The organism is Leucothrix arctica, from assembly GCF_003172895.1.
Taxonomy (GTDB): Bacteria; Pseudomonadota; Gammaproteobacteria; order Thiotrichales; family Thiotrichaceae; genus Leucothrix; species Leucothrix arctica.
In genome coordinates this window covers 1-115,343 of record NZ_QGKL01000012.1, presented here as the reverse complement: position 1 = coordinate 115,343, position 115,343 = coordinate 1, and the positions used below count along the sequence as shown (strand labels likewise).

At 43.1% G+C, this 115,343-nt stretch carries 117 protein-coding genes and 4 tRNA genes (1 of these 121 running past the window's edge); 44 read left to right on the top strand and 77 right to left on the bottom strand.

The window, feature by feature from the left end; translation table 11 throughout:
* From DKT75_RS04340 to crcB, 4 genes are all read right to left on the bottom strand, one after another.
* Positions 1–193, bottom strand: partial view of a PilW family protein gene (locus DKT75_RS04340; RefSeq protein ID WP_109822283.1) — the start only. 707 nt of this gene lie to the left of the window's left edge; only the first 193 of its 900 coding nucleotides appear in the window; it begins with the start codon at positions 191–193; its stop codon lies off the left edge, out of view.
* A 33-nt stretch (positions 194–226) separates the two neighbouring features.
* Complete coding sequence (gene pilV, locus DKT75_RS04335; RefSeq protein WP_158278793.1) at positions 227–766, bottom strand: type IV pilus modification protein PilV; 540 nt, start codon at positions 764–766, stop codon at positions 227–229.
* A 233-nt stretch (positions 767–999) separates the two neighbouring features.
* Entirely contained in the window at positions 1,000–2,274 is a 1,275-nt protein-coding gene (serS, locus tag DKT75_RS04330) for a serine--tRNA ligase (RefSeq protein WP_109822203.1), read from the bottom strand.
* Between the two features lie 35 nt (positions 2,275–2,309).
* The gene (gene crcB, locus DKT75_RS04325; protein ID WP_109822202.1) at positions 2,310–2,678 is read right to left on the bottom strand and encodes a fluoride efflux transporter CrcB; all 369 of its coding nucleotides are present in this window, start codon (positions 2,676–2,678) and stop codon (positions 2,310–2,312) included.
* A gap of 176 nt (positions 2,679–2,854) precedes the next feature.
* Here crcB and DKT75_RS04320 point away from each other — a divergent pair, with 176 nt between their 5' ends.
* Positions 2,855–3,331, top strand: a complete 477-nt coding sequence (locus DKT75_RS04320) for a YehS family protein (protein ID WP_109822201.1) — start codon at positions 2,855–2,857, stop codon at positions 3,329–3,331.
* A gap of 25 nt (positions 3,332–3,356) precedes the next feature.
* Positions 3,357–3,986: an SOUL family heme-binding protein gene (locus tag DKT75_RS04315; RefSeq protein ID WP_109822200.1), complete on the top strand. Its 630-nt coding sequence runs from the start codon at positions 3,357–3,359 to the stop codon at positions 3,984–3,986.
* 48 nt (positions 3,987–4,034) lie between these two features.
* On the opposite strand, the gene DKT75_RS04310 is transcribed toward DKT75_RS04315, so the two are convergent.
* From DKT75_RS04310 to DKT75_RS04275, 8 genes are all read right to left on the bottom strand, one after another.
* Positions 4,035–4,829 carry a polysaccharide biosynthesis/export family protein gene (locus DKT75_RS04310; RefSeq protein WP_109822199.1) on the bottom strand — a complete coding sequence of 265 codons (795 nt, stop codon included), beginning with the start codon at positions 4,827–4,829 and terminating at the stop codon, positions 4,035–4,037.
* A 103-nt stretch (positions 4,830–4,932) separates the two neighbouring features.
* Positions 4,933–5,958: a UDP-glucose 4-epimerase GalE gene (gene galE / locus DKT75_RS04305; RefSeq protein WP_211665166.1), complete on the bottom strand. Its 1,026-nt coding sequence runs from the start codon at positions 5,956–5,958 to the stop codon at positions 4,933–4,935.
* A gap of 131 nt (positions 5,959–6,089) precedes the next feature.
* A complete protein-coding gene (locus DKT75_RS04300; protein ID WP_109822197.1) occupies positions 6,090–6,824 on the bottom strand; it encodes a ComEA family DNA-binding protein in 735 nt (244 codons plus the stop codon).
* A gap of 43 nt (positions 6,825–6,867) precedes the next feature.
* A complete protein-coding gene (gene gspF, locus DKT75_RS04295; RefSeq protein WP_109822196.1) occupies positions 6,868–8,091 on the bottom strand; it encodes a type II secretion system inner membrane protein GspF in 1,224 nt (407 codons plus the stop codon).
* A complete protein-coding gene (gspE, locus tag DKT75_RS04290) occupies positions 8,092–9,621 on the bottom strand; it encodes a type II secretion system ATPase GspE (protein ID WP_109822195.1) in 1,530 nt (509 codons plus the stop codon).
* A gap of 12 nt (positions 9,622–9,633) precedes the next feature.
* Positions 9,634–11,895, bottom strand: a complete 2,262-nt coding sequence (gene gspD, locus DKT75_RS04285) for a type II secretion system secretin GspD (protein ID WP_109822194.1) — start codon at positions 11,893–11,895, stop codon at positions 9,634–9,636.
* A gap of 147 nt (positions 11,896–12,042) precedes the next feature.
* Entirely contained in the window at positions 12,043–12,795 is a 753-nt protein-coding gene (locus DKT75_RS04280) for a pteridine reductase (RefSeq protein ID WP_211665156.1), read from the bottom strand.
* A gap of 83 nt (positions 12,796–12,878) precedes the next feature.
* Positions 12,879–13,481 carry a hypothetical protein gene (locus DKT75_RS04275; protein ID WP_109822193.1) on the bottom strand — a complete coding sequence of 201 codons (603 nt, stop codon included), beginning with the start codon at positions 13,479–13,481 and terminating at the stop codon, positions 12,879–12,881.
* A gap of 207 nt (positions 13,482–13,688) precedes the next feature.
* Between DKT75_RS04275 and DKT75_RS04270 the strand changes: the two genes are divergently transcribed.
* Both DKT75_RS04270 and DKT75_RS04265 read left to right on the top strand, forming a co-directional pair.
* Entirely contained in the window at positions 13,689–14,060 is a 372-nt protein-coding gene (locus DKT75_RS04270) for a hypothetical protein (protein ID WP_146201316.1), read from the top strand.
* Between the two features lie 64 nt (positions 14,061–14,124).
* Entirely contained in the window at positions 14,125–14,694 is a 570-nt protein-coding gene (locus DKT75_RS04265) for a copper chaperone PCu(A)C (protein WP_109822191.1), read from the top strand.
* 92 nt (positions 14,695–14,786) lie between these two features.
* Here the strand turns inward: DKT75_RS04265 and DKT75_RS04260 are convergent, their stop codons facing one another.
* The 11 genes from DKT75_RS04260 to DKT75_RS04210 form a co-directional block, all read right to left on the bottom strand.
* Positions 14,787–15,968 carry an amino acid aminotransferase gene (locus tag DKT75_RS04260; RefSeq protein WP_109822190.1) on the bottom strand — a complete coding sequence of 394 codons (1,182 nt, stop codon included), beginning with the start codon at positions 15,966–15,968 and terminating at the stop codon, positions 14,787–14,789.
* A gap of 92 nt (positions 15,969–16,060) precedes the next feature.
* A complete protein-coding gene (gene nrfD, locus DKT75_RS04255) occupies positions 16,061–17,230 on the bottom strand; it encodes an NrfD/PsrC family molybdoenzyme membrane anchor subunit (protein WP_109822189.1) in 1,170 nt (389 codons plus the stop codon).
* Between the two features lie 5 nt (positions 17,231–17,235).
* Positions 17,236–17,970, bottom strand: coding sequence for a sulfate reduction electron transfer complex DsrMKJOP subunit DsrO (gene dsrO, locus DKT75_RS04250; RefSeq protein ID WP_109822188.1), 735 nt, complete (start codon positions 17,968–17,970; stop codon positions 17,236–17,238).
* Positions 17,967–18,374 (bottom strand): sulfur reduction protein DsrJ, encoded by a 408-nt coding sequence (locus DKT75_RS04245; protein WP_109822187.1) that lies wholly within the window; start codon positions 18,372–18,374, stop codon positions 17,967–17,969. The genes dsrO and DKT75_RS04245 overlap by 4 nt, the downstream gene beginning before the upstream one ends.
* Positions 18,364–19,902 (bottom strand): sulfate reduction electron transfer complex DsrMKJOP subunit DsrK, encoded by a 1,539-nt coding sequence (dsrK, locus tag DKT75_RS04240; RefSeq protein ID WP_109822186.1) that lies wholly within the window; start codon positions 19,900–19,902, stop codon positions 18,364–18,366. The genes DKT75_RS04245 and dsrK overlap by 11 nt, the downstream gene beginning before the upstream one ends.
* 47 nt (positions 19,903–19,949) lie before the next feature.
* Complete coding sequence (locus DKT75_RS04235; protein ID WP_211665155.1) at positions 19,950–20,690, bottom strand: respiratory nitrate reductase subunit gamma; 741 nt, start codon at positions 20,688–20,690, stop codon at positions 19,950–19,952.
* A gap of 27 nt (positions 20,691–20,717) precedes the next feature.
* Positions 20,718–21,050 carry a TusE/DsrC/DsvC family sulfur relay protein gene (locus tag DKT75_RS04230; protein ID WP_109822185.1) on the bottom strand — a complete coding sequence of 111 codons (333 nt, stop codon included), beginning with the start codon at positions 21,048–21,050 and terminating at the stop codon, positions 20,718–20,720.
* Between the two features lie 51 nt (positions 21,051–21,101).
* Positions 21,102–21,410 (bottom strand): sulfurtransferase complex subunit TusB, encoded by a 309-nt coding sequence (tusB, locus tag DKT75_RS04225; protein ID WP_109822184.1) that lies wholly within the window; start codon positions 21,408–21,410, stop codon positions 21,102–21,104.
* 11 nt (positions 21,411–21,421) lie between these two features.
* Entirely contained in the window at positions 21,422–21,826 is a 405-nt protein-coding gene (tusC, locus tag DKT75_RS04220) for a sulfurtransferase complex subunit TusC (protein WP_109822183.1), read from the bottom strand.
* 5 nt (positions 21,827–21,831) lie between these two features.
* A complete protein-coding gene (gene tusD / locus DKT75_RS04215; RefSeq protein WP_109822182.1) occupies positions 21,832–22,224 on the bottom strand; it encodes a sulfurtransferase complex subunit TusD in 393 nt (130 codons plus the stop codon).
* A gap of 124 nt (positions 22,225–22,348) precedes the next feature.
* Positions 22,349–22,870, bottom strand: a complete 522-nt coding sequence (locus tag DKT75_RS04210) for an META domain-containing protein (protein ID WP_109822181.1) — start codon at positions 22,868–22,870, stop codon at positions 22,349–22,351.
* A gap of 342 nt (positions 22,871–23,212) precedes the next feature.
* Here DKT75_RS04210 and DKT75_RS04205 point away from each other — a divergent pair, with 342 nt between their 5' ends.
* Positions 23,213–23,710, top strand: a complete 498-nt coding sequence (locus DKT75_RS04205; RefSeq protein WP_109822180.1) for a TlpA family protein disulfide reductase — start codon at positions 23,213–23,215, stop codon at positions 23,708–23,710.
* A gap of 70 nt (positions 23,711–23,780) precedes the next feature.
* Here the strand turns inward: DKT75_RS04205 and DKT75_RS04200 are convergent, their stop codons facing one another.
* Positions 23,781–24,893: an anthranilate phosphoribosyltransferase gene (locus DKT75_RS04200; RefSeq protein WP_109822179.1), complete on the bottom strand. Its 1,113-nt coding sequence runs from the start codon at positions 24,891–24,893 to the stop codon at positions 23,781–23,783.
* A gap of 339 nt (positions 24,894–25,232) precedes the next feature.
* Between DKT75_RS04200 and DKT75_RS04195 the strand changes: the two genes are divergently transcribed.
* The 3 genes from DKT75_RS04195 (at position 25,233) to DKT75_RS04185 (ending at position 27,147) form a co-directional block, all read left to right on the top strand.
* Positions 25,233–25,308: transfer RNA gene (locus DKT75_RS04195), tRNA-Thr, on the top strand.
* Positions 25,309–25,510: 202 nt separating this feature from the next.
* A tRNA-Thr gene (locus tag DKT75_RS04190) sits at positions 25,511–25,586 on the top strand.
* A 178-nt stretch (positions 25,587–25,764) separates the two neighbouring features.
* Positions 25,765–27,147 carry an L-serine ammonia-lyase gene (locus DKT75_RS04185; protein ID WP_109822178.1) on the top strand — a complete coding sequence of 461 codons (1,383 nt, stop codon included), beginning with the start codon at positions 25,765–25,767 and terminating at the stop codon, positions 27,145–27,147.
* Between the two features lie 57 nt (positions 27,148–27,204).
* Here the strand turns inward: DKT75_RS04185 and DKT75_RS04180 are convergent, their stop codons facing one another.
* Positions 27,205–28,788 (bottom strand): S1C family serine protease, encoded by a 1,584-nt coding sequence (locus DKT75_RS04180; RefSeq protein ID WP_109822177.1) that lies wholly within the window; start codon positions 28,786–28,788, stop codon positions 27,205–27,207.
* 320 nt (positions 28,789–29,108) lie between these two features.
* Here DKT75_RS04180 and DKT75_RS04175 point away from each other — a divergent pair, with 320 nt between their 5' ends.
* Together DKT75_RS04175 and DKT75_RS04170 are read left to right on the top strand one after the other, a co-directional pair.
* The gene (locus tag DKT75_RS04175) at positions 29,109–29,504 is read left to right on the top strand and encodes a hypothetical protein (protein ID WP_109822176.1); all 396 of its coding nucleotides are present in this window, start codon (positions 29,109–29,111) and stop codon (positions 29,502–29,504) included.
* 124 nt (positions 29,505–29,628) lie between these two features.
* On the top strand, positions 29,629–31,473 hold the full coding sequence (locus tag DKT75_RS04170; RefSeq protein ID WP_109822175.1) for a SulP family inorganic anion transporter: 1,845 nt from the start codon (positions 29,629–29,631) through the stop codon (positions 31,471–31,473).
* 98 nt (positions 31,474–31,571) lie between these two features.
* Here the strand turns inward: DKT75_RS04170 and DKT75_RS04165 are convergent, their stop codons facing one another.
* From DKT75_RS04165 to DKT75_RS04150, 4 genes are all read right to left on the bottom strand, one after another.
* Positions 31,572–32,006 (bottom strand): type II toxin-antitoxin system death-on-curing family toxin, encoded by a 435-nt coding sequence (locus DKT75_RS04165; RefSeq protein WP_109822174.1) that lies wholly within the window; start codon positions 32,004–32,006, stop codon positions 31,572–31,574.
* Positions 32,007–33,017 (bottom strand): DNA-binding protein, encoded by a 1,011-nt coding sequence (locus DKT75_RS04160; protein ID WP_109822173.1) that lies wholly within the window; start codon positions 33,015–33,017, stop codon positions 32,007–32,009.
* A gap of 155 nt (positions 33,018–33,172) precedes the next feature.
* Positions 33,173–33,919, bottom strand: coding sequence for a transmembrane anchor protein (locus DKT75_RS04155; protein ID WP_245923071.1), 747 nt, complete (start codon positions 33,917–33,919; stop codon positions 33,173–33,175).
* A 12-nt stretch (positions 33,920–33,931) separates the two neighbouring features.
* On the bottom strand, positions 33,932–34,663 hold the full coding sequence (locus tag DKT75_RS04150; RefSeq protein ID WP_109822172.1) for a HupE/UreJ family protein: 732 nt from the start codon (positions 34,661–34,663) through the stop codon (positions 33,932–33,934).
* Between the two features lie 666 nt (positions 34,664–35,329).
* On the opposite strand from DKT75_RS04150, the gene DKT75_RS04140 reads away from it, so the two are divergent.
* From DKT75_RS04140 to DKT75_RS04115, 6 genes are read left to right on the top strand one after another with little or no spacing between them, the layout of a single operon-like run.
* On the top strand, positions 35,330–37,063 hold the full coding sequence (locus DKT75_RS04140; RefSeq protein WP_109822170.1) for a copper resistance system multicopper oxidase: 1,734 nt from the start codon (positions 35,330–35,332) through the stop codon (positions 37,061–37,063).
* 15 nt (positions 37,064–37,078) lie between these two features.
* Entirely contained in the window at positions 37,079–38,071 is a 993-nt protein-coding gene (locus tag DKT75_RS04135; protein WP_211665152.1) for a copper resistance protein B, read from the top strand.
* A 34-nt stretch (positions 38,072–38,105) separates the two neighbouring features.
* On the top strand, positions 38,106–38,561 hold the full coding sequence (locus DKT75_RS04130) for a copper resistance CopC family protein (RefSeq protein ID WP_109822169.1): 456 nt from the start codon (positions 38,106–38,108) through the stop codon (positions 38,559–38,561).
* Positions 38,562–38,619: 58 nt separating this feature from the next.
* Entirely contained in the window at positions 38,620–39,504 is an 885-nt protein-coding gene (locus tag DKT75_RS04125) for a copper resistance D family protein (protein ID WP_109822168.1), read from the top strand.
* Between the two features lie 21 nt (positions 39,505–39,525).
* Positions 39,526–40,077, top strand: coding sequence for a DUF411 domain-containing protein (locus DKT75_RS04120; protein WP_211665150.1), 552 nt, complete (start codon positions 39,526–39,528; stop codon positions 40,075–40,077).
* 52 nt (positions 40,078–40,129) lie between these two features.
* Entirely contained in the window at positions 40,130–42,679 is a 2,550-nt protein-coding gene (locus DKT75_RS04115) for a heavy metal translocating P-type ATPase (RefSeq protein ID WP_109822167.1), read from the top strand.
* Positions 42,680–42,795: 116 nt separating this feature from the next.
* Here the strand turns inward: DKT75_RS04115 and DKT75_RS04110 are convergent, their stop codons facing one another.
* Both DKT75_RS04110 and DKT75_RS04105 read right to left on the bottom strand, forming a co-directional pair.
* Positions 42,796–44,286, bottom strand: coding sequence for a DUF945 family protein (locus DKT75_RS04110; protein WP_109822166.1), 1,491 nt, complete (start codon positions 44,284–44,286; stop codon positions 42,796–42,798).
* Between the two features lie 174 nt (positions 44,287–44,460).
* The gene (locus DKT75_RS04105) at positions 44,461–45,711 is read right to left on the bottom strand and encodes an Hsp70 family protein (protein ID WP_109822165.1); all 1,251 of its coding nucleotides are present in this window, start codon (positions 45,709–45,711) and stop codon (positions 44,461–44,463) included.
* A gap of 181 nt (positions 45,712–45,892) precedes the next feature.
* Here DKT75_RS04105 and bluB point away from each other — a divergent pair, with 181 nt between their 5' ends.
* Positions 45,893–46,534: a 5,6-dimethylbenzimidazole synthase gene (gene bluB, locus DKT75_RS04100; RefSeq protein WP_109822164.1), complete on the top strand. Its 642-nt coding sequence runs from the start codon at positions 45,893–45,895 to the stop codon at positions 46,532–46,534.
* 60 nt (positions 46,535–46,594) lie between these two features.
* Here the strand turns inward: bluB and DKT75_RS04095 are convergent, their stop codons facing one another.
* Positions 46,595–47,194 carry an ATP-binding cassette domain-containing protein gene (locus DKT75_RS04095; protein WP_109822163.1) on the bottom strand — a complete coding sequence of 200 codons (600 nt, stop codon included), beginning with the start codon at positions 47,192–47,194 and terminating at the stop codon, positions 46,595–46,597.
* Complete coding sequence (locus DKT75_RS04090) at positions 47,181–48,749, bottom strand: ABC transporter permease family protein (protein ID WP_109822162.1); 1,569 nt, start codon at positions 48,747–48,749, stop codon at positions 47,181–47,183. The genes DKT75_RS04095 and DKT75_RS04090 overlap by 14 nt, the downstream gene beginning before the upstream one ends.
* 55 nt (positions 48,750–48,804) lie before the next feature.
* Between DKT75_RS04090 and DKT75_RS04085 the strand changes: the two genes are divergently transcribed.
* Positions 48,805–49,602, top strand: coding sequence for a phosphotransferase family protein (locus DKT75_RS04085; RefSeq protein WP_109822161.1), 798 nt, complete (start codon positions 48,805–48,807; stop codon positions 49,600–49,602).
* A gap of 23 nt (positions 49,603–49,625) precedes the next feature.
* Here the strand turns inward: DKT75_RS04085 and DKT75_RS04080 are convergent, their stop codons facing one another.
* The 5 genes from DKT75_RS04080 to DKT75_RS04060 all read right to left on the bottom strand — a co-directional run bounded on the left by DKT75_RS04080 (position 49,626) and on the right by DKT75_RS04060 (position 53,451).
* Complete coding sequence (locus tag DKT75_RS04080; RefSeq protein ID WP_109822160.1) at positions 49,626–50,132, bottom strand: GDYXXLXY domain-containing protein; 507 nt, start codon at positions 50,130–50,132, stop codon at positions 49,626–49,628.
* Complete coding sequence (locus DKT75_RS04075) at positions 50,125–51,243, bottom strand: DUF4401 domain-containing protein (protein ID WP_109822159.1); 1,119 nt, start codon at positions 51,241–51,243, stop codon at positions 50,125–50,127. Before DKT75_RS04075 ends, DKT75_RS04080 begins: the two co-directional genes overlap by 8 nt.
* Positions 51,240–52,223 (bottom strand): DUF2157 domain-containing protein, encoded by a 984-nt coding sequence (locus tag DKT75_RS04070; RefSeq protein WP_109822158.1) that lies wholly within the window; start codon positions 52,221–52,223, stop codon positions 51,240–51,242. Before DKT75_RS04070 ends, DKT75_RS04075 begins: the two co-directional genes overlap by 4 nt.
* A complete protein-coding gene (gene panB / locus DKT75_RS04065; protein WP_109822157.1) occupies positions 52,223–53,038 on the bottom strand; it encodes a 3-methyl-2-oxobutanoate hydroxymethyltransferase in 816 nt (271 codons plus the stop codon). The genes DKT75_RS04070 and panB overlap by 1 nt, the downstream gene beginning before the upstream one ends.
* A gap of 80 nt (positions 53,039–53,118) precedes the next feature.
* Complete coding sequence (locus DKT75_RS04060; RefSeq protein ID WP_109822156.1) at positions 53,119–53,451, bottom strand: FUN14 domain-containing protein; 333 nt, start codon at positions 53,449–53,451, stop codon at positions 53,119–53,121.
* Between the two features lie 119 nt (positions 53,452–53,570).
* Here DKT75_RS04060 and dusA point away from each other — a divergent pair, with 119 nt between their 5' ends.
* The 3 genes from dusA (at position 53,571) to DKT75_RS04045 (ending at position 55,654) form a co-directional block, all read left to right on the top strand.
* Positions 53,571–54,512 carry a tRNA dihydrouridine(20/20a) synthase DusA gene (gene dusA / locus DKT75_RS04055; RefSeq protein ID WP_109822155.1) on the top strand — a complete coding sequence of 314 codons (942 nt, stop codon included), beginning with the start codon at positions 53,571–53,573 and terminating at the stop codon, positions 54,510–54,512.
* Positions 54,513–54,517: 5 nt separating this feature from the next.
* Entirely contained in the window at positions 54,518–55,525 is a 1,008-nt protein-coding gene (locus DKT75_RS04050; RefSeq protein WP_109822154.1) for a hypothetical protein, read from the top strand.
* A 53-nt stretch (positions 55,526–55,578) separates the two neighbouring features.
* Positions 55,579–55,654 (top strand) — tRNA-Asn (locus DKT75_RS04045).
* 63 nt (positions 55,655–55,717) lie between these two features.
* On the opposite strand, the gene DKT75_RS04040 is transcribed toward DKT75_RS04045, so the two are convergent.
* Positions 55,718–56,365, bottom strand: coding sequence for a hypothetical protein (locus tag DKT75_RS04040; RefSeq protein ID WP_109822153.1), 648 nt, complete (start codon positions 56,363–56,365; stop codon positions 55,718–55,720).
* A gap of 201 nt (positions 56,366–56,566) precedes the next feature.
* On the opposite strand from DKT75_RS04040, the gene DKT75_RS04035 reads away from it, so the two are divergent.
* Both DKT75_RS04035 and DKT75_RS04030 read left to right on the top strand, forming a co-directional pair.
* On the top strand, positions 56,567–57,385 hold the full coding sequence (locus DKT75_RS04035; protein WP_211665149.1) for a LytTR family DNA-binding domain-containing protein: 819 nt from the start codon (positions 56,567–56,569) through the stop codon (positions 57,383–57,385).
* A gap of 116 nt (positions 57,386–57,501) precedes the next feature.
* Positions 57,502–57,577: transfer RNA gene (locus DKT75_RS04030), tRNA-Asn, on the top strand.
* 132 nt (positions 57,578–57,709) lie between these two features.
* Here DKT75_RS04030 and DKT75_RS04025 read toward each other — a convergent pair.
* Complete coding sequence (locus DKT75_RS04025; RefSeq protein WP_109822151.1) at positions 57,710–58,183, bottom strand: methyltransferase family protein; 474 nt, start codon at positions 58,181–58,183, stop codon at positions 57,710–57,712.
* A 220-nt stretch (positions 58,184–58,403) separates the two neighbouring features.
* Between DKT75_RS04025 and DKT75_RS04020 the strand changes: the two genes are divergently transcribed.
* Both DKT75_RS04020 and DKT75_RS04015 read left to right on the top strand, forming a co-directional pair.
* Positions 58,404–59,039 carry a histidine phosphatase family protein gene (locus DKT75_RS04020; protein WP_109822150.1) on the top strand — a complete coding sequence of 212 codons (636 nt, stop codon included), beginning with the start codon at positions 58,404–58,406 and terminating at the stop codon, positions 59,037–59,039.
* 87 nt (positions 59,040–59,126) lie between these two features.
* Positions 59,127–59,366 (top strand): RNA recognition motif domain-containing protein, encoded by a 240-nt coding sequence (locus DKT75_RS04015; RefSeq protein ID WP_109822149.1) that lies wholly within the window; start codon positions 59,127–59,129, stop codon positions 59,364–59,366.
* Between the two features lie 166 nt (positions 59,367–59,532).
* On the opposite strand, the gene mutM is transcribed toward DKT75_RS04015, so the two are convergent.
* Positions 59,533–60,345 (bottom strand): bifunctional DNA-formamidopyrimidine glycosylase/DNA-(apurinic or apyrimidinic site) lyase, encoded by an 813-nt coding sequence (gene mutM, locus DKT75_RS04010; RefSeq protein WP_109822148.1) that lies wholly within the window; start codon positions 60,343–60,345, stop codon positions 59,533–59,535.
* Positions 60,345–60,851 (bottom strand): hypothetical protein, encoded by a 507-nt coding sequence (locus tag DKT75_RS04005; RefSeq protein ID WP_109822147.1) that lies wholly within the window; start codon positions 60,849–60,851, stop codon positions 60,345–60,347. Before DKT75_RS04005 ends, mutM begins: the two co-directional genes overlap by 1 nt.
* Before the next feature lie 161 nt (positions 60,852–61,012).
* Between DKT75_RS04005 and DKT75_RS04000 the strand changes: the two genes are divergently transcribed.
* The 3 genes from DKT75_RS04000 to DKT75_RS03990 all read left to right on the top strand — a co-directional run bounded on the left by DKT75_RS04000 (position 61,013) and on the right by DKT75_RS03990 (position 63,769).
* Complete coding sequence (locus DKT75_RS04000; protein ID WP_109822146.1) at positions 61,013–61,717, top strand: response regulator transcription factor; 705 nt, start codon at positions 61,013–61,015, stop codon at positions 61,715–61,717.
* On the top strand, positions 61,714–63,096 hold the full coding sequence (locus tag DKT75_RS03995; RefSeq protein WP_109822145.1) for a HAMP domain-containing sensor histidine kinase: 1,383 nt from the start codon (positions 61,714–61,716) through the stop codon (positions 63,094–63,096). Before DKT75_RS04000 ends, DKT75_RS03995 begins: the two co-directional genes overlap by 4 nt.
* Positions 63,097–63,172: 76 nt before the next feature.
* Positions 63,173–63,769 (top strand): SCO family protein, encoded by a 597-nt coding sequence (locus DKT75_RS03990; RefSeq protein ID WP_109822144.1) that lies wholly within the window; start codon positions 63,173–63,175, stop codon positions 63,767–63,769.
* A gap of 31 nt (positions 63,770–63,800) precedes the next feature.
* Here DKT75_RS03990 and DKT75_RS03985 read toward each other — a convergent pair whose 3' ends face one another.
* Both DKT75_RS03985 and msrB read right to left on the bottom strand, forming a co-directional pair.
* Complete coding sequence (locus DKT75_RS03985) at positions 63,801–64,355, bottom strand: phosphoribosyltransferase (RefSeq protein ID WP_109822143.1); 555 nt, start codon at positions 64,353–64,355, stop codon at positions 63,801–63,803.
* Positions 64,356–64,430: 75 nt separating this feature from the next.
* The gene (gene msrB / locus DKT75_RS03980) at positions 64,431–64,949 is read right to left on the bottom strand and encodes a peptide-methionine (R)-S-oxide reductase MsrB (protein WP_109822142.1); all 519 of its coding nucleotides are present in this window, start codon (positions 64,947–64,949) and stop codon (positions 64,431–64,433) included.
* Between the two features lie 251 nt (positions 64,950–65,200).
* Here msrB and DKT75_RS03975 point away from each other — a divergent pair, with 251 nt between their 5' ends.
* Positions 65,201–65,992 carry an SDR family oxidoreductase gene (locus tag DKT75_RS03975; RefSeq protein WP_109822141.1) on the top strand — a complete coding sequence of 264 codons (792 nt, stop codon included), beginning with the start codon at positions 65,201–65,203 and terminating at the stop codon, positions 65,990–65,992.
* On the opposite strand, the gene DKT75_RS03970 is transcribed toward DKT75_RS03975, so the two are convergent.
* Both DKT75_RS03970 and DKT75_RS03965 read right to left on the bottom strand, forming a co-directional pair.
* Positions 65,984–66,895 carry an ABC transporter ATP-binding protein gene (locus DKT75_RS03970; protein ID WP_109822140.1) on the bottom strand — a complete coding sequence of 304 codons (912 nt, stop codon included), beginning with the start codon at positions 66,893–66,895 and terminating at the stop codon, positions 65,984–65,986. The genes DKT75_RS03975 and DKT75_RS03970 overlap by 9 nt on opposite strands.
* Positions 66,892–67,698, bottom strand: a complete 807-nt coding sequence (locus DKT75_RS03965; protein ID WP_109822139.1) for an ABC transporter permease subunit — start codon at positions 67,696–67,698, stop codon at positions 66,892–66,894. The genes DKT75_RS03970 and DKT75_RS03965 overlap by 4 nt, the downstream gene beginning before the upstream one ends.
* 381 nt (positions 67,699–68,079) lie before the next feature.
* On the opposite strand from DKT75_RS03965, the gene DKT75_RS03960 reads away from it, so the two are divergent.
* Positions 68,080–69,804 (top strand): M23 family metallopeptidase, encoded by a 1,725-nt coding sequence (locus DKT75_RS03960; protein WP_109822138.1) that lies wholly within the window; start codon positions 68,080–68,082, stop codon positions 69,802–69,804.
* Positions 69,797–70,909 (top strand): anhydro-N-acetylmuramic acid kinase, encoded by a 1,113-nt coding sequence (locus DKT75_RS03955; protein ID WP_245923069.1) that lies wholly within the window; start codon positions 69,797–69,799, stop codon positions 70,907–70,909. The genes DKT75_RS03960 and DKT75_RS03955 overlap by 8 nt, the downstream gene beginning before the upstream one ends.
* Here the strand turns inward: DKT75_RS03955 and panC are convergent.
* From panC to pssA, 6 genes are all read right to left on the bottom strand, one after another.
* Positions 70,906–71,757, bottom strand: a complete 852-nt coding sequence (panC, locus tag DKT75_RS03950) for a pantoate--beta-alanine ligase (protein WP_109822136.1) — start codon at positions 71,755–71,757, stop codon at positions 70,906–70,908. The two genes, DKT75_RS03955 and panC, sit on opposite strands and share 4 nt — an antisense overlap.
* 41 nt (positions 71,758–71,798) lie before the next feature.
* Entirely contained in the window at positions 71,799–72,296 is a 498-nt protein-coding gene (folK, locus tag DKT75_RS03945; RefSeq protein ID WP_109822135.1) for a 2-amino-4-hydroxy-6-hydroxymethyldihydropteridine diphosphokinase, read from the bottom strand.
* Positions 72,293–73,600 carry a polynucleotide adenylyltransferase PcnB gene (pcnB, locus tag DKT75_RS03940; protein WP_245923067.1) on the bottom strand — a complete coding sequence of 436 codons (1,308 nt, stop codon included), beginning with the start codon at positions 73,598–73,600 and terminating at the stop codon, positions 72,293–72,295. Before pcnB ends, folK begins: the two co-directional genes overlap by 4 nt.
* Before the next feature lie 65 nt (positions 73,601–73,665).
* A complete protein-coding gene (rimI, locus tag DKT75_RS03935) occupies positions 73,666–74,148 on the bottom strand; it encodes a ribosomal protein S18-alanine N-acetyltransferase (RefSeq protein WP_109822134.1) in 483 nt (160 codons plus the stop codon).
* Complete coding sequence (locus DKT75_RS03930; protein ID WP_109822133.1) at positions 74,145–75,098, bottom strand: uracil-DNA glycosylase; 954 nt, start codon at positions 75,096–75,098, stop codon at positions 74,145–74,147. Before DKT75_RS03930 ends, rimI begins: the two co-directional genes overlap by 4 nt.
* Before the next feature lie 12 nt (positions 75,099–75,110).
* Positions 75,111–75,896: a CDP-diacylglycerol--serine O-phosphatidyltransferase gene (gene pssA, locus DKT75_RS03925; protein WP_109822132.1), complete on the bottom strand. Its 786-nt coding sequence runs from the start codon at positions 75,894–75,896 to the stop codon at positions 75,111–75,113.
* A gap of 171 nt (positions 75,897–76,067) precedes the next feature.
* Here pssA and DKT75_RS03920 point away from each other — a divergent pair, with 171 nt between their 5' ends.
* Together DKT75_RS03920 and DKT75_RS03915 are read left to right on the top strand one after the other, a co-directional pair.
* Positions 76,068–78,137, top strand: coding sequence for a S9 family peptidase (locus DKT75_RS03920; protein ID WP_109822131.1), 2,070 nt, complete (start codon positions 76,068–76,070; stop codon positions 78,135–78,137).
* 54 nt (positions 78,138–78,191) lie between these two features.
* Positions 78,192–78,956, top strand: a complete 765-nt coding sequence (locus DKT75_RS03915; protein ID WP_109822130.1) for an MFS transporter — start codon at positions 78,192–78,194, stop codon at positions 78,954–78,956.
* A gap of 93 nt (positions 78,957–79,049) precedes the next feature.
* Here the strand turns inward: DKT75_RS03915 and DKT75_RS03910 are convergent, their stop codons facing one another.
* From DKT75_RS03910 to DKT75_RS03865, 10 genes are all read right to left on the bottom strand, one after another.
* Positions 79,050–79,934, bottom strand: a complete 885-nt coding sequence (locus DKT75_RS03910; RefSeq protein ID WP_109822129.1) for a dienelactone hydrolase family protein — start codon at positions 79,932–79,934, stop codon at positions 79,050–79,052.
* A gap of 217 nt (positions 79,935–80,151) precedes the next feature.
* Positions 80,152–80,694, bottom strand: coding sequence for a DUF937 domain-containing protein (locus tag DKT75_RS03905; RefSeq protein WP_146201315.1), 543 nt, complete (start codon positions 80,692–80,694; stop codon positions 80,152–80,154).
* Between the two features lie 94 nt (positions 80,695–80,788).
* Positions 80,789–81,253, bottom strand: coding sequence for a hypothetical protein (locus DKT75_RS03900; protein WP_109822127.1), 465 nt, complete (start codon positions 81,251–81,253; stop codon positions 80,789–80,791).
* A 75-nt stretch (positions 81,254–81,328) separates the two neighbouring features.
* Entirely contained in the window at positions 81,329–81,976 is a 648-nt protein-coding gene (locus DKT75_RS03895; protein WP_109822126.1) for a class I SAM-dependent methyltransferase, read from the bottom strand.
* Positions 81,976–82,503 (bottom strand): GNAT family N-acetyltransferase, encoded by a 528-nt coding sequence (locus DKT75_RS03890; RefSeq protein WP_109822125.1) that lies wholly within the window; start codon positions 82,501–82,503, stop codon positions 81,976–81,978. The genes DKT75_RS03895 and DKT75_RS03890 overlap by 1 nt, the downstream gene beginning before the upstream one ends.
* Positions 82,504–82,610: 107 nt before the next feature.
* Positions 82,611–83,333 (bottom strand): TerC family protein, encoded by a 723-nt coding sequence (locus tag DKT75_RS03885; protein WP_109822124.1) that lies wholly within the window; start codon positions 83,331–83,333, stop codon positions 82,611–82,613.
* A 40-nt stretch (positions 83,334–83,373) separates the two neighbouring features.
* Positions 83,374–84,372 carry an oxygen-dependent tRNA uridine(34) hydroxylase TrhO gene (gene trhO, locus DKT75_RS03880; protein ID WP_109822123.1) on the bottom strand — a complete coding sequence of 333 codons (999 nt, stop codon included), beginning with the start codon at positions 84,370–84,372 and terminating at the stop codon, positions 83,374–83,376.
* 105 nt (positions 84,373–84,477) lie between these two features.
* Positions 84,478–85,485, bottom strand: coding sequence for a 2-hydroxyacid dehydrogenase (locus DKT75_RS03875; protein ID WP_109822122.1), 1,008 nt, complete (start codon positions 85,483–85,485; stop codon positions 84,478–84,480).
* Positions 85,486–85,611: 126 nt separating this feature from the next.
* Positions 85,612–86,199, bottom strand: a complete 588-nt coding sequence (locus DKT75_RS03870) for an SCO family protein (RefSeq protein ID WP_109822121.1) — start codon at positions 86,197–86,199, stop codon at positions 85,612–85,614.
* A gap of 121 nt (positions 86,200–86,320) precedes the next feature.
* On the bottom strand, positions 86,321–88,795 hold the full coding sequence (locus DKT75_RS03865; protein WP_109822120.1) for a bifunctional acetate--CoA ligase family protein/GNAT family N-acetyltransferase: 2,475 nt from the start codon (positions 88,793–88,795) through the stop codon (positions 86,321–86,323).
* A gap of 94 nt (positions 88,796–88,889) precedes the next feature.
* Between DKT75_RS03865 and DKT75_RS03860 the strand changes: the two genes are divergently transcribed.
* From DKT75_RS03860 to DKT75_RS03825, 8 genes are all read left to right on the top strand, one after another.
* The gene (locus DKT75_RS03860) at positions 88,890–89,816 is read left to right on the top strand and encodes a histone deacetylase family protein (protein ID WP_109822119.1); all 927 of its coding nucleotides are present in this window, start codon (positions 88,890–88,892) and stop codon (positions 89,814–89,816) included.
* Positions 89,817–90,240: 424 nt separating this feature from the next.
* Positions 90,241–91,785: a putative bifunctional diguanylate cyclase/phosphodiesterase gene (locus DKT75_RS03855; RefSeq protein ID WP_158278792.1), complete on the top strand. Its 1,545-nt coding sequence runs from the start codon at positions 90,241–90,243 to the stop codon at positions 91,783–91,785.
* A gap of 157 nt (positions 91,786–91,942) precedes the next feature.
* The gene (locus DKT75_RS03850; protein ID WP_109822117.1) at positions 91,943–92,785 is read left to right on the top strand and encodes a CvfB family protein; all 843 of its coding nucleotides are present in this window, start codon (positions 91,943–91,945) and stop codon (positions 92,783–92,785) included.
* 1 nt (position 92,786) lies between these two features.
* Positions 92,787–93,716: a ribosome biogenesis GTPase YlqF gene (ylqF, locus tag DKT75_RS03845; protein WP_109822116.1), complete on the top strand. Its 930-nt coding sequence runs from the start codon at positions 92,787–92,789 to the stop codon at positions 93,714–93,716.
* A gap of 205 nt (positions 93,717–93,921) precedes the next feature.
* Positions 93,922–94,491: a hypothetical protein gene (locus tag DKT75_RS03840; protein ID WP_109822115.1), complete on the top strand. Its 570-nt coding sequence runs from the start codon at positions 93,922–93,924 to the stop codon at positions 94,489–94,491.
* Between the two features lie 4 nt (positions 94,492–94,495).
* Positions 94,496–95,890: a hypothetical protein gene (locus tag DKT75_RS03835; RefSeq protein ID WP_109822114.1), complete on the top strand. Its 1,395-nt coding sequence runs from the start codon at positions 94,496–94,498 to the stop codon at positions 95,888–95,890.
* Positions 95,891–95,928: 38 nt separating this feature from the next.
* A complete protein-coding gene (locus DKT75_RS03830) occupies positions 95,929–96,453 on the top strand; it encodes a Rab family GTPase (protein WP_109822276.1) in 525 nt (174 codons plus the stop codon).
* A complete protein-coding gene (locus DKT75_RS03825; protein WP_109822113.1) occupies positions 96,450–97,511 on the top strand; it encodes an HD-GYP domain-containing protein in 1,062 nt (353 codons plus the stop codon). Before DKT75_RS03830 ends, DKT75_RS03825 begins: the two co-directional genes overlap by 4 nt.
* Here DKT75_RS03825 and asd read toward each other — a convergent pair.
* The gene (gene asd / locus DKT75_RS03820) at positions 97,508–98,356 is read right to left on the bottom strand and encodes an archaetidylserine decarboxylase (protein ID WP_109822112.1); all 849 of its coding nucleotides are present in this window, start codon (positions 98,354–98,356) and stop codon (positions 97,508–97,510) included. The two genes, DKT75_RS03825 and asd, sit on opposite strands and share 4 nt — an antisense overlap.
* Before the next feature lie 82 nt (positions 98,357–98,438).
* Between asd and prmB the strand changes: the two genes are divergently transcribed.
* The gene (gene prmB / locus DKT75_RS03815) at positions 98,439–99,341 is read left to right on the top strand and encodes a 50S ribosomal protein L3 N(5)-glutamine methyltransferase (protein ID WP_109822275.1); all 903 of its coding nucleotides are present in this window, start codon (positions 98,439–98,441) and stop codon (positions 99,339–99,341) included.
* A gap of 56 nt (positions 99,342–99,397) precedes the next feature.
* Here prmB and lnt read toward each other — a convergent pair whose 3' ends face one another.
* The 11 genes from lnt to miaB form a co-directional block, all read right to left on the bottom strand.
* Positions 99,398–100,969 (bottom strand): apolipoprotein N-acyltransferase, encoded by a 1,572-nt coding sequence (gene lnt / locus DKT75_RS03810; RefSeq protein ID WP_109822111.1) that lies wholly within the window; start codon positions 100,967–100,969, stop codon positions 99,398–99,400.
* Between the two features lie 11 nt (positions 100,970–100,980).
* Entirely contained in the window at positions 100,981–101,823 is an 843-nt protein-coding gene (locus DKT75_RS03805; RefSeq protein ID WP_109822110.1) for a CorC family transporter, read from the bottom strand.
* Positions 101,804–102,280, bottom strand: a complete 477-nt coding sequence (gene ybeY, locus DKT75_RS03800; protein WP_109822109.1) for an rRNA maturation RNase YbeY — start codon at positions 102,278–102,280, stop codon at positions 101,804–101,806. The genes DKT75_RS03805 and ybeY overlap by 20 nt, the downstream gene beginning before the upstream one ends.
* A complete protein-coding gene (locus DKT75_RS03795; RefSeq protein WP_425451389.1) occupies positions 102,280–103,257 on the bottom strand; it encodes a PhoH family protein in 978 nt (325 codons plus the stop codon). Before DKT75_RS03795 ends, ybeY begins: the two co-directional genes overlap by 1 nt.
* A 194-nt stretch (positions 103,258–103,451) precedes the next feature.
* Positions 103,452–104,675: an NADH:ubiquinone reductase (Na(+)-transporting) subunit F gene (gene nqrF, locus DKT75_RS03790; protein WP_109822108.1), complete on the bottom strand. Its 1,224-nt coding sequence runs from the start codon at positions 104,673–104,675 to the stop codon at positions 103,452–103,454.
* 12 nt (positions 104,676–104,687) lie between these two features.
* Positions 104,688–105,284 (bottom strand): NADH:ubiquinone reductase (Na(+)-transporting) subunit E, encoded by a 597-nt coding sequence (gene nqrE / locus DKT75_RS03785; RefSeq protein ID WP_109822107.1) that lies wholly within the window; start codon positions 105,282–105,284, stop codon positions 104,688–104,690.
* Positions 105,284–105,955 carry an NADH:ubiquinone reductase (Na(+)-transporting) subunit D gene (locus DKT75_RS03780; protein ID WP_109822273.1) on the bottom strand — a complete coding sequence of 224 codons (672 nt, stop codon included), beginning with the start codon at positions 105,953–105,955 and terminating at the stop codon, positions 105,284–105,286. The genes nqrE and DKT75_RS03780 overlap by 1 nt, the downstream gene beginning before the upstream one ends.
* Positions 105,956–105,957: 2 nt before the next feature.
* Positions 105,958–106,767 carry a Na(+)-translocating NADH-quinone reductase subunit C gene (locus DKT75_RS03775; protein ID WP_109822106.1) on the bottom strand — a complete coding sequence of 270 codons (810 nt, stop codon included), beginning with the start codon at positions 106,765–106,767 and terminating at the stop codon, positions 105,958–105,960.
* A complete protein-coding gene (locus DKT75_RS03770; protein ID WP_109822105.1) occupies positions 106,764–107,993 on the bottom strand; it encodes an NADH:ubiquinone reductase (Na(+)-transporting) subunit B in 1,230 nt (409 codons plus the stop codon). Before DKT75_RS03770 ends, DKT75_RS03775 begins: the two co-directional genes overlap by 4 nt.
* On the bottom strand, positions 107,993–109,345 hold the full coding sequence (locus DKT75_RS03765; RefSeq protein ID WP_109822104.1) for a Na(+)-translocating NADH-quinone reductase subunit A: 1,353 nt from the start codon (positions 109,343–109,345) through the stop codon (positions 107,993–107,995). The genes DKT75_RS03770 and DKT75_RS03765 overlap by 1 nt, the downstream gene beginning before the upstream one ends.
* A 64-nt stretch (positions 109,346–109,409) precedes the next feature.
* A complete protein-coding gene (miaB, locus tag DKT75_RS03760) occupies positions 109,410–110,771 on the bottom strand; it encodes a tRNA (N6-isopentenyl adenosine(37)-C2)-methylthiotransferase MiaB (RefSeq protein ID WP_109822103.1) in 1,362 nt (453 codons plus the stop codon).
* 159 nt (positions 110,772–110,930) lie between these two features.
* Here miaB and DKT75_RS03755 point away from each other — a divergent pair, with 159 nt between their 5' ends.
* Both DKT75_RS03755 and DKT75_RS03750 read left to right on the top strand, forming a co-directional pair.
* Positions 110,931–111,551, top strand: a complete 621-nt coding sequence (locus tag DKT75_RS03755) for an SH3 domain-containing protein (protein ID WP_109822102.1) — start codon at positions 110,931–110,933, stop codon at positions 111,549–111,551.
* 239 nt (positions 111,552–111,790) lie between these two features.
* Positions 111,791–112,957, top strand: a complete 1,167-nt coding sequence (locus DKT75_RS03750; RefSeq protein ID WP_109822101.1) for an alpha-hydroxy acid oxidase — start codon at positions 111,791–111,793, stop codon at positions 112,955–112,957.
* Positions 112,958–113,020: 63 nt separating this feature from the next.
* Here the strand turns inward: DKT75_RS03750 and DKT75_RS03745 are convergent, their stop codons facing one another.
* From DKT75_RS03745 to DKT75_RS03735, 3 genes are all read right to left on the bottom strand, one after another.
* A complete protein-coding gene (locus DKT75_RS03745) occupies positions 113,021–113,833 on the bottom strand; it encodes an alpha/beta fold hydrolase (protein WP_109822100.1) in 813 nt (270 codons plus the stop codon).
* A gap of 26 nt (positions 113,834–113,859) precedes the next feature.
* Positions 113,860–114,354 (bottom strand): GNAT family N-acetyltransferase, encoded by a 495-nt coding sequence (locus DKT75_RS03740; protein ID WP_109822099.1) that lies wholly within the window; start codon positions 114,352–114,354, stop codon positions 113,860–113,862.
* 70 nt (positions 114,355–114,424) lie between these two features.
* Positions 114,425–115,063 carry a DUF4304 domain-containing protein gene (locus tag DKT75_RS03735; protein ID WP_158278791.1) on the bottom strand — a complete coding sequence of 213 codons (639 nt, stop codon included), beginning with the start codon at positions 115,061–115,063 and terminating at the stop codon, positions 114,425–114,427.
* Positions 115,064–115,343: the final 280 nt, after the last annotated feature.

Below are 115,343 nucleotides of genomic sequence, written 5' to 3'. Positions count from 1 at the left end.
GTCGGATTGAAGCAAGCGCTATTCGTGCACTTTCTTCCATTGCTGTAACCTCAGTACGAATACTGTCTGTACCTTTGGTGCTTATGTAAACATTGACTAGGCCGCCAATTAAGAACAAACCTATAACCATTGAAACCATTAATTCGATTAATGATAAACCGGCATTCCTGCGAAGACTTGCTTGCTGACGCATAGCACTCTACTCCACTCTATTTTATTGTTATTTTTAAGGGATAAAGTTTAGTTCGTAGCTTCTAGCTTGAACTTCAGTTCCTTCGTCGTCATCGTCGACTTCATTCCACCCAATATTTATTGTGTGTTCAACGCCGGCTTCGCATGCGACTGTTCCACAGTTTATTGCTAGCGTTGAGTTTGGAAGCTGATAAAAAACACCACCGCTACGCTCACTACCTTGAGTGCGACCACAACCAGACATCTTCAAGTCATAAGCAGCTGCTTCTGTTGTTGAGCATACGTTATCGCCATCACACGACTTAGTCGTATCTGTTGTGCTACAAACCGCCCTGTCCACTTCTTGTTCATACAGTGCATTTGCTACTGCTGAAGGATTGAGGCGCATACGGTCCGCAAGCTCTGTCGCAGCAATGCTCGCAGCTGTTCTAAAATGTGCATTATTGGCACTTTTAAGTGAGGTCAGTTGTAATCCACCAAGCCCTAGTAGACCTATAGATAAAACAACGAGCGAAATCAAAATTTCTATTAGCGAGAAACCTGACTGCACTTTGAGTATGTGCTTTGATAACATCATATTTTCCTAATGTTAAGAGAAATATTCTCCCTTAGTATTATTTTTATAGTTGCTATCAATATAAACGTTGGAACGCTATTACACAAGTTAGCGCAAACTTTATCCGACCGAAGGATAAAACGCAGGGCGATTTAAGATATTGTTTTTAAAGTGTTTTTATATTTTTTCATTTATCGCCAGAACCACATATACTAGTTTTGAGCCAGTATATGTAGTCTTAATACAAAGCCTTAATCTAGAAGCTCAACGCCCCCCATATAGGGCTTCAAAACATCAGGAACACGAATGCTGCCATCAGCTTGTTGATAGTTCTCAACAACAGCAACCAGTGTACGTCCAACTGCCAAACCAGAACCATTCAACGTATGTAACAACTCTGGCTTACCTGTTTCACTATTACGGAAACGGGCCTGCATACGACGTGATTGAAAATCAACTGCGTTTGAGCAAGATGAAATTTCACGGAACGCTTGCTGACCAGGAAGCCAAACCTCTAAGTCATAGGTCTTAGCCGCTGAGAAACCAGTATCGCCACTACACAATGACACAACGCGATAAGGTAACTCTAATTTTTGCAAAATAGCTTCTGCATGACCTCTCAGACGCTCTAACGCAGCCCAAGAGTCATCAGGTTTAACAAAGTGCAGCATTTCAACTTTTTCAAACTGGTGCTGACGAATTAATCCGCGAGTATCACGGCCGTAAGAACCTGCCTCTGATCTAAAGCACGGTGTGTGAGCTGTAAACTGTAATGGCAATACCGACTCATCTACAATCTCATCTCGTAGCAAGTTAGTAACAGGTACTTCTGCTGTTGGAATCAAATAGTAATTTTGTTCGCCTTCAAGCTTGAACAAATCTTCTGAGAATTTCGGTAACTGCCCTGTTCCAAACAAGCTATCTTCATTCACAAGGTAAGGCACGTAAACTTCTTGGTAGCCATGCTCCGCAGTATGCGTATCTAACATAAACTGAATAAGTGCACGGTGCAGTCGAGCCATTTTTTGATGTAGCACGACAAAACGAGAACCTGTCAGCTTACTTGCCGCTGCAAAGTCCATCCAGTTGTGACGCTCACCAAGTGCAACATGGTCTAACGCTTCAAAGTCAAAGCTAGTAGGTTCGCCCCATGTTGAAACTTCAACGTTATCATCTTCGCTCTTTCCCACTGGAACAGACTCATCTAACAGATTTGGCATCGCATTAACCAATGAATCTATTTGAGCTTGGATCTCACCTAACTCCTGTTCGCCTGCTTTAAGCTTGTCGCCCATATCAGCAACTTCATCGAGCAGAGGCTGAATATCTTCACCACTTGCACGAGCCTTACCGATCGCTTTGGAGCGAGTATTTCTTTCACCTTGAAGTGCTTGTGTCAATTTCTGAACTGACTTTCGTTGAGACTCTAGTGCATTAAAAGCCTCTACATCTAAAGTGTAACCACGTCGCAAAAGCTGCGCCGCAACATCGTCAATATTATTTCTTAGTAGTTTGATATCAAGCATGATTATTTTAAAACCGTCATTTCAAAGAGAGTGATTTAGCGGGCTAGTATAACCCCGACCCAAACAGCTGTCAGGCTGCATGTGACGTTTAATAAGATATTTAAAAAAGCCTTAGTAACAAAACCAGACTGAATCAAATTTAAGGTATCCATAGAAAAGGTTGAAAAGGTGGTAAATGCGCCAAGAAACCCAACCAATACGGTGAGTCGAATCATGGGGTCAAGATTTACTTTATTCATGAAGTAAATACTAAGATACCCCATCAAAAAAGAACCAAGCACATTAACCGTGAGCGTCCCATAAGGAAAAGAACGACCAAAAGAAGCAGCCATCAATTGTGAAACACCATAACGAGATACGGCACCTATTGCGCCGCCCAGCATAATTGCAATGATCTGTCCCAACAGTCATATCCTCATCTATGTACAAGTAACACACAGTTTATAACAACAAAATTTGATGTGATATTAGTAATCCACAATCACTAGTGTAAATAACTATAAATCTCACGGTTAAGCAGGTAAAGCTCAAACTATTTTATGCTAATATCCGATTCTGAACTAACACACTGGTAGACCCTATGCTAAATAACGAAGCTTTTCGCAGAATTCGTTACGCACTTGAATTAGACGATGCAACCACCGTAAAAATATTCGCCGATGGCTTATACACATGCGATGAAGAAGCAGTAAAGAAATTCTCTCGAAAAGACTCTGATGAGACACGAGTAATCTTTCCTGATAAAGAGTTTGCTCATTTCTTGAATGGACTCATTGTTCACCGTCGTGGTGGTAAGCCTGCGGAAGTGGCTCCAAATGAAGCTATCAACAATAATAAAACCATCAAGAAACTGCGTATTGCGATGGAAATGTACGAAGACGAAATGCTGGTTGTTTTTGACTATGGCGATATTCGTTTATCCCGTCATAAGCTAAGCGCTCTATTTCGTACAGAGGGTCACAAACATTTTAGAGAGTGTAATGACCATACACTCAGACAATTTTTGAAAGGCTTAGCGATTTACTGCGATCGTCAAAGACAATCTCAGAGTAGCTAATTTATTTTTTAATTCGGAAATAATCATGAAATACGCGTTAATTGCATTAATTACAACAAGTAGTCTACTCATCGGTTGTGGTGTCATTAGCCAACGTACCGGCGAAGAAGCTCTATTTTCGACCTTAAGTATTGAGGGAAATTATGAGGTGCGCCTTTACGAGCCAGTGATTATTGCCCAAACAGCTGTGAGTGGTAACTACGGTAAAGCTACACGCACTGGCTATGACCGCCTAACAAGTTACGTTTCCGGTAATAACCTCGCTAAACAAACAATCTCTCTTAATGCACCGGTCTTGGTGACTGATGAAAAGAAGAAGCCTAAAGTCGAGTTAACACTGCCCTATTTTGAAGAATATATCGATGACACATGGGTGATTTCAGTTGCGATGCCTGAGTCATACAACTTAGGAACGCTACCAAAACCATCAGATGCGTCGATTACTTTCAAAGTATTGCCACGCTTGAGAACAGCTGTTGTTAAGTTTAGTGGCTACAAAAGTGAAAGCTTAATTAGTCGCCAGACTACTGCACTCAACCAGTGGATAGCCCGTAACGAGCTACAAGCAACCTCAGCACCTAGATCTGTCATTTATGACTCTCCTTATGCTGTGCCTGCGCTAAGACGTCATGAGATACACATCAGTATCCAGTAACTAAAAAGTGTCAACTCGTGATTTTTAAGTCACGAGCTGACTTTAGTCTTACTGAAGCAGTGAGAAAGGTGATAACAATGCAGGTAAGTAATTAATTACTTTTTGCTCAAGTACTTTGTTGTCAGATTTCAATACCACGATACGATCATCATTCTGAAGAATCGGGTCAGGTGCTTTACCGCGTCGGATTAGATCCAAGTTCACACCATACTGACGACCATTTCTAAAGACGATAACAGCCTTATCATTAGCCAAATCTGTTAAGCCCTGTGACAATGCAATTGCCTGCAAGAATGTCATTCGGCCAGTGATTGGGTACACGCCTGGTGTACGTACTGCGCCTTCAACCGTTACACGTTTAAACGCTTGTTCTTTACGAGTAATGGTGACTTTAGGGTCTTGCATGTAGTTCTTACTTAACAAGCTCGCTATCTTTTGCTCGGCCTGAATAATACTCAAACCTCTTACTACAACACTGCCTAGTAGCGGCAAAGAGATAGCACCATTTGTCTCAATCGTTAGATCTGTAGCAGACAACTCAGGCACTTTAAACACAGTCACATCAAGTCTATCTTGCTCACTCAACATAGTTGCTTGTGACTTTGATAGCGAAGCAAAATCAGCTGTTGGATTATTGCCTGTAGGACGCCCCGAAACACTAGGTACTCCAAAACCAAAGTCTGTAGCACTTGATCGACCTCCTGTTACAAGGTCCTGATTTAATGCTTGGATTGTTTGAACATCTTGAGCATTGGTCGTGTCTTTGTCGGCTTTTTTATCAAACAAGCTACATCCCGACAGTGCAAGCACCAACGGCAACACTAATAGGTATTTAATTTTCATTACAGATTTTCCTGTTTGTACTTTTATTTTTATGATTTTTTTCAGATCAATCTTGGTGGTAGCGACTAACTGAACTCAGTCGCTACCACTCTTTTAAAGCTTCTTAACTTCTATAACCATTTGGGTTATTACTTTGCCAGCGCCATGTATCTTCACACATCGCCTTTATGTCTTTCTCAGCAGTCCAACCCAATAGCTTTTTAGCAAGTGCAGTATCAGCGTAACAACAAGCAATATCGCCAGGTCTGCGGTCAACAATTTGGTAAGCCACTTCTTTTGATGAAGCTGCAGCAAAAGCATTTACCATTTCAAGCACAGAGAAACCTTTACCTGTACCCAAATTAACCGTAAATAAGTTATCTACTTCTGGGTTATCGAAAGCCTGTAGTGCTTTAACATGACCTTTAGCCAAATCTACAACATGGATATAGTCACGTACGCCCGTACCGTCTTCTGTTGGATAATCATCACCAAATACAGATAATTTTTCATAACGACCTACCGCAACACCTGACACAAAAGGCATCAGGTTATTAGGGATATCACTTGGATCTTCACCAATCAGACCACTTTCGTGAGCGCCTACTGGATTGAAATAGCGCAATAAAGAAATATTCCAGTCGTTATCCGATGTATACACATCACGCATGATTTCCTCAACCATCAGCTTTGACTGACCGTAAGGGTTGGTTGTGCTAACAGGAAAATCTTCTAATATCGGCACGGATGCAGGGTCACCGTAAACTGTCGCAGATGAACTGAAAATGATTTTTTTAACATTACACTCAGCCATTGCTTCTAGTAACGTCACACTGCCTGAAACATTGTTATCGTAATACATGATTGGCTTAGCGACCGACTCACCTACGGCTTTTAAACCAGCAAAATGAATGACTGCGTCAATACTGTGCTCTTTGATTGTCTGCTTAAGCTTTGCAGCGTCACGAATATCGCCGTCAACAAAAGTAACAGATTGCCCTGTGATCTGCTCTACGCGATCAAGTGCAACAGTGGAGCTGTTCGATAAGTTATCGTATACCACAGGTGTGTAACCCGATCCGAGTAACTCAATACAAGTGTGTGAGCCAATGTAGCCAGCACCGCCTGTTACTAATATTTTCATAGTGATCCGCTTATTTTAATAAATGATTATGCTAATCATACCTTAATCAAGCATGCAAAAAAAAGCCAGACAACCTAATGGCTATCTGGCTAATACGTTGCATTTTTCCGATTAACACACGGATCTAGCAAACAGTCTTACTTTTTATCAGACTTACTTGTGCTCTTAGACTTGCTTGATGTCTCTTTTTCTTTCTTAGTCGTTTTGCTTTTTGACTTAGTTGTCTTGCATGCTTTTGAAGCTTTTTCTTTAGCAGTAGTACATTTGGCTACCGACTTCTTTGACTCTTTTTTTGGCTTGCTAGATGATTTAGTAGTACTAGATTTACTGCTCTTCGACTCGCTATCTGACTTCATAGAGCTAGACTTACTTTTTGAAGCTTTATCATCTTTAGCAGTGTCTTTTGAAGACTTATCATCTAACTTACTAGCGCTAGACTTTGTAGAGTCAGACTTAGAGTCACTTGCAGAAGACTTAGCAGCAGTGCTGTTCTTCGTACTCGAAGAAGTCGTGCTACGCTTAGATGCCGCAGTCTTAGGCGCTGATGACTCACCACGTGAGAGTGAAACGTTAGACTTTAGGCCCTTAAATGTCGCCGCACCGATGCCCGTAACTTTCATAAGATCATCAAGGCTCGAGAAATTACCATTAGCTTTACGATAATCAACAATTGCTTTAGCTTTAGCTGGGCCAACACCTTTCAAGTAATAACTTAAAGTATTCGCATCAGCTTTGTTTAAATTCACAACCGTATTTTTAAAATCGGCTTTAGTCACAGTCCCCGCTTTAGTTGTACTATCTTTAGCTAACACAGCGCCTGATCCGCCCATTAAAGCCAGTAGTAAACATAAACCTGTCAAAAAAGATTTCATTACATTCTCCGTAAATTATTATTAATAGATGACTCTTAGTAGCCTACACACCGAGATCGTTCAAATTTAAAATCGGCAACATAATAGACATTACGATTAATAATACAACGATACCCATGACCAGGATTAAAATAGGTTCAAATAAGCTCAGCATTGAAGTCACCAAACCATCTGTTTCACGCTCTTGTTGAACTGCTGATCGCTCCAGCATTTCGTCTAGCTTGCCACTTTTCTCACCACTAGCAATCAAATAAACCGTCATTGGTGGAAAGTAACCTGACTGCTCAAGTGCTTTGTGAATAGGTGTTCCTTCACGTACTTTTAATGCAGCCTCATCAACAGCCTGACGCATAGGCATGTTTTCAACAACTTTTGATGAAATCGCCATAGCATCTAAAATCGGCACACCACTTGAAGCGAGAATACTAAGCGTACGCGCAAACCGGCCGGTATTAGCACTTCGTACTATTTTCTTGATGATCGGAAGTTTTAACATCAGCTTATGCCAACGGAACTTCCACTTTGGTATTTTTATTAATTGCTTTAAAAGTAAGTAACTGCCAAAAATTCCAATAATTAGATGCAATCCATAAGCACTTAAAAAGTCACTCGCATTAATCATAAATTGAGTTAAGGGCGGCACTTCCTTATTCATACTTTCAAAAACACGTACAATTTTAGGTACGATAAATACAAGCAGTCCCGCAACAATAGCCACTGAAACAATCACAAGGATGACTGGATAAACCAGTGCTGAATTCATTTTTTGTTGAATTTCTTGGCGTGACTCCGTGTAATCAGCTAAGCGATCTAACACGGCATCCAAATGACCAGACTGCTCTCCAGCTGCCACCGTCGAGGTGAACATACTTGAGAAAACAGATGGGAATGTTGTAAGACTGGAGGCAAAACTATGGCCTTCCATGACTCGTGAGCGCACTGCAGACATTACATGCCTCAAACTACGACGTTCACTTTGCTTTGCTGTCATTCCTAACGCTTCTTCTAGCGGTGAGCCAGAAGAAATCAAAGTAGCTAATTGACGCGTAATAAGCGCAAGCTCAGCAGGCTTAATTGTGCCAGCACGTCGCGCTTTAACCTTACCGTCACCACCCGCTGATTCACGTTTCTCAACGCGCTCTACACTTAGTGGCGTCAGATTACCTTCGCGTAAGACCTGTCGAACCTGCTTAGAAGTATCAGCTTCTAAAATGCCAGTCTCTTCTTGGCCCTTGGCAGTTAATGCCTTATATTCAAATGCTGGCATTTAGTCTTGTAACTCTTCACGAGTGACACGAAGCACTTCTTCTAAAGAGGTTCTCCCTTCCAGAATAAGCCTAGCGCCATCATGACGAATACTCGGTGATGTTTGGCGAGCAACACGCTCTAGCTCAATTTCACTAGCACCCTGATGGATAAGGTTTCTTACAGCGTCATTAACTTCCACTAATTCGTAAATACCATTACGTCCGATATAACCAGATTGGTTACACACCGCACAGCCACCACCATGGTAAATTGTATGGTTATGAACATCAGGCAAACCAAGAATCGCTTCTTCTTCTTTGGTTGGCTGATAAGGAACTTTACACGCGTCACATAATAAACGAACAAGACGCTGAGCGATCACTGCAATCAAACTAGACGACAACAAGTATGGCTCAACACCCATATCTCGTAAACGTGTTACCGCGCCAACTGCAGTATTAGTATGTAATGTTGAAAATACCAAGTGACCCGTTAGTGATGCTTGTACCGCAATCTCAGCCGTCTCAACATCACGTATTTCACCGATCATCACAACATCAGGATCTTGACGAAGAATCGCACGTAACCCTCGCGCAAAACTCATATCAACTTTCGAGTTCACTTGAGTTTGCCCAATCCCATCAAGATAGTACTCGATAGGATCTTCAACAGTCATGATGTTACGGCTGGTTTCGTTTAAGTCAGTTAGAGAAGCGTAGAGCGTTGTTGTTTTACCCGAACCAGTTGGACCTGTGACCAAAATGATGCCATGTGGCTTTTGGATCATGGTTTTGAGACGCTTCTCAGTTGCCTCTTCCATCCCTAAATGCTTTAGGTTTAAACGCCCTGCTTTTTTATCCAGCAAACGCAACACGATACGTTCGTTATAGCTTGATGGCAGCGTAGAAACACGAACGTCAACAGGTCGACCAGCAAGTCTAAGAGAGATGCGACCATCCTGAGGAACACGCTTTTCAGCAATGTCTAATTTAGCCATTACTTTGAGGCGCGAAATAATCAAAGGCGCCATGGCTCTTGGTGGCTCAAGTACTTCACGTAATGTACCGTCAACGCGCATTCGAACCAACATACGGTTTTCATAGGTTTCGATATGAATATCCGAAGCACCTTCTTTAATCGCCTGACTCAATAACGCATTAATCAATCGTATAATTGGCGCATCATCTTCCGACTCAAGCAAATCTTCCGCTTCAGGCATTGAGTCCGCGACATCATTGAGATCAAAATCATCACCCATGTCATCCATCATTGCACGTGCGCCGCTACCACTATTATCATAGTGACGACCTAACAATGAATCAAACGCTTCTTTTTCTAGTGGCTTAAAGGCAATTTTTTTACCTAGGAAACGACATACTTCGTTTGCTACAGACGGTGTCAGCTTATCGCGGAAGTACACGACTGGCTCACCCTCATCCGTTTCATCCAATACAACCCCATTGCGTTTAGCAAATATATAGGGGAAGTCGACTACGTCAACAACAAGGTCAACATCTGAAGCTTCAACTGGGTCAATAATCTCACTCATTTTTATTAACCCTTAGTTATTCGCTTGAGCTGCTCTTTGTCTAGCCTGCTGTTCACGCAACTGATTCTGACGCGTAACAGCATCACGACGACGCTGATTAGCAGCGACTCTTTCTTGATTTATTTGCACAGCACGTCGGCGCTTAGCTTCAACCGCAAGGCGCTGTTCACGCTCACGTTGCTTAGCAATTTGCTGTCGTTGCTGAGTCGTTAATGGCTTAGTTGCACGTCGAACTTGCGGTGCGGCATTACCATTATAACTATGCGTTTGCGTATTTGACTGTCGCTGAGTTTCTTCAGCGTAACTCTGCAACTGCTGTTGGCGTTCTGTCACTGCACCCTGTGCTAATAATGAGTTAGGATTATCAGGGAACTGTTTCGCTCTAATATCCCCTGTGCCACGACTAGTCAGGTCACTATTTCGTTGAATACCGCGAATATCATTGTATTTTTCTAACGTGTAACTATCCGCACTTAATACATCACGCATAATCACAGGATGGATAAACACCATCAAGTTTTGTTGAGTTTTAGTTCTTGTAGTACTTCTAAAGGCTTTACCAATAAAAGGTAAATCACCCAAGATTGGTACTTTTTGCATATTGTCATCGTACTTGTCTTCGATAAGACCACCAATAACAAGCATCTGCCCGTCTTCGACCATGACCTGCGTCGTAAACGAACGCGTATTAGTTATAACATCTGTCGCAACCGAGCTTTCTGAGATCGAAGATACTTCCTGCTCCAGGTTCATCATGATGCTACTGCCAGCATTAATCTGCGGCGTTACCTTAAGCGTTATACCGACATCCTTTCTTTCAATCGTCTGAAAAGGATTATCTGTGCTGTCACTCGTGGTTGTTCCTGTCACAAACGGAACATTCTGACCCACCACCATACTCGCTTCAACATTATCCATCGTTACAATTGTTGGAGTAGATAGGATATTTGAAGAAACATCTCCTTGAAGCGCATTTAATACAGCTCCCCACTGAGAATTACCAATAGTTCCACCACCTATGCCAAGCAATAAACCTGACGTAGTTGGGAATGTTCCACTCAAAGCATTAGCGACAGAGAAACTACTATTATCAAAACCAGATGATAATAAACCTGAACCACCGTCAGGATCATAAGAACCTAACTGCAAGCCTAGTTCATGAGACAGACCTAAGGATACTTCTGCAATAACGGCTTCAACCATAACTTGAGCACGGCGAATATCTAGTCGCTTGATCACTTCCGCCAAATTTCTATGCACATCTGGCTCAGCAGTAATAATCAATGCGTTCGTTGAGTCGTCTGCAGTAATGGTTACTTTTGCTTTTTGCGTACCCGCACCGCCTTTAGCAGTCGCTTCAGCGCTCACGGTATTAGCAGTTGTTGTGGTCAACACCTTTGCTAAATCTTCCGCTTTTGCATAACGCAGATAAACAACTTGCGTTGACTCCTCTGCCGTTTTAATTTTTGGTCGGTCTAAGCGACGAACGATATCTTTAACTTGCTTGCGGCCAGACGAACTACCACTGACTAGTAAACTATTAGTTCTGGTGTCCGCAGACACTTTATATTTAGCAACAACACCTTTCTGTTGAGTCGTACCTTGTAAGGCTTGTATGGTTTTCACAAGCTCAGCCGCTGATGCAAATCGAAGGATAACAACTTCCATTTCATCTTGATCAGGCGTATCCATACGACGCACAAGTTTGGTCACTTTATCAATGTTAGCAATTGTGTCTGTAACAACAATACTATTACTAGGCGTGTAACCTTGAAGGTGCCCTGTCGGAGAAATCATTGGGCGTAAGATAGGTACCATATTAGCAACAGGTACATGTTCTGCTTTAATTACCTTTGTAACTAAAGCATCAGGCTCTCTTTTTATGATTTTTTTATCTATTTCAGGAATACCCGTTCGCTCTTCTACTACGGGTACTGCTTGATATTTTGATTTGTTCGCTGGAATGATTTTGGTGATTCCACCTGCTTCTACAGCCGCTAAACCATGTACCTGAAGCACTGATAAAAACAACTTATAGAGTTCGTCTTCATCAATTTCACGGCCAGTAACAATCGTTATTTTTTGGCCACGAACTTGTTTATCAAGAACGAAGTTTTTGCCCGTTGCTGTTGATATCAAGCTAACAAAAGCCTGAAGGTCACCATCTCGAAGATTCAAATTATAACTTTCGGCCTGAACTGAACTGCTCGCTCCAAGCAATAAACCGATACTTAGCGTAAGACTTTTTAGACACGTTTTTAATTCAGACTTCATTAGATTCAACTATAGTTATTTTGTTCATACTCTCCCCAAGCCTGCTATCGACCATTTTTGCTTGTGCAGTATAGCACCATTAAAAACATCAATACCAAGACATCACCGATGGAATGTATGACCATATTTTAATTTTTGATGGGAATTTTATTGTTGTACTGTTCTTCCACCATCAACTGTAATAATTTGCCCCGTAATATAGCTGGCTCGATTAACCAAAAATAGTACGGTGTCTGCTATATCTCCCAACTCCCCTCGACGCTTTAACGCTATACGTGAGACGATCTCATCAGACTGATTACTTCCCATTGCTTCTGGCCAAATAATTGCACCTGCAGCAACGGCATTGACTCTAACATCTGGGCCAAGATCAGTCGCTAGCGACTTCGTTAACATCACTAACCCTGCTTTAGCCGCACAATAGACACTATGATTAGCAATAGGCCTATCTGCATGAATATCAACCATATTAACAATACAACCCTTAGACTTTTTTAAGTAAGGAGCTGCCGCTTGAGAAAGAAACAACGGCCCCTTAAGGTTACTGTCTAATAACTGCTGCCAATCTTGCTCCTGGATTTCACCGATAGGTGTTGGGTAGAATCCAGATGCATTATTAACCAACACATCCAAACGTCCGGTTAATGTAATCACATCTGCAACCATACACTGAAGTGCGGCTACATTACCTAGTTCGGCCTGATAACTGGTGGCAGAATGCGCCCTTTGGTTGTTAAGCTGAGACACCAATGCTTCCGCCTCGTCAGCAGAGTCACGGTAGTGAATCACAACAAAAGCACCTTCAGCATGTAGGGTTTTGGCGATTTGTGCACCAATGCGTTTTGCTGCGCCAGTCACTAAGACAACCTTTTCGACCAGCGTACCTTCGACTGAACTCACTCATCACCACCTAATTACTAAAACAATACACACCATAATATAAGATTGGCGCAAGCTATTGAAGCAATTAAGAAAGTCAGTTACTAGACCTTAAATGCATGACCGCATTGGTCGCATGAAGCCCAAGGTGCAACCGAGGCTTCTGACTCGTCAGATGGCGTATGATTGCTCAGCTTGGCACTCTGGCAAGCGGGGCACGTTACCCAATGTGCTGCTAGGTCGTCGCTGTCACTATTGACAGAAATATCATCAACTTTGAAAGACCAACTAGGGCTTTGAAACGAGCTAGTGTCAGAGTGCTTCACAATTAGCGCTTGGCAGCGCTGCCTGAATGGCTCTAATATATTGGCGTTACTCAATGCTTCTCGAAAGCTAAGCAGCAACTCTGGAGATGGGATTTTTGGCTTATGACCCGGAGACAGAAAAGCAAACAAGTACATTTGGTTTCTTATCCATTTTATCGTTCCCTTATCGTCAAGACATAGCATTTCTTGTAGAACTAAAATACGCATTAAAAAAATCTGATCATTCACACTCGCATTTATAAGCGGGCGAGCTTCAAAGAAACGCTCAAAGCGCTCCCAAGGAAACCCCTTAGCCATAGCCGAAACTGCTGATATGAACATAGGATCTGGCGCAGAGTATGAAGCGCTGTCACTACTTTGATGTCCCAAAGAAAAGCCCAAAACAAACTCCTTCTGCCGGCTAATAATTATTATTTCATCTTTAATGAAGCCAGTGTCTTTCTCTACAGATAAGTAAGCAAGTAGAGGCAAGGACTGCGGTAGAGAATAACTGACAACTGGAAATCACGGGAAAACCACTAACCTTGACAAAGGAGCACTGAACACTTTAAAAAGGGTTACCCAATCACGGTAGTTTTGATCTTTATTTTGACCAAGAAAAAACAACAACGAGTAGTAGCGCTGTTGATGCTCAGCCTCATGATGTTAATGACACCTTGGCTCAGCTTCTGGACAAGCCCACATTTGATTAGCAATAACGCTAATCAATACTTACTCGTTTGCACTATTAATGGCATTGAAAAACGTTCTATTTCAACGCTAAGTGACCAAGTTGTAAATTGGCAAACGCACTGCAGTGCTTTACAACTCGCTGATATATTAAGCCATTCGGCACTGCCAACAGTTGAAACAATTATACTTTCAAAGCTCCCCAGTGAAGATCAGAATCGATTGTCTTTCTATCAACACACTGTGCCACATATTTCTGCTTACACTAGTCGCGCCCCACCCTACTTATAATCCGAATCAAATAACAACACCTGTGAAAACCTTCACACCTTTGGATTATTACGACTGGAAAACCATGAAAACACTCATTATTGGAACACTATTGACACTTGGCCTAATTAACAGTGCATCTGCGCAAACATTTGAAGTGGGTAAACTAACGATCGAGACTCCATACACTCGCAGCACACCCCCAATGACGCCCGTCGCTGGTGGGTTTATGACGATCACAAATAATGGCGAAGAGGATGATAGACTTTTTGCTGGCACTGCACCGTTCAGTGAGGCCGTTGAGATCCATGAAATGATCATGGGAGAAAACGGCGTGATGCGTATGCAGCAGACTAAAGGCGGTCTCGTTATTCCTGCTGGAAAAACGGTTGAGCTGAAGCCTGGTGGGTTGCACATCATGTTTATTGGTTTAAGCGAGCAAATGATTCCTGACGAGACTCATAAAAGCTTACTTAAGTTTGAACATGCAGGTGATGTTGAGATTGAGTTTATCGTCAAAGACATAACCAAGATGCCAGCGGCGAAAATGGATCACAGCAAAATGAATCATGGAGCGATGGATCAGAAAGCCATGCCTATGATGAACGACGCAAAAACTGATGATGCCGCTGATAAAACTCATGCACATCACTAATAACGTTTCATGTTGTAATTGAGCTAATAAAAAAGCCGCTAATCACTACGATTTAGCGGCTTTTTTTATGCGATTTAAAAGAAAAGATCTAGTTATGACACGGCCAGAATAGACTTAACCACTCGAGGAATATTCTCTTCCTGCAAACCAGCTATATTCACACGACTGTCTTCGATCATATAGATACCATGAGCATCACGCAGCTCGATCACCTGTTCAACACTCAAGCCCATCAGAGAGAACATGCCTCGGTGAATACGAATAAATTCAAACTTATCGCCACCACTTTGGCGCTTAAACTCGTCTGCTAATTTATTACGTAACGACGTCATGCGTGTACACATCGCAACCAACTCATCCTGCCATAACTGTCGCAACTCTGGGTTATCCCAAATGATACGAACCACTGACGCGCCATGATCAGGTGGCATAGAGTAAATCCCACGTGAGATATTTTGCATATTAGCATTCGCTAATTCAGCCGATGCTTGGTCTTTACCGATAGCAAACGCACAACCCACACGATCACGATAAATACCAAAATTCTTTGAACAAGATACTGCCACGAGCATCTCATCAACACTACTCGCTAGTTTACGAACACCGTAAGCATCCGCTTCTAAGCCATCACCAAAACCTTGATATGCGATATCTATAAATGGTAAAAAGCCTACTTCAACAGCGATCTCAGCAACTTCATCCCACTGCTCATTACTTAGGTTAGCACCTGTTGGGTTATGGCAGCAGCCGTGCAAAACCACGACATCATTTGCGGTGAGTGTACGTAGCTTCGCAGCCATTGCCGCAAAGTCTACTGAACATGTAGCCGCATCAAAATAAGGGTAATGTTCAATTTCTGTATGCTCTGTTTGTAACAAAGCGTAGTGGTTTGGCCATGTTGGGTCGCTCACATACACTTTTGCATCAGGCCGCATACGCGCCGTCAGTTTTGACAAGACACGTAACGCGCCACTACCACCGGTAGCCTGCACGCCGTTAACTCGTTCATTTGCAACGGAGTCACCAAACACAATTTCTTGCATCGCTTGGTTGTAACCTTTATCACCAGATAAGCCAACATAGGTCTTAGTTGTCTCTGCTTCCAGCAAGCGTGCTTCTGCTTTTTTGACTGAGTCGAGAATAATCGTCTCACCCTTCTCATTCATATAAACACCCACACCTAGATTCATTTTATCTGGTCGGGTATCCGCATTATAAGTCGCTAGCAATGCAAGGATAGCGTCGGGCTTTGGTGAACTTAGCTTTTCAAACATGAATGATTAACTCTTGAATGGGTCGTTGGTCGAGTATACGAAAAATCTACTGGCTGACATAGTGTTTGTGAGTGGTTTTATTCACCGCAGTTTTAAGAATTAGCAGGCGTAAGCCGTAACACTTTTACAGCAATAGTGAATACAAATAGCGTGATAGCCACTCCTCCCAACGATAACATAAGCTCTGGAAGGGACGCTGAATAAGCTATATCTAGATTTCCGCTAGTCTCCGTCACTGCATTGGGAAATAGCCTTAAGGGCTGTAACTGACCACCAATAATAATGACGTAGAGCTGACATAATCCGCCCAGCATAATCAAGGTAGAGGCAATCGCTAAACGACTTCTTTTAACGCTAGGCAAGTACAATAAAATAATTGGCAATACCAAGCCTATCACTACCTGCCCCAACCAAAACATAAGGGTCACCGCGCCCGCATCACGCAAGACAAATACCTCAACCGCCGTGTAACCCATTATGAAGTAATTAAGTAGATGTCGAGCGAGTTCAATCAATGTTACTACAACAATACATAGGCATAGGCTAATCGCTAAGCGACTCTTTATTACCTCACTTAATTGCCGCCCTTCCAGCTTATAAAGAAGTAATAATACCAAGCTAAAACATGCTGTTCCTATCAGATAAGAAGAAGCAATAAACAACGGTGCCATCATCAAAATATCGTAGTACTCGCGTGCAACCAACACTCCAAAAATAGAACCTGTCCCAGCCGTTAAAATGAAGCGCCAAACAAAACCTAAGTAAGCCAAAGGTTGATAACAACGCTTAGCCGTAGCGGTACGATCCATGATCGACCACAGATATAACCCCATAATCACAAAGAACCCGCTATACAACAGGATATTCCACGCAAAAACAGAGTCAAAATTAAAGTGTGTCATGGCGATAATGAGTCGGTCTGCATGACCCAGGTCTAACAAAATAACGAGCAGCCCACCCAGTAATAAAGACATCGCTAACACTAACGATATTCGCCCATAAGGCTGATAAGCAGGCTTATTAAACACCGAACCTAAGCTGGCAACATTTGCTGCGCCAGATGCCGTCACGATAAGGAATATAGCCACAACATGCGGCAAACCCCACACCACTTGGTTATTCATCCCCGTGACGAAATGGCCCTGACTTTCCATATAAAAAAAGGCATAAGCCGCTGCGACTAGAACGCCAGCCAAGGTAACTAGGATGGAGTAAAAGCGGCGACTACTTATCTCAATTTCATGAAAGTCAGTTCGTTGCATTTAACTTAAATCCCCCAGTACCGAACACCCGTATTCAAACCTAGGTCTGCTCGGATTTGCTGGGCTTCATACTTTTTCAGGGACTTACTGATCGTACTGCTAGGATCATTCAAATCACCAAAGATAACCGCATCAGCAGCTGCTTCGACGCAGGCTGGTTGCTTACCCGCATCCACTCTATGCACGCACAGATTACAGGACTCAACCGTCCCTATTCCTCGTGGTGAGTGTGGCTTTTGGTTTTCCAAGTTTTCGTGAACAAAACTACGTGCATTATAAGGACATGCTGTCATGCAATACCGACAGCCAATGCAAATATGCTTGTCGACTAAGACAATGCCATCATCACGTTTAAATGACGCGCCTGTTGGACAAACATCTACACAAGGCGGCTCTTCACAGTGCTGACACATCACTGGCAACGACACCTTATGATCACTGGCTTTATCTTGGAAGGTAACTTTACGCGCCCATTGACCTTGTTGTTCAGGCTTTGAGTTTGGCTCATCGCCCCAACCATGTTCTTTCTTACACGCGGCAACCATTGCATCACCACCATCTTTGAGCTTATTGGTGTCGATCAACATTCCCCAACGCACTTTATTACTGACTGCTTGATCATGTGGATTTGCGCCGGCTTCTCTCAGCAATATACCCGGCGCCAAAGCCGCACCAGTTGCAGCTGCTATACCACCTAAAAACTTACGTCGGTAGCGATCAATTAAATTCACGTTAGTCATGGCTTTACCGCTTTTTCTGACACAGGTGGTCGGTCGGCATGGCACTGAAAACAGTCTATTTTAACCGCTAACTCAACGTGACAAGTCATACAAAAGTGCTCGCTATCAGTATGTTTCACTGTCTTATTAACCGTAGGCACTGGCACGTGGCAATCGATGCAGCCATTCAAACTATGCTTAGGCGTGCGAATTCCTTGGTATACCGTACGGTCACGCTTGTGCTTCAATAAATTCATGTGATTAGTACGCATTTCCGCAATGTGTAAATCACGCTGCTCCACCGTTTCAAACTGTTTCTGAGCCGCCATTAACGTCGGTGTCAAAGTACTCTCTTGCTCATGACTACAAGCAAGCAAAAGCAAAGAAAGCATTAACGCCAGAAGATAACGCCACTTAGTCATCATCAACCTGTCCAGTTAGAACGATTGCATTACTCACTAGCTGATGAACACTCACAATTTGATCCATCTCAAAGCCGAAGTACGGTAACGTTTTGCTAAATTGAGACTTACAAATCGCGCAGATGGCCGCCATGTGCGTCACGCCGTGATTATCTGCAACATGCTTTAACGCCTGCATTCTAGGCTGCGCGCCTTTAATACGAATATCCATCAAGTCATCCGTCAAAATACCACCACCGGCACCACAGCAGAAAGTCTCATCTTTCGTTGTACCCTTAGGCATTTCAACGAAATTATTACACACTGCTTTAATAACACCGCGAGGAAAGTCAAACTGACCGCCCTCTTTGTCACCCATGTTAGAGCCACGAGCGACATTGCAGGAGTCATGAAAAGTCAGTGTCATATCGTCATTTCGCGACTTATCAATATTCAACTTTCCATCACGTAAAGCGGGCCAAGTGAGCTCTAGCATGTGTTGTGGTATTGGGTATTTTTGATCAAGAAACTCAAATGGACCCGCCAATGTATTTAAGAAACTGTATGCCACACGCCAAGCATGACCACATTCACCAAAGACAATTCGCTTAACCCCTAAGTCTATTGCTGCCTGACGTATACGCAGCGCAATATCGCGCATACTGTCGTAACTACCAATGAACAGGCCAAAGTTAGCACCTTCAGACGCATAAGAGCTCAAAGTCCAGCTTTCACCTAACTCATGAAGCACTTTAGCGTAACCAATCAAGCCATCAACATGAGGCTCTGCGAAGAAATCAGCAGAAGGCGTGACTAATAAAATATCCGCGCCCTTTACATCCAAAGGCAGCTTAACGGCAACCCCTGTTTCCTCTTCAATATCTTCTTCTAAGCCTTCCAGCGTATCCGCCAAAGCGGCTTGCGGTAAGCCTAAGTTATTACCCACTTTATGTACTTTTCCAATGATCTCAGTAGAGTACTTTTGCCCACGCCCAATGTGATTCAAAATCTCACGCGCAGCCATCGACACTTCCGCAGTATCAATACCGTATGGGCAATACACAGAGCAACGACGACACTGAGAACATTGGTGATAGTAGTTATACCAATCATCAACGACTTCTTCGGTCAGTTCAGTTGCGCCAACTAATTTCGGAAAGTACTTACCTGAAAAGGTGAAGTAACGGCGGTAAACATTACGCAGCAAATCTTGTCGCGCAACAGGCATGTTTTTAGGGTCACCACTGCCAAGGTAATAATGGCACTTATCAGCACAGGCACCACACTTCACGCAAATATCTAAATACAGCTGCAACGAACGGTACTTACCTCGTAACTCATTCAGCTTTTCTAGTGCGGCCTCTTTCCAATTTGGAATAAGTGACCATTTACCCTCTTCATCTTTCTCAATATCGGAAGGAAAACCGAGCGCCTTTTGAAACTCAGGACGTGCAATAAACGGTCCTGGTCCTTTCGTAGCATCGGGTTTTAATTTGGGTACATCAACCAAACCATCGTCAGAGCTTAGTTTTGGCGCTTCGTACTTAGCCATCTATTTGCTCTCTTTGCTGGTTAAGTCAGGTAGTGGGATATTGAGCATCACTTTTTTCGATCATCTTTTTCAAGTTCAGCAGCCCATGAAGCAATGTGTCGTCGCTCTCGTGAGTTGTCCACTTGATTACGCGTTGGGCTAAAGAACACACCCGGTGCATGCATCAGTTTACTAATAGGGAATATCAACATCAAAAACGCCACCGCAAACAAGTGCAGTAACAACGTAATATCTGATGGAAGTGGCTGCCAGTTAAACGTCTTCAGACCCACAAAAAACGCCTTCACCATGACAATATCAGTCGGGTTTACATAGCGCATCATCAAGCCACTACAGGCAATAAAAATCAGCAACACCAACATCAAAAAATCAGATGGTGCCGAGATATAGCGCACACGGTCAATCAAAAAACGTCTTGCCAACAATCCAGACAATGACAACACCAAAGCAAAACCTGCGTACTTCCCAAATGGCTGCAAGAAAATCACCAGCGACCAAATAGGCTCCTGCACATAACGTAAGTGCCGAATGACAACCAGCAACAACGCATAGTGAAACACCATGCTAATTGCCCATAACAACTTATCTGCACGAAACAAACTTTGAAACAGCAGCAACTCGCGAGCCATTCGCCAAAGCACACCTGTAAGCGTGCGCGGTGCAGGCATGGTTGGTATTTTTAGCGGCGCAGGAATTCGTGAATACAGCCATACTTTATTTGCAACACCCAGTACTAAAACCAAGGTCGCAATCCAAAATAAAATACCGTAAACAATCCCCAAAAACACCTTAGCGCCCTCTGCTAAAAACGACGATCACACACAGCCTGTTGGCTTTGGTAACCCCGCGTACTTACACGCTTGCTTACCAGGACCAAATGGGAATAAAGAATAAAGGTACTTTGAATTCCCTTTCTCTTTCCCCAAACGCTTACCAACGGCCTTTGTTAAAACACGTACTGCTGGTGCGATTTGGTACTCTTCATAGTACTCACGCAAAAAGTTGATAATGTCCCAGTGCTCTTCGCTCAATTCAATATCATCTTCCGCCGCGAAAGTTTTAGCCACTTCCGGCGTCCAATCTTCCAGCTCCATTAGATAACCTTCTTCGTCCAACTCAACCGCCACACCATTTACTTCGAGTGCCATTTGCGCTCTCCTTATTACTTAATTTTTAAACCTAGCCCGCTAATCAATAACTCATAGCCAGCTTTGCGTGGTATCGCACTCGACTGTTAGGTCAACAAACCCTTCATAATCAACCGCTGTCACACCACTAATTATTCGCTCTTGGCTCAAGCCTCGTGCAGCCAAATCTCCTGACAACACATAAACTGAACTCTCTTGTAATGCTTGCTCAATATGTGCAGAAAAACGCGTATTTTGCATAGCACCAACGACCGCATCTTCGATCATCAACACCGAGTCACCTACCGAAATATGCTTCAAGCAAGACTCAAACGCCGTTCTTTCAAAAGGCGACTTATTCACAATGTGTAACATAGCCATATAAGTACCTCCTAAAAACTAATCACGACTTCTTGAGTCGCCATAATATCCGCCATTTCAGCCCTATTCACCAAGTAAATAGAAGACTTTTCCTGATAATCATCATCTTCATCTTCCCACATTAGCGGCATCAAGTCGGCTATTGTAAGCCCTCGCTCTTCTAAAGACTCTTTTTCCACATAGAGCTTATTGATTTCATAATCGCCTAACGCTTTATAAGCAGCGGAAAAGTTCTTTTGTCCTATCCCAGTGGTGTCTTGGTTTTTAGTGATTTGATAAACACCATCATCTAAAAAAGCCAACGAGACATCTTGATCAAAGGCCGCAGAAATCAGCACTACCTCTAAAGACTCCAAGGCATAAACACTGCCATAAGGCGCTTTACGATTTACAAACATAAATTTCTTAATCGCCATAACCGTTAACCTCCAAACACCAAAGTACGATCAGCTTCGACAGAGCCTTCAATAAGTTGCCCCAGACCTGAGATACGAAAGCCTTCCAAAAGATTATCCGTATCTAAACCTTGGCGCTTTGCTTCTTTAGCATCGGTAATACCACGACGCTGAGCTGCAGCAATACAAATCACTAAATCCAGAGAATGCGCTTTAGCCAAATCAGACCACGCCTGTTGGATTTGACGGTCATCCCTAGGTGGCACACTCAAACGCGTTCCATTGTTTACACCGTCATGATAGAAAAACACCCGAATAACCTCATGTCCTTTAGCTAATACGGCACGTGCAAAATGCAACGCTGTATCAGAAGATTGACGCTGATACGGCCCTTCATTAATCATTAACGTGTATTTCATCCAAAACGCCCCTAGAGGTAAGCTCATTTAACCAGCCAGTGTAAATTATTTTTCACTAAATTGGAGACAAAATAATACCCGAACAAGTCGGGCATTATTTCAAATGAGGTTATAACAAGCTAGATTATAGCTTTGTCATTTCCAATCCTTTTTTACCATTGCGGTCGTAAAACACCAATACGCCATCATCTAATTGCTGAACACTACCCATACGACGCATAATACGAAGGTAAGCACCTTCCTGATTACCAACGTGTATTGTTTTTCCGCCAGCTTCTGGACGAAGTAGCTTACAAGGGTGACGTGTACGACTCATATGTACAATCGAAAAGCCAGTGTATCCAACTTGCTTGAACTTAGCCGCATACTTATTACAGCCAGTATCGCCTGCCATAGTATTTAAACTTACATTCATCGTCATATCCAAACCTTCTGGAACGACGTTATTATAAGTCTTACTCACACGCCACTTAGTACCCAAAAGTGTTGGACCACCACTATTTAGAGGACAAGACGCTGCTGCACGATCAGTAATGCTATCTAAATCATCTAAATCTGCTGCCACAGCAAGTGATGACAAAAACAGCGCTGAAACAGCACTGGTTACAAAAAAACTCGATCTAAAACTCTTCTCTTTGGTTTTCACAAAGACCTCCCTGAAATAATATCCCTATTGGCGAAAATAAAACATCATTGTATTTTCCGCACCACATCTGCAAGTTAATAATATAGGAAAAAACATTGATGTTTTGGCAATAATTACCCTTTCTTTTAACGATGAAAGGAATAAGTTAATTTTATGTTATAAAATTAAGCACTAACTATAAAAAACTGTAATCTGATAAAGCAGTAACGAGTATTGCATGACCCTATTACCTGTGTTAAAAATTCACATCGTTCTACTAATAGCTCAACATCAAGCCTAATAGAATTAACTAATAATTAGAATAATTTAAGGCACCCTCAACATCCCCTCGGAGTAACATGTATGACACTGAAGCATGTAGCGATTTTTGCTAAGGTAGTGACGCTGACACTTTTATTACACACCACCTCATTTGCTAGAATGTCAGACATAAATGGCAAACCAAATGAACTTAACAATTACATAGGTAAAGGTAAGTGGTTGGTCGTTAAAGTTTGGAAATCAGATTGCCGAGTTTGCATGAACACAATGCGAGAAACTAACTCAGCTCAAAGAGTACTGCCTAACACTTGGGTAATTGGCGTTTCACTTGATGGAAATTATAAAGTCGCCAATCAGACGTTACGTCGACTTAGAGTCAACTTTAAGAATTTAGTTTCAAATGTACCCGAATTTAATCGATATATTAAACGAAGTACTAAACGCAACATTTCTGGCTTCCCGACTTATATGATTTACAACCCACAAGGCAAGCTAAAAGCGATGCAAACAGGAAGTATTAAACCCGCTGAATTACGACGTTACATACTAAAACAACAAGCAAGAGCTCGACACAAATAATGAAAACGCCAAAGTGCCTCAGTTAAAACGGGCACTTTGGCAATTAACTCACTCAATTAATTTCTCAAGCTCAAGCCTTCCTTGCAGCATTAAAGACCTCTAACGCCTTGCCACTCGCCAACACCACTCTAACCGCATTTGCAGCCTCAGGCATTGTCTCGTATTTTTTAAGATGCGTTAAAGCAATACTCGCTGCATACATCAATGCGTCATGCATAGGCCCCTGCTCACCTGCTAATGCTTTTAAACCTAGCTCAGCTGATACTTCCGCCAGTGCAGTACCGTCAACTGGCACCGTCACACCCGCTGAAACAATACCTTCAGGCAATCCATCGGGAACAGGCACAGCACGTGAACTCGCCTCGATATCAATTTCTTGTGGTGACACATCTAATTGCTCTAGCTCACCCTTATCCTGGTAGTAAAATAGTCGCCCTTGCTGCTGTAACGAAGGAATCGTTCCACCTTCAACACCGCGCACAAACATCGCTGAGTCAAAACCCGACTGCCTTGCGAGTGACGCATAAATAGGTGGATATGCTTTATGCACATAACCCGACATAAAGTGTGTCTTGCTACGACCACGTATAGGGCCAATTAATGACTCAACCGTATTTAAGATCTGGCGCTTAACCATACGCTCACGAAGACTCATTAGATCACTTAAATTTGGCGCAAAACTTTCTTGGTCGATATACGCCCAACCAATAGACTCGATTTGCTTTGCAGCCTGTTGCGATGTCATCTCTACATTAAGTCCAGCAGCCTTTAAGACACGATGATGTGTCGCACCAAACTTAGGTCCAACAACTTCTAAACCGTGAGATACCGCATTTACACCTAAAGCAGCCAACACCGCTGGCAAAAAAGGCGACGCAGGCACACCACGGGCATAACCATCATAAGGGTCTGAGATATCTACGATCTCATCAACCTCTGCCGTCACTTGAATAGAGTTATCTATCAATGCCTGTAACACGCCACGGTTTTCATCATCGGTTTCACGCTTCATTCTTAATGCGATGAAGAAAATAGCGCTCTGAACAGGATCTGTATTCTTATCAAGTACAGCTAGCATCCCATCTCGTGCATCTTCAAATGAGAGATCTTTACTGTAGTCAGGACCTGTAGCAACTTTTTGCACGCACTGACGAAGGTGCAGCTGAGGCGTTATTTCATTCATGGGGTTACCAAGGTAGGTCAAAAAATGAGTGTAATAACATTATGGCCAACTCTAAGCCTATCAATCAATCATTACTGCTTCTGTTTAAAACATATTCTCAAATGCACGCCTTAATAAATATATTTTATAAACAAAATACAGTTAAGTAACCGTTCATCGCTCATCCGTAGAATGATCAACAGCTTCTAGGGGCTACAACACGACGGCACCAATAACAATAATAAAGAATTAAAACAATAAGATACGTCGATGTTGGATTTTAAAATGAAAAAAGTACATTTTTTTTACTTAAAAGTGTTGCGCGTTTAAATAGTCATCTATAAAATGCGCAGCTTGTTAGCCGCAATAGCTCAGTTGGTAGAGCAACTGACTTGTAATCAGTAGGTCCCGCGTTCGATTCGTGGTTGCGGCACCAAGAATATCTAAAGACTATAAAGTTGACTTTATGGTCTTTTTTTATGCCTGTAATAAATGCATTTTACAAACATCCACCCTATTCTATTTGGCTGATAAGCCTACATTAATTGCTTAAATTATTAGCAGAATGCGACAAAGGAAAATAATTGTAATTAGTACTTGCACGATAGGATAGTCTGTATATAATGCCCAGCTTCTTAGCCGCAATAGCTCAGTTGGTAGAGCAACTGACTTGTAATCAGTAGGTCCCGCGTTCGATTCGTGGTTGCGGCACCAAGAATATTTAAAGGCCATAGCGTTTACGCTATGGCCTTTTTTATTGCCTACGATTTACCTCCTACAACGATTATTTCCAACCGAACCCACACCGCCACTTAGTCTGCAATATTAAACTAAGCGCGCTAACTGCCCTTGCGCACGTTATTATAAAGTTATCTATCCAGAGGGTTTTATTATGGCGATTAGTCTATTCGATATGCTTAAGGTGGGTATTGGTCCATCCAGCTCACATACTGTTGGCCCAATGAAAGCTTCATATCTATTTGCGACATCACTAGCTGAGCGTAACTTATTGGCGCAAGTGTCTCGTGTGGACATACAACTGTATGGCTCTCTTGGCGCAACAGGCAAAGGCCATGGTACTGGGCCCGCTGTTATGCTCGGATTAGAAGGTCATCAACCTCAACTAGTGAACCCAAGTGTCGTTGCACCACGATTTTCAGAAATCGTCACTAACAAAGAACTGCTTTTGATGGGTACTCATAAAGTAGCGTTTAACGAGTCGGACGATTTAACCTACCATTGTATTGAGTCCTTGCCGTATCACGCTAACGGCATGACGATCGAAGCCTTTGACGCATCTAGGCAGTCAGTATTTGCTAAGACCTATTATTCAGTCGGTGGTGGATTCGTTGTCGATGAAACAGCCGTTGGTGCTGACCGTATTATTGAAGATACCACGCCACTCCCTTACGACTTTTCTAGCGGTAAAGAACTATTGGCACTCTGTGAAAAACATGACGCCTCTGTGTCCGACCTAATGCTTGCCAATGAGCAAGCTTGGCGCTCAGAAACAGAAATCCGCGAAGGCATTCTACTATTATGGGATGTGATGCGTGAATGCGTCCACACAGGTATGCATACCGAAGGAATACTACCCGGCGGCTTAAAGGTAAAACGTCGTGCCGCAGCATTATACGAAGAACTCAATAACCAAAAGCGCATGGACCGAATCACACCCAGCTTGGGCGCGATGGATTGGGTCAACTTATATGCCTTAGCGGTCAATGAAGAAAATGCAGCAGGTGGAAGAATAGTCACCGCTCCCACCAATGGCGCAGCTGGAATCATTCCTGCCGTCTTACATTATTACGTTAATTTTTGCCCTAACTCCAATAAAGAAGGCGTGATTCGCTTTCTCCTCACCGCAACTGCTATCGGCATCCTATTCAAAAAGAACGCCTCCATCTCAGGGGCAGAAGTCGGCTGCCAAGGTGAAGTAGGGTCAGCGTGTGCTATGGCCGCAGCGGGCTTAGCTGAAGTCACTGGAGGTACACCTATGCAAGTTGAAAATGCCGCTGAAATTGCGATGGAACATAACTTAGGCCTGACCTGTGACCCAATTGGCGGCTTGGTGCAAGTGCCTTGTATCGAGCGAAATGCGATGGGGTCTATCAAAGCCATTAATGCTGCCAGCATGGCATTACGTGGGGATGGTGTGCACTTTGTGTCACTAGATAAAGTGATACACACCATGCGAGAAACAGGTAAAGACATGATGGACAAATACAAAGAAACATCTCGTGGTGGCTTAGCCGTCAATATCGTCGAGTGTTAAACATAAAAAAGGCCGCTCGATTATAAAACCGAGTGGCCTATATCAGACTAAACGTTTTTAAACCGCAGAACCCGGCTTAGCTTTTTGCGCTTCATCTTCTTTTTCTTCTTTCTCTAGCAACTTCTCTAAATCATTAGACTGCCCTTGAGGAACGTTGTACAACTCAAGAATCTTATCCTGACTGCTTAACGCCTTCTTTCGGTCAATCACGACTTGATAACCAAACTCATCTTCAAGCTTGATGAAGTCAGACTTGCTTGTTTTCACTAGCTTATAAAAAGACTCAAAATCTTGGAAAGTCTTACCATCCAGCTTTTCAACGAGAACAAAAGAGACATCGTGGAAACCCTTGTTACTGTTCGCAGGTAGAACGCGGGTCAAGATAACGGCTTCCTTACGCTCATCTGTTGGCCAGAAGTTTTTAAGGTTAAGTACCTTGTCATCAAAGCCCATGCGACGGCGACTTGCTGTAATCAAATCATCCGTTAGCGGCATGAAGACAAAACCACCGAAGATAAAGTAGCTAGGCTTTTTTTCAAAGCTTGGTGCAGCAACTAGTTCAAACGTATCTTGCGTCTTTGTCAGCTCAACGATTAAGTCTTTTGGCTTAGCATCACGAATCACTTTCAGCTTGATAGACTCACCTACCTGATGCATATCCACGAAGTGCTCATAAGCAATCGTTTCACGATGACGTAACTCAACCATGCCATTGTTGGCAATTTTACGACCATCAATATGAGTGATGATATCATTCTTCATCAGCACGCCTTCGGCAGGTGCACCAGGATAAACCATCGACACCAACACACCACTTTCATCACCCGTCACGCCATACTTATCACGCAATGCTGGGCTTTCAATTTCTTGGTGTAAAATACCTAGTGTAGGGAAACCGTCATATTGGTTATCCCTAAGGTCTTCTAGGAAATGCTTCACTACATTAGTAGGAATGATGTACCCAACATTTTCAGAAGAGTTCATTGACTGCATAACGACACCAACAACCACGCCACTTGATAGCACTGGGCCACCACTGTTGCCCGGATTGATCGCCGCATCTACTTGGACCGAAATAAGGCTTCTGTTCTTATGAACATATACCGAACGTTCGATTCGAGAGACAACACCACGTGTCACACTCAAGCTATCACCACCCACAGGATAACCGTAAGCAGTCACTTCTTGTTGTGCATCTGGAAGGTCACCCAATGATAGAAATTCTGTTTTATAGAAGTCCGGAACATCATTCTTAAGCGTCACAATCGCCAAGTCTGAATCATGTGAAATATGCGAAACCTTCGCTTCGTATCGCTTTGTTTCACCGTGCTTACGCACTTCGATAAATGTCGCGTTTGACACAACATGCGCATTAGTAAGAATACGATTACCGTTAATAATAAAACCTGAGCCTGTCGAACGGCTGATGTAGGAATTCCAAGGTTTTAAAGTGTCTACAATGTGAGAAACAACGAAGAGCTTAATCACCGCTTCTTTCGTGTCACCTAACGCTGCTCGCTTCTCTTGTTTCGTCACAAGCCTAATTTCTTCAGCTTGAACGATCGTGGTTGTTGCAAAAAACATAGCGTTGACAATCAGAGCCATAAACAAGATTAGTTTATATGCGTTTGGTTTGAACATAAGATCCCCGATGTTATTAAAATATTTATCTGCTCTATATATCAACAAGTAACCGTGCTCTACAAGATGTTTGTTCACTTAAAGTTGTTGTGTTTACAACTTCGCTGAGCGCAGCGTATTTAGAATAAAAACAAAAAACCTTTAAATTCATTAATTTAGATGACTTTCGTAGACCAGTTATCTGTAACTATTATTGACAAAATGTAATTAAGCTAACAACAAGGTTATCAGCTCTAAACTAATTTCAAGCTAATCAATCGACCCCCCTTGAGCGATTAGCAATTCATAACACCCCGAATAATAACAATGAAAAAAGAACTATGAATGAGATTACCCCACTTCTCGAACAATATAATGGCTTAGTAAATGTCATTATGAATACGGACTACAGCCCTCAAGAATATATTGCGACGGAGCAGCAATTAATCAATACCTTAAAGCTATTAAATGGCAAACTAAGCTATGAACATTTAGCAAGTATCACTCGTATTACTCAAGTGGTTACAACTGAAACAGTCATGGTGCCTATGGTTGATACGATCAGTAGCATTGACGGCGATGAGTCATTTAATTACTTATTTAACCAGTTTCTAGATGCACTTGACGATGACCGAAATGAAGTTGCAACAGCAGAAGCCTGCTACCAAGCAATGCTAAAATTAGATGCCGATAGAGTAGAGCGTGAAGGGATTAATTTGCACCCTTACTTTTTATAAATCAGCCAGATTTATTTAATAATTGAGCCACACAATTGAAGACTGATTAGATGTCGAATTAAATTCTATTTGACGTGCTACACTAATATTCAACCTTCATATAATAAGATGGTAATTTCACACGATGTTCAATGCCTATCTAGCGTCACTACTGCACGATGCCGTACTTCGCCTTACACCTTTTAAACAATGGATTGGCGAATTAAAGAATCCTGACATTTTGAAGGCGGATATCATCGCTGGTGCGACCGTCGCACTTGTTTTGATACCGCAATCAATGGCTTATGCCCAATTAGCAGGCTTACCGCCGCACATTGGTTTATACGCCTCATTTTTAGTACCTATCGTTGCGGCACTATTCGGCTCGTCACGACAGTTACAAAACGGTCCAGTTGCCATCATTTCATTAATGACTGCTGCCGCATTAGCAACGCTCAACTTGAGTGTTGAAGAGTACATTATTCATGCTGCAATACTTGCCCTTATGGTGGGAGTGTTCCAGCTTGTCCTAGGCTTTTTGCGGCTAGGGATATTGGTAGACTTCCTGTCGCACCCTGTCATCATCGGTTTCACCAATGCCGCTGCAATTGTTATTGGTAGTTTGCAAATAGGAAAGCTGTTTGGTATTCCAATGGATAGCAGTCAAAACCTGTTTGATACCTTTGCAGATTTTCTCAGGCAAGTGCCGACGGATACTAACTTCGTCACATTGATAATGGGTGTGCTCTCGCTGTTTCTATTGATCTTGTTCCGCACTCAGTTTCCTAGGTTACCGGGCATATTGATTACGGTATTAATTACTATCGTCACCTCTTGGTTGCTTGGATACGAGGATAGAGGTGGTGCTGTCGTTGGTATGGTTGAGCCAGGCCTTCCTGCCATTGTTATACCTGTTGCTAATGACCTCCGATTCTCTGCGCTAGTCATGCCAGCCATGATTATTGCACTACTTAGCTTCGTTGAAGCCTTCTCAATCGCCAAAGCAGTGGCTTCAAAAACACGCCAACGTATCTCAGCCGACCAAGAAATGGTGGGTAAAGGACTGGCTAATATCGTTGCTGGCTTTACTCAGGGTTATGCTGTTTCAGGCTCTTTCTCTCGAACTGCGGTCGCATTTGACGCGGGTGCAAAAACAGGTTTTGCAGCGATAGTAACGGGTATCATTGTTGGTATTACACTACTGTTTTTAACGCCTTTGCTTTATCACCTACCATTGGCGACATTGGCTGCCATTATCATTATTGCTGTTTACGGCATGATTAAGTTTGAACCGTTTAAGCATGCGTGGCGAGTTAATCCACATGATGGATTTATTGCATTAGTTGTATTCCTATCAACGCTAGCATTTGCACCTCACCTTGAGAACGGTATCTTTATTGGTGTCGCATTATCTGTTGGTTTCTATCTATACCGCACCATGAAACCTCACTTCGCCGAGTTATCAAAAGATAAAGAAGGTGAGTTTCGAGACGCTAAAATGTTCGGCATGGAAACCAGTGAAACGTTTGCCATATTCCGCTTTGATGGTGACTTATACTTTGCCAATGCAGGTTACTTAGAGAAGCGTTTATTAAATGCTATTGCTGACAAGCCTAAGCTAAAAGCCCTTGTCTTGGACCTTGAAGCCGTCGATCAGATTGACTCTACAGGTGAAGAGATGCTTGCTCACATGGTTGAGGGTATGCATGAAATAGGTGTTACTTTCTGTATTAGCCGCGCTAAGTTTAAGCTTCTGGATGCACTAAAACGCTCCGGCTTATATGAGACCATTGGCGAGAAGAACTTTTATGGTAAGCGTATTCGTGCGATTTGGGACCTTAAGGAACGTCTTGGTGATGAGATCGACATTAGTCACTTAGAGTATTACAGACCTTCGGATCTTGCTGAAAGACCTAACACTGACCCTACGACAATTACATCGAATGAAACGATCAATGTTAGTCCAGTGAAACCAGAGCCAAAAGAGTAAGGTGACACGTAATTAATTAAGTAGTTATAGTCTATGCCAATAAAAAAGCCCCTCAGTTTGATGAACAACTGAAGGGCTTTTTTGATGGTGTTATGCGCTTAGATTAATACCTCAATTAGACGTAGTTTTAGTGACTCACTAAACTCTTCGTCATTGATGCAAGCACCAAGCATTTCCTGAAGCAATTCTTTACTAATACGACCTTCTGCCAAACTCACCGCATAGTTTTCAAACTCAAACCAAAAACGCTCGATACAGTAGTCATAACCGTTTAACTCCATGAAATACGCACCAAGGTACAAGCTCGCTCGCTTGTTTCCGTCATTAAACGCATGGAGCTTGTTAACCGAGAAAATAAGGTGGGCTAGCTTGTCTTCAAAGTTGGGGTAATAAAGGTCGTTTTGAATATGCTCTAACACACTGGCTAACAATCCTATTTCACGCAACCCTTCTAAGCCACCACTTTTATCAATAATGAGGTCGTGCGCCTCAATTGCCTGACGAATGCCAAAATAATAAATCGGCCATTCCATCTATCGATCCTTCAAGCGCTTAAAAACAGATAACACCTCTTCTTGCTCTAAACGCTCAGATAAGTTTTTGCTGGTTTCACCTAAAAACTTTTCAAAGTCTACTGCGGGGACTGACTGAATGTACCCTTCAAGTTTGTCGTGTAACGCATCTCTAAAACAAAGGTCACGACTGGCCATTCGTGTACGTGCACCTTCTATATAAGGCTTAATAAATGGGTTTGACTCTGAAGCCTTGAACAATTCTTCAGTCTCAGCCTGTGTAAGCTTTCGCTCAAGTGCTGCTGAGCGCTCTTTAAGTTGATCCGCAATACCACTTTCAAAGCTAGCAATAAGCTCCAATACTTCACTGTACATGGTGTCACGCGTACGACTTTTATCCGTAATATTTAGGATACGTCGGTACTCAGCGGCGTCTTCTTTAAAGATGGCTTGATAGATTAGATTGGTGAAGTGGCGGTACTTAGTGCCACCCATGTCCACATAGTCGCGTAAAGCGTCGGTGAAGAGCTTACGGTAACTGAACTCTTGGTAGGAAGCAGGTAGATAATCTTGAGCACGTTGATTGATAAAACGTGTGTGGCCGCCTGTTTTCTTAGCAATGACGTCGAGCACAATATCTAACACGCGAGAACGTATTTCTCTAGCGCGTTCGCTTTCAGTCAAGACCATCGCGAGGTTTAAAATAGCACGGAAATTAAAAACACCCAGAGTCGCAGCTTTCTCACCGACACCTGTGTCGGAGACATACTGTAACTTAAAGATTTTTAAGGACTTTCCTTTTAAAACACGATAGCCATTTGAACCGAATTCATCGGTGTGATTTTTGACATATCGCTCTATTGTGCGAGTATCAACACCTAATAATTCGGCTACTTTAGCTTTGGTATACACCTGCTCATTTTCAAATAACGTCCCTTTAAAATCAAAATGCTCTTGGATTTTCTCAAGCGCGAATGGGTTATTTAAAATATTTTGCCGATGAATACTTGAGGTGGTTAAATCTTTACTCACATAATCCCCCGTTGCGTCTTAGCTTTATCTGCCGACGAACGGTCCATCGTTCGACCCGAACAAGATACCTCGTTTTGTTTCATAAATAAAGACAAAATAAAACAAAAAGCGAACAACAAGTTATTCGTAGTATTTCTATATCTATCGTTAGAAGATTAAGGCTGCAGTACTTTCGAGTAAGCACCACGAGTGCGCAATGTAATAACGACCGGGTCAGCCGTGCGGTTTTGCCAATACCAGCCATGGTTTCCAGTGAACGCGGCTTTTAACTCACCTGCGTTCTCGGGCACTGCTCGGCCCTTTTCATAACTGATACTCTGACCACTTCCATCACCATGCGTATCGTGATTAACAACCTTACCGTTTGCGTTCCACTCAAACTCGGCAAGTTCGCCTTTGTTCATCACAAGCTTCACTTCAATTCCTTCGCCCGGCAACAGAATGTAATCCCCCTCATCTCGCCATAGAGAAGGCGTTACGTCACTGACAGGGGCGACTACTGAATTCTCACTTAGCATGGGTACAACTTGCTCGTCACCTGATTCTTTAATGGCAATGGTTGCAGCAATAGCCGTAAGTTGAGTTTGTATCGCGGCAAGCTTTTGGTTTATCTCCAACATACTTAAATCTACATCAGTATTGACCACTTTGGCAGCCGCCAAATCAGCCTCTGACTCTGTAACAAGTTGCTTTTTAATTTCCCCCATATCTGTCAAGCCAAGTGCACGACCAACACCCGTAGGGTCAATACCGTACTCAGCGGGCAACCAAACACAAGTCAAAATCGCACCTGCAACAACTGCTGCACCGAGCGTTGCTTTAAGTAGCCCACCTGAACTAGCACTCACACCTTGAACATATGATGCTTCAGTTGAAACAGATTCACTAACATTGGATTTCATCTAAAAATACTCTTAATTAAGGTGCGTTAGTTCTGTTACAACAAAACCTGCAATCTGTAAGCCCATAAGTGTAAAGCCTGCTACCATCATAACGATATTAGCAGCATAAGCTTGACGGGCGAATGAAGCACTCGCGCGCCAATATTTCATGACCAATAAAATGCTCGCTAACGCCAGTAATTGCCCTACTTCCACACCAACATTAAACGCCAACAAATTTGGAACTAAGCCATCAACGGAAATATCGTATTCGATAAGCTTCGACGCTAGCCCAAAACCATGCAACAAACCAAACACTAAAGTTGCGACTCTAGTATCGGGTTGATAGCCAAACCAATGTTTAAACGCGCCCAGATTATCTAACGCCTTATAAACGACAGAAAAACCAATGATGGCATCAATAATGTAACTGTTAATGCCAAAGTTGAAATAGACCCCAGCGAGCATTGTAAGAGAGTGCCCGATCGCAAACAGACTGACATAAAGCGCAATCTGTTTCATACCATGCAAAAAGAATATGACACCTAAAAGGAATAAAATGTGATCGTATCCAGTGACCATATGCTTGGCCCCAAGGTAGATAAAAGGAATAATATGAACGCCAGTAATTGCCTGAATGTAACCCTTATCACCTTGAGTGACCGCATGCGCCCATGCCGAGTCAGCCCAAAAAAGCATGGAAAGCACTATTAAAGTAAACGCCAAAGCCATGCGGCTAAAGGATAGTTGATGTGAGTTGGGCATTAGTTATGACTAAAATGTGGACTGAATACATAATCGTACCTCCCGACATGGGAGGGATACAACGTTAATATTTTAGTCGGAAGTTTATTGACAGCCTGATTATTATTCAACACTATACAAACCATGATACGGCACTTACTCATTTTTCTATTACTCATATCCTTCAATGCAAACGCCATTGCTGGGTCTGTGATGATGGTAAAAATGTCGACGACTTCGTCAGACATAATGGCTAGTCATCAAATGACGAGTAACAACTCTAGTGCCAAAATAATGAGCGTATCAGAACATTGCTCATCGCAATCATCAGCAATTGATGATGCCTGTGATGAAACACAAAGTTGTGGCATTTGCCTCTTCCATTGTGGTTCGGCTTTAATGCCGACAATCATTAGTTTTAATGTAACCCCTCACTATAGCCATGAATCGGTTTATCATTTTAGTGATGTCGCCAGCAGTCTTTCTCGTTTTCTTAGACCACCTAAACTCGCCTGAATCCTTTCAGCGCGGCATGATTTTAATTAATCCTATGTCGTTGCAGTACCTGATTACCTCTGAATAAATTCTGTATATAGCAGAACTAATGCTTAGCATAAATCCATCTTGTGGGTAGCTAATTCGTTCGAACGGTAATCTAAATAAAATTAAAATTTATTTGGATTCAGTATGAAAATCAAATCTACAAATAAGCGTATACCAGACCCAGCACGTCGACAGTTTGTTAAAGGTCTAACCGCGTCAGCTTTTCTCGCAGGACTTGCGCCTTCTAGTGTTTTTTCAGCACCTAAAACAACGAACAACCCAGTATTAACGGGCAATACGTTCGACCTGACGCTTGGTGAAATGCTCGTCAACTTCACGGGTAAGCGCCGCATGGCAACGACCATTAATGGTTCTTTACCCGGCCCAACATTACGCATGAAAGAAGGTGAGGAAATCACCATTCGTGTCACCAATAAAATGGCTGTCACCTCTTCCATACATTGGCACGGTCTGATTTTGCCTAGCAATATGGACGGTGTACCTGGGCTCAGTTTTGCTGGCATCAAGCCCGGTGAAACATATACCTATAAATTTACCGCTGTTCAAAGTGGTACTTATTGGTACCACAGTCACTCAGGTTATCAAGAGCAAACAGGCCTCTACGGGTCGATTGTTATAGAGCCGCGTGAATCAGATGTTGTTACTTACGACCGTGACTATGTGGTGCTATTGTCAGACTGGTCTGATGAAAAACCAGAGCATATTTATGCCAACCTCAAGAAACTAAGTCATTACTACAACATTAAAGAACGCACTCTAAAAGACCTTGCCAACGATGCCGCGGAAAAGGGCTTTAGTAAAGCACTTGATGATCGCAAAATGTGGAATCAAATGCGGATGAGTGATCGTGACATTTCTGATGTTACTGGTATGACGTACACCTTTTTAACGAACGGTAAAACACCTAGAGATGGATGGACTGGGGAATTTAAACCGGGTGAGAAAGTGCGCTTACGTTTCATTAATGCATCGGCGATGACATTTTTTGATATCCGAATTCCGGGCTTAAAAATGCAAGTTGTTGCAACTGACGGACAAAACATTCAACCCGTTGATGGGATCGATGAGTTCCGTATTGGTATCGCAGAAACTTACGATGTCGTGGTTGAGCCTGAAGCAGGTGCTTACACCATATTCTCTCAAGCAATTGACCGCTCGGGCTATGCTAGAGGTACTTTGACGAGTAACCCGGCACAACAAGCAGCCATTCCAGAAATGGATGCTGTTCCGACCTTAACTCATACCGATATGGGCATGGGCGGTATGGCAGGAATGGACCATTCTTCGATGGGCGGAGAAATGAAACACGACATGACAGGTATGGATCACGGTGCCATGGAAAGCTCAGGTGGTGTACCCGTAGTACGTGGGGCTCACGTCGATATGGTCGCTATGGACCCTCAAGTACGACTTGATGATCCTGGAGTTGGTTTAAGAAATAACGGACGTCGTGTCCTTACTTATTCGGACATTAAAAACCGTTATATGACTAAAGATACTCGTCCACCTAGCCGAGAAATAGAGCTACACCTAACGGGTAATATGAGTCGTTATATGTGGTCGTTTAACGGTGTAAAGGCTAATGATGCCAAACCTATTGGCTTACGTTTCGGAGAGCGTGTTCGCTTTACACTCATCAACGATACGATGATGAATCACCCTATTCACTTACATGGTATGTGGAGTGAGCTAGAGACCGGAGATAATAACTACCTTCCTAGAAAGCACACGATTGTGGTTCAACCTGGTGCAAAGATCAGCTATCTCGTGACTGCTGACGCCAAGGGACAATGGGCTTACCACTGTCACCTTATCTATCACATGGAAGGAATGTTCCGCCGCGTCATTGTGGCTTAAAGGGAGAACTTAGTTATGAAAAACACATTATCAGTTGTACTACTGGGCTTATGCATTTCGCCAGCGGCTTTTGCCAAACATAAACCAATGACAATGGACTGCTCACAGCCAATGCACGCAAAAATGTCATTTTGTAAGAAACAACTAGCAGAAAAGGAAGCTAAGGCTAAAGCATCCGCGGCAGTTGATCATTCCAAAATGAACCATGCTGCAATGCCTGCTAAAACAGAGCCTGCTGCGAAGATAGATCATTCAAAAATGGACCACTCTAAAATGAACCATGCTGCAATGCCTGCAGTCAAAATCCCTGTGAGTGACGGTGCGCTAGCGACGAATGTGCCTATGCCTTTTCCGGGCGCAATGCATATGAACGATGACCCAACACTCAGCAAAGTGATGATCGACTCTTTTGAGTATCAATATTCTGACAGTAACAACAAATCGTTTGCGCTGGATGCTGAAGCTTGGTTAGGTAAAGACCTTCACAAACTATGGCTTAAGACAGATATAGAGGCTGACGATGATGGGGAATTGGAAGAGGCCGAGCTGCAAGCGCTATACAGCAGAGCAATAGATCCAAACTGGGATATACAAGTCGGAGTGCGAAAAGACTTTGAACCCGTCGGTCGTGAATGGGCTGTGGCAGGTTTCAAAGGAACTGCTCCTTATATGATTGATGTGGACGCTGCTTTATTTTTTGGAAAAAGTGGTCAAGTAGGTGCTCGCTTAAAAACAGAGTATGAACTAATGCTAACTCAAAAAACTGCTTTAGCACCCTCATTTGATGTGAATTTTTACACCAAAGACGACCCTGAAATTTCTATTGGTTCAGGCTTATCTGATGCAAATATCTCATTACGTTTGAAGCATGAGTTCAAACGCAATTTTGCCCCTTATATTGGCATAAACTGGTCTAAATCCTTTGGTGACACCGCTGATTTTCTAAAGGATGAAGGCGAAGAGACATCTGATACACAACTATTGCTAGGCGTTGAAGCTTGGTTTTAACTACACACTTAAATTAATAAAAAGGAACAACATAATGAACATGTTAAAAACAGTAATGATCGCTGGCCTACTGACAGTTAGCGCATCAGTTATGGCACATACAGGCATCAAGTCAACATTCCCTGCAAACGAACAAATGCTAGAAGCAGCACCTGAGCAGTTAACACTTAGTTTTGGCGCGCCTGTTCGTTTAATGAAAGTAGTGTTAATGGATGGTGAACATAAAGACTTAGAGATCGGTTTTAAACCTACAGCTAAAGCTGACAAGTCTTTCAAAATTGCCGTACCTAAAATTGAAATGGGCGAGTACATGGTCAGCTGGGTATCTATGGGTAAAGATGGACACAAGATGTCTGGCGACTTTAGCTTTATGGTGCATGGTGAAGGTATGACTCATGACGGCGAGCATAGTGACGCTCACGAAGCACACGGTGAAAGTCATGATGAAGCACCTAAAGAAGAGCATAAAAATGACGGTCATGCTCACTAAACATTAAGCATTAGCGTGGAGTAGCAGTTGCTACTCCACGTTTAAGAGGTATTAAATAATGAGCGATATTTCGCCTTGGTTGGCCTCAATATTTATCAGTAAATTGCTACTCTATATTACTTTCGCAATGTCAGTGGGTGGTGTATCCGCCGCACTGATGATTCAACAATATCAGTTCAAAAAAACACCCTTTTTAAGTTATGCACTTACGGGAGTTGTTCTAGGCTTAGTATTTTCTAGTATCGACTTCTTGCTTCAAGTCGGCTCGTTTGCTGAGTCTGGTTTCTCCGGCATGTGGGATAAAATGTACATGGAGATCCTTTGGCAGTCAGGTGTAGGTATAACGTATAAGCTGCGTTTAGCGGGTGGTTTTGGCTTGCTCGTTTTATTAATTGCTATACGCTTTAAGTCGGTATTAACTAAGCCTGTTGCCTATACTTATCTTGCAGTTTCACTACTCATCGCAGCATCATTTACATGGATTGGTCACACTGCAGAACAAGCGACCTGGGTAAGATCAGCTTTAGTGCTGCATATTTTCATCGCTATGTGGTGGGTCGGATTCCTTTACCCGTTAAGAGTCTGCTGCCAAGCACTGACTGGTGATGAGCTAAAAAAACTAATGCACGAATTCGGTAAGCAAGCATCTTACTTAGTGGCGCTATTATTAGTTGCAGGTGTAGCTATTTCTTATGTGCTTGAAGGTAGCTTTACCACCCTTTTCACATCGACACACGGCAATATTTTATTAGTTAAACTGGGTGCTGTAGCCGCTATTTTAGCAATCGCAGCCTACCATAAACTTCGTTTAGTGCCCTCGTTGACAAACCATCAGTCAGCCTTAGCACTGCAACGCTCCATAAGCATTGAGATGGGTATCGCGCTACTCATTTTAATAATTACCGCCGCACTTAGTACGCTGGCTGGACCATCACATATTTAATCAATAAAAAAGGATGAAGTTATGAATACAATCATTAAAACAAACACACCAGCACTCCTAATGAGCATTATGATTAGCGTAATCTCATTCAGTCAGGCTGCCGTTGCGGCTGATGAAGCAGCGGCTAAAGCAACACCTGAAGCTCCTGCACTTGTCAAAACTGAAACAGTGAACAGCTCAAAACACAAAACAATGCCACTACCACTAGTGACTGTTTACAAAAGTGCGACCTGTGGTTGCTGCAACGCATGGATTGAACACATGAAAGACAGTGGTTTCCCTGTTGAGGCACATAACTCAAACAACTTAAATGAGTACAAAATTAAAGCCAAGTTAGGCGCAGGCTTAGGCTCATGTCATACCGCGTTTGTTGATGGTTATGCCATTGAAGGCCATGTACCAGCAAGTGATGTGAAACGACTGTTAGCAGAAAAACCAGACATCTCAGGCCTAACGGCTCCAGGAATGCCAATGCAGTCACCGGGAATGGCCCCTAAAGGCAGTAAGCCAGCAGGTTATGATGTGATCAGCTTTAAAGATGGCAAAGCTGTTGGTGTGTTTACCAAGTACTAATCCTGTAAGAGTCTCAACTCAACGTGCTAGCGTAATAAACTAAGGAATTGTGATGAAACATAGTTATCGAGTATCTGGAATGACTTGCGGTGGTTGCCGCTCAACAGTTGAAAGTACTCTTAATGCAATTGAAGGGGTAACACTTGCGACCGTTACCCTACCCGATCAAGCTGAAATCGAAATGGAGACGCATGTCGCTATTGAGGTCATGCAAAGTGCTTTATCCAGCGCGGGAAATTACTCAATAGAGATGTTAAATCATAGTCATGAAAAGGTCGATACAGCAGCAGATAAACCCGCCTGCTGTGGTAGCACCTCAAGTCATGACCATAGTCAGCCTGCACCTGAGTTGGGAAAAGATGCGGCGGGTAAATATCATTGCCCAATGCATTGTGAAGGCGACAAAGTTTATGACAAGGCAGGCGGCTGCCCTGTCTGCGGTATGGACTTGCTCAAAGTTCCAGACTTAACGCCTAAGACCGTGCAATACACTTGCCCTATGCATGCTGAGGTTATCCAATCTAAGCCCGGTTCTTGCCCTATTTGTGGTATGGATTTGGTGGCAATGCAGCCCACTGATGACGAGGAAGACCAAGCTTATAACAGCCTAATGCATAAGATGAAAATTGCTATTATTTTCACCTTACCCATCTTTATCATCTCCATGTCTGAAATGATTTCAAACGATCCATTGAACGCTCTCCTGTCTAAAAAAAGCTGGGACTGGGTGCAACTGATTCTCTCATTGCCCGTTGTCTTTTATGCAGGCTGGATGTTCTTTGAGCGTGCTTGGAAGTCAATCACGACACTCAACTTAAACATGTTTACGCTCGTTGGAATCGGTACGGGAGTGGCATGGACGTTTAGTGTGGTGGCGCTACTCTTCCCTGATATTTTCCCTGACCAATTTAAAACCGAATCCGGCACTGTCTTTGTCTATTTTGAAGCGGCGGCCGTTATTCTAACGCTCGTGTTATTAGGTCAGCTACTCGAAGCAAGAGCGCACAGCCAAACAAGTGGTGCGATAAAAGAGCTTTTACAGCTTAGCCCTACCGAAGCAACATTGATTACACCAGAAGGCGACAAGGTCATCTCCATTGACCTAATTAAAGTGGGCGATCTGTTACGCGTAAAACCGGGTGATAGAGTGCCTGTTGATGGCCAAATCACGAAAGGACAGAGTCACATCGATGAGTCGATGATTAGTGGTGAGCCAATCCCTGTTGATAAGTCGGTGGGTGATGAAGCCCACTCTGGCACGATCAATGGTAATAAGTCTTTTGTGATGAAGGCTGACAAAATTGGGGCTGAGACCCTACTCTCACAGATCATTCAAATGGTTAACAGTGCCAGCCGGTCTCGTGCCCCCATACAAAAACTGGCCGATAAGGTCGCAAAATACTTCGTACCTGCAGTGTTGCTAGCCTCGGTGATTACATTCATTGTCTGGGCTATTTTTGGGCCTGAGCCTGCCATGTCATTTGCTTTTGTAAATGCGATTGCAGTGCTGATTATTGCATGCCCTTGCGCCTTAGGTTTGGCTACTCCGATGTCAGTGATGGTGGGTATCGGTAAAGGTGCAAAAAATGGCGTGCTCATCAAAAATGCCGAAGCATTAGAGAACCTAAACAAGGTCGATGTATTGATTACTGACAAGACAGGCACGATTACAGAAGGTAAGCCTTCCGTTGAAAAGGTAGTCGATGCTAAAGGTCAGTTTGACGCTACCCTCCTCGGCTACATTGCGACATTGAATCAATACAGTGAGCATCCTTTAGCTGAAGCTGTTATAAAGTTTGCCGCTGAGAAATCAATCTCGTTACTGTCATCGACGGATTTTGAGTCAGTGATAGGTAAAGGTGTCATGGGAACAGTTGATGGCAAAGAAGTTGCCTTAGGTAATAAGCACCTTATGGACCAAGTCGGTGCAACAATCCCATCAGAAATAGATCAGCAAGTCATCGCTGAACAAGCGTTAGGGAAAACCGTTTCCTATATTTCAGTTGGGAAAGCAGTGCTTGGTTTTGTCACCATTACCGACGCTATCAAAGAAACCAGTAAACAAGCAATTCAAAGTTTACAAGCTCACGATGTTGAGGTGATTATGCTGACAGGCGACAACCAACGCACAGCAAAAAGCGTTGCTGATAGCTTAGGCTTAACGAGCTTTCAGGCAGAATGTCTTCCAGAAGATAAGCTCAAGTTTATTAAAGACCTACAAAGCAAAGGCAAGATTGTAGCAATGGCGGGGGACGGTATTAACGACGCTCCAGCACTAGCCCAAGCGGATGTGGGTATCGCAATGGGGACTGGGTCTGACGTTGCTATCGAGAGCAGTGAAGTCACGTTAGTCAAAGGTGATCTACTGGGAATTGTGAAGGCTAAGAACCTAGGTACGGGAGTGATGCAAAACATTAAACAGAACCTGTTTTTTGCCTTTATCTATAACGCACTTGGTGTGCCTATCGCAGCAGGCGTGCTTTACCCTTTCTTTGGGTTATTGCTGTCGCCAATGATTGCAGCATTCGCTATGAGTTTAAGCTCGGTGTCGGTTATTACTAACGCGCTGCGTTTAAATAGAATCAAGTTGGACGATGACTAAGAGGGAAAAGTTTGAAGTGGTTGGGTCGCTGATCAGCTTTACCACTTAAAAACCAGCCGCTGCTCGAGAGTGAGTAGCGACTGGTTCAATGAACTAACTATTTATAAACGCTAGTATTACATACCGCCCATCATAGGTAACGGATTACCATTGATAAGTAGCTTGCCGTCAGTGATTTTCACATCAGACTTAAACGTCTCACCGTCTAAAGTAACAAAGTCAGCAGCCATCATTTGAATCATTGGCGTTACGCCTGCTTTGTCAGTAATACCTTTAGCCAAAGACACATCACCACGACCCACTAAGATAGCCAATAAACGACTAGGATCTGGCGCACCCATTAGGCCCATTAGCTCAGTTTCGCTTAGCTCTAGACCTGGCTTAAAGCCAACATCTACGTCAGCATCCAAGTCACCTTCAGTCGACTTAGCGTGGATTTCTAGGTTAGCTGAACTTGCGTTCTTTACTAGCAACTGAGCAATACCCAGTGCTTTACCTTGAATCGCTTCTGCAGCTGCTTGACCTTGGTCACCTGCTTCAACTAACTGCTCAATTAATGCTTGATACTGCTCCATAACTTCTATAGAAAAGCCTTTAAGCTTGATGCCAATCTCAGCGGTTTGTACATCTACAGGAGAGCGCATCATTTGCATGAGGCTTGGGTCTAAAGTCGCTGAATATTTCGCATGGATATCGAAATCAGTACCACTGTTTTGCTCAACTGCCGAACTAAACGATAGCTTAGGCAGCTTAATAGCTTCTGGTAAGTTTTCACTCTTAATCTCTATGTCAGAGAAAGATACCTCAGCACTTCCCACTGAAAAGACATCTGTTCCTTCTGCATCTTTATAGGTGCCTTTTGCGTCCATTTTCTGCAACGAAAAAGAGCCTTCATCATCTCCGATTACACCTTCGATAGCACTAGAGCTAACAGAGTAAGTACCGCTACTTAAATCAGCTTCACCCTTGCCTTCCATATCAATAGTAAACGGCTTTAATACAAAAGCTTCGCCATTAGAAGGAGTAATTTTTAGCTGTTGAATTGCCGCATCACCTGTAAAGGTAGATCTGTTCTTTGCATCTGGCGAAACACTGTTAATAACAGCACCCGCAAAATCTAGGTTTGCGCCATCATTTTCAAATGAGATTGGAGCAATCACCGCATTATTTTTCATATCGCCCGCAAAGCCGATAATCGTACTCATGATAATCGTGTCTTCGTTGATTGATTCAGGCAAGTCAAAACCAGATAAGTCAGGACGAGTCACAATGCTTGAAGCACCAAAGCCTGCGTCACCTAAATAAGGGCCATGCTTCACATCACTTGTAAAAGGAATCGTGTAAGTCTTAGCGCCGTTAAGATTTAAGTTAGCCGTAAACGTTACTTTTCCTGTCGCTTTAGCATTTAGGTAACCTTTCTCGTAAGAGTCTAATTCAAATTTAGCTTCTGACAACTGAGGATTCGCCGCTAAAGCTTTTTCCATCTGCTGGTTTCCCAACTCGATGTACTGCTTTGCTGCACTTTCAACTTTTGATCCAATAACAAACGGAGCAGCAGCACCGCCAACGATTGCAATTAGAGGAACCGCAATTAATAGCTTTTTCATGATTATATTTTATATTTAAGTGAAGTGATTACAGACTATAGCTTGCTCGTTTAGATCGAGCAAGCAGCCACTTGGTAACATTTTTCGTGGAAATAAGACTGAAAGTCATCACGTCAACTCACAGTTAGATCAGCGGTTAAGCAACTTGGATTAAATTAACAAACTGATTATTTATTAGGCGAAACGGTTTTGAGCATCAATACTCAATCCCATTGCAACACTATTAAACACATCACCGTTGACTATCCGTGCGTCTGAAAATTCACTCATGACCGTTTCTTGTAACTTCTTAATGCGCGTTGTTCCACCCGTGAAGAAAACCGCATCAACCTGTAAGGCAACAATACCAGTATCTTTTAGCAGCTGATTAATGACCGTATTGATCTTATTCAGGTCATGATTGATCACGTTTTCAAAGTCACCCTTAGCTAAATCTATACTCAAGCCCTGCTCGATAAAGCCCAACTCTAATGTCGTTTTAACCTCGTCTGAGAGATACTTTTTGCCATTCTCAACCATCTGCAATAAGTGATGACCTTCACGCTTTTCCAGTAAGGTTCTCAGTCGCTTTGTTTTGGCTTGATCATTCGAGGTGGACAGAAAACGACTCATATCAATCATCGCTTCTCTGCCATACATATCATTTATTTTGTGCCACGTTGATAAGTTACGGAAGTATGACGTTGGTATCTCAATGTCACTCCCATTCATCGTTCGCACTGTCGTGTGCAAGCCAAAACTAGGCATGACATGGTTGTAGTTAAGTAAGCGATCAAAGTCAGTTCCACCAATATGCACACCAGAAGAGGCCAATATATCGGTTTTAGTGCCGCTTGCTTCAGGAGAAATTTTGATGAGTGTGAAATCAGACGTACCACCACCAATATCCACAATCAGCGCCAACTCTTCTGTTTTAACCGTTTGCGCGTAAGACAAGGCTGCGGCGATAGGTTCGAACTGAAACTCTATGTTCTTAAAGCCTTCTTTTTCCGCAATATTGCGGAGTGTATCTTCTGCTAGCTTATCAACGGTATCGTCATCGTCGTTGAATCGCACAGGACGGCCCAATACAACGCTATCAATCTCGTGACCCTGCACGCTTTCCGCTTGGCGCTTCATATTCTTAATAAAGAAACCAAGAATATCTGAAAATGGCTTCATTTCATTAAAAATATTAGTTTTTTCTTCCATCAACGACGAGCCCAACACTGACTTGAGCGAGGTCATCAAACGACCATCAATGCCTTCGATGTAGTCTGCTATTGCCTGTGTTCCAAATACAATCTCATGCTCTTCCGCATTAAGGAATATCGCTGAACGAAGGTACGTTTTGTCATCATCCAACATCACCATTTGTAACTCGTTATTTTTATAAATACCGATTGTCGAGTTACTCGTACCAAAGTCTAAACCACAAAATGACATAGAAAGTCCTAAAGGTTTTTTTAAATTGACCGAATAGTTTACCTGATATTGAGCATCTTTTTACAATCAAAAACGCTAATTACGAATGAATCACATAATTCATTCAACCTTCATGCCAATAGTTTGGTTAATACTCAATAACCACCTATGATGTGGGCCACTTGAGGTAGGTACTTACCAGATGAAAAACAAACAATTTACAGTGGATGACCAAGCGATTCTTGAAGAAATCATGCTGTACCGTCGAGACGTACGCGGTAATAAGTTCCTATCAACCCCTGTCCCACAAGAAGCCATACAGAAAATCCTCATGGCTGCATCGCTCGCGCCTTCTGTAGGATTCTCTCAGCCTTGGGAGTTTTTAGTGATTCGCAATGAGGAGACTAAAAACAAGGTGGTGGAAAGTTTCGAGACAGAAAACCAAAAAGCTAACGTACTCTTTGAGGGTAAGAAAAAGTCACTCTACTCTCAGTTAAAGCTCGAAGGCATTCGTGAAGCGCCTGTCAATATTGCAGTTTACTACACCTCATCGAAGAAGCCCGTGTTAGGTCAAACCTCGATGAAAGAAGCGGGCGAATACAGTGTTGTGTGTGCTATTCAAAACATGTGGTTGATGGCTAGAGCCATGAATATTGGTCTCGGCTGGGTAAGTATTATTGACCCAGAAGTGGTGAAAGGAATTTTGAAGTCATCGCCAGATAGCAAACTCATCGCATACCTGTGTATTGGTTATGTCGATGAGTTTTTGGAAAGCCCTGAACTTGAGATGCTGGAATGGGAAAAGCGGAAAGAGCTGCAATCCGTTGTGCATTATGATGACTAAACCACTTTAAGGTCTAACCCAACCGTGACTTACCTCGTCATCTGCCAGCCTTAGTGCTGGTTAGCCAAGTACTAAGTTCCAATCCCCTACTCGCTCCACATCTTCATCTTGATGTGTCACCAGCAGTACTGTTTTGTTTGTCGCCTTTGCTGTCTCACGTACCCAGTCATTAGCAATCAGTCGTGTGGTTGAGTCTAGCTCTGCAAATGGCTCATCAAGTAACACAATCGGCTCTGGCCTAAGCAACGTACGCAAAATAGCGATACGCTGACGTTGACCGCCTGACAGTTGCATCGGTGGCTTGTCTAATTGCTCAGCAATTTCTAATACTGCCGCTGCTTGCTTTATCCGTTCGCTTATATCTTCGCCCTGCAAGCCAAACTGTAAGTTTTGCCACACGCTTAAGTGTTCAAATAAATTATGCTCTTGGAACAACATACTGACAGGACGCTGTGTCACTTTTTTATGGAGTAGCGACTCACCTTGCCACGTAACATCACCGCTGTACGCTTTTTCAAACCCTGCAATAACATTGAGTAACGTGGTTTTACCCACACCACTGCGTCCTTGTATCGTAACGATCTCGCCTGTTTTGACGCTAAAATCGTAATCTAATACCACCTTTTTTAAGCGAACTTGTAACTGGCTAACCTTCAACATGGTGGCGACTCCGTTCAAAATACAACACAATAAAAGCACACATCAGTAGCAAAACACCTGACGCTAAAGCAGCCTCTGCCAAACGGTAACTCCCCGCATAACTGTAGATCAACCAAGGTAACGTCAACCATTTATCATTCCCAAAAATTGCGAATATAGCGACATCACCCATAGCAAATAAAAGCACCAGAGAAAAGCTAAACATCACGGTACTTTTCATCCACGGCCATTCAACTTTAAAGCGCGACCAGCCTGTTAGTTTTAACGAGTCAGCCAAGCGACTGTACTGCTGATCAAACTGCAATAAGCGTGGTCGTAAATGTTGTGACGAAAAAGGTACGATAACCGCCGCATTAAGTAGAACCACAAAAATGATGCCCCAGTTATCCAAGTCGACTCTCGTTAATAGATACACATATAAACCGACTGATAACACCATCGCTGGAGCGAGCAAGGTGTGCATGGCTAACCACTCATAAACCAACTGTAAATAACGTTTCTTTTCAATAGCAGCCTGCCTGAGCGGCAATAGCGTCGCGTAAGAAATCACCAAGGCTAAGCTTGCGCTCACAGCCCCTATCAGCAAAGTCATTAGCGTTGGCTTTAGAATGGAAAGCCATTCAAACTTTTGCCAGTTCACTTCTAAAATACTTGGGATGAGTGATAATAGTGGTAGTAATAACACTATCCAGACAACAGCATATAACAGTGCATGGCAAACGTTGGTCAACGCACTGACTTGAGGGGTAAAACGTCGAGCAGATGTATCCGCTGATAACCAGTTTACAGAGCCCCAGCGAGAGACCATGATGTATAAAATGCCCGTAATTGAGAATTGTACCCACGCCAAAGCGAGTGCTTCAGGAATATTAAAATCATACTTTAACGCTTGGTAGACAGCGACTTCTAACGTCGTTGCTTGTGGCCCACCACCCAAGGCGAGTACCACCGCAAAACTATTAAAACACAGTACCGCTATGAAGCTAAACAAGCGTAAAAAACTACCTTTAAGCGCTGGCCATTCAACCCACCGCAACCGCTGCCAGCCTGACAATTTAAGCTGTGTTGCAAGCTTCAAACTCGTGCCAGGTATGTTAGTCATTTGCTGAAAAAGCACCCGTATAGCAAACGGCATATTTAAATAAATATGGGCGATCAAAATGCCATGTAGGCCGTATAAGTTCCAGTCATCACTCAGCAAATAAGTAACAAAACCTGAACGCCCTAGCAACACCACGAGACCTGTAATCAATACCAAGGTTGGTAACACAAAACACAGTAAACAGAGGCTTAAAAAACTAGAGCGAAACGGCAACCAATTAGAATAATAAAGTGCGCGCGCAATCGGCCATGCTAAGACAACCGACAGTAAGGCACTAAGTCCAGCCTGCTTTAAAGAGAAGCTCAGAATTGACCAAAAGTAGGAATCGTGTAATAACGACCAATCTGCGCCGCTGCCACTGTGGGACGCGCCGTAACCCATCAGCCCGTAAAATGCGAATACGGTCAGGGAGGTCAGAAATAGAAGACTAAATTTGCCAAAAAACTCGGTCATTTAGGCGCTCAATAAGGCGAAAACGCGATTATAAAGCAAGCGATGAGAACATACTATGCAACCCGATTGGCAACAGTACTTAAACCTTAAACACGGCAAAGACTATCAATGGAAAAACTTTGCTAAAGGCAGTAGCAATACCCTATACCGTGGCGTGTGTGGACACGATAATTTAGTGGTGCGAGTCAATGCGTCAGCTGAGCTAACACCGGGTGTTGACCGTGCTCGAGAAGCGTCATTATTAGAAATAATTACTGGCAATACTTGGTCACCTAACATCATTGAAAATCAACCTGAGTGCGGCTGGTGCGCCATGCAGTGTTATGTGCCATTTACTGAAGAGGTATTATCCAAGCAGCAAAAGTTACAGCTCATCAAGGCAATGACTGATTTGCAATTAATAGATATTGAAAACCTTGAGTCACCACAGGCGCTCGCTATTCAATACGAAACGCTGTGGGATACACTCTATTTGCCCGAAGCAAAGCGTCAAAATAATTTTCAGGCGTTAGTCTGGATAGCGAAAATCAAACGACTGCTGAAAACACTTCCCGATGTCCCTTTTTGCTTTGTTCACCACGACCTGCACATCGGTAATCTAGCCGTGAATATAACCACCTCACCTGAAACACTGGTTTTATTAGACTGGGAGTATGGTGCTATTGGTAATCCGTGGATTGATGCAGCAGCATTGAAGTCGTTATTAGGCATTTTAGATGAAGATATTGCGACACTTCCCGCCTTTAATAAACTCTCAAAAGCGTCATTCGAGAAGGGGTTGGCTCAAGCGATTGAACTATACAATACCATCGGTAATATTTGGCACTGGCTAAGAGCTCAGAATAATACCTGAGCACTTTCAAGCCTTAGCCCATCTTAGTCCAGTAGCGGCTTAGTAATTTCACCTAACTGTTGAAAGTCCTTATCTCGCATTGCCACAAGGATAGAGTCACCATTCTCGGCAACTTTAAACTCACCGAACTTAGCATCTTCATATAGCAACGCTTTACCTTCTTGAAAGAAGAAAGCATTAGTTGCAAAGTTGATGCTGTTATTACGCTGACGATACAACATACGTAGCTCATCACTTGCCAGCGCTTCGCCATTATCTAGACGAATAAATTGACCGACACCACGCTCGTCTCTTTTCAGTACGACAAAACCATCTTTCTCAGTCGCTGCTTTTATCGTTTGTCTTGCTTGGCCAGTCACTGCAAATCGCAATGCCATATAGTCACCCTGCATTAAAGAACGCGGGTCAACAGGTGCGAGCTCAAGATAAATACTCTGGCCGCTACTCACCAACGCTTCTCTAGAGTAAATGGTGTAATTTAACAGGCCCAAAATCAGCAAGCCGCAGACTAACACTAAGACTTTACGCATGCTTATTTACTCCTATTGGCCATACATAATTCATCACATAACGCACAACCAATAACCCCAAACCACTCGCGACTAACAAGCCTGATTTTTGTAATAAATTTAACTCAAGGTGATAATAGAATTGGAAAAAAAACACAACGAGAATGACTAGTCCCAGACCCGACAACACTCTATTTGAATGAGCAAAGCCTATCAACACAAGTATGATTCCGACGGTAAAGCCCGGTACAAACAATCCTATGTAAACCGCTAAGATCGACAATAATATAGCGGCAATACCGATGCCTGAAGCCCAGTTACCCGCACGTTTTAATAGCACTAACACTAAGCCCAATAGCACCGCACCTGTTGATAATGAAAATAAGCGCACCGGTAAAACATCGACTGAGCTTGATAAACCAAATGCACGGCGCCAGAAACCTGAGTCAAACCAGAGATAACTCTGATGATCAGACCAAAGAAATGTTTGCACAAATAACAGAAGAACGCTGATAAACACCAGCGCATAAGCGGGTGTTGTGAGCTTATTACCTAAGGTTGCCCAATTAAACTCTTGTAGCCATAAACCCACGCCTCCAGCGAGTAAGATACTCAGTGTAAACGCATGCAACCCATACATATTCATGAGAAACATGACTGACAAGGTTATTAATAATGCTGACCACATACGATGCAGATAATTAGGAATCACAAAAAACAGCAGTAACTGCAAGCAAATGGTCACCATCGATAACATACGCAAGCGATCAGAAAAATTATCGCCACTACCGAATATATTCAGTTCGCTCAGGATACTAAACACCAGTAACGACTGCCCAGCCAAACTAATTGCAAATGCAAACTGCGCTAGAAAGTCATTTTTCTTTCCTGCGCGATAAATTAGTACCGCCACCAAACAAGCGCCTAGACCTAAGATACCGGCTGTAGATGTAAAACCAATCAATAAGCCGAAGACACTAAAAACTGCACCCAGTAGGAACAAAGCGCCAAACCAACCTGCGATACCCAGCATGGTTCGTACGTACCAAGGCGAATTATCATTAGCGACAACCGGCTCCTCACCACTAACAAGACCTTTATGCGTTAGCTCCTGCCATAACGTCTGACTCATGACTGCTCTCCTAACACAACGCTGCGTAACCAATAGGCTCCGGCAGCTGACAAACCAATAATCACTGCGCTCATTATTAACAATGAAGCAAACGCATCGGCACCAGAAAATAAGAAGCGCCCTAAGAACACACTGACGATGGCAATCACAGACAACACACCAATCGATAACACGTAAACATCTACCTCAACGTGTCGATACCAATAGTAAGCCAGCGCCATCCAACCGAGCCAAGCTAATACACCATACTGTGAAAACGATGACTCATCAGAGCCTAACAAGTTTAAAATCGCTAGCGTCGACGCCAAACCACCACTCACTGTCGCAAGCAAACGCGTCATCCAGCGGACTTTACGACGGTCAGCGCCTTTCGTAACCACCCACTCCCAAATCAGCAGAGCAACGGTATTCACAACGAACAGTATCCAAAGCATTTGTTCGCCACCTAACAAAACATGAAATAAACCGCCAAACACTTGATAATAGAGAGAGATGCTTAAATTGAGCAGGAGTAACCAAAAGACCCACAGCACATCGAAGCGAGCTAATAATGCCCAAGGTAAAATCAGTACACACCAGACAGTAAATAGCTCATAGGGGTCGGCACCTGTTTGATAGGTCTGCCCAATCAACGCGAGTAACACACCGACAAAAATGGCGGCCATCATTAACGATATTTTCCCTGACAGCTTTTCTAAACCTAACATCCAAAATGCTACCAAGGCAGCAACGATAGCGCCCTGAACTAATGCAAACTGGGCGAACCGACCAAGGTCATCCCAGTTGTAGGCAAAGAAAAACACAACCCCGCTAGCTACAAACAAAGCGCCTACATAGAGTAGTAATTTGTCTAGAAACCCGCGCCAGTCACTGACTGTCGGTAAAACGCCACCCACATTTAGCGCATCTTTTAGCTGTCGGCCATCAATCGACGACTGTTCAGCCCACTCCAGCAATAACTGGCGATTCGTTTTTCTCATTATTCGTAACTATGCTCAGGGCCAGGGAATGTTCCGGCTTTAACTTGTGAGTGATACAGGGCAATCGCAGCTTGAATATCACCGTCGGTGTCTGCCAAGAAGTTCTTAACAAACTTCGCAGGACGACCTGGCCACATGCCAATAAAGTCATGCCATACCATGATTTGTGAGTCTGTTTTAGCACCTGCACCAATCCCAATAACAGGAATGTGCAACGCCTTAGTAATACGCTCCCCTAACTCTTCTGGGATGCATTCCAACAACAGCATACTTGCACCAGCTTCTTGCAACACTAACGCTTCATCTACCATCGTCTGAGCGGCATCTGGGTCACGGCCTTGCACCGAATAGCCACCTAAGTGATTAACCGATTGTGGGGTTAAACCCATATGTGCACACACTGGAATACCGCGCTCAGATAACAAACGTGTTGTCTCAGAGAGCCATGCTCCACCTTCTAGCTTCACAATATGAGCCCCTTCGCTCATCAATGCCGCTGCATTTTTCAAGGTGACATCTTCTGAGTAGAAACTCATGAATGGCATATCCGCCATGATCATACTGCCCACGTTACCGCGACGAACGCAGCGAATGTGGTAAGCAATATCATCAATCGTCACTGGCAAACTACTGTCATGTCCTTGGATGACCATACCCAACGAGTCACCCACCAAAATAACTTCAACACCCGCCTTACTAACCGCATAAGCCGAACAGTAGTCATAAGCCGTTAGGCAACTAAACTTTTCGCCCTCAGCTTTAAGCTTTGCCAGTGTTTTTATAGTGACCGTTTGAGGTGTGTTGTGTACAGACATGATAACTCCGTATGCTAATCAAAAAATTTAATAGTATCAGCCTATGTCGGTAGGCTAATTTTATACAGCAATAACCTGTATTACTTTTTTCGTAGACCCAAAAATAGACCTAGACCTGCCATGGAAGCAGATGATAAATTGGCTGTCGCAAAATTCTTTAGTCCACCAAGGTGTGGTGTAATCCAAGTAATGATGCCGTTATAAACCGTTTCAAACCCCGCCCAATGTACCTCAATCATGCCGTTGTACTGCAGCACAAATAAGATAAGTAAGATTGTCCCCACTAGAAAAAACATAATCTTTAAGAAGGTCTTTACCGCAAAACCGATGGCAAATCCTACGAAAAAACTAAACCCCATATACGCCGCTAACGCGACCCAATTTCCAGCTTCAACTGACTGTTGTGGATCCATTATTATTATCCGTCATTAAATATCTCTAATAATTCTATCGTGTTCGGTTATAATTTGCCTCTTTTAAAAAATCGGCAACCGCTTTGATAGACTCCCCTAGACGCTATTGCGTGGCCCCAATGCTAGATTGGACTGATCGCCACGACCGTTATTTTTTACGCCTAATTTCCAAACATGCCTTTCTGTATACAGAGATGGTAACGACTGGTGCATTAATACACGGTGATTCTGATCGTTATTTACGATTTAATAATGAAGAACATCCTGTTGCACTACAATTAGGTGGTAGCGACGTTGCCGACATGACTGCCTGTGCTAAAATGGCAGAAGATTTTGGCTATGATGAAGTCAATATTAATGTCGGTTGCCCAAGTGATCGCGTACAACGTGGGGCCTTTGGTGCCTGTTTAATGGCTCAACCTGAGCTGATTGCTGAGTGTGTTGACGCGATGCAACAAGCCGTTTCAATTCCTATTACCGTGAAGAACAGAATAGGAATAGATGAGCAAGATGAAGAGGTTAGCTTACGTAACTTCGTTAAAGTCGTTGCTGACTCTGGCTGCAAAACATTTATTATTCATGCACGTAAAGCATGGCTAAAAGGCTTAAGCCCAAAACAGAATCGTGATGTCCCACCATTGAATTACTCACTAGTATATGAGATAAAGCGGGAATATCCTGATTTAGAAATTATCATTAATGGGGGAATAACAACGATTGAAGAGTGCCAAGAGCACCTTAAGTTTGTTGATGGAGCAATGGTTGGCCGGGAAGCCTATCACAACCCATATCACATGATTGATGTCGATGCAGCGCTATATAACGACCCCCATCCTATAGCGACACGCCAACAAATATTACAACAGTTTATTGAATACACCGAGGCACACCTTAGCGAGGGAGTCCCTCTGAAACATATGAGTCGTCATATTCTTGGATTATTCCAAGGCCAGGTGGGAGCCAAGGCATTTCGACGCCATATCAGCGAGCAAGCACACAAAAAAGGTGCGGGCATTGAGGTATTGATAGAAGCAGGAAGCTTTATCAATCATTCGGAGTAGTAGATATGTTATTTTCGAGACGAGAACAGCTGCCAACATTAGAACCCAGTTTTACGCAACGTTTTTCAAGCAAGCTTGGGCAGTACTTAGCGCTATCAAATACCCGAGAAGTGAAGCAACCTAAGAAAAAACAGATGCTTAATGTGCATGCCTGTTATGCACTACTGGGGGAAAAAACAGAAGACAAGCAATATAAGCTGACCGACCTGCAACAACAGCTTGAGAAATTAGCAAAATTATATGAGAAAAAGTCAAATCGACGACTTGGACTTGAACAGCTTGCCTTGGCAACGCTAAAAATAGATGCTGAAAAAGAAGCGGAAATATTACGTCACCGCTTTTTTAATCAAAACTTTATTGATTGCAGACTGTTTAGTAATACAACAACCTCACCGCTCCACTTAGCCCTTCTCTCTGACGCACTCAATATCACAACATTTACTGACACAACGGCTCAAGCGCCGGTGCCCGAGTTTAAGGCTTGTCGTCATATGCTAAATGTGATGTTAAATGATGTGTCTATGCAAGACATCGAAACTTACTACCGTGACTTACGCGAGTCTTGCTCTGAAGTGATGAGTGAACGTGGTGTAGACGCAGAGTCATTGCAGTCAAATTGGCAGCTACGTATGCGTTATGACAATAGCTCGAATAGCCTGCTGATGAAGTGTATGCCTATTGATATGCTTCGCGATACGTTCAAAAGACAACACAAAGCAGCGTTTGGCCAAACAAACTCTAACCAAGATATTCTGATAGAAGCCTTAGAAGTCACCGTTAGCAGTGAAGACGAAGCTGCACCTGGTGCACCCGCTAATAGCAACTATGTTAAGCGGTTTATGCAAGCTTGGCAGATAAATACTGACTTAACGTGGTCTAAAACATTAGACACTACGATATTAGATAATGATATTAGTTACTTAGAGTGCCCTGTTCTACATAAGATAATATCTTCACGACTTAAAGAATCCACAGAATCAAAAGTTTCCGACTTTTTTATCCAAAAAATCTAAAAAAGGTGTTGACGAAAACAGCATCCGACACTAATATACGCCGCTCAAACGATTCCTTAGTAGCTCAGTTGGTAGAGCAGTAGACTGTTAATCTATTGGTCGCAAGTTCGAGTCTTGCCTGAGGAGCCAAATTTTGAAAAGCCCGCTTAACAGCAATGTTAGCGGGCTTTTTTTATGCCTAAAATTCAGTGCTTATTTAGCAACTGCAAAACACATAAACAAACCAGTACCACCCGTTGTAGTCAACGCTTCTGGGCTACAGCCACGCGAACCGTGTGCTGAGTTCCAAGAAGTGTTACCGCCACCATGTCTATCGTGATGACCCACCGTTGCACTACCCTTGTCTGAGCTCGTCCAGTTACTACATGTCTTATCTGCAGTCTCTGTTGGGAAGTAAGCAGTTCCGTCAGACATTGAGCCTGTTAGAAGGTCATGTTTGTTTGGCGCATCACCACGACCATTCACTAGCTCACCATTCTCATTCAATGCTGTCGTTTTAAAGATATTTGGAGAGATATGTAAGTCATCTAGGTTCGTTGCGATTAACTCACCTTTTGCATTGTGCCATGGACCTGTTCCGATACGGTCACGAGCAGAAACCCCACGCTTGCCCTCTTCCTGTGTACTTAGGTATGCCTTCCATCCTTTACCTTTCACACCAGCTGACTCTGCTAATGTTGTGCAATGCTTATCAGCACCTTCAAGACCACCTAGATCACCACCTTTACCAGAACCTTCACTGGTCACAAAAAAGCTCATTGCTGAATCGCTGTCAGCTTGAACAATTGATCCTGCAGTAACAGCCGCAATACTTAGGGCTAATACGATTGATAATTTCATGCTCCACCTCTATTTTGTGTGATTGTATACTTGTGCATACTAACGCCTATAATAGATGTGTTTTGATCGTTTTTTTTAGACACACATCGCCTATTTCACCAATGGCATTGGCGTGATTTATCACTAATTAGTGTTCGGACTATTTACTTACTATTCAACAATATAGAATTAAATATCCATTCAAGATGCATGAATAAATACATGAGTGGCACTTATTTGAAACAAGATTTCATCAAATTAGAAGAGTTTTGGATTGTTGTACTGGCATTATTAACCGCGTGGACATTAGCGGCTCATCAAGATGCTTATTATGCAATCTTTGGTGTCCTCGGTAGTTACCTGTACTGGACGTTCAGAATACTCATCGAGACTGCATTTCTTACCGCTGTTTTATTTGCTGTAGAGAAATACTGTCATCGCATATTGCCGACTTGGGCCCGCTACGTCAGCGCTATTCTGCTTAGCTTAATACCTTTCACTTTAGCCATCACAGCTTTGGACTTGGTAATGGGTCTCCCTGAACTTGGGCTCGATAGCATAGATCTGCATTCAGGCTCCAGAGGTTGGGCATTTGGGCTAGAGCTATTCTATCTGCTGGATAATCACATTATTCTCAGTGTTATTTTATTGCTGCCACGCTTATTACTTCAAATAGGTAGTCAAGTAGCCAACGTAACCGAGAGTGATTTAAAAAAAGAGACTACTGCACAAGCCAGTTTCTTTGACTCAATTAACCCACCATTAGATGGCCGTGTTTATTGCATGGAAGCTCAAGAGCACTACATCTCGATCACAACGAGTGATGGCAACCGGATGGTATTGCATCGATTTTCAGACGCCGTCAAACAAACGCCAAGTACCCTAGGTATGCAGGTGCATCGTTCTCATTGGGTGGCACATGCAGCGGTGAAAGATGTGGTCATCGAGGGACAAAGCATGAAGCTAAAACTTATCGATGATAAAGAGGTACCTGTTAGTCGATCATTTCGCACGACCGTTGATAAGCAGCTTAATAATTAGCCTTTATAAAGTCCCCGTTCAGCTACGCGACAACTATTTACAAAAGACTGTAAAACTCTTAGAATTAGGTATTGACGAAAGCAGCGTCTGACACTAATATACGCCGCTCAAACGATTCCTTAGTAGCTCAGTTGGTAGAGCAGTAGACTGTTAATCTATTGGTCGCAAGTTCGAGTCTTGCCTGAGGAGCCAAATTTTGAAAAGCCCGCTTAACAGTAATGTTAGCGGGCTTTTTTTATGCCTAAAATTTAAGAACGGGTTATATTCACTAAGATAACTCAGACTGACATACTACCCCTTCATTCAAAAAACTAGCCCTACTGGCTAAACCCAACGTCTAACCTTTGCCTTATAAGCTAAGTACTCTTCACCAAACTTTCGCTCCAGATAGGCCTCTTCGTTTTTAATCGCGACAAAGTAGACGACCACAGCCGCCGGTAAAAAACTAAACATCACCCAGAAGCTTCCATAAATAAGGCCAACACCTAAGGTAATAACACCCAGCGCGACATAAATAGGGTTTCGAGAGTAAGCAAAAAGACCATCACTAACGATTGCAGAAGTCGGCTTCCATGGTTCAATCTCAGTATCCACTTTATCAAAGCTACGCTTAACAATAAGTATCGCTATCAAACCCGCCAGAATATCCATTGCGCCAAGCACTTTAAAAAATAGATCACCTGAAAATGACAACGGCCAGTATTGTTGAACAAGCGCGGCAATAATTATAAAGCTGACGAATATGAGTGGTGGTGGGAATTTAACGGCTGGGCCTTTTGAATCATTTTCTACTGACATTACTTCTCCTATCGGTTAAGTGCTGCGCTTATATAATATGTGAAACGTTGATACTTAGCGTCTATAACTTTCTTATACAGCAAAAACGTAATGTCATGCACCCAGCGGTAATCTCAACGTACTTTATTAATATTTCATTACTATTTCTAATCTGATTATCATTCTTCTTTAAAATAGACTCTGATGTAGTCATACACACTAAACTAAGAGGATTCACTGCATGCCACAGACGACTCATTCAACATCGGCACTATCCCGCTTGAAGCAGCAACTCTCCACAGTGACTAAGCAATTTTGGCAATTGCCCTTGTTAGTCTTTAGCTGCCTAATATTCACCACAGGCAGCCTGCAAGCTGACGAGACTGCCGCCTTAAAGTCGCTCAAATCAGGTAATCACTTTGCGATTATGCGCCACGCTCTCGCGCCGGGGATGGGCGACCCTTCAAACTTCGACCTACAAGACTGCTCAACCCAAAGAAACTTGTCGCAGCGAGGGATTGATCAAGCAGTGAATATTGGTAAACGATTTCGTGACAGTGGCATTACCGAAGCACAAGTATTTACCAGCGAGTGGTGTCGCTGTATTGATACGGCTAAGTATTTGGACCTAAACACGCCTATCGAACTACCACTGATTAGCTCATTCTTCGAGACACGCGAACAGGCATCTCCGCAAACATTGTCACTAAACGCATGGCTATTGAAACAAGACCTCTCAAAGCCGATCGTCCTCGTTACTCATCAAGTCAATATCACAGCCTTAACGGGTGTATTCCCTGCCTCCGGTGAAATAATCATCGTTAAGCGCGAAGAAGATGGCACATTAACAGTGGCAAATAGAGTGCAAACCGATTAGGTATTCATAAAGCGCTGCTAAATATCCTGTATCATACGCGCATCGTTTAAAGCACCACCCTCGTGGTACACCATTTAGAGAATAAACATGAAATTATTAATACGAAACATCGCCCGCAACATTACACAAGCTGACTTGACAGAAATGTTTGAGAAGTTCGGCACAGTTCAGTCATGCACATTAGTCATGGACAAAGAGACTGGCGAATCAAAAGGGTTTGGTTTTGCAGAGCTACCAAAAATAGGCGATGCTAAAGCAGCGATTAAACTACTGAATGGTAAAGAATTCTCAGGCAGTAAACTACGCGTAAAGAAAGCAGACGATTAATTTTTAGAACTGTCATGGCCTTGTAACAAAGCACCCATATAATCTTCGCCAGTCATAGCTTTTACCACTCACTAGCGTCGATTAATAAAAAATAAAACAACTTTGGTTGTTATGACTATAGCCATCCTAAAGCGCCGCACTCTGTCATGAGTGTGTGGCGCTTTTATTATTTCTGGCAGTCAGAACAATAGAATGTCGAGCGCTGACCTTGTTTAATTTGTTTAATAACTGACTCACACACCAAGCATTTCTCACCTGCTCGACCATACACATTGAGTTCCTGCTGGAAATAACCTGGCTTACCTTCTGCTTGAACAAAGTCACGTAGTGTCGTGCCACCTTGTTCAATGGCGCGAGCCAGTACTTGTTTAATGCACTTGGTGAGTAATTCATAGCGCTGCTTTGAAACTTTATTTGCGGCACGCTTAGGCGAGATACCAGCCATAAATAACGACTCACTCGCATAAATATTACCAACACCCACCACTACTTTACCGTCCATAATGAACTGCTTCACGCTCATTGATCGATTATGTGCAATCTTGTGCAAGTGATTCATATCAAATGCATCGGTCAGTGGCTCAGGGCCGAGATGAGTAATAAGTTTATGGTCGTCAGTATTTTCAGTCGTCCAAAGCACAGCACCAAAACGCCTAGGGTCATGCAAACGTAACGCTTTACCCGAGTCTAAAACTAAATCGACATGGTCATGCTTATCCGGTGCTAGCGTCGCGTCGACTAGTCGCAAGCTTCCTGACATCCCCAAGTGAATCATTACTGTGCCAGTCTGTGCCTCTAAAAATACATACTTGGAGCGACGTGATACCGCATCGATACTTTGCCCAACAAGGCTTTGAATACTCTCAGGGACTAACCAGCGAAGCTGTGGCTGTCGCACGATAACTGCCGTAACCTTTCTGCCTTTTGTATGAGGCTCAATACCTCGGCAAGTCGTTTCGACTTCTGGTAACTCTGGCATTACTTTTCCTCTTTAAAACCGTCAACACCACGGTTGAGCAGTTCATAGACCACTTCATTGGCCATCAAAATTTTGTTTTCTAACAGAATGTAACGCTGACGATTAACCGGATTTAACTTTCCAAAGACATACTCGACATCATTAAAGGTCACTCGAATAGCAGCATCGCCAAGGTCATAAGTCTCAAGTGCTTTTCCCTCAACTTCATAAGTCTTCAATATTGGTTCAGCCATCATTGTTAACAAGTGCCTCAGTGACTTTGGGTTCGCTTTGGCTTGAATAGGCTGAGTGATAAACCAGTCTTCGCCCTCTGCTGACAACACAAGCTCATCCTTCCCTGGGACTAAGATACGAATCTCTCGCATAGTGTCACCAATCGTATCGGTATAGAGAGTGTCCACACCCGAATTGTCCTTTTGAACTTGCTGATAAGCCATCCAACCTGCACCTATTACTAAAGCAAGTAGGCACAGGTTTATCAGTAGTCGCTTACGTGTTCCTGTCATTTGTTGTTTGCGCTCTTATTAATCATGATTATGAGACTTGTATAACATACATTCTCTTGTAAAGACTTCGTAAAAATACCACCACTTGCATTAAGACTGCGTTATTATTTTTACATACTAAGCGCAGTTAGCGCCCAACACTGAAATAAGAAGGCTCACTCATGGCACAAGCTCACATTTTATTAGCAGATGACGATACGGTACTCGCTGAACTATTAGCCGAATACCTGCAAGGTGAAGATTACCAAGTTACTGTCGTTAATGACGGCGAAGCTGCACTTGCTGCCAGTAAAACACCAAAAGACATGATCATTTTAGACATCATGATGCCACGTATGGATGGCCTAGATGTCCTCAAAGCTGTGCGTCAAAACGACAATGAAACACCAGTGATTATGCTAACCGCTAGAGGGGATGATATTGACCGCATCCTAGGGTTGGAGCTTGGTGCTGATGACTATATGCCTAAGCCATGTAACCCTCGTGAGTTACTGGCACGCATCAAAGCTATCCTTAGACGTGCATCGACGACGGATAAGAAACCAGCGACACCTACGGATAAACTGTCTGTTGGTGACCTCCACATGAATCTGCACAACCGCCAAGTGACGATTAAAGAAACTGCATTGGTTTTGACTCAAACTGAGTTCGATATTTTACAAATGCTTGTACAGACACCTGACGAGCTGATTAGTAAGAACCAAATTTCTGAAGAAGTACTGGGCCGCAAGCTAGGCGCTTATGACCGAAGCATTGATGTTCATATCAGCAACCTACGCAGAAAACTGACTGAGTCAGACGTATTATCTATTCAAACCGTTCGTGGCAGCGGCTACTTGCTTCACATCCAAAGAGATGAAACATGACACGCCTATTTTTAAAAATCGCAGGGTTAATGATTGCCGTTAACCTCACCCTATACCTTTCCGGCATGGGTGCTAGGCTGTGGTTAGAAAAAGAGAAAGTGATTATCACTCCCCAGCAAGCACCAGAAGTGCTGGCTGAGCGTGTGGTCGAGGCATGGAAAAATGATACGCTTGAAAAATACAGTGCAGAACTTAAAGATAGCGGCACTTCTATTGCCTTATTTAATTCAGACAATATTGTTCTGTTTACAGAAACAGGTTTAATAAAATTCATCCAGCGCAATAATCGCCGTCGTTTTAACCAACGTCGCGATGACTCAGATGAGAATGCAAAAAAGCGAAGCCCTAGACCCAACAGAAATAGATCACCGTTTGCTGGTGTTCAATTTACTCAAGATGTCACGACAGATAACGGTGAACTTTATACTGTTATGGTTCGCAGTCAAAATGCATTGCATCAACTACTACCGCAGCCTCAAATCAAGCGATATGCGTCAATACTCATTCCATTGCTTGCGTTGTTACTGTCTAGTTTGATCATCAGTTATTACATTACCCGCCCTATTCGTAGCTTACGTCGTACCACGCAGTCGTTTGGCGACCGGGATTTATCAGCGCGAGTAGACTTGGATGTTGCCGAAAGAAAAGATGCGATTGGTGAACTAGGGAGAGACTTTAATAGTATGGCGCAGCGACTGGATGATACGTCTAGAAGTCAGCACCAGTTATTACGTGATGTTTCTCATGAGTTACGGTCTCCACTGGCGCGGATTCAAATGGCGAACACGTTAGCCGAGCAAAAGACAGGCACAAGTAATGAGCTTGCACGCATTGAACAAGAGACGCTTAGACTGGATAGTTTGATCGAAACTATTCTCCGCCTTACCCGACTCAACGACATGCCTGAGCTCGTGTTTAGCCCGCTAAACCTAAGTGATTTATTAAATGAGATCGTCAATGATGCTCAGTATGAGTACCAAGATACTAACAAGGCGATTGCCATTAATATCGCAAAAGATCTAAAACCACTCAATGCTGACTATGACTACCTAAGCAGTGCGCTAGAGAACATTCTACGTAATGCCATGTATTACACTGCTGATCCAAGTACGGTCACTATCACAGCACAATGCTTCCAAAACATCATGGAAGTGAAGATTATTGACCAAGGCCCTGGTGTTCCTGAAACTGACTTGAAGCGCTTATTTGAGCCTTTCTTTAGAAGTGACTCCTCGCGCAATGAAAAGACAGGAAGTAATGGTGTTGGCCTTGCAATTACCCATCGCATTATCGAGCTTCACCAAGGTAAGGTCTGGGCGAAAAACAATGCTAACGGTGGCTTAAGCGTTACTGTGCAGCTACCTCTAAACTTAGCCTAACTATTCAAAGTCAGGGCTCTTGCCCCTTAGTGCCTATGGTCTATAATCATGGGCACTTGTTATTCAGGAAGACCCCATGAAGCAGATCCTTTTTTTCGCTTCCATCATCGCGTTTGTCGGTGGATTGGTAGTAGCACAGCAATATTTATCAGACCCTTCAAAGCCAAGTAAACCGATACCTATTGCAGGTAAAACGTTTGGTGGTGACTTCACGCTAAATGAAAAAGGTGGCACGCCTGCATCACTCAGTGACTATAGAGGGAAAGCGGTTGTTATGTATTTTGGTTATGCGTCATGCCCAGATGTATGCCCAACGTCACTTGCGGTTATTGGCTCTGCTATCAAAAGTCTTTCAGAAAAGGAGCAAGAGGATGTTGTCGGTCTTTTTGTTAGCGTTGACCCAGAGCGGGACAATGGTGAGCGCCTAAAGAAATACGCACAGTATTTTCATAAGAACTTTGTCGGCATAACAGGAACGCCTGAAGAAATTCAGAAAGTCGCTCGCCAATACGGAAGCTACTTTGCAAAGGTAGATAGTGAGTCGGCACTAAGCTACTTAGTTGATCACACATCGACAACCTTTATTATTGGCCGCGATGGTAAGTTCGTTGCCTCTCGCCCTCACGCATCAACGGCTGCAGAAATCGCCGAAGGAATACGTGAGGCACTCTAAGCACTAGAGTGGAGACTTGGAAATAGCAGCCTTAGAAAAGGTCTGCTATTTCTTCTAATTCGGGATGGCCTTTTAAGATTTCTTCTTTATCCATGCCACATAACTCATGCGGGAACACCAACCACTCGTTACTTTCACGCACAAAATAGTCAGGTGTAATGCTCACAGCCTTGTTAGACGGCTTATACCAAGGGCAAGCAATTCGAATATCACCCGGCATATTCAAACGTGACAGCTTAGAAATTTCTTTCATCAGCGCATCAACACTACGACCTGAATCAAACACATCATCAACGATCAACAAGCTATCGCCTGCATTCGCGTTTTCGATGAGATAATGAAGACCGTGAACTCGGATTTCTTTAGCCTGCTGGCCAATACCGTAGTAAGAAGAAGTACGAACAGCGATGTGATCAGCATGGACTTCTTTATAGTCAAAGTACTCTTGCACAGCAATACCAATCGGTGCACCACCGCGCCAAATACCGACAATAAACTGTGGGCGAAAACCATCTTCGTATACTTGTGCAGCTAAGCGGAATGAGTCACGTAATAACTCGCCCGCTGTAATAAATTTCTTTTCCATCGTGCTAACGCCTCAAAAAACAATGCCTCATTTAATGAGGCATTGTTTCATAGCTACGCAGGGATCTAAACTTTTTTAAGCAGATTTAGGCTTAAATGTTAGCGCCAATCCATTCAAGCAATGGCGCATACCTGTTGGCTTTGGACCATCGTCAAAGATATGACCAAAGTGACCGCCACAGCGACGGCAATGTACTTCTGTACGTACTGAGAAAATCAAACGGCGATCTTCACGCGTCCCTACCGCATTAGGCAGTGACTCATAAAAACTAGGCCAGCCTGTTCCACTTTCATACTTTGTTTTTGAATCATAAACGGCTAGGTCACAACCTGCGCAATGGAAAATACCTTCGCGCTTTTCACTCAGTAGTGGGCTCGTACCTGGACGCTCAGTGTCTTCATGACGAAGCACTTGGTAACTTGCATTACCCAATTGAGCTTTCCACTCTTTATCTGTTTTCACGACTTCAAACACTTCACCAGTCTCCGCCTGAACCGTACCGCTAGCCACTACAACACTTCCTGCGCCGATGACTGCCATACGTAAACTATTTCTTAAAAACGATCTTCTCGATACTGTATTTTCATTATCCATGATTATAACTCCGGATTTGTTTATATTTGATGATTATCTATAGATACGTCATCGACACTTTATTAGTTTCAAACACTTTAACTTATTTCATCATAGCTTTGCTTAAGTCGACGAAAGGTGAAGGAAACTTAACAGCAATGTAATAAAGGATATTGAAAAAGTGATCGTTACGTATGACACTGCAACTCTTCATAAAATTCCGTGATAACCAAGTAATAAACGCGCAATAACGTCATCAAGGTAAATACAGAATGGATTTAAAATTAAAAGATAAAGTCATTATGGTTGCAGCTGCTAGCTCAGGCATGGGTTATGCCATTGCTGAGCGTTGTGCAATGGAAGGTGCAATCGTTAGTATTTGTAGTCGTCGTACTGATGTTATCGAAGCTGCCGCACAATCAATCCAGCAAAAAACAGGCGCGACTGTTAAGGCATATACAGTCGATGCGAGCAAAAACGATGATATAAAAAATTGGGTGGATGGCACGGTTGCTGACCTTGGTAGCCCAGCAGGCATATTAATTAATGCAGGCGGCCCACCTCCCGGACAGTTTGACGACTTTGATGATGAAGCATGGAATGCTGCTTTCAACCTGACACTGATGAGTGCAATACGCATGGCACGTGAAGTACTTCCTCATATGCGCAAGCAAGGCTACGGCTCTATATTGACCCTAACTTCTTCGTCAGTGAAAGAACCGATCAGCAACTTAATACTGTCTAATGTAATGCGCTCTGGTGTGACTAGCTTAGTTAAAAGCCTTTCCAAGCAGCTTGCTGGTGAAAACATTCGCGTGAATAACATTATTCCTGGCCGCATCGACACACCTCGCGTTCAAGGTATGGATGCTAAGGCTGCAGCGAATAAAGGAATTACCCCTGAAGAACAGGCGGCGATTTCAAAGCAAAGTATCCCTGCAGGCCGCTATGGTGAGCCTGAAGAGTTTGCCAATGTCGCGGTATTCTTGCTGTCAGATTCAGCCAGCTATGTCACTGGCTCAACACTCGTTGTTGATGGCGGTATGACTAGCTCGCTATTCTGATCCGAAGTACAACTGATCTTCTAGGGTTCGGCCATTAACCAATTGACGGTATGGCCAACCCTTATCAGATAAGCACTGCATAATGGTTAAATCTAGTCCTGCTTGGGCTGCATCATATTCAATGACAAAACGATTTGGCTCGTTAAATGTAACGTTATTAACGCTAGGCAAGCTTTTCAATGACGCTATTATAATGTTTGCTGCAACAGGCATCTCTGCCATGACAACCGTGTAGTAACCGCTGCTTCGAGACTGAGCAATATCAACCACACCTTTTAACTTACCCTGCTCTAGATGCACCACGCTCTTACAGACACGCTCCAACTCATCTAAGTTATGTGAACTAATAATAAAGGTCGCATTATTTGCAGCCTCAGCAATCAGACTCCGCATGACTTTAACATTGGGTGGGTCAAGCCCAGCCGTAGGCTCATCTAATAGTATCAACTCAGGGCTACCCATAAGTGCCTGCGCCAACATCACACGCTTACGCATACCATGACTTAACGCTTCAGGCTTCTTTACTATCACTTCAGGCAAGCCAACTTTGTCTAATACCCGCAGCACTTCTTTATGAGCGACGCCACTCGACATGCCTTGTAAACGTGCGAGCATCGTCAGCTGGTGACCGACCGTAAAACGCGGGTCAAGGTTTGCATCCTGCGGTAGTGCGGCTAAGCGACCGTGCAAGCGACTATCACTGGCTGAATAACCCATGATTTTCACATCACCACTACTCGCGCGTAAGAAGCCACACAGCAAACTAAAGAGTGTTGTTTTACCTGCACCATTCGGGCCGATCAACGCTATAGGAGCGCCAGCTTCCAGTGATAGCGTTACACCGTCCAACGCCAAGGTACTGCCATAGCGTTTCGTAATATTGTCACATTCAATTAAGCTCACCAGTCACTCCGTTGCATAATCATGCGACCTAAGAATAATAAAATAACCGTCTGCACTATGGGGATCAGCGCCAACGATAAAGTATTCCACCCTGAAAGTTGTAATAGAGAAGAAACTTGGGAGCCGGGTAATACCATATCCAACACCCACAACTCAGGGAACTGCCGCGATAACCAACCCGCTAAGATAGAACAAACAATCCAAATGATTACGGCATAGGTAGTTGCCTGACGTGCAGAGCGCGCCATTGAAGAAACCCAAGCCATCAAGGCGGTATAAGGCAACAACACTAACATGAGGTTAACTAAAACGATGCCCGACAAGCGCAAGGCTGGGAGTAACTGAGTGCTATCTCTCATCATGACTAGTATTAATGTAGTCGCTAGCGCAATTATTATGAGAAAGAATAGCACTAGCAGCTGACCAATAAAGCGCCCAAAGAAGATACCGTCTCGACTCGCACGCAGGTGCAATATTCTTAACGTACCTCTTGCACGATCAGAAGCGGTTTGATCAGCCGCTAACATCACACAAAATATCGGTAGTAAATACAACATAACTACCCAGAACATCGCAATTTCTGGGACTTGCCACGACATGAGGTTATTAATGATGTTGGAATTAAATAAGCCAGCAATAATCCCCCCGACTTGATCAACACTAAAAAACTGAGCTGCACCATAAATCGCATAGCGTAAGATCAGAAACCATACTAAAGCGAATGCTAATAATGACAACAATCCACGTTTAGTTAAAAATAAGCGATATAGCTCATACCAAGCAATTAATGCGACTGATCTCACTCAACAACCTCTTTTTTGATAATGTATTTACGGAATAATGACGCGCTAAAGTTACAACCACAAGTTCTAAAAATGCTATTTTTTCACTACCACTAATCCTGAGATTTGGAACGTTTTTCACTTTATTCATACTTATCATGAATAAAATGAACCTGAGAAACAGTAACAATAAGACATAAGATAATGACTAATTACCTAGCAGATTACAAAGCAATCACCCGAACATGCTAAATGTTTACATCCTGTCCGCATGGCCGTATTATTGAGCCGCTCGTAGGGGGTAGGCGAAAACAGCAACCAATCATGCTTGTTTCTGTCTAGTACTTTTATATTTTTAAAGAGTGTTTAACTTGCAATTACATTACATACTATGAATACTTTATGTCTAATGTTGTTAGAACCATTCCGAATGCTGAGGGGCATGACGGTGATTCATATGCAGTTGATTCATTCTTACCATTTATGGAGCTCCAAATCTTGAGTTCTCGAACTAAAGAAGCGTCAGTTAAAAATAATAAAAATTGGGATGACGTATTAGCACGTTTCGACATTCAAGACCAAGATGACAAAGATCTTGCTTTTGACGCCCCATTAACTACAACGAACGCAGAAACAACTTCAAAAGAGCAAAACCCTGGTCGATGGGCGACACGCGCTTTTGTCTTATTTGGTTGCTCAGTAGCACTAGGTAACGTACCGCTACAGTCATTTTTACCAAATTCGGCGACAGGCCTGTTTGAAATCACATTAAACTCTAATGCTACAAACGTTGAAACAGAGATTTCTCCAACAGTAAATATAAAGAAGGCTCCTCAAGTTCAACTAGCGAGTGTTAGTAAACTTAAAACAACATCAACCGTTCTGACGCCGGTAGCTATTGACCAACCTACCACAGAGTTGACAGATGTTGCTGAAGACATTGTAGAGCTTCAACTGCCTCCTCATGCGTTAGAAACGTATACAGGCCACCAGTTGATCAATACAGAAAGTGTTTGGAATACATACACTGTTCAGCGTTATGACAATCCTTACAATGTTTTCAGCCAAGTTAAGCAGAAGAGTCTGCATAACAAAGTTAAGAAGATTGCACTGATTGCTAAAGCCCTTAAAGATATGAAGTTAGGCACGATTGTTCGTGCAAAATCTCATAACGGCGAAATTGAGCAACTTGCTTTCACACCAGATAACAAACGTTCTTTCGTTATCACACCTGACGGTCAAGGCAGCTACAAAGGTGAGTGGCAAGAAAAAGTATTTGAAGTACGTCAAGCGCGTGCAACATTTGCGGTTAAGAACGGCCTATTCCTAGATGGGAAAAAGGTTAATGTTCCTAGCAATATAACTCGCCAAGTCGTGAGCGTATTTGATTGGGATATCGATTTTTCACACGATGTTCGGGTCGGTGACCAAGTAACCGTTGTTTACGAAACTATTTTTCATGACGGTGACTTGGTCGGTAGTCAAAACTTACTGGCTGCGGAGTTTATCAACAAAGGTAAAATCCACCGCACCGTTCGCCATACAACAGATCGTGGTTTGACTGACTTCTTCACACCAGAAGGTCGTGAAATGAAGCGTGCGTTTATTCGTACGCCAGTTGAGCACGCTCGTGTGTCTTCACACTTTAATCCTGGACGCTTCCATCCTGTACTGCATAAAATTCGTGCCCACAAAGGTACCGACTTTGCAGCGCGTCGTGGTACGCCAATCATCGCTACTGGTGATGGTGACGTTAAGTTCTTAGGACGTAAGGGTGGCTACGGCAACACAATTATTCTGAAGCACCGTGAAGGTTACACAACACTTTACTCTCACTTGTCTAAGTTCAAGAGTAACTTAAAGCAAGGCCAAGTGGTTGCTCAAGGTGATGTGATTGGTTATGTTGGCTCTACAGGTCTAGCGACCGGCCCTCACCTTCATTATGAGTTCAGAAAAAATAACATTCCAGCGAATCCTTTGACTGTTGAGTTACCTAACAGCATGTCATTGACTAAGAACGAGCTTAAGAAGTTTAAAGTTGATGCGATCAACATGAACTTGCAGCTTAATGTTCTTCACCGCTTTGCAATGGAAAAGTTTGATATCAACAGCGCTACTGGTGGCTGATCAAATCGAACACTACATTGGTATTATGTCGGGAACCAGTATGGACGCTATTGACGCCGTACTGGTTCGCTTCAACACCGACAATACACTAGATACTATCCACACCCATTCTCAGTCCTTCCCTGACTCACTCCGCCAAAACCTTATCGAACTCATACAACCAAGCTGGACTGGCTCACTAAGTGACATTGCTAGTTTGAATGCCGAACTCGGTTCAATCTATGGCGAAACGGTTAATCAGCTATTACGTGATTGCGACATTGCTAAAGATGATATTACCGCTATTGGTAATCACGGCCAGACCATCTGGCATCAACCAGAACATGAGCATGCTTATAGTTGGCAGTTAGGTGATGCAAACCGCATTTCGGAAGCGTCTGGTATAACCACTGTTGCTGACTTTCGTAATCGGGATATTGCTGCTAGTGGTGAAGGCGCTCCATTAGTTCCAGCGTTTCACGAAGCTGTTTTTGCACACCCTAAAGAAACTCGCGTCATCGTTAATATTGGCGGCATTGCAAATATCAGTCTGTTATCACCTGACAAAGATGTAATTGGTTTCGATACTGGGCCAGGCAATGGCTTAATGGACGCTTGGTGCTTAAAGCATCTCGGCAAAGCCTATGATGAAAATGGCAAATGGGCAGCTCAAGGAAGTATTATTCCTGAGCTACTAACGCAAATGCTTGCAGACCCTTACTTTGCTCGAAGCTTCCCTAAAAGCACAGGAAAAGAACTGTTTAACCTAGCCTGGTTAGCACCCTTTCTTAGTCCTGAAATGGCCGCAGAAGATGTTCAAGCGACGTTATTAGAACTTACCGCTCGCAGTATCGTTGAGAGCGTTAAAGCTGCTACCGATGAAATAACGACGATGTATGTGTGCGGTGGCGGCTTCAAAAACAAACAACTGATGGCACGACTACAAGCACTATTAGGTGACACAAAGTTAGATCTAACCACGTCACTTGGCGTTGATGCTGAATGGGTTGAAGCGGTTGCTTTTGCTTGGCTAGCCCGACAAACCATCTTAGGCTTACCGGGCAATCTGCCTTCTGCAACAGGTGCTAAAGGCTTTAGAGTACTCGGTGCTATCTATCCCGCTTAAGTAGCTAGCGTCACCGGCACATTATCAATCAATCGAACATCACCCAAGAAAGCCGCTGCCAAAATAACTAACTCACTATCTCCCTGCTCCGCTAGTTGTAACGTTTTTGCATGACAGACTTTAATGTAGTCAGGCTTAAATCCAGCTTTAGCAAGCTCACTGATTACCTCTTCCTGTAATACCTCAAATGCCTTATTACCTTCAAGTAACTTAGCCTTTAGTTGTTCCAACAACTTATTCAATACAGGTGCTATCTCACGCTGCTCAGATGTCAGCCGGTTGTTCCGTGAACTCATCGCTAAGCCATCTTTTTCACGTACTGTTGGCGCGCCGATAATCTCTAACGGCATATCTAAGTCAGCGACCATTTGACGAATCACCATAAGCTGCTGAAAGTCTTTTTGACCAAAGACCGCCAGATCAGGCGCAACAATATTAAATAGCTTACACACAACCGTCGCAACACCACAAAAGTGCCCAGGCCGAGAACTCCCCTCTAATAAAGAACCAATCGCAGGAACATCAACTTGGGTAACCAATCCACCATATGGGTACATTTCTTTAGGCTCAGGACAAAAAACAATATCAGTCCCAATTGCTTCTAGCTTTGCTAAGTCAGCTTCCATCGTGCGCGGGTAAGCATCCAAGTCATCTGCACGATCAAACTGTGTAGGGTTAACAAATATAGACACTACCGAGCACTGAGCCTTATCAGATGCACGCTTTACTAAATCTAGATGTCCTTCATGCAGATTCCCCATGGTTGGCACAAAACCGACTGTATGGCCCTTAGATTTAACGGTGTTGATAGCTTTTCGAAGCTGAGCAATGCTAGTAATGACTTGCATCATCATTTCCTCATTAGAACGTGAGCGATAGAATAATTAGGTTAAGTGACTGACTTCAAACGGACTAAAGTGTCATCGGACACTTTCTTTAAACAGTCTTTTAATGACTCTCCATCAGGTAGACAGAGGTCAGGTGCAAGCTCATAGAGTGGATATAATACAAACTCACGTCGAGTCATCCAAGGATGAGGCACTGTAAGACGAGGTGTATTAATGACTTGCTGGCCGTATAAAAGAATATCGAGATCTAAAGTGCGTGCAGTCCAACGCTCTCCCGTTCTCACACGACCATATTTTTGTTCGATGGCTTGCAGAAGGTCTAGTAATACTTCAGAGTCTAAACTAGTTTCAAAGCCCGCTACCGCATTGAGATAGTCAGGCTGATCTTGAGGGCCGTGTGGTTTACTTTGGTAGTAAGACGACACCTCAATATGTTTAATAGCATCATTCGACTTCAGTGCGGTTAAGGCGGCAGCTAAAGTGTCTTGCGACTCCCCTAAATTACTGCCCAGACCTATATAACACTGCGTCAAACTCATGTACGCGGTTTGCCTCTACGCTTACTGCTACTGCGACGACGTTTCTTTTTAGCTGAAGGTGCTGAGTTACACATTTCTATTTGAGCTTCTGAATCTACTCTTTGGAATTCTTCCCACCAAGCAGCGTCAGCCTGTAACTCAACATTTTTTTCAGCCACTGATCGTAAGCATAAGAAGTCAAAAGCTGCTCTAAAACGACGATTATCCAAGAACCCCATCGCACGGCGATGACTCTTTTGCTCAAACCGTGACTGTTGCAACCAGATCTCACGCGTCACATTACTAAAGCGACGTGGCACAGCCGTACTTTTAACCTGCTGAGCAAGTATATCGCTAGAGGCTAACTGCATTGCTTGTAGGTCAGGATACGACTCCTCACGATAGGCTGCTTCCAACTTCTTCATTGGCTTCCACAACATCACTGCAAACAAAAATGCTGGCGTGACTGACATACCCGCATTTATGCGCGTATCCGTGTTGTTTAGAGAGTCATAAATAAGCGCTTTAAAGAAACCATCTTTGTCTTTGCCGAGTGCTTCTTCAGTTGCAGGGAACAAACATTCAAACAAACCATATTCGCGAAGTAGCTCAAGCACGGGTAACGCTTTACCGCTATGAAACAGCTTAAGTGACTCGTCAAATAAGCGTGCAGAAGCAATATTAGTTAACAACGGTGCAAGCTCACGAATTGGGGCTTCACTTTTCTCTTCAATACTTAGCCCTAACTTACCTGCAAAACGAATCGCTCGCAGCATACGGACAGGGTCTTCTCTGTAGCGTGTTTCAGGATCACCAATCAAGCGTAACTGACGCTTTTCGAGGTCATCCATACCACCTACAAAGTCTAGAATTTTGTCGTTTTGAACATCATAGAAAAGCGCATTAATCGCGAAGTCACGACGCACTGCATCTTCTTCTATTGTCCCATAAACATTGTCATGAGTAATACGACCTTCTTGACCGACCTTACCCTTATCAGAACTATCGTGCGGCGCTCTAAACGTTGCGACTTCATAGTACTCACGACCAAAGTGCACGTGCGCTAAACGAAAGCGACGCCCAATGATTCTGGTACTCGGTAGCACTGACTTAATTTGTTCTGGTGTTGCACTAGTCGCAATATCAAAATCTTTTGGCTCTGCCCCAAGCAAAAGATCACGTACGCAGCCACCCACAAGGTAAGCTTCATACTTTGCCTTGGTCAGTGCTTTGACAATAGTTAATGCTTGAGAATTGATTGACGTTGATGAAATGCCTAGCTTGGAAGCAGACAAAGCCAATGCCTTATACTTTTTATTTTTCAATATTATTCTTCCCGAAAATCACAATCGACGCCCTAAATCCCTTTTGTGCGAATAATAACATATATTTATGAAATTATGCTCTTTGCCATGACTAAAGCATCTTCCCGGCCATTGCTGGCAGGATAATAGTTTTTACGCATGCCTATTTCGCTAAAACCTTCCGACTCATACAAGGCTAACGCCGACGTATTGGAAGGTCTAACTTCAAGAAAACACATATTGGCTTGGTACTGATTAGCCGCTAAGTCAAAGGTTCTATGCAGCAGTTCTCGCCCCCAACCCTTGCCTTGAATACTGGGGCTTATGCAGATATTTAGAATATGCATTTCACCGACCACAACCGACATAAACAAATAGCCTTCGATCTTGCCAGCTACTTCTAGTACAAAGCAATGATAGTGAGTCGTCTGCAAGCACTTCTCCATGACCTGCACTTCCCAGGGTTGTGGATAAGCCAACAACTCAATCTTCATTACTGTGGGAATATCACCCTTCTCCATCGGACGCATCATCGCATCCGCTGCGCTTGCAACATCCACGTCACTCATGACATCACACGCTTTGCATACTGTAAGTCTTTCCACGTTTGTACCTTTAAACGTGGCTGCTTCAATAAATAAGCAGGATGATAAGTCGCGACCATAGGTGCAGCGTAACCATCAACCTGATGCACTTGTTGGCGCAACGCTGACATCGGTTGATTACTACCTAAAATTTGTTGCGCGGTATCTCGCCCCATCAAAATAACCAACTCGGGCTTAACCAAGTCAATCTGTCGACGCAAATAAGTGTTACAACTTTGAGCTTGATAGTCCGCAGGTGAGCCATCTAACGGCGGTCGACATTTCATTAGGTTTGTCACATAGACCGAGCTTGGGTCTAGCGACAAACTAGTCAGCATATTGTTAAGCATTACGCCCACTTCACCACTAAACGGTGACTGTTCTTGCTCATCTTGCAAGCGTGGAATATCGCCCACAATCATCCACTGCGCTTGAGTATTACCACGTGCAAAAACGGTTTGCTTACGGTGCGTACTCAAGTTGCATGCGGTACAGCTTGTCACTGCTTGCTGTATTTCTGCTAACCCTAACTGACTTAAATCTTGAACAGGGATAGCTTCTACTGCCGCTGACTTAGTGTCAGCATCCAGACTAGCCGCCAGATCCGAAATGCGTTGTTTTGCTTGACTCACGCCGCCTAAATCTCGAATCAAATCATTCGCGACTTTGAGAGAGCCAGATGACGCTGGGGGCGACACAGGCGCATTTGCTGTTGGTCGAGCCGTTTGAGCAGAAGGTGTTGGAGCAGCGGTCGTTTGAGCGTCTAAGTGAGTCGCATTTAACTCAGCCGCTATCGTACTCAGGTCGGTAGTGACTGCGCTCTCTGCAACAAACTCCGTTAAAACAGGCGCGTCAGGCACCTCAAGGTCGCGGGAAATCCAAACAGGAATTCCCATCGCTTGTAAGTAGTCGAGTTGCTGCTGATTAACGGACACTAATATTCAACCTTACTCGTCATCAACTTTTGGCAACGTAATCACAGGCATTGCTTTGACAATACCGAACTTACGTAATATGCAATACACAGGCCCAGATAATGCGTAAATAAAGAACACAGTGAATAACACTTTAGGTGGGTCGATTGCAGTCAAAGCAAACACTAACACGACGGCTAAAATAGCGAGATACGGGACTTTACTTCGATAGTCGAAATCCTTAAAGCTATTATATGAAACATTGCTGACCATCAATAAGCCTGCCGATACAGTCATTAGCAACGCAATAATCTGTAACGAATTACCGGGTACTTCAAGGTCATGGAAAAACCAGACCAAACCCACCAAAATACCTGCTGAAGCTGGGCTTGGTAAACCGACAAAATAACGTTTATCAACTTCTTCAATCTGTACATTGAATCGAGCAAGACGCAATGCCGCACAGGCTGCATAAATAAATGCGGCCATCCAACCGACCTTTCCCCATGCAGGAGAAACCGTTGCCATGTGTACCAGCGACCATTGATAAATCACAAGCGCAGGCGCCACACCAAAAGACACCAGATCTGACAAGCTATCGTATTGTTCACCGAACGCTGACTGAGTATTTGTCCAGCGCGCCACTCGTCCATCTGCCCCATCAAGAATCATCGCTATAAATATCGCTATAGCGGCGTCCTCAAAGCGACCATTTATAGACGCTATAATGGCATAGAAACCGCTAAACATAGCTGCGGTCGTGATTAGATTAGGGAGTATATAAACTCCTTTAGATGGTGCATTTTTTTGTGGATTCATAGTTACTATTATTAGCACAATTGATGATAAAAAAAAACGCTCAGTAGCAGCTTCAAAGGAATGATTTCTGAAGAATGAAGGCTTTATTCAATTTACTATAAGCGGCGTGTATAGTAACCGCTCCATTTGCAGTTGTAAGCAATAACACAATATAAATTTGAGTCTCACTAGATGCCTAGCAATAAGTCACTTTCGCCACCTGTCGCTAATAAAATCCCGTCCAAAAGCAGTGTCCATAACCATGAGCGTACGGATAACTATGCGTGGATTCGTGACAAGGAATCTAGCGAAGTAAAAGCCTACTTAGACGCTGAAAACGCGTACACACAATCAGAAATGGCACATACCGCATCACTGCAAACAACTTTATATGACGAGATGCTAGGTCATATAGAAGAAAACGATGCTTCAACACCCGTCAAAGTGGGTGACTATTTTTACTATCATCGCATTGATGAGGGTAAACAATACTGGGCACATTATCGTAAGCACCTGACTTTAGACGCGCCAGAAGAGCTATTACTCGATGAAAACGAATTAGCTGAAAGCGGTGGTCATGATTACTTTGAATTAGGTGCTTTAGAGATCAGCCCAAACCACAAGCGACTCACCTACTCTACCGACACGACGGGTGCCGAGGCTTATACAATTTACACCAAAGATTTAGCCACTGGTGAACTATTCGCTGAAAAAATTACGAATAATGCAGGCTGTGTCAGCTGGGGTGATAACGACACGTTGTTTTACACAACGGAAGAAGATGAAACTAAGCGTAGTGACAAACTGTTTCGTCACACCCTCGGTACTTCGCAAGCTGATGATGTTCTCGTTTTTCATGATAAAGATGGGCTGTTTAATGTATCTGCGGCACTAAGTAAGGATGAGCAATACCTGTTTGTCTCTACCGGCAGTATCGAAACGACTGAGCAGCACTTCATTGCCACTAACGACATTGAACAAGCACCGACGGTTATTCAGAGCCGCACTGACGGTCTTCGTTACTCAGTTGAACATCACAATGGTTTATTTTACATCGTCACTAATGCTGATGATGCAATCAACCAAAAACTGGTTACTTGCCCTGTAGCAACACCTTCACGTGAACATTGGGAAACGATGATTGCGCATCGTGATGATGTTCAACTAGAGCACGTGGAGCTATTCAATGAGTTCTTAGTGAGTCTTGAGCGCTCTGAAGGTCTTTATCACATGAAAGTGATCAAGCTTTCAGATCAAAGCAGTCATATGATTAGCTTACCAGAAGCTATTTATAGTGCAGGCCCAGCGGCTAACCCTGAGTTTAATACTTCAACACTACGCTTTGTTTACACGTCACTTGTGACACCCATGTCCACTTTCGACTACGACATGGAAACCCGTGAACGCGTATTGAAAAAACAGAAGGTAGTCCCTAACTACGATGCAAGTTTGTATACCAGTGAACGTATTTTTGCGACAGCAGATGATGGCACACAGATCCCTATTTCGCTGGTTTACAAAAAAGATGCATGGAATGGTGAAGCAACCTATTGCCACCTTTACGGCTACGGATCTTACGGTCATACCATCGAGCCTGACTTTTCAACAACACGTTTGAGTCTGCTTGATCGCGGTATGGTTTATGCGATTGCACACGTTCGTGGTGAAGAAATTTACGGTCGTAGCTGGTATGAAGATGGCAAATTTCTTAATAAGAAAAACACCTTCACCGACTTCATCAGCTGTGCAAAACACCTGATTGAAAAGAACTACACCAAACCCGAAAAAATGTCTATGGAAGGCCGTAGTGCGGGCGGCCTGTTGATGGGTGCAGTGTTAAATATGGCGCCTGAGCTATTCCATGTTGCGCTAGCAGGTGTGCCATTTGTAGATGTGGTTAATACCATGCTTGATGAGTCTATTCCACTCACTACCGGTGAGTTTGAAGAGTGGGGCAACCCAATGGATGAAGAGTATTACCACTATATGTTGTCATACTCACCTTATGACAATGTAACCGCTCAATGCTACCCTGCAACGCTTGTAACGGCTGGTCTAAACGACCCTCGCGTTCAATATTGGGAGCCGGCTAAGTGGGTTGCAAAATTACGTGACTTAAAAACGGATAACAATGCGCTATATCTGCACATGCACATGAGTGCTGGGCACTTTGCCTCATCTGGGCGCTATGCTTACTTGAAGGACTTGGCGTTTGACTATGCCTTTGTATTGGATCAACTGGGTATCGGTGATAATAACTAGTATACTAGCGCACTGACAAAAACACTGCTTTGCAACACATTCAGGGACGATTACATGCTCAACAACATCAAGAGAACGCTGTTCTTTCACTCGCCACTATTACTATGCCTTTTCTTGGGTATCATATTTTATTACACCAAGTACTCGTTTCATCACAATGGGTTTGATCTTTTTCAGTTATCAATCCTTCCGCTAATCGCGCTTTATTTCATTGTGCGTCATTTTTGGCGTAAACATTTAAATGAAAAAGGATTGTTTAAACGCCATAAGCTCAGTATTTGGGCGGTATTTTTTACGATCATACTGACGGTATTTGTCATTTACCTTGCCTTTATTCCACCTGAGCAAAAGTTTGTAAACTATCACCCAGAACATCCTACACCTGATCGCTTTGCTGTGAACGCTAAGCTTAGTGACTACATGAAGACCTTCTTGGATCAGATGTTAGTTTGCGGTTACCTAATGCAAGAAAACGAGACTGCTGACTGTGAAGTCATGAGTACCGTTGAGTTAGATAACAACCCTAAGACATTCGAAGTGTTCATTTTGGATAAAAAGATCGACAACTGTAAACAGAACTCATGCAAGCTGATGCTGGCTCAAATGACGACTGACGACATGGACAAGGCGAGATCTCACCAAGAAGAAAATGCACCACCGTCTGTAGGTAAACTCATTAACAGTTGGACTGTTAATGACCCTGACATTCTCATCACACCTGAGCTTCACAGTGGCTGGTTTACCTTTGAGCTAAATATTGGTGATCTGCTTACGGTCTTTGAATATGACGAGACTAGCAAAAGCTATATTAGACGTTAAACGTTTACGCTAGCTGTGAGTCATTTCAGTTAGCCATAACGCAAAAAAGGAGCTACGCCTTAGGCATAGCTCCTTTTTTTTAGCTATAAACTATTATGCACTCAAGTGCTTTTTGAAGTGTTCAATCGTACGGCTCCATGCAAGCTCTGCATTTTTCTCGTCATAACGACCTGTTGAGTCATTATGGAAACCGTGGTTAGCACCTTCATAGATAAAGGCTTGATAATCTACTTTATTCGCTTTTAGTGCTTTTTCGTAGTCAGGCCATGTTGCATTAACACGCTTATCTAACTCACCCAGTTGAATCATCATTGGGCTTTTAATATTTGCAATCAAGTCAGCTTTTGGTGGTGTTCCGTAGAAAGGAACCGCTGCATCAACAACATCTGGTAACGATGCTGCAAGCATATTGCTCACATAACCACCGAAACAGAAACCAACAACACCTAACTTACCGCTGCTTAACTCATGTCCTTTTAGGAATTTAGCCGCCGCTTTAAAGTCAGCTTCAACTTTAGCTTTATCCAGTGTCTTCTGCATTGCACGACCTTCGTCGTCATTTCCTGGGTAACCACCTAGCGTGTGCAAGATGTCAGGTGCAAATGCGATAAAACCATCTTTCGCTAAACGACGAGCAACATCTTTAACATAAGGGTTTAGACCGCGGTTTTCATGAACCACTAGCACTACTGGTGCCTTACCTTCTAAATTTTTTGGTACTACTAAATACCCACGACCTTCACCCAAACCTTCTGGTGACTCGAACGTCGCGTAACTAGCCGTTAGATCTTCATCGTTAAATGACACCTGCTCCGCTAGTGCATAGTCTGGCAGTAGCGCGCCTGAGACAGCAGCCATCGTCAAACCAGCAACCGCTAGCTTGCCCAAAAACGTACGGCGATCCATACCACCATGTGCATACTCGTCGTACCAGTCAAAAGCTTCCTGCGGGATTTCAATCTTAGCGGGATGGTTCATGCTTAACACTCCAATTCGGGTAAATTTAAGGTAAATATCGATATAATTACCATCCAAGATTATCACAGCTTTTACAAGCCTAATAATTAACTCTAATTTAACAAGTATATATCTACTGGCGAAAATCCAATCTAGATTCATAAAAAAAGCCAACTACAAACGCAGCTGGCTTTTTTATCTCATTATGACGTCAGTGACGCTATAACAGAGTTATCGCTTAACGAAATGCCGCTTTAAACGCCATTCCTAAAACATCGTCCATAATCGAACCATCTTTGTCTGAATCCAATAATGAACCCAAAATTCCTGATGATTGCTGACGAGCTGGGGCAGTTGTACCGCCACCCATTAGCTTCTTACCTAAAGAACCCATTACCATCGTTGCAACAACCGGTAACATTTTCTTTAACAGAGTAGAACCTAGACCAGTCTCTTGAGCAGCATGAGTTGCCACGTTACGGCTGACTTCCTTACTACCAAAGATATGACCCAGAATAGAGTTGCCATCTTTTGTCGTTTCAGAACGACCAAGTACACCTGGATCATCGATATATTTCGAGTGATCACCCTGACCTAACGCATTGATCAAGCTATCTAGGCCTGATGATTTTTCCGTTTGGTGCTGCATACCACGTGCTAGCGATGGCGCTAAAGAAGCAACTGCACCGCGTGCCTGTTCTTCTGTAATACCAAACTGACGCGCTAGCTCACTGACTGAACCAGAGGTCTCTTTTCCCATTAGCAAATCTGTAATATTCAATTTTTTATTCTCTCCTTTATTATTAGTAAGCAGCTGAAAACAACTGTGTTATTACTATAATGTTCAAACACAGTCACTTCCAGCATTATCCGTCTTAATAAATCCAGCGCGTATGCGTGCCTGAATTACCACGTTGTGGTCTAGTTGTTCTACCACGGTCATTTCGACGATCATCACGACGAATTTGCTGACGTGGTTGTTGGTAACGAGGTTTCTTATAGTGACGAGCATATAAACGCTTAGGCACATAGCTATTACCTAACACGCTCCAAACACGGTAGTCTCTAGAACGCTGCCAACCAGAGTTATAATAACGGTAGTAACTACCATTATCGTAATAAGTATTTGCTAAACCAACAACGACATACATACCCAGTGCGCTGTTATAAGTAACACGGTGTCTATGAGGTGTGTGAGTTAGGTATCCGCCATGATGGCCACCCACTCGTGAACCGAGGTCAGCTGATACTCTGACACGAGTATCGTCACAAGCGGTTAAAAACACGCTTGATAACACGATAGTTGCTAGTATCTTCAGGGGAAGTTTTTTTGTGTTCATTTAGTCAGTCTCTCCATTATATGGCTGTACTGTTTATACGACAGTTACTGGGTTTTAGTGCCCAATTGTTAGGGTTTAGTTCCCTTTTTTTAAAATAATCACATCTCGCCTGATTATCTCTAACTGTAAATTCCATCGCTTTGCTATCCACTCAAAAGTGCTATCAGAGTAAAAAACAATGTGGGTTAAGTCTCTCTTATAATGCCAGCCAGCAAACTTCTCAATCGGGGGTAATAAGCTGGTCATTATGCCAAGGTATGCACCCGGCTTTAACATACCAATCAGTTGCTCTAAGACCACTTTTGGTTCACGCAGGTGCTCAATCACTTCCGTTGAAGTAATGAAGTCGTATGATTGGTTTAATAACGATTCGTCTGCCGCGTAGTATTTATCGTAGCAAACCATCTGAAAGCCTTCTTTCGCCATCAGCAACGACAACGTTGGCCCCGGGCCGCTTCCAAAATCTAGACCTTGGGCATCTTTGGGTAAACGCTCCACTAATGGCGTGAGTAAGTGCTTCAGAAAAAGACAGTAGCCTTCATCCTCAATACTGTTTTCATGGTCATCATAACGCTCTTTTTCATCTTGCTCATTGAGGTGAAACTCAGGCGGGACAAACACCAAATCACACACATCGCATTGCAGATAATCACGTTGATCACGGAAATAATGAGTCGTCGAATGAGATTCGCAAAGCGGGCAAACAGAAGTACTATCAGGCATTAGAAGTTCAGTTGGTAAGTATCAATATTAGAATTACTGAGATCAGGCTTAACGTAGCGCCAGCCATGCGTTTTATAAAACGCCAAACCACGCTCATTACTCGACTGAATCAAGATGCGTGCGCCATTACAGCCCTGCTCTCGCAGTGTATTAATCAGGTATTTATGCATCAATGTACCGATGCCTCGCCCACGTTCAGATTGAATGAGGTAAAACATGGAGATAAACGCCTTGTCCATGAACAACTTTTCAATACGAAAATCGATTTGACCGATAATTTCATCGCCACGTGTCACGTGGATAACGCCGTAAGGAAATTGCTGCTGAAAGTCGATGAGTCGAGATGCATAGTCAGCACCGCCCTCACCCATTTCAGTCTTAAAGGACTTGTCAGAACCGTAGTTGATTTGAAACGAATCGCGCCTAAACGCAATGCAACTTGCCATGTTCTGAGCTAAATCAGCAGGTATAAACTCGATCGATGAAGGATTAACCACAATACTCTCCCCAGCGTGAATCTCGCTCACTCAAAAGAGTAAGCCCGTAATGCTAAGTGTGCTCCAGACCGTAAAGGTTCGAAGCACACTTCATACTACATCAGAAAATTCACTAATACCTTGCCGTTTGACGGGTATTATTTTTTAGCTAGGTGCTTTTTTCTCATCTTAATGTTTACCAATTCCACACTCAGTGAGAACAGCATTGCAAAATAGATGTAACCCTTTGGAATATGGAAATCCAAACCTTCCATCATCAGTGTCAAACCAACGATGATCAGGAATGATAATGCCAAGATTTTGATCGTAGGATTATTATCAACAAAGTCACTAATTGCCTTAGACGCAAGTAACATAACACCCACCGCAATAACGATTGCGATAGCCATAATAGACACGTGATCAACCAAACCAACGGCTGTTATGACTGAGTCCAAAGAAAATACGATATCTAGAATAGCGATCTGCGCTAACACCATTCCCATACCAGCAGCAGCTTTAGAGACAGTCACTTCGTCTTCGACACCCTCAACACTGTTATGAATTTCATGAGTTGATTTAGCCAGCAAGAACAACCCACCCAAGATGAGAATAAGATCTCGCCCTGAAATATCTTCGCCAAATATCGTAAACCAAGGATCGGTTAACCCCATCACCCAAGAAATAGAGAACAGTAACGCTAAGCGCGTAACCATCGCAAACATAATACCCAAGCGACGGGCTTTATCACGTTGCTCGTCTGGGAGTTTTGCCACCAAGATTGAGATGAAAATAATATTATCAATCCCCAAAACAATCTCTAACGCTGTCAATGTACCCAGCGCGATCCATGCTTCGGGACTAGCAAACCACTCAAACATACTCTCTCCTAATCTTTTTTAACGATGAATATCGTAATGTTTATTTCTGAGCACGCGATCGATCACGCGCTTGCTGCGCCTGAATGGATTGACGCTTTTGTTCACGCGTCATTTCAATCGATTCAGCCACATCACCACCAATATGCGAAATACCACGTGCTTTGGCTAATTGAATTTGTTTTTCACGCTCTGCAAAGCGTGCTTTCTTTTCTTCAGTCAACGAGTCATGACATGATGGGCAACTTACACCCGGCATGTACTTCTCGCTTGCTTTATCTTCGTCTGTAATCGGTAGTCGACAGGCATGGCACTGATCGTATCCACCACGCTCCAACTGATGATTAACCGTCACACGGTCATCAAATACAAAACACTCACCTTCCCAAAGACTTTCCTCTTCAGCAACGTGCTCTAAATATTTCAGGATACCGCCTTTAAGATGGTAAACCTCTTCAATACCTTGCTCTTTTAAGTACGCAGTCGACTTCTCACAACGGATACCACCGGTGCAAAACATCGCAACTTTCTTAGGCTTTTGTGGCAACACATGATCACTGACGTACGCTGGAAACTCACGAAAACTGTCAGTTTTAGGGTTGATTGCATCCTTAAACGTACCGACTTGGTATTCATAGTCATTACGCGTATCAATCAACATCACATCTGGGTCGCTAATCAGACTATTCCAATCTTCAGGAGCAACATAGGTACCCACAACACGCTGAGGGTCAATGCCTTCAACACCCATCGTGACAATTTCTTTCTTCAGTTTAACCTTGGTGCGCTTGAATGGCATTTCATCAGTCAGTGACTCTTTACTGTCTAATGTTGCTAAGCGAGGGTCTGAACGTAACCATGCTAATACGGTATCAATCCCCTCACGAGAACCTGCAACCGTACCGTTGATACCTTCTTGGGCTAATAACAAAGTGCCTCGCACCTCGTTATCTAACATGGTTTGTAAGAGTGGCTGACGAAGCTCAGCGAACTGATCTAGAGTGGCGAACTTATAAAGTGCGCAAACGACTGTTTGTGGCATAGTGCATCCTTCTGCTGTCCAGAGCGTAAATCTGGCGCATTAAAAAAAGGATGCATTATACAAAAAATTAGCGAAAAATCATCTTATTAGACAATATTGCACACGCTAGTGTTTAATTAAATCCGCTGAAACAGAGTTAGCACAGCTGTTATCTCGATCAATATCGCTAAGGTTTTGAAGTGTCGTTTTGGCAATACTTTCTAGCGCATCGCTCGTGAAAAATGCTTGATGACCTGTTACCAACACATTGGGGAACGTTAATAAGCGAGCAAATACATCATCTTCTAGCACCTTATCTGAAATATCTTCGAAGAAAATATCCCCTTCTTCTTCGTACACATCCAAGCCTAAATAACCGATCTGACCTGATTTAAGTTGACGAATGACCGCTGCGGTATCGATCAACCCGCCTCGACTGGTATTAATCAGCATGACGCCTTTTTTCATGACCGATATCGTTTCATCATCAATGAGGTGTTCTGTTTCTGGTGTCAGAGGGCAGTGCAAACTAATAATATCAGATTGCTTTAACAGCGTATCCAAATCAACATACTCAATGCCTTGCTTGAGGCACGCTTCATTTGGGTACATATCGTAAGCGATTACACGGCAACCAAAGCCTTTCATAATAGAACAGAAAGCTGCACCTATCTTCCCCGTACCAATTACACCCACTGTTTTGGTGTTGACGTTAAAGCCAAGCAACCCCTCCAGTGAAAAGTTACTTTCTCTAACTCGGTTATAGGCGCGGTAGGTTTGTCTGTTGAGGGATAGTAATAAAGCAACCGCATGCTCAGCAACGCCATGCGGCGAATACTCCGGCACACGCACAACATTAATCCCTAGAGAAGCAGCCGCTTCAAGGTCTACGTTATTAAAGCCTGCACAACGAAGCGCAACGGTACCAACCCCTACTTCTGACAGCGCTTTTAAGCAGTCTGCATCAATGTCATCATTTACAAACACACACACCGCACCAAAGCCTTGAGCAAGTGGAGCGGTTAACGCATTTAAGTGAGCCTCGATAAATACGAGCTCGTGTCCGAAGTGTTCATTTTCTTTAGAAAGATACTTACTATCGTAAGATTTTGCACCAAACACTGCTACTTTCATCACTAGTTACTCCTTGTATATATGCGTTTTGAGTGACTAACATCATATACTTTTGGTGGAATGACACCATAGTGAATAGCGGTTTAATACGCTTTATTTTAAATCAGTTTAATCTTGTTTTAATTGCTAATTTTGGGGAGCCAAAACGCTATAAAGATCATCGAATATTAGGCTAGGACTGACCGGATAACCTTTATAGCGCTTACTCAGGATACCTTTTTTATTGAACAAAAATACCGTATTGAGATGCCCAATTCTCCCTTCGGAAGGTGGAATACCAGCATTCAATGTTTCGAGTAACGTACCTAATGATGTTTTATCCGTGATCGCTAAGCGCCAGTTTTTGGAATAAATGCCGTAACGCTGCGCAAACTCTTTTAACTGCTGAGGCGTATCTGTTTCGGTGGCCACCGAAATGGATAAAAACACAATACCTTTATCTTTTTTTTCTAGCTGGTGATCAAGGTAAGCACGGCGCAACGCAACCGTTTGGACCGGGCTACAGCCGTTAAACATGAAGTTGAGTACGACTGTTTTCCCTATTAAGTCACCTAGTTTAAATAGTTGCTGATCGTGGTCGGTGAGTTTGATCTGACTTAAAGCAGGATTATTAAAGCCTAAGGCCTTTGAGGCACTCTCCTTCTCATCCGCTACTGAGGTCAATAACAAACCGCCGACGACTGTGAGCACAATGATGACTAAGAGGGTTTTCATACTTAAGCGATACAACCGTTACTTTTATAATCCGTAAATTATAAAGTGCGGGTTCATAGCTGACTATTCGCTTAAAGAGCAGTGGTGTAAGGTCGCCTACGAGTGGCTCATAAGCCTACGCTCAGTCGTCATATTTCAGTGTATAAATATTTATATCGTAATCTTCTTGTGATGCACGCTTCGAAAAGCCTAAAGACTTCATCAACTTATCCATCGCTGTATTTTTCTTAAGCACAGTCCCTTCAATTACCTTCAAGTCATGATCTTTAATATGCTCAATAAGAATCAGCATCAACTGTCTAGCCAAACCCATTCCCTGATAATTATCATCAACGACAATTGAAAACTCACAGCTCTGCTTATCTGGATTAATCGCGTAACGGCTCTCACCCAACAATATATCCTCACCTTCTTTTTGCATGAAGGCACCAAACGCCATCTCTCTGTCATAATCCATCTTAGTGAAGTTAGACAGCATTTCGGGAGTCAGCGTGTTCACTACATACATAAACCTAAAGTACTTTGACTCTTTAGACATATTATCGATGAATTTCATCTCAGCCTTCGCATCCTCAGCACGAATGGGACGCACTTCAACTTTCTGATTATCTTGAATGACGATATGACGGTGCCAATCCGAAGGGTAAGGATGAATAGCCAAATGGCTAAATAACTTATGGTCCTTATTTACCTTTTGCACAACGACCTGTGCACCGCACACTACCGCTTCATGCTCACCTAGCATTAAAGGGTTCAACGTTAACTCAAACACCTCGGGTAAATTAGTCGCGATCTCTGAGACTCTAATCAACACACCTCGTAGCTTTTCACGGTTGACCTTAGTTACATCGTGAATAGTATTCAATATCGTCGTGACCTGAGCATCATTAATCAGGCCTTCAGACAATCGTCGGTTCAACGGAGGCAGTTGTATGGCACTGTTTTTAAGTGCTGATGACATCGCGCCACCAAAACCTAGGCTGATGACAGGCCCAAAAATAGGATCATTTAAAATAGAGACTTTAAGTGACCGGTCTGAAAGAGGAGATGCCGACGCTTCAGAATGTTTTGTAAAATCACATTTGATATGGAATGCTTCTAACAACGCTTGCGTATCAACCATTGAAAGCACATAAGTTTTGTTTTTTAGACTCTGTTGAATCAATGCTCGTGAATCTGTCACCTTAGGCGGCTGCATCTTTTTTAAAGCAAACGGCACTTGCAGCAAACGCTGTCTGTTAGCAAAATGGTGACAAAGAAACCTAAAGGCTTCCATAGCAGACTCAGGTGTTCTGTAATTAGATATTTTCTCCTGAATCAAAGCCTTACGGCCTTTACCCGCGTTATTACTACCGAGCCACACAGCTAAAACTGGCTTTTGTGCGCGCTTCACTACCTTAGCTACTTCAAAGGCAATGGCTTCCGCATCAATCATTGCCGATGGTGCTAGAAAAATGGCGACAGCATCTATTTCCTTACTCGCCAATAATCGTTTAACATTTTCTGCGTAGACTTCGGCGATGTCTTTCCTATTCGAGATCATAATCGCATTTTCAAAAAACAATAGATTATCAGCAGTATTTTTTAAGTCTTTAACAAGCTCAGGACTTAAAGTCGTTGTCTGAATACCTAAATCTCTTAACCTGTCATTCGCAAGCATTACAGGGCCATAGCCATTGGAAATAATACCTAACCTTTCACCTTTAGTCTTCTGGCTACTACCTAAGATTTTTGCAGCCGCAAACAAGTTACTGAGGCTTGATACATGGTCAGCGCCTGCTCTTAATACCGCAGCAAGGAAAATGTCGTGCATCACATGTACATTTGGAATTTTAGTGAATGCGTCACTGTAACTACCGTTTTCATGAGCAGACTTAAGCACAATCACCGGCTTAATCTTTGCCGCAGCACGTAAAGCACTCATGAAACGTCTAGAGTTATGAATATGATTAATATAAAGAATGATACTATTTGTTCGATAGTCACTCGACAGAAAGTCAAGAATATCGGCAAGGTCAACATCTACACCTGCACCATGAGAAATTATCGATGAAAACCCAACTTCTTCGGTTTCAGCCCAATCTATAATACTGTTGCAAATAGAGCTTGAACGCGACACCAAGGCTAGTTTACCCGGTAAGATCGAATTAACCGTTGTGCTGACATTTAGTTTTGTTGATGGTCTGATCAAAGCACTTGCATTGGGCCCTAGTAACCTAACACCCAATTCTTTAGCGACGCTATCAAGTGAGGCTATCGCCTTCGTTATTTCTCCTCGATACCGACTCGGAAAGTGAGTCATCACTAGAACATTTCGTATCCCTTGAGCAGCACATTGCTTAGTCACTTTTTCAACCGACTTTATTGGACTCACAATAACCGCTAGGTCGATCGAGTCTTCTATAGCTTCGACTGACTTGTGACAGGTTCGCTCTAGAATGCTCTTATGCTTCGGGTTCACAAAATACAATTTACCGGTAAATTGTTCCTGTAATTTGGCCGTGATTGCGGCTGCTTGAGTGTTCACAGTTTCACTTGCGCCGATAACGACTAGTGAGGCTGGATCAAATAATGCTTTTAAGTAATGTTCAGACATAGTTCAAGGATAGCAAAACATGACTGGATTAAACCTACAATTTTAAGTTATTTTAGATAGGGATCTTACGTTACAAGATAAAAGGAAATTGTCTATGCAAACTGCTTACATCACTCACCCTGATTGCTTAAAGCATGAAATGATCGAGCACCATCCAGAGTGCCCCCGACGCATTAGTGCCATCGAGGATCAGTTGGCTGCGAAAGGGTTAATGGACTTTTTACGCCACTTTGACGCGCCAAGTGCGACGATACCTCAGATCGAGAGAGCACATGATAAAGCCTTTGTTGAGGACATCTTTAACAACTCTCCTTTAGATGGTTTCCGCAATGTAGATCCTGATACTTGTATGAACCCTTTTACGCTAGAAGCTGCACAACGCTCCGCCGGTGCAGGCATTTTGGCAACTGACCTTGCGGTTGCAGGTGAGGTAAGACACTCATTTTGTAATGTTCGACCACCGGGACATCACGCAGAGAAAGGTGCCGCTGGAGGGTTTTGTTTTTTTAATAATGTAGCCATTGCCGCATTACACGCGGTCAATCATCACAAACTCAAACGCGTAGCGATTGTTGATTTTGATGTGCACCATGGTAATGGCACAGAAGATATTTTAGCGCACAACCCTAATGTGCTGTTTTGCTCAACTTACCAGCACCCATTTTATCCGGGCTATGCAGGAAAAACAGTCGACGACTTAATGGTCAATGTACCGCTGCCAGTTGGGACTAAAGGCTCAGACTTTCGAAAAGCTATTCAGGATGAATGGTTACCTTCATTAAAAAAATTCAAACCTGAAATTATTTATATTTCAGCAGGTTTTGATGGGCATATTGATGATGAGATGGGCGGCTTTAGCCTTATGGACAGTGACTACATTTGGGTAACCGAAGAGGTTTGCAAAGTAGCAGACGAATTTTCTCAAGGGCGAGTAATCTCTATGTTAGAGGGCGGCTATGACCTCGTCTCATTGGGACGTTGTGCTACTGAGCATGTTCGGGTTTTGATGGGGCTAAATTAACTAGCTGTGCAAGTAGCTGCGCGCTTGCTATCTATTCTATTACACTAGTTCACAAAAATAAAACGAGCGCAGAATGAAAGTCAGTCATTATAATTCTAATATAAACAATGTATTCCTTGTGAAACGGTTCCGCCAGCTGCTTTGGGTAACCTTAGTATTTTCACTACTGTTTATAGTGAATATTCTGTTCTCTGGTAGAGATTTGACCGGAACGCTTGTAATCATCTCTACTATTGTTTGCGCCATCCTCTTGTCTTTTTACCTCTTAAAAACAGAAAGAGAACACTTAGCAAGAGGCATTACGTTATGGTCGATTACCATTGGAATAACGTACATAACATGGATGAATGGCGGGCTACGTGATTCATCAATTTTATGTTACCCCGTCATAATCAATTTTTCCGCACTGCTGGGCGGTGTGAAAATGTTTCTTTCGATACTCGCTTACCTAATTGTCGCCATCATATTCCTAGGTGCCAATAGTATTAACAACTGGACTCCTTCTCCCTTAACGACACTAGGGGCAGAGCAAGTCGTTGATATTGTTTTGATTACCATATTATCTGCCTATGTCGCATGGGTAATCAATGCAGATATGAAAGTCACACTGAAACGTTTAGGCCTCGAAAATGACAAAGCGACTGCCTCACAACAAACCATCCAACTATTACTAGAGCAAGAGCCACTAACAGGACTGCTCAACCGTAACGCCTGTGAAGATTATTACCAGAAACTGCTGGCGCAAATCAAAGATAAAGACGAACTCATTACGTTGTTATTCATAGACCTTGATAACTTCAAAAACATCAATGATTCGTTCGGCCATAATGCAGGAGATGAGCTTCTCATCGCTATTTCAAATGAGTTTAAGAAGTTACTGCTTCCGACTGATGTTGCCTGCCGCCTAGGTGGAGATGAGTTTGTTTTAATTATCAAGCGAGATAAACAGTTTGATATCAATAAATTCGCCACTAGCGTAATGCAGGTCATTGCTACGCCCTACTACGTTTTTGAAACCTCTATTCGAATGACCGGCTCAGTGGGCATTGCGATAGCGCCTATTGATGGTAGAGAGTTTGATGAGATGCGTAAAAAAGCGGATATCGCAATGTATGAGTCTAAGCAGCTTGGTAAAAATACATTCAGCTATTACTCCAAAGAATTACACGAAGAAGCCTTACGAAAAACGTCAATTTTGACTGGCCTGAAAGACGCTATTGAGCAGGAGTCATTCGACCTTCACTTTCAACCGAAAGTTAATTTATCAAACGGTAAAGTGGAAAGTGCGGAAGCCTTATTACGCTGGAGCCGTGACAACCCTAGTGGTTTCATGCCAGATGAGTTTATCCCTATTCTTGAGTCTACCGAACTGATTCACGAAATTGGTAAATGGGTAATTGACGAAGCGTGCCGCGTTTGTAAAAAATGGCATGATGCTGGCTTTGATCAACTGTGTATTTCGGTCAATGTTTCATCCGTACAGTTCATGAGAAATAGCTTCAAAACGCATGTATTTAACGCCTTAAAAAAGTATGACTTAGCCCCTGAGTTTTTAGAGATTGAACTGACTGAACACGTATTGATTCAACACAATGCAACCATCACTGCTCAATTAAAGTCGTTAAAAGACTTAGGTATTCAACTGTCAATTGATGATTTTGTTACGGGTTACTCAAACCTTAGTTACTTAATTAATTTCAAAGTCGATACGATCAAGCTTGATAAGTCCTTTATTTTGGAACTCAACACCTCTAAAAACCATTTTGCAGTAGTTAAAGCAGTCATACAGATGGCTCATATTTTAAACCTAAATGTCGTTGCAGAAGGCGTTGAAACAACCGCAGTCAGGAACATACTGGTCAATCTTAAGTGTGATTTTGCACAGGGCTACTTATGGTCTAAGGCAGTACCTGAAAAACAGTTTATAGACTCCCTAGAGAGTTTTAATAAGGTCTTAACCGTTAGTTAAAAGAGTAGTTATTAACCACTCTCTCCCTGCGTTGCCAGCGCTTTAGTCAAGCTATCCCATGCGACCAACGAATTCTATGGTGACCCACTCCAATCAACGGTAGAATGCCTTCATTGCAGGAACTCCTGCTTGAAATTAATTTATAGGACGACACACGATGCTGGAAATCGGGCGCATCAATACCCTTCAAGTCACTAAACAAGTGACTTTCGGAATGTATATGGACGGCGGCGAAGCAGGCGAAATCTTGCTACCCACGCGCTACGTACCTGAAGGCACTATCGTGCAGGACTGGCTAGACCTCTTTATCTACCTTGACTCAGAAGACCGCTTAATCGCGACCACTGAAACACCTAAAGTCATGGTTGATGAGTGTGCTTGTCTAAAAGTTGTCAGTGTTAATGCTGTCGGCGCATTTCTTGACTGGGGTTTACCAAAAGACTTACTAGTGCCATACAGCGAGCAAGACAGCCCGATGGAAGTTGGCAGATCTTACACCGTTGTTGTAGCGCTAGACGATGCAACTAACCGCATTATGGCGTCATCACGCCTTCACAATTATCTTGAAGAAGAAGCAGACGAAGACCTCGTCGTTGGCCAAAAAGTTGATTTGATCATTTCGGGACAAACTGACCTTGGCTATAAGGCAGTTATCAACCATGACTATCTGGGTCTGATCTTTCGTAACGAAGTCTTCCGTGACTTGCGTATGGGTGACGAAATGAAAGGCTTCATTAAAGCCATTCGTGACGACGGCAAAATCGACTTACGCTTAGACCCTGGTAAAAAAACGACGGTTGAGCTATTGGAAGATAAAGTCTTGCAGCACTTAAAAGACAATGATGGCAGTTCAAAAATTACGGATAAGAGCCCACCAGAGGCGATTTATCGCAGCTACCAAGTCAGTAAGTCTAACTATAAGCGTGCGTTAAGTAGCCTTTACAAGCAGCGAAAAATACTGATTACACACGAATTAATTACGCTAAGCGAAGAAGAATAATATGCACATTCAATGGTTTCCAGGCCACATGCACAAAGCCGCGAAACAAGTTCGTGAGGCTTTGCCAGAGGTTGATATTCTGATTGAAGTGTTGGATGCGCGTATTCCGTTTAGCAGCCAGAATCCAATGATTGCTGAAATAATTGGCGATAAGCCCTGCATTAAGCTACTCAACAAAAGCGACATGGCCGACCCTGAAATGACGGCAATTTGGCAGGAGTACTTTGAGAAGAACGATAATGTTCGGACCATCGCAACGAATGTGAAAGGCTCAGGACAGCTGCGTCAGATCACTGACCTATGTCATCGTATGGTGCCTAACAAAGGCCGTGCGGGTGATCACCGAGTCATCAACGCGATGATTATTGGTATCCCTAACGTCGGTAAATCAACGCTGATTAATGGCTTGGCGGGTCGCACCATTGCTAAAACGGGTAATGAACCTGCCGTTACGAAGCAGCAACAGCGTATAAAACTAGAGCACGGCATTATTCTTATTGATACACCGGGTATGATGTGGCCAAAAATCGACCATGAAAACAGTGGCTACCGATTAGCCGCTACTGGTGCAATCAAAGAAACGGCGACGGATAATACCGACGTAGCGTTTGCAGTAGCAGAGTACTTATTGGAAGCTTACCCAGAACGTTTGGTTGATCGTTATAAGTTGGAGTCTGTTCCAGAATCTGAAATCGAGTTGCTAGAAGCTATTGGTCGACTTCGCGGTAGTTTGCGTTCGGGTGGTTCTATACTGCTTGAAAAAGTCAGTAATATTCTAATTTCTGAGCTTCGCTCTGGTTTCTTAGGACCGATTACAATGGAAGACCCTGCTCGTGTTGAGAAGGAGCAAACTGAAGTTGTTATCGCCAAGGAAGCTAAGCGCATTAAAGATGAGGCAAGGAAGAAGGGCTTTAAGAAGAAGCGACGTTAGGTAGCTCTAGAACACACCATATTCATTAAAGATTCATGCGCAAGGTATAGAGTCTTGGGTAGACTGACGGGAAAAGCCACATTATAAAAGAACTAATGGCTTTCCCTTCTGCACGACCTTACTCTCAGAATAACCGCACTATCCCCTATCCTGAGTGTTACCTGTCGTACTAATGTCTCCTAATAATGACTTGGTAAGCTAGTTAATGAATAAGAATACTCACCATAAAAAGAACGCCTCTAATCATAGAGTAAACCCTGCTAAACAGTTGGTTGAAGACTCAATGAATACGTCTGAAGATGCTAATAAACTATCTACTATTCGTGATATTTTGTTTGGCGAGCAAGCGCGTGAAGATGAAGAAAAGCGTAGTAGTCTACATAAAGAACTAAAAGCTAATCTTGGCCAGTTGCAACAGGAAACTCAAAACCAGTTTGAGCAGGTGTCTTCAGAGCTTAAGAAGCTACATAGCCTTATTACTAGTGAAACAGAGCAGCGCATCGCAAGCGGCAAAGGCGCAAGCCAACACATTACACAGTTACAGCAGTCGTTAGATGAGTCGAACCAGACCCACCAATGTGCGCAGTCACAACTACAAAAAGAGTTTACTCAAGCTACTGATACGCTAGACGTTCAGTCTAAAAAGCACTATGAAGCGCTTTCTCAGAAGCTTGAAGTTGCAGCGAAAGAGCTACGCTCTGATAAAACAGATCGAGGAGACCTTGCTAAGTTACTACGCGGTATGGCGGAACAACTCGCTACCGAGGAAAAGTAACGCGATGTCTGCCGCAATAAACACTCATCCTAAGCAAGCACAAAGCGAGTTATCACATGATGACCTCGAGACTTTGCGCAACTTGTTATTAGGGCCTGAGTATAAAGAATTATTACGGCAAAAAAACATACAAGAAGATCCTGCATTGCTTGCAGAACATATGTCATCGGTTATTACCCAAGCGTTAAAAACGCGTGAAAAAGATGATGGCAGCATCCTAAAGTTTTTTACACCAATTTTGCAGAAGTCACTCTCAGAGTCAGTAACCGTAAACCCGAAGCCTATTGCTGATGCGCTCTACCCTATTATTGGGCCTGCTATTCGCAAGTCAATTAATGTCAGCATCAGTCAGATGGTGCTCAACATGAATGAATTGTTGGAAAATAGCCTCTCACCAAAGTCATTTCGCTGGCGCTTTGACGCTTGGCGAACAGGCAAAAGTTATGCTGAGGTTGTTTTTACAAGCACCCTAGTCTTTCAAGTTGAACAAGTTTTTCTGGTTCATCGAGAAACAGGGCTACTGCTTCAACATGTGGTTACAGATAACGCGGTGAGTAAAGATCCAGATCTAATATCTAGCATGTTAACGGCTATTCAAGATTTTTTGAGAGACTCGTTTACCACAGAAAAAGATAGCGACCTAGACACCCTAAAACTAGGCGACTTGACCCTATTAATAGAATATGGCCCTACGGCAGTTATTGCTGCAGTCGTTAGAGGTATCGTACCTTCGGGCATGCATTTAACACTTTCAGAGACAATGGAAGCAATTCATCAGGAAGAGTCACTACAGCTCGATGGTTATGACGGCGATTCAAGTCAGTTTGATCACTTACAGCCGCTTCTCATGAATTGCATAAAGAAGCAGTCTCGTGAGACGCCTGACAAAGCTGAAGAAAAACTGAAGGAAAGTTTTTCGAAAAAGCAAATGATTTTTGTAGGGATTGGTTTTGCAGCTATCGTTGGCATCGCTTACCTAAGCTACTCGAACTATGTTGAAAATAAACAATGGAATAAGCTACAGCAGGTATTTCGTTCTGAGCCAGGCATCATTTTATCTCATACCGCCTATGAAAATGGTACTTACCAACTACATGGGTTAGCAGACTCAACGGCAAGATCGCCCGAGTCACTGATTAATGAGTACGCGCTAAATAAATTATCAGTCAAAAGTAACTTTAGACCCTACCTATCGCTAGAACCAGAACTCGTTCAACAACGCATAGAAAAGGCGCTATTACCGCCACCAACGATCCAGTTAAATCTAAATGACGAAGTACTTTACGTCAGTGGTTTTGCTGAGCCGAAGTGGCTAGAACAGCTAAAAATAAACGCGCCATTATTTGCTGGCGTCAATAGTATTAATCTCGACAAACTAGAAACAATCCGTACTCAGTAAGTTGCTACATGAGTGACGTTAATAATAAGGTGAACGCTGTGTTACAAAAAAAGATATGTATGTTGGGCGCATTTTCCGTTGGAAAATCGAGTCTTGTTACGAGATATGTAGAGAGCATATTTGGTGATAAATATCATACAACTGTGGGCGTTAAAATCAGTAAGAAAGAACTAACTGTTGAAGAGCAGGAAGTAAAACTGATCATTTGGGACCTTGCAGGACAAGATGACTTAACGAGATTGAGAACATCCTATTTACGCGGCACATCAGGCTATATTTTGGTTTGTGACGGTACGCGTCCCTTCTCACTAAAAGTAGCTTTAAATATGCACAAAGAAGCTCGTGAATATTCTGGTGATATTTCTTTTGTGCTCATTATTAATAAATTTGACCTGCAAAGTAGCACTGATTGGGAGCTCGACCAAGAACAGCTATCCGCACTTGAGGCGTCAGGTATTGAGGTACTGTATACCAGTGCTAAAACAGGTGATGGCGTTGATGAAGTCTTCCAGAAGCTAACTAAAAAGATGCTCCAAGAGCACAATGTATTGGAAAACACATGAGCAAGATACTGTACGGCCTCTATGACATGATGAATATTGCGGCATTTCGCCTCAATCAAGATGATCAATTTGAGCTGATTACGTTGTCCCCTACCTGGTTAAAACACTTTACACCTGTCGGCACCAATAAAGGTAGCATCGTTCACCTAGATGGTATATTCCCATTTTTGGACTGCTTTGTTGCTGAAGCCTTTGAAGTATGGGAAGCCCAAACAGAGACACCACATCGCTCTGGCCCTTGGGTTGACTTTACACCTGAAGGGGAAGAATTCCCTCTGGAAGCTACTGCTGTTTGTATCGATGGCGAGTGTGTTTTAGTTATCCAAGACCTTGGAGAGGAATACTATACTGAGGCATCACGCTTACAGACATTCCGCGATCAAGCGCTTGAGAAGGAACGATTAGAAATAGCAATTACCGAACAAACACAACAAATCAGACGTCGTGAAGAAGAGATTGCAATGACACTGCTTGCAGCTTCTGGTCATCGAGACCATGAAACCGCGGAACATGTCCGTCGTATCGGGCTATACGCTGAAGCGCTTGCAAAAGAACTTGGCTGGGACCTTGAGAAAGCCGCTGACTTACGTATCGCCGCGGCAATGCACGACATTGGTAAAATCGGCATCCCAGATAGTATTTTGCTAAAGCCTGGCAAGCTAACGCAGGAAGAATTCGAGATAATGAAGGGTCACCCAGCAATAGGTGCTGACATGCTCAACAAGACCAGAATCCCATTACTGAACATGGCTGCACAGGTATCACTTTGTCATCATGAACGCTGGGATGGAACGGGATATCCAAAAGGCTTGAAGGGAGAAGAAATCCCTATTGAAGCGCGTATAACGACTATCGTGGATGTATACGATGCTTTAGTTCACAAGCGCGTTTACAAGAAAGCCAGTAGTGAACAGGCCGCACTAAAACTAATGGCACAAATGGTCGGCAAGCATTTCGACCCAGCGTTATTTCAATTATTTGTTAAAAACCTGCCTAAAATGCAGCGTATTAGACAGGCTTATTCTGAACCGACCCGCAGGACAACAATCTCCGCTTAATTAGAGAAGGCTTGCCCCATTTTTACAGGTAAGCCTTCTTTCAAAAACTCGCCAATCGCTGGGTCTTTTGACTCCATCAACATAACAATGGTTGAGCCCATGTTAAAGCGCCCTAGTTCTGCCCCTTTATCCAACGTAACATCACCTTGCTCGTAAGACTTACGAGAGATCTTCTTACCTTTTGGTGGCGTTACTAAACCATCCCAAACCGTTTCGATTGCAGCAACATTGATTGCACCCACTAGTACCATCGCCATACGACCGAACTCTGTGTCAAAGCTTGCAACGACACGCTCATTTCTAGCGAAAATACGTGGCACTGTTTTTACAGTATGTGGTGCCACACTAAACAAGCGACCTGGTACATGCACTTGCTCAACTAGTTCGCCTTTAAATGGCATGTGAATACGGTGGTAATCACGTGGCGACAAATAAACCGTCGCAAACTGTCCGCGATCATAAATACCGGCTTCTACTGCACTGCACGCTAGTAACTCTTGTACGGTATATTCTTGGCCCTTAGCTTGGAAAATACGACCTTCTGTAATCGCGCCAGACTGACTAACCGTTCCATCAACAGGACTTACAATGGCTGTATCAGCAATTGGACGTAGTTCTTCTTTAATTTCACGGGTAAAGAACTGATTAAAGCTAGGGTAACTGGCAGGATCTGGCTGCTTAGCTTCACTCAGGTCAACACCAAATGCTTTAGTAAACCACTTAATAACAGGCAGTACTTTTGGCGATTCAATACGGGTCAGTTTATAGACGACTCTAGAGATTGCATGATGTGGAAGCGCGTAAAGAGCGCCAGACTTTATATAATCAAGTATTGATGCGTTCATTTTTAACCTTAATTAAGTGACTGCCTTTTCAGGGGCGGAGAATTAAGCGATGATACGCGATTCGCAAACTGGAAAAAACCCTATGCCCTCTTTCGACGAATTTAAGCAATTACAGACCGCAAAAGATATCATGCGCTGGGCCGCAAGCCGCTTTAGCGAGGCTAACCTTGATTTTGGCCATGGTATGTCAACAGCAATCGATGAAGCCGTCTACTTGGTGCTACGTGGCTTACACCTACCTGTTGATACGTCGTCGGTCTACTGGGATGGCATATTGACGACTTCTGAGAAAGAGCAGCTGTTTAAAATCATTTCTCGTCGCATAGATGAGCGTATTCCTGCCGCTTACATCATGCAGGAAGGTTGGTTTTCAGGCTTATCTTTTTATGTTGATGAGCGCGTACTGGTTCCTCGCTCTCCGATTGCCGAGCTTGTAGAGTCACAATTTTCACCTTGGGTTGACCCAGAAGAAGTCACTAGTATTTTGGACTTATGTACCGGTAGTGGTTGCATTGGTCTTGCCAGCGCTTACGCATTTCCTGGCGCAAAAGTAGACTTAGTCGATATTTCAGAAGACGCACTTGAAGTGGCTAACATCAATATTGATCGTCATGACTGTAGAAACTTTGTATCTGCAGTCGCATCGGATGGGTTTAAGAACTTAGACGGCCGCATGTATGACATCATTGTTAGCAACCCTCCTTATGTTGATGCAGAAGACATGGATGCGTTGAGTGCTGAGTACAAGCACGAGCCAGAACTAGGATTAAGCTCAGGTCATGATGGTTTGGATTTGACGCGCCACATACTGACAGAGGCTGCTAGCCACTTAAATGAAAACGGTATCTTGGTTGTAGAAGTTGGAAACAGCCAGTACGCATTACAAGAAGCTTACCCACAAGTACCTTTCCAGTGGTTAGCATTTGAAAGAGGTGGTGATGGAATTTTCTTACTGACTAAAGAGCAGTTAGAAACCTTCTTTTAAACGGTTCATGTATTCAGTCTCTCGTGATATTGAGAGACTGAATAACAATATTTTAGTTAGCGAAAATCTCTTCTTCTAAGGAAGAACCCAAGTAATAACAATAATGAAGTACTCAAGACGGTTAAGTAATTACCGTATTTCACATAAGGCGTCGAGCCGCTCATGATCTTCACTTCACCAGATACAACACCTTGTGTGTACTCTGGAATTGTCTCAGTAATCTTACCTTTATGATCCACTATTCCTGACACGCCGGTATTTGTTGCACGAAGCAAATAACGCCCTGTCTCAAGCGCCCTAAAACGCGCTATTTGCATGTGCTGAAAAGGCTGGAAAGATCCGCTAAACCAACCATCATTGGTGATATTTATTAGGAAGTCAGCCTCAGGTAAATCGGCAATAATCTCCTCACCAAACGCATCTTCATAACAAATACTCAACTGCGCCTGATATTGCCCAACTGACAGCAAACCATCACTACCACCTACTGACACATTGTCGAATGGGATATTCATCCAACGACTAAGCCATTGTAAATATTTCAGTAACGGAATGTATTCGCCTAGTGGAACGAGATGACGCTTAGAATAGATGTCTGCCATATTATTTGGCTCACCGACAACCATGGCACTGTTCTGAACTTGTCCATCATCTGTTTGGTAAAAACCACCTAAAACAATTCTAGTATTATTGGCGACCGCTTCACTGTGCATCGGCGTGATAACTAAGTCAGTGTACTGAGCTAATATGCCCGGAACAGCTGTCTCTGGCCAAACAATGATATCGCTTTCCCAGTTAGCGCGTGTCATAGACATGTAACGCTCCACTGATGGGACTCGCTGCTCGGGAAGCCACTTTTGATCTTGAGTAATATTGGCCTGTATTAAACTCGCTCGTAACGTATCACCCGTGTCTTTGACCCAAGAAAACTGATTGAGTCCCCAACCACCTGCGACCAATGCCGCGATAACAGTGAAGCCGATGACACGGCAATAGTTTGAAAAAGGCTCTTCAACACGCATGAAGTGCGCGCCAGGAATACCTGAGTTATAAACACGCTCAGCATTTGGCCCCGCCAGAAGTAGCACAATGCCTCCGGAAATCAGTACAACAACCCAGCTGACGAGTAACACACCACCTACTGGCGCGTACTGGGAAAGCCATGTATCTATCTGCGAATGGCCTGCATATAGCCACGGAAAGCCTGTTAGTACCCAAGCGCGGCACCATTCAACAAACACCCAAGCGGCAGGGAATACAAACAGCAGCCGAACGATTAACAAACTTTTGGTGAAGAAAGAAACGATAAAGCCAAACAGGGCAACGAGCAGTGCTAACACCAGCACAAACAGAAAGGTCAAACCACCGGCTAAAATGACCGGAGCTTGCGCAAAACTATGCATACTCTGAAAAACCCAAGAGGCACCTACACCAAACAACCCGATACCAAACGCCCAGCCCAACCCAACCAATTGACGTCGTTGAGTAGTCTGCAACATCAAATAAAAGAGTATTGCTGGTGAAATAAACGCGATTGGGAAGAAGCTTAATGGTGCAAAAGAAAGCACCATACAAGCACCAGCAATAAGCGACATTAAATAATGACGCTTCTTAATAACAGATTGCATGTTGTGAGCCCTTACGCTGCCTGTGCGGTATTAACCTCAAGAAGCTGAATCCGACGACTATCACTGCGCAACACTTTAAACCGCATTGTTTCGATTATAAGCTCTTCATGCTGCTTAGGAATTTTGCCAAACTCGTTGGTTACCACACCCCCAACCGTATCAAACGCGGTATCAGGCAGTGTTGTTTTAAAGTAATGATTAAAGACACTTATTTCCGTGCCTGCTAGCACGGTGAAACGCCCATCACCGTGTTTTCTAATATCTAATTTATCATCAATATGATCGTGCTCATCGTCTATTTCCCCAACGATTTGCTCAAGCACATCTTCTATCGTCACCAAACCGGCTGTTCCAGAGTACTCATCCACCACAACGGCCATATGATTACGGCTTCTACGGAAGTGAGCTAACAGACTTTCTAATTTTTGACTCTCTGGTACGACGATGGCTGGACGAAGAATGTCATCCATATCAAACTCATCTTCCCTACCCACATATTTCAGTAAGTCCTTAGCGAGAAGAACCCCTTCAACATCATCAAGATTTTTATCTAGAACGGGATAGCGCGAGTGGCCTGAATCAAGAATACGCGTCAATATGTCATGATATTTATCATCGTGAAATACAAACTGTATGTGTGAACGTGGGATCATAATGTCCCGCACCTGTAGGTTATCTACTTGGATAACCCCTTCCATCATGCTGAGGGAGTTTGGTGCTAAAATATTTTTTTTCTGTGCAGAGCGTAAGCGTGAAACCAGTTCATCACTAGTCTCTGCAGATAAGTCGAACTTATCTAAAAACCATGTCTTTAACCACGACGGGGGTTTTAATTTAACCTTTTGGTGTTTCATTGTACGGGTCTGGAACTCCTAATTCACTAAGTAGTTTAATTTCAAGCGACTCCATTATTTGAGCCTCTTGTTCTTCAATATGGTCATAACCTTGCAAATGTAATACGCCATGTATTACCAAATGCGCCCAGTGGTCAGACAATGTTTTTTGTTGCTGCTGTGCTTCATCATAAACAACTTCAGTACAAACCACTAAATCACCTAGATAACCGGCTTCCTCTTCATCCAGCACACCTTCGGGTAAATCACCGAAATCACTAGGAAAAGACAGTATGTTAGTGGCGTAATCTTTCTCACGATAGTCACGATTGAGCGTTTGAGCCTCATCGCGACCAACGATTCGTAATACCGCCGAACCCTGCTCACTGTCACCGCTATAAGCTTGTGCTGCGCACTTCTTCAGCCAGTCAGCATCCACGACCAATGATTCATCACACTGAACCTCAAGTTGAAACATTAGCGGTTATCATCCTTGTCGTAAGCTTCAACGATCTTTTGTACCAACGAATGTCTAACAACGTCCTTCGATTCGAAGAAGCAAAACTCAACCTCTTCAACACCTTCAAGTACCTTGATCACATCTTTAAGACCTGACGTTTGATGCTTGGGCAAATCGATTTGCGTTACGTCACCAGTGACAACCGCTGTAGAACCAAATCCAAGTCGAGTCAGGAACATTTTCATTTGTTCTGTCGTCGTGTTCTGAGCTTCATCCATGATGATGAATGAATCATTCAAAGTACGACCACGCATATACGCTAACGGTGCAACTTCAATGATTTGCTTTTCAATCAGCTTATTCACTTTTTCGAAGCCCATCATTTCAAATAAAGCGTCGTACATCGGACGTAGATACGGATCTACTTTCTGTGACAAATCACCCGGTAAGAAGCCTAGCTTCTCCCCTGCTTCTACCGCAGGACGAACTAAAATAATGCGCCGGACTTCATCACGCTCCAGCGCTTCTACCGCACAAGCAACAGCAAGATAAGTCTTTCCTGTTCCGGCAGGGCCCACACCAAAGGTAAGGTCATTTCGCTGAATGCCACGAATGTAACCATTTTGATTAGGACCACGACCACGTATCACACCTTTTTTGGTACGAATAATTGCTAAGCCTTCTGCGTCGCTACTATCTTTACTGGTGGATTCGTGGAGGTGTAAGTGAAGACCTTCTGACGTAATTTCTTCACCCGTACCAGTGAGTTGATACAAATGCTGTACCAGATCAATCGCTTTATTCACTTCGGCTGGTGAGCCTTTAATAGTGAACTGGTGACCTCGGTTACTAATATCAACGCTTAAGCTCGTCTCGATTTGCCTCAAGTGCTGGTCAACTGGACCACAGAGGTTCATCAAGCGTTCGCTGTCTGCAGGCTCTAAGTCAAAACTGACTGAGTTCGTTTCTGCGTATTCATTATTTGAATTTTTCAAAAAGTACGGTTTCTCCGAAAGCGTAATTATTGTTGATGTTAGACCTAAGCATAATGTAAACAAGGCGACATTGGGAATAGCCAATTTACATTATTTGTATCAATTAGTTTTAAACTGATACAAATCAAAACAAAAAAGGCACTGACTGTTTCCAGTCAATGCCTTAATTCTAGCAACTTTTGATTAACTAACGCTTAGCCACCAAAGTCATCTAGCATGATATTGTCTTCTTCGACACCAAGGTCGTCCAACATATCAATTACCGCCGAGTTCATCATTGGAGGTCCACACATGTAGAACTCACAATCTTCTGGCGCTTCGTGCTTATTCAAGTAATTCTTATAAAGAATGTCATGAATGAAGCCCGTGTAACCTGTCCAGTTATCTTCAGGCTGCGGATCAGATAGACCTAAGTGCCAAGTGAAGTTCTCGTGCTCTTCTGCTAGCTTATCGAACTCTTCAACATAGAACGCCTCACGTAAACTACGTGCACCGTACCAGAAACTGATCTTACGCTGACTAGCAAGACGACCAAGCTGATCAAAGATGTGAGAACGCATTGGCGCCATACCAGCACCACCACCCACAAACACCATTTCATTGTCAGTCTCTTTTGCAAAGAACTCACCAAATGGTCCAGAGATAACAACGTCATCACCCGGCTTCAGATCGAAGATATATGAAGACATGATACCTGCAGGAATGTCAGAACTACCAGGAGGTGGCGAAGCGATTCGCACGTTGAGCATAATAATGCCCTTCTCTTCTGGATAGTTAGCCATCGAGTAAGCACGTACTGTTTCTTCTTTAACGTTTGACACATTGTCCCAAACTTTAAAGCGATCCCAGTCACCACGATACTCTTCTTCGATATCAAACGTCTTGTATGCCAACTCATGTGGAGGACACTCAATCTGGATGTAACCACCTGCTCGGAAATCAACGTTCTCACCCGTAGGTAGCTCGATAACCAATTCCTTGATGAAAGTTGCCACGTTATGGTTAGAGCGAACTTTACAGTTCCACTTTTTAATACCAAAGACTTCTTCAGGAACTTCAAGGTTCATGTCTTGCTTAACAGTTACCTGACACGCTAGACGATCACCACAAGCTGCTTGCTTACGATTGATGTGTGCTTCTTCAACCGGTAGTAGCGAACCACCACCATCATGAATCTGTACACGACACTGCGCGCACGTTCCACCACCACCACAAGCTGATGCTACAAATAGACCATTCTCTGACAGCGTGCTTAGTAGCTTGCCACCAACAGGTACTTTGATCTCTCTTTCATTGTTAATCGTTAGTGTCACATCACCACTTGGAACAAGCTTAGAGCGAGCAAACAGAATAACGTATACCAGTGTTATTACGATTAGGGTAAACAACACAATACCCAGTACTATTTCTAGTGCCATGATTGTTAATCCTTAGAGTTGTACGCCGGAAAATGCCATGAAACCCATAGACATCAAACCAACCGTAATAAATGTAATACCAAGACCTTGAAGACCTTTTGGTACGTCACTGTACTTAAGCTTTTCACGTACACCGGCAAGCGCAACAACTGCTAACGCCCAACCTAGTCCACTAGAAATACCGTATACCGCACTCTCACCAAATGTGTAGTCACGTTCAACCATGAACAATGAACCACCCAAGATCGCGCAGTTAACTGTGATCAAAGGCAAGAACACACCCAGCGCGTTGTATAGCGACGGCATGAACTTATCCAACACCATTTCAAGAATCTGAACCATCGCTGCGATAACACCGATGTAACTGATTAGACCCAAGAATGTAAGATCAACACCTGCCATTAACGAGCCGTCTTTCAACAGGAAGTTAAGGATCAAGTTGTTAACTGGAACTGTAATAGCCTGAACTACCGCTACTGCGATACCCAAACCAATTGCTGTTTCGATCTTCTTTGATAGTGCCAAAAAGGTACACATACCAAGGAAGAACGATAAAGCTAAGTTTTCTACGAAAACCGCTTTAACAAATAAACTTAAATAAGCTTCCATCAGTGTGCTTCCCCTGTGCTGTGACTATGAGATTCGTGAATCACAAAGTCAGGCGCTTCATTTTGCTCTGGCTTCCATGCACGTATAGCCCAAATCATCAGACCGATGATAAAGAACGCACTTGGAGGTAGTAGCAACATGCCGTTAGATTGATACCAACCACCTTCGGTAGTTAGTGGTAGGATTTGGTAGCCTAAAAGCGCACCAGCACCTAACAATTCACGGAAGAAAGCGACAACGATTAGAACTAAGCTGTAACCCAAACCGTTTCCAATACCATCTAGGAAACTGAGGCCAACCGGGTTCTTCATGGCATATGCTTCAGCACGACCCATTACGATACAGTTTGTAATGATCAAACCAACGAATACAGACAACTGCTTAGCAGTATCGTATGCAAAGGCTTTCAACAACTGATCTACCACAATTACCAAAGAAGCAATGATCGTCATCTGAACGATGATACGAATACTGCCAGGAATGTGATTACGAATAGCACTAATAGACGCGCCAGAAAACGCAGTTACTAATGTCAGCGCCATAGACATCAAAAGAGCTGTCTTAAGCGAGGTTGTTACCGCTAGTGCTGAACAGATACCCAGTATCTGAAGCGTGATTGGGTTATTACCAATCAGCGGGTCTAATAAATTACTTTTTGCTTCAGGGCTCATTTTCATGACTCGCCTCCTGTTGCACGGACTTTATTTAGGTACTTTGTGAAGCCTTGCTCACCCAGCCAGTAGTGCAGCATATTTTCAACACCAACACTCGTAAGTGTTGCTCCTGATAAGCCGTCTACTTCATAAATTGCTGTTTTGCTAGCAGGGTTAACCGCCCCTTTAACAACATCAATCAATACCTGATTATCAGGGCCGTAAACTTCTTTACCAACCCACTTAGCTTTCCAGCCAGGATTATCAACTTCACCACCTAAACCAGGTGTTTCAGCATGCTCGTAGTAACCAAGACCAACAACTGTCTTAGCATCAGCTTCAAGCGCGATAAATCCATAAAGTGTAGACCAAAGACCGTAGCCTTTGATTGGCAAGATGTAAGACTTAACCGCATCACCGTCTTTAACTAAGTAAACCGAAGCATACTTAGCACGACGTTTGATACCAGCAACATCATCAGATTTATCAATCAACACGTTTTGTGCAGGATCGTTAGATGCTTTGCGTTGGTCGTAAGTCGTCGCATCAACATCTGCAACATATTCACCCGTATCAACATTTACTACGCGAGGCTCAATCTGCTGGAAAAGCTCATCAACTGACTTGCCTTCCTCCATCAAACCTGCGATTTGTAGAATGTTACGTTTCTTATCATATGCCTTGTTTGCTTCTTGCATAGGCTTTAGTGCAACTGCCGCAACAGATACTAAAACTGAACACACTAAGCAGGTAGCAAGCGCAACGAAGATTGTCTTTTTCGTACTGTCATTTGACAACGCTAGCATTTCATTAAATTTAGCTTTAATCATGCTTTGCCTCCTTCTAGACGCTTTTCACGGCGGCCAATATTTGCTTTCACGACACAGTAGTCGATCATCGGTGCAAATATATTTGAGAACAGGATCGCCAACATGATGCCTTCTGGGAAAGCTGGGTTGATTACACGAATCAAAACCGTCATGAAACCAATCAAGCAACCGTAGTAGAAGCGACCGGTGTTTGTCATAGACGCTGACACAGGGTCAGTTGCCATGAAGAACATACCGAATGCAAAACCACCAACAACTAAATGCCACCACCAGCTCATACCGAACATTGGGTTTGTGTCACTACCGATAAGGTTAAATAGTGTTGCCGTTGCCATCATACCGAAGAAGCAACCTAACACGATGCGCCATGAAGCAATCTTAGTTGCTAGCAAGATACCGCCACCAATCATGATAGCTAGTGTTGAAGTTTCACCGATTGAACCCGGCACCATTCCAACAAACGCTTCCCACCAAGTGAACTGCGCTTCAACTGCTGCCATACCTTCTGCTGCAGCAATACCTAGTGCTGTTGCACCCGTGTAGCCGTCAACTGCTGTCCAAACCGCATCGCCTGACATCGATGCAGGGTATGCGAAGTATAGGAATGCACGTCCAACAAGCGCAGGGTTTAGGAAGTTTTTACCCGTACCACCGAATACTTCTTTACCGATCACGATACCGAATACGATACCTACGGCAACCATCCATAATGGAATGTCTGGTGGTAGTGTCAAAGAGTAAAGGATTGATGTTACGAAGAAGCCTTCGTTAACTTCGTGACCACGTACTAATGAGAATACTACTTCCGCAACCGCACCAACGATAAATGTCGTTAGGTAAATTGGAATGAAATAAGTCATACCGTGGAAAAAGTTGGCAAAGAAGCTACTAGGATCGTAACCAATACCATTCATAAAGAAGCCACGCATGCCTTCAGTACTAGTTAGACCAAGCGTCTGCATTGCTTCATTCGCTTGGTAACCTGTATTGAAACAAGCCATGAACATCATTGGGAAGGTACACATCCAAACCATACCCATAACGCGCTTAAGATCTAACGCATCACGGACGTGTGGACCGCCAATAGTTTTGTTTGGCGGGCTGTAAAACAGCGTATCCACCATTTCGAACAGCACGTAGAAACGCTCGAGTTTACCACCTTGGGTAAAATGAGGCTCCGCGCCGTCAAGTAGTCGACGTAAACGACTAGGACTTGAAGAACTCATTATCCATCCCTCTCGATCATTTCTAGACAAGCACGTAGTGCTGGACCGTATTCATATTTACCGTGGCAAACGAAAGTACAAAGCGCTAGATCATCTTCATCTAACTCAAAGCAACCTAAGCTTTTTGCAACTTCTGTATCGCGTACTAATAAAGCACGTAATAACTGTGTCGGTAAAACATCCAAAGGCATGACTTCCTCGAAGTTTCCAATAGGAACCATCGCACGAGGAGAACCATTTTGCGTACTGCTCATTGGGAACAACTGACCCTTTGCTCTAGAAAACGCGTTAAAAAACACATTCATCACAGAGAACTGATTCAACGTTGGGTTAACCCAATGTAGTAGGTTACGCGGCTCACCTTCAGCAATTACAGACACTTGAAGTGTGTAATGACCTAGGAATTCGCTCCAACCTGCTGCACGGAAACCACCTAGTACAGAACCAGAGATAACACGCGCATCGCCTGTTTCTAGCTCACCACTAATGATTTCAGAGGTGCAAGCACCGGCACGCGTACGAATCAAACGAGGGTTCTTAACTTTAGGACCCGCTAATGAAATAACACGCTCAAGAGAAGGCTTACCTGAAGTAAAGAAACTACCCAGAGCCATGACATCTTGATAATCCATGTGCCACATTTCACGATCAATGCTCGCAGGCTCGATCATGTGCATGTGTGTACCAACTAAGCCTGCTGGATGAACACCAGAGAACTCGCGATATAACACAGAGCGATTCGTTACCTGTGGAATAGACTTGCCAGACTCATGACAAACGTAAACATTACCTTCACTCAGCTTAGCTAGAATCGCCAAACCATTTTGAAAGTCTTCTTCACGCTCATTGATGATCAAGCTAGGCTCAGCCGCTAATGGATTAGTATCCATCGCGTTCACATAGATATGAACTGCTTTAGCATCTGCCTGAGGTACTTTACTGAAAGGACGCGTTCTTAGCGACGTCCAAGCACCAGACTCAAGCATGTTACGACGAATATCGCCGGCATCTAGGTCTGCAATCTGCTCAGCAGAGTACTTTGGAGAATTAATAGACTCTTCACTGCCATCCAATTCAACAATAATTGACTGTAGTACACGCTTCGCACCACGGTTAACTGCTGTAATTGTTCCAGCACCCGGCGATGTGAAGTTCACACCCGGATTCTTTTTATCAGTAAAAAGGGTTTGGCCAATCTTGACCGTATCGCCTACCTTGACTTGCATTGATGGACGGAGACCGTGAAAGTCTCTTCCCAAAATTGCCACTTTGGTAATTGCAGGTGATACAGAGTCGATTGACTGTATAGGTTGTCCCGATATAGGGACGTCCAGACCAGTTTCAATCTTCATGTGCTTATTTCACTCAATTTTAAAATCGTTTCTGTCGTTATCATACTCACTGTATACATAACGCTTATTGAACAGGTGTCATAAGGCGATTATCATCTTCAACCGCTATTACTTCACCTTTCAAAGAATTTCTATACGCTTCAGTAACTTTCACATCCACAAATCTACCTATTAAACGTGGATCACCCAAAAATGTTACTGAACGATTATTTTCTGTTTTGCCCGACAGCTCCGCTGTGTCCTTCTTAGAAACATGTCCTACTAGAACACGTTGTACACTTCCTAGCATCTCTTGGCTAATACTCGTAGCCATTTCATTGATTCTATCTTGCAAGCGTTGCAAGCGTGCCTTTTTAACATCCATCGGTACATCATCTTGCAGCGATGCTGCTGGAGTACCTGGTCGTTGGCTGTATATAAAACTAAAACTATGATCGTAACCGATATCTTCGATTAGCTTCATTGTGTCTTCAAAATCTTGGTCAGTTTCGCCAGGAAAACCAATAATGAAGTCTGATGATAAACTAATGTCTGGTCTAACTTCACGCAGCTTTCGTATTTTAGACTTGTATTCGATGGCCATGTGGCCACGCTTCATCGCTGCCAAAATACGGTCAGAACCACTTTGCACAGGCAAGTGCAAATGACTCACTAACTCTGGTACTTCGCCATATACTTTAATCAAGCTATCACTAAACTCAACCGGATGTGACGTTGTGTACCGAATTCGGTCAATACCTTCAATTTGTGCAACATAAGAGATCAACATCGCTAAATCCGCAGTTTCACCATCATGAGTGACGCCACGAAACGCATTTACATTTTGCCCAAGTAGATTAACTTCTCGAACACCCTGCTCAGCTAGCAACGCTACTTCCGCAACTACATCGTCAAAAGGACGTGAGATTTCTGTTCCACGTGTGTAAGGCACAACGCAAAACGTACAATACTTACTGCAGCCTTCCATTATTGATACAAAAGCTGATGCGCCATCAGCCTTCGGCTCAGGTAGATTATCAAATTTCTCGATTTCAGGGAACGAAATATCCATCACCACTTTCTTTGTAGTTTTAGATTCCTTGATCAACTCAGGTAAGCGATGTAGTGTTTGAGGGCCAAAAATAACATCCACAACGGGTGAACGCTTACGAATATTGTCACCTTCTTGACTTGCTACACAACCGCCAACACCCACAATTAAGTTTGGGTTTTTCTCTTTAAGTTTTCGCCAACGCCCTAATTGGTGATAAACCTTATCTTCAGCTTTTTCGCGAATTGAACAAGTGTTTAGTAATAAAACATCTGCCTGCTCTGGATCATCTGTTAGCTCTAACCCATCGGCGTCTTTCATAACTTCTGCCATTTTGGCGGAGTCGTATTCGTTCATTTGACAGCCGTGCGTTTGCACAAAGATTTTGCCGGTCATAATTTAACCTTGTTCAGCGGTAAGCAATATTTAGCCGTGTATTATCACGAATTGTAACTACCTTGTAAATAATGGAATGCGATAGCTAAGCCGTTCATTTTTTAAAAAACAGCTTAAATTACTATCCCATTGAAAACACTAACAAAAAGAAGAATAACTATGAAAAAAATAATATCATTATTTTTGGGGGCTAGCTTATTCATGGTAAATCTATCTGCTTATGCGCAGACAACTTACTACACTACAGCCGGCATACCCGAATCTAGCACTTTAACATTACGTGCTTGGCCTAGTCATGTCTCTCAACCTATAGCCAATATTCCACACAATACGACTGAAATTATACCGACAGGTAAAAATATTTTACTCAACGAAAACAACTGGTTGCAGGTTGCCTTTGAAAATCAAGTTGGGTGGGTTGAAGCTTCCTACGTATCGGAACTTCCAGCAGAGTCGGCCGCACCTACTCAACAAGCAGCAGTATTTGCAATGCCTGAGCCTGAAGCCGAAACTTATACCGAAGCCGCACCAACAACTGAGCAATACGATAGCGCTGCAGAACCTACTCTAGATTCTGTTCCTTGGAGCGCGAGCGCAGACAGTATTTATGAAGACCCTCATAATACGACTCAGCAACCTAAAGTCATGACAACGACACACTCTGTTGTCGTTATTCCTAACACCGCTGAAGAAATTGATCTTCGCAACGAAGGTGTTACGCATAGCCGCTACAGCAGCATAGATGCATCTATATCTCTTCAGTATGAGCAGAGCCAATAAACACTGCACCAAAGAAAGTGAGCTGCATTAACGTGGCTTACTTTCTTTATCTGTCGTGAGCCTCAATCACTGCAATAAAATCCACTTCACATAAATGTAATCGTAAGTGATCTAAAATCAGTAATACCTTGAACGGTGTGTCTTTGATCAATCGCTTCATAAAACGAATCAACACCTTCTGAGTGTTCTATTAGATTATAGGGCTGAGGAGCCATTATCTAACAGAGGAAACTGACTTCATGAGCCATGCACTACACATCAAGTATCCTGCCATTGCTGACTTAGCTCGCCAAGCTAAGCGTCGAATTCCACACTTTGCCTGGGAATACTTAGACAGTGGAACAGGTATTGAAGACTGTGTACCGCGTAACCGAGATGCTTTTTCAAAGGTGTTAATGACGCCCGAGTTTATGAAAGGCTCGTTTGAACCCAACGTACGCACTCGCTTATTGGGTGTTGAATATGACCAACCCTTTGGCGTGGCACCCGTCGGTTTTACAGGGTTAATGTGGCCAGAAGCAGAAAAGATATTAGCAAGCGCCTGTGCTAAACATCGCATACCCTACAGCCTTAGCACCGTTGCCACCGAAACGCCTGAAACTGTTGGCCCACTCAGCAATGGTATGGGATGGTTTCAACTCTACCCGCCACACCGCAAAGCGCTTCGTCAGGACTTGTTAAAACGCGCAAAAGACTCTGGCTTTACCACGCTAATCGTTACCGCTGATGTCCCTACAGGCAGCCGTCGAGAACGTCAAACTCGTGCGGGTGTCACAGTTCCACCAAAAAAAGACCTACGAATGATCTACCACGCCGCCATTCGCCCGTTTTGGACAATGGCAACTTTGCGCTATGGAGAGCCGTCCTTTCGAACACTAGAAAAATACCTCGACGCCAAAGACATCCAAAACATGACTGCATTCATGGCAAAGGAGCTGGCAGGCACTTTAGACTGGGACTATTTAAAAGCCGTTCGTGAAGAGTGGGATGGCCCTATTTTGCTAAAAGGCATCCTTAGCGTCGAACAGGCTATTCAAGCGCAACAAGCAGGACTTGATGGCGTCATTGTATCAAACCACGGTGGTCGACAATTTGATGCAGCCCCTGCTTCAATCGACATGCTACCGCTGATCAAAGCGGCTGTTGGTGACCAAATGAGTGTATTGCTGGATAGTGGTGTGCGCTCTGGATTAGACATCGCGCGCGCCATCGCTTTAGGTGCAGACTTTGTACTAATGGGCAGACCCTTTATATATGGGGTTGCAGCGCTTGGCGAAGCGGGAGGTGATCATACGATTGAAATCTTAAGTGAAGACCTGCGGAACAATATGATTCAGCTGGGTTGCCGTAATCTAAGCGAATTATCATCACGTCTAATAAACACCAAGCAAACTATTCATAAGTAACGCATTAGGTAACTCCATATCGAACATCGCTAGAGCTTGCCACTTCTTATCTTGAGCGCTTTGTTATGCTTTGGCTAGTTGATTGCATACTTTAGGGACCGCCGCGTATAGACACGTATAGTGCGACAAGCCTTGCATTGTCTCAAGGGTTGTCGGCCCTGAAATATTATCTTTAAGATAATTTGCCATATCGATAGGAGACCAATTATCACTAGTACCATGCCAAATATGGGTATTAACGTTACATTTGAGGACGGACTCTTTCCAAGGACTCACATATTGATTAATTTCTCTAATATAACCCTTCACATTAGGATTGAAACAATGGGTTAAAAGAGGAGTAGCATAGCCTATAAATGCTGAAGTTTTAGATAACTCTTTATCTTTACCTGCTGCACTAGCAAATAACATTTTGAATAATACACTGGGAAGTAACTTAGCCAGTAAAGCTTGCCAATAAGATAGCAGAGTAAATGCAGTTGAATGCTTCATTGCCATCAAAAATACCATCTTTCCGGCCATGCCATCAAGAAAGCTTGCAGCATCAAGTGGTGCAGCCGCGGATATAAGGTGAATATTACGAATTTTACCTTGTAAATAAAGACTAGTTTCAATCGCCGCATGACATCCAATGGAGAAACCAATTAGATCAACTTGCTGACCATTAGCTTTATCTATAATGGCATCTGCCAGCTTTTGATAATAAGCCTGGTTCTTTAACGATGAGTTAATAGAAAAACGATCATAACAAACTATATTTAAATTGTTTTCTTTAGCAAATCTGTCAAATATTGCGCACTCTTCAGGAGCTCCGGGTGCACCATGAAAATAAATAACAGTTTTACCTTCTGAATTCCCATACTCAACTGATTTCAATTCATTCTCCTAGGCATAACGCCCTGTTATATGCATTTTTCGAAGTACTGAACTGGCATATTTTGATAGTAACCGTCACCACACGGCTTGAAACCAAGTTTAAGAAGTATATGCTGAGAAGGCATGTTTTCAGGCTCAGTTAAAGCAAGAACTTTCGTATAACCAATTTGACTGGCAAAAGAAAGAACTGCGGAACTTGCTTCGAATGCATATCCTTTACCTCGAGCTGAAACCTTCAGCCGATATCCAAGCTCGACTACACTTTCGCCTCTATAGTTAAATGATTCTATCCCACAATAACCGACTAGCTCGCCAGTCGTACGTTCCACTACACAAAACTTTCCAATGCCCTTGTTTTGAAATGCACTAACAAGCTCTTCAAAATGCATATCTGCTTGGTCATGTTTCATTGCGCCAGTTGGAGAGAACGCCATAAAATCAGCATTTCCTAGTAATTTTATTACTTCACTACGGTCTTGCTGAGCAAACTTTCTAAGCTCCAAACGTTCCGTTTTAATCACTGGATACCTCCATGCATATAACGCCTTGCACAGCGGGCGGAGCGTAGCGACGTTCCGATGATGCAATTTGTTAGGCGCTTTTAATAACTTTAATGACATTATTTATAGTATTTTTCTGATCAATCTCATAATCCTCTAGATATTCTTCTTCTGAATATAATCGGCCGGCTTCTTTTAACCATACTAATGAATTTTCTAAGTCGCCAGACTTAAATAAAAACAAACCATAATTAGCCGCTTTTAAACATAAAAAGCTATCATGTTCTCCTAGTTTATTTTCCTCTAAATCTGTTGAATTAAAATACATTTCTGTAATATCAGTTAATCCGTTAATTTTATTAAACCAAGGTGAAGCCTGCTCCATATATTTTTCTATGGCAAGATCAACACTTTCTTCTATCTGTACCTTAGTTCCATTTGGAAAACCTTGGCCAGAATTATGATGAAGTCTGTGCGATAGACTATATCCTAAATTCTTTAAATTGATTTCCTCATCAAATGGTTCCCAAAGGTTAGGGACGGAGATTCCATAATTGATGTAAAAGAAATCATTACCATATGAAGATGCTTGAAGTGAAAACCCTTCAAACCAACCATCACGTTGTTTTATATAATTAATGCCACTGAGTTGTTCATATCCCAGTTCTTTTGCCATTTTTCTAAAACGTGATTTTGAAACAGAAGAAAAGCTTTTATAGTCTTTAGTCACAGAGTTCCTTATTTTTGACGCCTAACGTTAAAGCATTTTATACCGAGTGCGGCAGCACTGGGGATAAATGTCTGGTTGAGCAAAACCGCGTACTACGGAGTCCCACACCTTATTATTAAGGGGATTGCTTTTCATGGTCTCACCTCGCCTTAAATGACTTATCTATTTTGGCCCATTAAACGACCAGACTCGTCGTCCAATTCAGTCTCATAGTAAGCCTATTCGTTTAAATATATCACAACATCTGCTGACTTTCTTCCCGTTTGAACCGTCAGACAAC

Bases quoted from the DNA above. Each gene is read 5' to 3' on its own strand.
- pilV (WP_158278793.1), bottom strand. From the start codon at position 766: ATGTTATCAAAGCACATACTCAAAGTGCAGTCAGGTTTCTCGCTAATA.
- serS (WP_109822203.1), bottom strand. From the start codon at position 2,274: ATGCTTGATATCAAACTACTAAGAAATAATATTGACGATGTTGCGGCG.
- DKT75_RS04320 (WP_109822201.1), top strand. From the start codon at position 2,855: ATGCTAAATAACGAAGCTTTTCGCAGAATTCGTTACGCACTTGAATTA.
- DKT75_RS04315 (WP_109822200.1), top strand. From the start codon at position 3,357: ATGAAATACGCGTTAATTGCATTAATTACAACAAGTAGTCTACTCATC.
- DKT75_RS04310 (WP_109822199.1), bottom strand. From the start codon at position 4,829: ATGAAAATTAAATACCTATTAGTGTTGCCGTTGGTGCTTGCACTGTCG.
- DKT75_RS04300 (WP_109822197.1), bottom strand. From the start codon at position 6,824: ATGAAATCTTTTTTGACAGGTTTATGTTTACTACTGGCTTTAATGGGC.
- gspF (WP_109822196.1), bottom strand. From the start codon at position 8,091: ATGCCAGCATTTGAATATAAGGCATTAACTGCCAAGGGCCAAGAAGAG.
- gspE (WP_109822195.1), bottom strand. From the start codon at position 9,621: ATGAGTGAGATTATTGACCCAGTTGAAGCTTCAGATGTTGACCTTGTT.
- gspD (WP_109822194.1), bottom strand. From the start codon at position 11,895: ATGAAGTCTGAATTAAAAACGTGTCTAAAAAGTCTTACGCTAAGTATC.
- DKT75_RS04265 (WP_109822191.1), top strand. From the start codon at position 14,125: ATGAAAACACTCATTATTGGAACACTATTGACACTTGGCCTAATTAAC.
- DKT75_RS04260 (WP_109822190.1), bottom strand. From the start codon at position 15,968: ATGTTTGAAAAGCTAAGTTCACCAAAGCCCGACGCTATCCTTGCATTG.
- nrfD (WP_109822189.1), bottom strand. From the start codon at position 17,230: ATGCAACGAACTGACTTTCATGAAATTGAGATAAGTAGTCGCCGCTTT.
- dsrO (WP_109822188.1), bottom strand. From the start codon at position 17,970: ATGACTAACGTGAATTTAATTGATCGCTACCGACGTAAGTTTTTAGGT.
- DKT75_RS04245 (WP_109822187.1), bottom strand. From the start codon at position 18,374: ATGATGACTAAGTGGCGTTATCTTCTGGCGTTAATGCTTTCTTTGCTT.
- dsrK (WP_109822186.1), bottom strand. From the start codon at position 19,902: ATGGCTAAGTACGAAGCGCCAAAACTAAGCTCTGACGATGGTTTGGTT.
- DKT75_RS04230 (WP_109822185.1), bottom strand. From the start codon at position 21,050: ATGGCACTCGAAGTAAATGGTGTGGCGGTTGAGTTGGACGAAGAAGGT.
- tusB (WP_109822184.1), bottom strand. From the start codon at position 21,410: ATGGCTATGTTACACATTGTGAATAAGTCGCCTTTTGAAAGAACGGCG.
- tusC (WP_109822183.1), bottom strand. From the start codon at position 21,826: ATGGCGATTAAGAAATTTATGTTTGTAAATCGTAAAGCGCCTTATGGC.
- tusD (WP_109822182.1), bottom strand. From the start codon at position 22,224: ATGAAATACACGTTAATGATTAATGAAGGGCCGTATCAGCGTCAATCT.
- DKT75_RS04205 (WP_109822180.1), top strand. From the start codon at position 23,213: ATGACACTGAAGCATGTAGCGATTTTTGCTAAGGTAGTGACGCTGACA.
- DKT75_RS04200 (WP_109822179.1), bottom strand. From the start codon at position 24,893: ATGAATGAAATAACGCCTCAGCTGCACCTTCGTCAGTGCGTGCAAAAA.
- DKT75_RS04185 (WP_109822178.1), top strand. From the start codon at position 25,765: ATGGCGATTAGTCTATTCGATATGCTTAAGGTGGGTATTGGTCCATCC.
- DKT75_RS04180 (WP_109822177.1), bottom strand. From the start codon at position 28,788: ATGTTCAAACCAAACGCATATAAACTAATCTTGTTTATGGCTCTGATT.
- DKT75_RS04175 (WP_109822176.1), top strand. From the start codon at position 29,109: ATGAATGAGATTACCCCACTTCTCGAACAATATAATGGCTTAGTAAAT.
- DKT75_RS04170 (WP_109822175.1), top strand. From the start codon at position 29,629: ATGTTCAATGCCTATCTAGCGTCACTACTGCACGATGCCGTACTTCGC.
- DKT75_RS04165 (WP_109822174.1), bottom strand. From the start codon at position 32,006: ATGGAATGGCCGATTTATTATTTTGGCATTCGTCAGGCAATTGAGGCG.
- DKT75_RS04155 (WP_245923071.1), bottom strand. From the start codon at position 33,919: ATGAAATCCAATGTTAGTGAATCTGTTTCAACTGAAGCATCATATGTT.
- DKT75_RS04150 (WP_109822172.1), bottom strand. From the start codon at position 34,663: ATGCCCAACTCACATCAACTATCCTTTAGCCGCATGGCTTTGGCGTTT.
- DKT75_RS04140 (WP_109822170.1), top strand. From the start codon at position 35,330: ATGAAAATCAAATCTACAAATAAGCGTATACCAGACCCAGCACGTCGA.
- DKT75_RS04135 (WP_211665152.1), top strand. From the start codon at position 37,079: ATGAAAAACACATTATCAGTTGTACTACTGGGCTTATGCATTTCGCCA.
- DKT75_RS04130 (WP_109822169.1), top strand. From the start codon at position 38,106: ATGAACATGTTAAAAACAGTAATGATCGCTGGCCTACTGACAGTTAGC.
- DKT75_RS04125 (WP_109822168.1), top strand. From the start codon at position 38,620: ATGAGCGATATTTCGCCTTGGTTGGCCTCAATATTTATCAGTAAATTG.
- DKT75_RS04120 (WP_211665150.1), top strand. From the start codon at position 39,526: ATGAATACAATCATTAAAACAAACACACCAGCACTCCTAATGAGCATT.
- DKT75_RS04115 (WP_109822167.1), top strand. From the start codon at position 40,130: ATGAAACATAGTTATCGAGTATCTGGAATGACTTGCGGTGGTTGCCGC.
- DKT75_RS04110 (WP_109822166.1), bottom strand. From the start codon at position 44,286: ATGAAAAAGCTATTAATTGCGGTTCCTCTAATTGCAATCGTTGGCGGT.
- DKT75_RS04105 (WP_109822165.1), bottom strand. From the start codon at position 45,711: ATGTCATTTTGTGGTTTAGACTTTGGTACGAGTAACTCGACAATCGGT.
- bluB (WP_109822164.1), top strand. From the start codon at position 45,893: ATGAAAAACAAACAATTTACAGTGGATGACCAAGCGATTCTTGAAGAA.
- DKT75_RS04095 (WP_109822163.1), bottom strand. From the start codon at position 47,194: ATGTTGAAGGTTAGCCAGTTACAAGTTCGCTTAAAAAAGGTGGTATTA.
- DKT75_RS04090 (WP_109822162.1), bottom strand. From the start codon at position 48,749: ATGACCGAGTTTTTTGGCAAATTTAGTCTTCTATTTCTGACCTCCCTG.
- DKT75_RS04085 (WP_109822161.1), top strand. From the start codon at position 48,805: ATGCAACCCGATTGGCAACAGTACTTAAACCTTAAACACGGCAAAGAC.
- DKT75_RS04080 (WP_109822160.1), bottom strand. From the start codon at position 50,132: ATGCGTAAAGTCTTAGTGTTAGTCTGCGGCTTGCTGATTTTGGGCCTG.
- DKT75_RS04075 (WP_109822159.1), bottom strand. From the start codon at position 51,243: ATGAGTCAGACGTTATGGCAGGAGCTAACGCATAAAGGTCTTGTTAGT.
- DKT75_RS04070 (WP_109822158.1), bottom strand. From the start codon at position 52,223: ATGAGAAAAACGAATCGCCAGTTATTGCTGGAGTGGGCTGAACAGTCG.
- panB (WP_109822157.1), bottom strand. From the start codon at position 53,038: ATGTCTGTACACAACACACCTCAAACGGTCACTATAAAAACACTGGCA.
- DKT75_RS04060 (WP_109822156.1), bottom strand. From the start codon at position 53,451: ATGGATCCACAACAGTCAGTTGAAGCTGGAAATTGGGTCGCGTTAGCG.
- dusA (WP_109822155.1), top strand. From the start codon at position 53,571: ATGCTAGATTGGACTGATCGCCACGACCGTTATTTTTTACGCCTAATT.
- DKT75_RS04050 (WP_109822154.1), top strand. From the start codon at position 54,518: ATGTTATTTTCGAGACGAGAACAGCTGCCAACATTAGAACCCAGTTTT.
- DKT75_RS04040 (WP_109822153.1), bottom strand. From the start codon at position 56,365: ATGAAATTATCAATCGTATTAGCCCTAAGTATTGCGGCTGTTACTGCA.
- DKT75_RS04035 (WP_211665149.1), top strand. From the start codon at position 56,567: ATGAGTGGCACTTATTTGAAACAAGATTTCATCAAATTAGAAGAGTTT.
- DKT75_RS04025 (WP_109822151.1), bottom strand. From the start codon at position 58,183: ATGTCAGTAGAAAATGATTCAAAAGGCCCAGCCGTTAAATTCCCACCA.
- DKT75_RS04020 (WP_109822150.1), top strand. From the start codon at position 58,404: ATGCCACAGACGACTCATTCAACATCGGCACTATCCCGCTTGAAGCAG.
- DKT75_RS04015 (WP_109822149.1), top strand. From the start codon at position 59,127: ATGAAATTATTAATACGAAACATCGCCCGCAACATTACACAAGCTGAC.
- mutM (WP_109822148.1), bottom strand. From the start codon at position 60,345: ATGCCAGAGTTACCAGAAGTCGAAACGACTTGCCGAGGTATTGAGCCT.
- DKT75_RS04005 (WP_109822147.1), bottom strand. From the start codon at position 60,851: ATGACAGGAACACGTAAGCGACTACTGATAAACCTGTGCCTACTTGCT.
- DKT75_RS04000 (WP_109822146.1), top strand. From the start codon at position 61,013: ATGGCACAAGCTCACATTTTATTAGCAGATGACGATACGGTACTCGCT.
- DKT75_RS03995 (WP_109822145.1), top strand. From the start codon at position 61,714: ATGACACGCCTATTTTTAAAAATCGCAGGGTTAATGATTGCCGTTAAC.
- DKT75_RS03990 (WP_109822144.1), top strand. From the start codon at position 63,173: ATGAAGCAGATCCTTTTTTTCGCTTCCATCATCGCGTTTGTCGGTGGA.
- DKT75_RS03985 (WP_109822143.1), bottom strand. From the start codon at position 64,355: ATGGAAAAGAAATTTATTACAGCGGGCGAGTTATTACGTGACTCATTC.
- msrB (WP_109822142.1), bottom strand. From the start codon at position 64,949: ATGGATAATGAAAATACAGTATCGAGAAGATCGTTTTTAAGAAATAGT.
- DKT75_RS03975 (WP_109822141.1), top strand. From the start codon at position 65,201: ATGGATTTAAAATTAAAAGATAAAGTCATTATGGTTGCAGCTGCTAGC.
- DKT75_RS03960 (WP_109822138.1), top strand. From the start codon at position 68,080: ATGTCTAATGTTGTTAGAACCATTCCGAATGCTGAGGGGCATGACGGT.
- panC (WP_109822136.1), bottom strand. From the start codon at position 71,757: ATGCAAGTCATTACTAGCATTGCTCAGCTTCGAAAAGCTATCAACACC.
- folK (WP_109822135.1), bottom strand. From the start codon at position 72,296: ATGAGTTTGACGCAGTGTTATATAGGTCTGGGCAGTAATTTAGGGGAG.
- rimI (WP_109822134.1), bottom strand. From the start codon at position 74,148: ATGAGTGACGTGGATGTTGCAAGCGCAGCGGATGCGATGATGCGTCCG.
- pssA (WP_109822132.1), bottom strand. From the start codon at position 75,896: ATGAATCCACAAAAAAATGCACCATCTAAAGGAGTTTATATACTCCCT.
- DKT75_RS03920 (WP_109822131.1), top strand. From the start codon at position 76,068: ATGCCTAGCAATAAGTCACTTTCGCCACCTGTCGCTAATAAAATCCCG.
- DKT75_RS03915 (WP_109822130.1), top strand. From the start codon at position 78,192: ATGCTCAACAACATCAAGAGAACGCTGTTCTTTCACTCGCCACTATTA.
- DKT75_RS03910 (WP_109822129.1), bottom strand. From the start codon at position 79,934: ATGAACCATCCCGCTAAGATTGAAATCCCGCAGGAAGCTTTTGACTGG.
- DKT75_RS03900 (WP_109822127.1), bottom strand. From the start codon at position 81,253: ATGAACACAAAAAAACTTCCCCTGAAGATACTAGCAACTATCGTGTTA.
- DKT75_RS03895 (WP_109822126.1), bottom strand. From the start codon at position 81,976: ATGCCTGATAGTACTTCTGTTTGCCCGCTTTGCGAATCTCATTCGACG.
- DKT75_RS03885 (WP_109822124.1), bottom strand. From the start codon at position 83,333: ATGTTTGAGTGGTTTGCTAGTCCCGAAGCATGGATCGCGCTGGGTACA.
- trhO (WP_109822123.1), bottom strand. From the start codon at position 84,372: ATGCCACAAACAGTCGTTTGCGCACTTTATAAGTTCGCCACTCTAGAT.
- DKT75_RS03875 (WP_109822122.1), bottom strand. From the start codon at position 85,485: ATGAAAGTAGCAGTGTTTGGTGCAAAATCTTACGATAGTAAGTATCTT.
- DKT75_RS03870 (WP_109822121.1), bottom strand. From the start codon at position 86,199: ATGAAAACCCTCTTAGTCATCATTGTGCTCACAGTCGTCGGCGGTTTG.
- DKT75_RS03865 (WP_109822120.1), bottom strand. From the start codon at position 88,795: ATGTCTGAACATTACTTAAAAGCATTATTTGATCCAGCCTCACTAGTC.
- DKT75_RS03860 (WP_109822119.1), top strand. From the start codon at position 88,890: ATGCAAACTGCTTACATCACTCACCCTGATTGCTTAAAGCATGAAATG.
- DKT75_RS03855 (WP_158278792.1), top strand. From the start codon at position 90,241: ATGTTTCTTTCGATACTCGCTTACCTAATTGTCGCCATCATATTCCTA.
- DKT75_RS03850 (WP_109822117.1), top strand. From the start codon at position 91,943: ATGCTGGAAATCGGGCGCATCAATACCCTTCAAGTCACTAAACAAGTG.
- ylqF (WP_109822116.1), top strand. From the start codon at position 92,787: ATGCACATTCAATGGTTTCCAGGCCACATGCACAAAGCCGCGAAACAA.
- DKT75_RS03840 (WP_109822115.1), top strand. From the start codon at position 93,922: ATGAATAAGAATACTCACCATAAAAAGAACGCCTCTAATCATAGAGTA.
- DKT75_RS03835 (WP_109822114.1), top strand. From the start codon at position 94,496: ATGTCTGCCGCAATAAACACTCATCCTAAGCAAGCACAAAGCGAGTTA.
- DKT75_RS03825 (WP_109822113.1), top strand. From the start codon at position 96,450: ATGAGCAAGATACTGTACGGCCTCTATGACATGATGAATATTGCGGCA.
- asd (WP_109822112.1), bottom strand. From the start codon at position 98,356: ATGAACGCATCAATACTTGATTATATAAAGTCTGGCGCTCTTTACGCG.
- prmB (WP_109822275.1), top strand. From the start codon at position 98,439: ATGCCCTCTTTCGACGAATTTAAGCAATTACAGACCGCAAAAGATATC.
- lnt (WP_109822111.1), bottom strand. From the start codon at position 100,969: ATGCAATCTGTTATTAAGAAGCGTCATTATTTAATGTCGCTTATTGCT.
- DKT75_RS03805 (WP_109822110.1), bottom strand. From the start codon at position 101,823: ATGAAACACCAAAAGGTTAAATTAAAACCCCCGTCGTGGTTAAAGACA.
- ybeY (WP_109822109.1), bottom strand. From the start codon at position 102,280: ATGTTTCAACTTGAGGTTCAGTGTGATGAATCATTGGTCGTGGATGCT.
- nqrF (WP_109822108.1), bottom strand. From the start codon at position 104,675: ATGGCACTAGAAATAGTACTGGGTATTGTGTTGTTTACCCTAATCGTA.
- nqrE (WP_109822107.1), bottom strand. From the start codon at position 105,284: ATGGAAGCTTATTTAAGTTTATTTGTTAAAGCGGTTTTCGTAGAAAAC.
- DKT75_RS03780 (WP_109822273.1), bottom strand. From the start codon at position 105,955: ATGAGCCCTGAAGCAAAAAGTAATTTATTAGACCCGCTGATTGGTAAT.
- DKT75_RS03775 (WP_109822106.1), bottom strand. From the start codon at position 106,767: ATGATTAAAGCTAAATTTAATGAAATGCTAGCGTTGTCAAATGACAGT.
- DKT75_RS03770 (WP_109822105.1), bottom strand. From the start codon at position 107,993: ATGAGTTCTTCAAGTCCTAGTCGTTTACGTCGACTACTTGACGGCGCG.
- DKT75_RS03765 (WP_109822104.1), bottom strand. From the start codon at position 109,345: ATGAAGATTGAAACTGGTCTGGACGTCCCTATATCGGGACAACCTATA.
- miaB (WP_109822103.1), bottom strand. From the start codon at position 110,771: ATGACCGGCAAAATCTTTGTGCAAACGCACGGCTGTCAAATGAACGAA.
- DKT75_RS03755 (WP_109822102.1), top strand. From the start codon at position 110,931: ATGAAAAAAATAATATCATTATTTTTGGGGGCTAGCTTATTCATGGTA.
- DKT75_RS03750 (WP_109822101.1), top strand. From the start codon at position 111,791: ATGAGCCATGCACTACACATCAAGTATCCTGCCATTGCTGACTTAGCT.